General features: G+C 73.0%; 101 protein-coding genes, 5 tRNA genes, 4 pseudogenes and 1 riboswitch (2 of these 111 running past the window's edge). Of the genes and pseudogenes, 52 read left to right on the forward strand and 58 right to left on the reverse strand.

Annotated elements, in window-relative coordinates; translation table 11 throughout:
• A protein-coding gene (locus tag BUS84_RS31865; RefSeq protein WP_074318112.1) for an ATP-dependent DNA ligase crosses the window boundary here: on the reverse strand, window positions 1–251 show its start. Its footprint begins 865 nt before the window's first position; only the first 251 of its 1,116 coding nucleotides appear in the window; the start codon lies at window positions 249–251; the stop codon falls past the left edge of the window.
• A gap of 135 nt (window positions 252–386) precedes the next feature.
• Here BUS84_RS31865 and BUS84_RS31870 point away from each other — a divergent pair, with 135 nt between their 5' ends.
• The 3 genes from BUS84_RS31870 (at window position 387) to BUS84_RS31880 (ending at window position 1,727) form a co-directional block, all read left to right on the forward strand.
• Window positions 387–599: a hypothetical protein gene (locus BUS84_RS31870; RefSeq protein WP_074318113.1), complete on the forward strand. Its 213-nt coding sequence runs from the start codon at window positions 387–389 to the stop codon at window positions 597–599.
• A gap of 130 nt (window positions 600–729) precedes the next feature.
• Entirely contained in the window at window positions 730–1,152 is a 423-nt protein-coding gene (locus tag BUS84_RS31875; RefSeq protein WP_074318114.1) for an SRPBCC family protein, read from the forward strand.
• A 71-nt stretch (window positions 1,153–1,223) separates the two neighbouring features.
• Window positions 1,224–1,727: a DUF1990 domain-containing protein gene (locus BUS84_RS31880; protein ID WP_074319254.1), complete on the forward strand. Its 504-nt coding sequence runs from the start codon at window positions 1,224–1,226 to the stop codon at window positions 1,725–1,727.
• A 13-nt stretch (window positions 1,728–1,740) separates the two neighbouring features.
• On the opposite strand, the gene BUS84_RS31885 is transcribed toward BUS84_RS31880, so the two are convergent.
• On the reverse strand, window positions 1,741–2,661 hold the full coding sequence (locus tag BUS84_RS31885) for a DNA-3-methyladenine glycosylase family protein (protein WP_074319255.1): 921 nt from the start codon (window positions 2,659–2,661) through the stop codon (window positions 1,741–1,743).
• A gap of 429 nt (window positions 2,662–3,090) precedes the next feature.
• On the opposite strand from BUS84_RS31885, the gene BUS84_RS31890 reads away from it, so the two are divergent.
• Window positions 3,091–5,004: a stealth family protein gene (locus tag BUS84_RS31890; RefSeq protein WP_074318115.1), complete on the forward strand. Its 1,914-nt coding sequence runs from the start codon at window positions 3,091–3,093 to the stop codon at window positions 5,002–5,004.
• A gap of 49 nt (window positions 5,005–5,053) precedes the next feature.
• On the opposite strand, the gene BUS84_RS31895 is transcribed toward BUS84_RS31890, so the two are convergent.
• From BUS84_RS31895 to BUS84_RS31955, 13 genes are all read right to left on the reverse strand, one after another.
• Window positions 5,054–7,891: a Stealth CR1 domain-containing protein gene (locus BUS84_RS31895; protein WP_074318116.1), complete on the reverse strand. Its 2,838-nt coding sequence runs from the start codon at window positions 7,889–7,891 to the stop codon at window positions 5,054–5,056.
• The gene (locus BUS84_RS31900) at window positions 7,888–8,874 is read right to left on the reverse strand and encodes a hypothetical protein (protein ID WP_143728582.1); all 987 of its coding nucleotides are present in this window, start codon (window positions 8,872–8,874) and stop codon (window positions 7,888–7,890) included. The genes BUS84_RS31895 and BUS84_RS31900 overlap by 4 nt, the downstream gene beginning before the upstream one ends.
• Window positions 8,871–10,682, reverse strand: coding sequence for a stealth family protein (locus tag BUS84_RS31905; protein ID WP_244298787.1), 1,812 nt, complete (start codon window positions 10,680–10,682; stop codon window positions 8,871–8,873). The genes BUS84_RS31900 and BUS84_RS31905 overlap by 4 nt, the downstream gene beginning before the upstream one ends.
• Window positions 10,683–11,029: 347 nt before the next feature.
• Window positions 11,030–13,090: a DUF6541 family protein gene (locus tag BUS84_RS31910; RefSeq protein ID WP_143728583.1), complete on the reverse strand. Its 2,061-nt coding sequence runs from the start codon at window positions 13,088–13,090 to the stop codon at window positions 11,030–11,032.
• A gap of 211 nt (window positions 13,091–13,301) precedes the next feature.
• Window positions 13,302–13,952, reverse strand: a complete 651-nt coding sequence (locus tag BUS84_RS31915; RefSeq protein ID WP_074318119.1) for a hypothetical protein — start codon at window positions 13,950–13,952, stop codon at window positions 13,302–13,304.
• Between the two features lie 204 nt (window positions 13,953–14,156).
• Window positions 14,157–14,939: an anti-sigma factor family protein gene (locus tag BUS84_RS31920; protein WP_074318120.1), complete on the reverse strand. Its 783-nt coding sequence runs from the start codon at window positions 14,937–14,939 to the stop codon at window positions 14,157–14,159.
• The gene (locus tag BUS84_RS31925; RefSeq protein ID WP_074318121.1) at window positions 14,936–15,628 is read right to left on the reverse strand and encodes a sigma-70 family RNA polymerase sigma factor; all 693 of its coding nucleotides are present in this window, start codon (window positions 15,626–15,628) and stop codon (window positions 14,936–14,938) included. The genes BUS84_RS31920 and BUS84_RS31925 overlap by 4 nt, the downstream gene beginning before the upstream one ends.
• A 126-nt stretch (window positions 15,629–15,754) precedes the next feature.
• Window positions 15,755–16,612: a spermidine synthase gene (locus BUS84_RS31930; RefSeq protein ID WP_074318122.1), complete on the reverse strand. Its 858-nt coding sequence runs from the start codon at window positions 16,610–16,612 to the stop codon at window positions 15,755–15,757.
• 18 nt (window positions 16,613–16,630) lie between these two features.
• A complete protein-coding gene (locus tag BUS84_RS31935; protein ID WP_244298789.1) occupies window positions 16,631–17,683 on the reverse strand; it encodes a hypothetical protein in 1,053 nt (350 codons plus the stop codon).
• Window positions 17,646–20,120, reverse strand: coding sequence for an AAA family ATPase (locus BUS84_RS31940; protein WP_074318123.1), 2,475 nt, complete (start codon window positions 20,118–20,120; stop codon window positions 17,646–17,648). Before BUS84_RS31940 ends, BUS84_RS31935 begins: the two co-directional genes overlap by 38 nt.
• Window positions 20,120–21,268, reverse strand: a complete 1,149-nt coding sequence (locus tag BUS84_RS31945) for an exonuclease SbcCD subunit D (RefSeq protein ID WP_074318124.1) — start codon at window positions 21,266–21,268, stop codon at window positions 20,120–20,122. The genes BUS84_RS31940 and BUS84_RS31945 overlap by 1 nt, the downstream gene beginning before the upstream one ends.
• Window positions 21,269–21,283: 15 nt before the next feature.
• A complete protein-coding gene (locus BUS84_RS31950) occupies window positions 21,284–23,035 on the reverse strand; it encodes an ATP-binding protein (RefSeq protein ID WP_074318125.1) in 1,752 nt (583 codons plus the stop codon).
• A 162-nt stretch (window positions 23,036–23,197) separates the two neighbouring features.
• Complete coding sequence (locus BUS84_RS31955) at window positions 23,198–23,944, reverse strand: pyrimidine reductase family protein (protein ID WP_074318126.1); 747 nt, start codon at window positions 23,942–23,944, stop codon at window positions 23,198–23,200.
• A 150-nt stretch (window positions 23,945–24,094) separates the two neighbouring features.
• Here BUS84_RS31955 and BUS84_RS31960 point away from each other — a divergent pair, with 150 nt between their 5' ends.
• From BUS84_RS31960 to BUS84_RS31985, 6 genes are all read left to right on the forward strand, one after another.
• Complete coding sequence (locus BUS84_RS31960) at window positions 24,095–24,655, forward strand: plasmid pRiA4b ORF-3 family protein (protein WP_074318127.1); 561 nt, start codon at window positions 24,095–24,097, stop codon at window positions 24,653–24,655.
• Between the two features lie 298 nt (window positions 24,656–24,953).
• A complete protein-coding gene (locus BUS84_RS31965; RefSeq protein ID WP_074318128.1) occupies window positions 24,954–26,243 on the forward strand; it encodes an ABC transporter substrate-binding protein in 1,290 nt (429 codons plus the stop codon).
• A gap of 109 nt (window positions 26,244–26,352) precedes the next feature.
• On the forward strand, window positions 26,353–27,324 hold the full coding sequence (locus tag BUS84_RS31970) for a carbohydrate ABC transporter permease (RefSeq protein WP_074318129.1): 972 nt from the start codon (window positions 26,353–26,355) through the stop codon (window positions 27,322–27,324).
• A gap of 10 nt (window positions 27,325–27,334) precedes the next feature.
• Window positions 27,335–28,177, forward strand: a complete 843-nt coding sequence (locus BUS84_RS31975; protein ID WP_074318130.1) for a carbohydrate ABC transporter permease — start codon at window positions 27,335–27,337, stop codon at window positions 28,175–28,177.
• Complete coding sequence (locus BUS84_RS31980; protein ID WP_074318131.1) at window positions 28,174–29,607, forward strand: GH1 family beta-glucosidase; 1,434 nt, start codon at window positions 28,174–28,176, stop codon at window positions 29,605–29,607. Before BUS84_RS31975 ends, BUS84_RS31980 begins: the two co-directional genes overlap by 4 nt.
• Window positions 29,608–29,689: 82 nt before the next feature.
• Entirely contained in the window at window positions 29,690–30,736 is a 1,047-nt protein-coding gene (locus tag BUS84_RS31985) for a LacI family DNA-binding transcriptional regulator (protein WP_074319258.1), read from the forward strand.
• Window positions 30,737–30,969: 233 nt separating this feature from the next.
• Here the strand turns inward: BUS84_RS31985 and BUS84_RS31995 are convergent, their stop codons facing one another.
• Complete coding sequence (locus tag BUS84_RS31995) at window positions 30,970–32,190, reverse strand: acyl-CoA dehydrogenase family protein (RefSeq protein ID WP_074318132.1); 1,221 nt, start codon at window positions 32,188–32,190, stop codon at window positions 30,970–30,972.
• Window positions 32,190–33,269 carry a phosphotransferase family protein gene (locus BUS84_RS32000; RefSeq protein WP_074318133.1) on the reverse strand — a complete coding sequence of 360 codons (1,080 nt, stop codon included), beginning with the start codon at window positions 33,267–33,269 and terminating at the stop codon, window positions 32,190–32,192. Before BUS84_RS32000 ends, BUS84_RS31995 begins: the two co-directional genes overlap by 1 nt.
• A 145-nt stretch (window positions 33,270–33,414) precedes the next feature.
• Here BUS84_RS32000 and BUS84_RS32005 point away from each other — a divergent pair, with 145 nt between their 5' ends.
• Window positions 33,415–34,119, forward strand: coding sequence for an ACT domain-containing protein (locus BUS84_RS32005; RefSeq protein WP_074319260.1), 705 nt, complete (start codon window positions 33,415–33,417; stop codon window positions 34,117–34,119).
• Between the two features lie 92 nt (window positions 34,120–34,211).
• The gene (locus BUS84_RS32010) at window positions 34,212–35,276 is read left to right on the forward strand and encodes a GNAT family N-acetyltransferase (RefSeq protein WP_074318134.1); all 1,065 of its coding nucleotides are present in this window, start codon (window positions 34,212–34,214) and stop codon (window positions 35,274–35,276) included.
• Window positions 35,277–35,290: 14 nt separating this feature from the next.
• Here BUS84_RS32010 and BUS84_RS32015 read toward each other — a convergent pair whose 3' ends face one another.
• The 3 genes from BUS84_RS32015 to BUS84_RS32025 form a co-directional block, all read right to left on the reverse strand.
• Complete coding sequence (locus BUS84_RS32015; protein WP_074318135.1) at window positions 35,291–35,689, reverse strand: VOC family protein; 399 nt, start codon at window positions 35,687–35,689, stop codon at window positions 35,291–35,293.
• Between the two features lie 88 nt (window positions 35,690–35,777).
• Window positions 35,778–37,343, reverse strand: a complete 1,566-nt coding sequence (locus tag BUS84_RS32020; RefSeq protein ID WP_074318136.1) for an aldehyde dehydrogenase family protein — start codon at window positions 37,341–37,343, stop codon at window positions 35,778–35,780.
• Between the two features lie 384 nt (window positions 37,344–37,727).
• Entirely contained in the window at window positions 37,728–38,522 is a 795-nt protein-coding gene (locus BUS84_RS32025; RefSeq protein ID WP_074318137.1) for an LPXTG cell wall anchor domain-containing protein, read from the reverse strand.
• Between the two features lie 290 nt (window positions 38,523–38,812).
• Between BUS84_RS32025 and BUS84_RS41375 the strand changes: the two are divergent.
• Window positions 38,813–39,949, forward strand: a pseudogene (locus tag BUS84_RS41375) (glycoside hydrolase family 9 protein); the annotation flags it as partial.
• Window positions 39,950–39,951: 2 nt separating this feature from the next.
• Here BUS84_RS41375 and BUS84_RS32040 read toward each other — a convergent pair.
• Window positions 39,952–40,902 carry an endonuclease domain-containing protein gene (locus BUS84_RS32040; RefSeq protein ID WP_074319261.1) on the reverse strand — a complete coding sequence of 317 codons (951 nt, stop codon included), beginning with the start codon at window positions 40,900–40,902 and terminating at the stop codon, window positions 39,952–39,954.
• A gap of 135 nt (window positions 40,903–41,037) precedes the next feature.
• On the opposite strand from BUS84_RS32040, the gene BUS84_RS32045 reads away from it, so the two are divergent.
• Window positions 41,038–41,565, forward strand: coding sequence for a DUF488 domain-containing protein (locus BUS84_RS32045; RefSeq protein ID WP_074318138.1), 528 nt, complete (start codon window positions 41,038–41,040; stop codon window positions 41,563–41,565).
• A 25-nt stretch (window positions 41,566–41,590) separates the two neighbouring features.
• Here BUS84_RS32045 and BUS84_RS32050 read toward each other — a convergent pair whose 3' ends face one another.
• From BUS84_RS32050 to bioB, 3 genes are read right to left on the reverse strand one after another with little or no spacing between them, the layout of a single operon-like run.
• Entirely contained in the window at window positions 41,591–42,097 is a 507-nt protein-coding gene (locus BUS84_RS32050; protein WP_074318139.1) for a GNAT family N-acetyltransferase, read from the reverse strand.
• A 4-nt stretch (window positions 42,098–42,101) separates the two neighbouring features.
• Window positions 42,102–42,296 (reverse strand): biotin synthase auxiliary protein BsaP, encoded by a 195-nt coding sequence (gene bsaP / locus BUS84_RS32055; protein ID WP_074319262.1) that lies wholly within the window; start codon window positions 42,294–42,296, stop codon window positions 42,102–42,104.
• A gap of 5 nt (window positions 42,297–42,301) precedes the next feature.
• Window positions 42,302–43,297 (reverse strand): biotin synthase BioB, encoded by a 996-nt coding sequence (gene bioB, locus BUS84_RS32060; protein WP_074318140.1) that lies wholly within the window; start codon window positions 43,295–43,297, stop codon window positions 42,302–42,304.
• Window positions 43,298–43,540: 243 nt separating this feature from the next.
• Here bioB and BUS84_RS32065 point away from each other — a divergent pair, with 243 nt between their 5' ends.
• The 4 genes from BUS84_RS32065 (at window position 43,541) to BUS84_RS32080 (ending at window position 47,788) form a co-directional block, all read left to right on the forward strand.
• Entirely contained in the window at window positions 43,541–44,677 is a 1,137-nt protein-coding gene (locus BUS84_RS32065; protein ID WP_074319263.1) for an 8-amino-7-oxononanoate synthase, read from the forward strand.
• 76 nt (window positions 44,678–44,753) lie between these two features.
• Window positions 44,754–45,458 (forward strand): dethiobiotin synthase, encoded by a 705-nt coding sequence (gene bioD / locus BUS84_RS32070; protein WP_074319264.1) that lies wholly within the window; start codon window positions 44,754–44,756, stop codon window positions 45,456–45,458.
• Between the two features lie 54 nt (window positions 45,459–45,512).
• Window positions 45,513–47,114, forward strand: coding sequence for a sensor histidine kinase (locus tag BUS84_RS32075; RefSeq protein ID WP_084757881.1), 1,602 nt, complete (start codon window positions 45,513–45,515; stop codon window positions 47,112–47,114).
• Window positions 47,111–47,788 (forward strand): response regulator, encoded by a 678-nt coding sequence (locus BUS84_RS32080; RefSeq protein WP_074318141.1) that lies wholly within the window; start codon window positions 47,111–47,113, stop codon window positions 47,786–47,788. The genes BUS84_RS32075 and BUS84_RS32080 overlap by 4 nt, the downstream gene beginning before the upstream one ends.
• Before the next feature lie 29 nt (window positions 47,789–47,817).
• On the opposite strand, the gene BUS84_RS32085 is transcribed toward BUS84_RS32080, so the two are convergent.
• The 4 genes from BUS84_RS32085 to BUS84_RS32100 all read right to left on the reverse strand — a co-directional run bounded on the left by BUS84_RS32085 (window position 47,818) and on the right by BUS84_RS32100 (window position 51,699).
• Complete coding sequence (locus BUS84_RS32085; protein WP_074318142.1) at window positions 47,818–48,618, reverse strand: ABC transporter permease subunit; 801 nt, start codon at window positions 48,616–48,618, stop codon at window positions 47,818–47,820.
• A complete protein-coding gene (locus BUS84_RS32090; RefSeq protein WP_074318143.1) occupies window positions 48,615–49,547 on the reverse strand; it encodes an ABC transporter ATP-binding protein in 933 nt (310 codons plus the stop codon). The genes BUS84_RS32085 and BUS84_RS32090 overlap by 4 nt, the downstream gene beginning before the upstream one ends.
• Window positions 49,548–49,857: 310 nt before the next feature.
• The gene (locus tag BUS84_RS32095) at window positions 49,858–51,021 is read right to left on the reverse strand and encodes a cytochrome P450 (protein ID WP_074318144.1); all 1,164 of its coding nucleotides are present in this window, start codon (window positions 51,019–51,021) and stop codon (window positions 49,858–49,860) included.
• 9 nt (window positions 51,022–51,030) lie between these two features.
• A complete protein-coding gene (locus BUS84_RS32100; RefSeq protein WP_074319266.1) occupies window positions 51,031–51,699 on the reverse strand; it encodes a class I SAM-dependent methyltransferase in 669 nt (222 codons plus the stop codon).
• A gap of 149 nt (window positions 51,700–51,848) precedes the next feature.
• Here BUS84_RS32100 and BUS84_RS32105 point away from each other — a divergent pair, with 149 nt between their 5' ends.
• Window positions 51,849–52,733, forward strand: a complete 885-nt coding sequence (locus BUS84_RS32105) for a hypothetical protein (protein ID WP_244298791.1) — start codon at window positions 51,849–51,851, stop codon at window positions 52,731–52,733.
• A gap of 66 nt (window positions 52,734–52,799) precedes the next feature.
• Here the strand turns inward: BUS84_RS32105 and BUS84_RS32110 are convergent, their stop codons facing one another.
• From BUS84_RS32110 to BUS84_RS32120, 3 genes are all read right to left on the reverse strand, one after another.
• Complete coding sequence (locus BUS84_RS32110) at window positions 52,800–55,730, reverse strand: M36 family metallopeptidase (RefSeq protein ID WP_208869774.1); 2,931 nt, start codon at window positions 55,728–55,730, stop codon at window positions 52,800–52,802.
• 258 nt (window positions 55,731–55,988) lie between these two features.
• Entirely contained in the window at window positions 55,989–56,567 is a 579-nt protein-coding gene (locus BUS84_RS32115) for a TIGR03086 family metal-binding protein (RefSeq protein ID WP_074318147.1), read from the reverse strand.
• Window positions 56,568–56,668: 101 nt separating this feature from the next.
• A complete protein-coding gene (locus tag BUS84_RS32120; RefSeq protein ID WP_074318148.1) occupies window positions 56,669–57,271 on the reverse strand; it encodes a TetR/AcrR family transcriptional regulator in 603 nt (200 codons plus the stop codon).
• A gap of 413 nt (window positions 57,272–57,684) precedes the next feature.
• Between BUS84_RS32120 and BUS84_RS32125 the strand changes: the two genes are divergently transcribed.
• The 6 genes from BUS84_RS32125 to BUS84_RS32150 all read left to right on the forward strand — a co-directional run bounded on the left by BUS84_RS32125 (window position 57,685) and on the right by BUS84_RS32150 (window position 60,939).
• A tRNA-Gly gene (locus BUS84_RS32125) sits at window positions 57,685–57,757 on the forward strand.
• 34 nt (window positions 57,758–57,791) lie between these two features.
• Window positions 57,792–57,862 (forward strand) — tRNA-Cys (locus BUS84_RS32130).
• Between the two features lie 14 nt (window positions 57,863–57,876).
• Window positions 57,877–57,951: transfer RNA gene (locus BUS84_RS32135), tRNA-Val, on the forward strand.
• A gap of 234 nt (window positions 57,952–58,185) precedes the next feature.
• Complete coding sequence (locus tag BUS84_RS32140; protein ID WP_074318149.1) at window positions 58,186–58,767, forward strand: TetR/AcrR family transcriptional regulator; 582 nt, start codon at window positions 58,186–58,188, stop codon at window positions 58,765–58,767.
• 60 nt (window positions 58,768–58,827) lie between these two features.
• Window positions 58,828–59,928 carry a Gfo/Idh/MocA family protein gene (locus BUS84_RS32145; protein WP_074318150.1) on the forward strand — a complete coding sequence of 367 codons (1,101 nt, stop codon included), beginning with the start codon at window positions 58,828–58,830 and terminating at the stop codon, window positions 59,926–59,928.
• A gap of 54 nt (window positions 59,929–59,982) precedes the next feature.
• The gene (locus tag BUS84_RS32150; RefSeq protein WP_074318151.1) at window positions 59,983–60,939 is read left to right on the forward strand and encodes an NADP-dependent oxidoreductase; all 957 of its coding nucleotides are present in this window, start codon (window positions 59,983–59,985) and stop codon (window positions 60,937–60,939) included.
• Between the two features lie 55 nt (window positions 60,940–60,994).
• On the opposite strand, the gene BUS84_RS32155 is transcribed toward BUS84_RS32150, so the two are convergent.
• On the reverse strand, window positions 60,995–61,975 hold the full coding sequence (locus BUS84_RS32155) for an ArsR/SmtB family transcription factor (RefSeq protein ID WP_074318152.1): 981 nt from the start codon (window positions 61,973–61,975) through the stop codon (window positions 60,995–60,997).
• 70 nt (window positions 61,976–62,045) lie between these two features.
• Here BUS84_RS32155 and BUS84_RS32160 point away from each other — a divergent pair, with 70 nt between their 5' ends.
• Window positions 62,046–62,861, forward strand: coding sequence for an isocitrate lyase/PEP mutase family protein (locus BUS84_RS32160; RefSeq protein WP_074318153.1), 816 nt, complete (start codon window positions 62,046–62,048; stop codon window positions 62,859–62,861).
• 127 nt (window positions 62,862–62,988) lie between these two features.
• Here BUS84_RS32160 and BUS84_RS32165 read toward each other — a convergent pair whose 3' ends face one another.
• Window positions 62,989–63,234, reverse strand: coding sequence for a DUF6458 family protein (locus tag BUS84_RS32165; protein WP_074318154.1), 246 nt, complete (start codon window positions 63,232–63,234; stop codon window positions 62,989–62,991).
• A gap of 147 nt (window positions 63,235–63,381) precedes the next feature.
• Between BUS84_RS32165 and BUS84_RS32170 the strand changes: the two genes are divergently transcribed.
• Window positions 63,382–63,454, forward strand: a tRNA-Gly gene (locus BUS84_RS32170).
• Window positions 63,455–63,501: 47 nt separating this feature from the next.
• Window positions 63,502–63,576: transfer RNA gene (locus BUS84_RS32175), tRNA-Val, on the forward strand.
• Window positions 63,577–63,676: 100 nt separating this feature from the next.
• Here BUS84_RS32175 and BUS84_RS32180 read toward each other — a convergent pair.
• Window positions 63,677–64,399: a VOC family protein gene (locus tag BUS84_RS32180; RefSeq protein WP_074318155.1), complete on the reverse strand. Its 723-nt coding sequence runs from the start codon at window positions 64,397–64,399 to the stop codon at window positions 63,677–63,679.
• 204 nt (window positions 64,400–64,603) lie between these two features.
• On the opposite strand from BUS84_RS32180, the gene BUS84_RS32185 reads away from it, so the two are divergent.
• Entirely contained in the window at window positions 64,604–65,593 is a 990-nt protein-coding gene (locus BUS84_RS32185; RefSeq protein WP_074318156.1) for an NAD-dependent epimerase/dehydratase family protein, read from the forward strand.
• Between the two features lie 32 nt (window positions 65,594–65,625).
• Here BUS84_RS32185 and BUS84_RS32190 read toward each other — a convergent pair whose 3' ends face one another.
• Complete coding sequence (locus tag BUS84_RS32190; RefSeq protein WP_074318157.1) at window positions 65,626–66,600, reverse strand: Acg family FMN-binding oxidoreductase; 975 nt, start codon at window positions 66,598–66,600, stop codon at window positions 65,626–65,628.
• 213 nt (window positions 66,601–66,813) lie between these two features.
• Between BUS84_RS32190 and BUS84_RS32195 the strand changes: the two genes are divergently transcribed.
• Window positions 66,814–67,452 carry a response regulator gene (locus BUS84_RS32195; RefSeq protein WP_074318158.1) on the forward strand — a complete coding sequence of 213 codons (639 nt, stop codon included), beginning with the start codon at window positions 66,814–66,816 and terminating at the stop codon, window positions 67,450–67,452.
• A 15-nt stretch (window positions 67,453–67,467) separates the two neighbouring features.
• On the opposite strand, the gene BUS84_RS32200 is transcribed toward BUS84_RS32195, so the two are convergent.
• From BUS84_RS32200 to BUS84_RS32220, 5 genes are all read right to left on the reverse strand, one after another.
• Window positions 67,468–69,144, reverse strand: a complete 1,677-nt coding sequence (locus BUS84_RS32200; protein ID WP_143728675.1) for a sensor histidine kinase — start codon at window positions 69,142–69,144, stop codon at window positions 67,468–67,470.
• A gap of 94 nt (window positions 69,145–69,238) precedes the next feature.
• Window positions 69,239–70,228, reverse strand: a complete 990-nt coding sequence (locus tag BUS84_RS32205) for an Acg family FMN-binding oxidoreductase (protein WP_074318160.1) — start codon at window positions 70,226–70,228, stop codon at window positions 69,239–69,241.
• A 140-nt stretch (window positions 70,229–70,368) separates the two neighbouring features.
• The gene (locus BUS84_RS32210) at window positions 70,369–71,226 is read right to left on the reverse strand and encodes a universal stress protein (protein ID WP_074318161.1); all 858 of its coding nucleotides are present in this window, start codon (window positions 71,224–71,226) and stop codon (window positions 70,369–70,371) included.
• Window positions 71,227–71,236: 10 nt separating this feature from the next.
• A complete protein-coding gene (locus BUS84_RS32215) occupies window positions 71,237–73,630 on the reverse strand; it encodes a phosphoketolase family protein (protein WP_074318162.1) in 2,394 nt (797 codons plus the stop codon).
• A 72-nt stretch (window positions 73,631–73,702) separates the two neighbouring features.
• Entirely contained in the window at window positions 73,703–74,563 is an 861-nt protein-coding gene (locus BUS84_RS32220; protein WP_074318163.1) for a universal stress protein, read from the reverse strand.
• A gap of 168 nt (window positions 74,564–74,731) precedes the next feature.
• Between BUS84_RS32220 and BUS84_RS32225 the strand changes: the two genes are divergently transcribed.
• From BUS84_RS32225 to BUS84_RS32250, 7 genes and pseudogenes are all read left to right on the forward strand, one after another.
• On the forward strand, window positions 74,732–74,968 hold the full coding sequence (locus tag BUS84_RS32225) for an HTH domain-containing protein (protein ID WP_074318164.1): 237 nt from the start codon (window positions 74,732–74,734) through the stop codon (window positions 74,966–74,968).
• Window positions 74,968–75,162, forward strand: a pseudogene (locus BUS84_RS41440) (Clp protease N-terminal domain-containing protein); the annotation flags it as partial. The gene BUS84_RS32225 and the pseudogene BUS84_RS41440, both read left to right, overlap by 1 nt.
• Window positions 75,163–75,339: 177 nt before the next feature.
• Window positions 75,340–75,546, forward strand: a pseudogene (locus BUS84_RS41445) (Clp protease N-terminal domain-containing protein); the annotation flags it as partial.
• A 123-nt stretch (window positions 75,547–75,669) separates the two neighbouring features.
• Complete coding sequence (locus BUS84_RS32235) at window positions 75,670–76,674, forward strand: diacylglycerol/lipid kinase family protein (RefSeq protein ID WP_074319267.1); 1,005 nt, start codon at window positions 75,670–75,672, stop codon at window positions 76,672–76,674.
• The gene (locus BUS84_RS32240) at window positions 76,667–77,668 is read left to right on the forward strand and encodes a YihY/virulence factor BrkB family protein (protein WP_074318166.1); all 1,002 of its coding nucleotides are present in this window, start codon (window positions 76,667–76,669) and stop codon (window positions 77,666–77,668) included. Before BUS84_RS32235 ends, BUS84_RS32240 begins: the two co-directional genes overlap by 8 nt.
• A gap of 81 nt (window positions 77,669–77,749) precedes the next feature.
• On the forward strand, window positions 77,750–79,240 hold the full coding sequence (locus BUS84_RS32245) for a phosphatase PAP2 family protein (RefSeq protein ID WP_074318167.1): 1,491 nt from the start codon (window positions 77,750–77,752) through the stop codon (window positions 79,238–79,240).
• 8 nt (window positions 79,241–79,248) lie between these two features.
• Window positions 79,249–80,058, forward strand: a complete 810-nt coding sequence (locus BUS84_RS32250) for an endonuclease/exonuclease/phosphatase family protein (RefSeq protein WP_074318168.1) — start codon at window positions 79,249–79,251, stop codon at window positions 80,056–80,058.
• A gap of 171 nt (window positions 80,059–80,229) precedes the next feature.
• Here the strand turns inward: BUS84_RS32250 and BUS84_RS32255 are convergent, their stop codons facing one another.
• Window positions 80,230–81,075, reverse strand: coding sequence for an alpha/beta fold hydrolase (locus tag BUS84_RS32255; protein WP_074318169.1), 846 nt, complete (start codon window positions 81,073–81,075; stop codon window positions 80,230–80,232).
• Window positions 81,072–82,034 carry a TIGR03557 family F420-dependent LLM class oxidoreductase gene (locus tag BUS84_RS32260; protein ID WP_074318170.1) on the reverse strand — a complete coding sequence of 321 codons (963 nt, stop codon included), beginning with the start codon at window positions 82,032–82,034 and terminating at the stop codon, window positions 81,072–81,074. Before BUS84_RS32260 ends, BUS84_RS32255 begins: the two co-directional genes overlap by 4 nt.
• A gap of 379 nt (window positions 82,035–82,413) precedes the next feature.
• Between BUS84_RS32260 and BUS84_RS32265 the strand changes: the two are divergent.
• Window positions 82,414–83,755: pseudogene (locus tag BUS84_RS32265) on the forward strand (cellulase family glycosylhydrolase).
• Window positions 83,756–83,804: 49 nt separating this feature from the next.
• Here BUS84_RS32265 and BUS84_RS32270 read toward each other — a convergent pair.
• The 4 genes from BUS84_RS32270 to BUS84_RS32285 form a co-directional block, all read right to left on the reverse strand.
• Window positions 83,805–84,125, reverse strand: a complete 321-nt coding sequence (locus tag BUS84_RS32270; RefSeq protein ID WP_074318171.1) for a DMT family transporter — start codon at window positions 84,123–84,125, stop codon at window positions 83,805–83,807.
• 251 nt (window positions 84,126–84,376) lie between these two features.
• Window positions 84,377–85,597, reverse strand: coding sequence for an RNA polymerase sigma factor (locus BUS84_RS32275; protein WP_244298792.1), 1,221 nt, complete (start codon window positions 85,595–85,597; stop codon window positions 84,377–84,379).
• Window positions 85,598–85,663: 66 nt separating this feature from the next.
• Window positions 85,664–86,065: a YciI family protein gene (locus tag BUS84_RS32280; RefSeq protein WP_074318173.1), complete on the reverse strand. Its 402-nt coding sequence runs from the start codon at window positions 86,063–86,065 to the stop codon at window positions 85,664–85,666.
• Between the two features lie 104 nt (window positions 86,066–86,169).
• A complete protein-coding gene (locus BUS84_RS32285) occupies window positions 86,170–86,802 on the reverse strand; it encodes a GH36 C-terminal domain-containing protein (protein ID WP_244298919.1) in 633 nt (210 codons plus the stop codon).
• 20 nt (window positions 86,803–86,822) lie between these two features.
• Here BUS84_RS32285 and BUS84_RS32290 point away from each other — a divergent pair, with 20 nt between their 5' ends.
• Together BUS84_RS32290 and BUS84_RS32295 are read left to right on the forward strand one after the other, a co-directional pair.
• The gene (locus BUS84_RS32290; RefSeq protein WP_244298793.1) at window positions 86,823–87,236 is read left to right on the forward strand and encodes a beta-galactosidase trimerization domain-containing protein; all 414 of its coding nucleotides are present in this window, start codon (window positions 86,823–86,825) and stop codon (window positions 87,234–87,236) included.
• Window positions 87,237–87,273: 37 nt separating this feature from the next.
• Window positions 87,274–88,050, forward strand: a complete 777-nt coding sequence (locus tag BUS84_RS32295) for a DeoR/GlpR family DNA-binding transcription regulator (RefSeq protein ID WP_074318174.1) — start codon at window positions 87,274–87,276, stop codon at window positions 88,048–88,050.
• 12 nt (window positions 88,051–88,062) lie between these two features.
• Here BUS84_RS32295 and BUS84_RS32300 read toward each other — a convergent pair whose 3' ends face one another.
• Window positions 88,063–88,683: a TetR/AcrR family transcriptional regulator gene (locus BUS84_RS32300; RefSeq protein ID WP_074318175.1), complete on the reverse strand. Its 621-nt coding sequence runs from the start codon at window positions 88,681–88,683 to the stop codon at window positions 88,063–88,065.
• Between the two features lie 40 nt (window positions 88,684–88,723).
• Between BUS84_RS32300 and BUS84_RS32305 the strand changes: the two genes are divergently transcribed.
• A complete protein-coding gene (locus BUS84_RS32305; protein WP_208869775.1) occupies window positions 88,724–89,881 on the forward strand; it encodes a glycosyltransferase in 1,158 nt (385 codons plus the stop codon).
• 104 nt (window positions 89,882–89,985) lie between these two features.
• Window positions 89,986–90,068, forward strand: a riboswitch (ZMP/ZTP riboswitch).
• A 12-nt stretch (window positions 90,069–90,080) separates the two neighbouring features.
• Window positions 90,081–90,968, forward strand: a complete 888-nt coding sequence (locus BUS84_RS32310; protein WP_074318177.1) for a bifunctional 5,10-methylenetetrahydrofolate dehydrogenase/5,10-methenyltetrahydrofolate cyclohydrolase — start codon at window positions 90,081–90,083, stop codon at window positions 90,966–90,968.
• A 245-nt stretch (window positions 90,969–91,213) separates the two neighbouring features.
• On the opposite strand, the gene BUS84_RS32315 is transcribed toward BUS84_RS32310, so the two are convergent.
• Entirely contained in the window at window positions 91,214–91,948 is a 735-nt protein-coding gene (locus BUS84_RS32315; protein WP_074318178.1) for a TetR/AcrR family transcriptional regulator, read from the reverse strand.
• Between the two features lie 42 nt (window positions 91,949–91,990).
• On the opposite strand from BUS84_RS32315, the gene BUS84_RS32320 reads away from it, so the two are divergent.
• From BUS84_RS32320 to BUS84_RS32330, 3 genes are all read left to right on the forward strand, one after another.
• Complete coding sequence (locus tag BUS84_RS32320; RefSeq protein WP_074318179.1) at window positions 91,991–92,974, forward strand: ATP-binding cassette domain-containing protein; 984 nt, start codon at window positions 91,991–91,993, stop codon at window positions 92,972–92,974.
• Window positions 92,971–93,753: an ABC transporter permease gene (locus BUS84_RS32325; RefSeq protein ID WP_074318180.1), complete on the forward strand. Its 783-nt coding sequence runs from the start codon at window positions 92,971–92,973 to the stop codon at window positions 93,751–93,753. Before BUS84_RS32320 ends, BUS84_RS32325 begins: the two co-directional genes overlap by 4 nt.
• A 142-nt stretch (window positions 93,754–93,895) precedes the next feature.
• A complete protein-coding gene (locus BUS84_RS32330) occupies window positions 93,896–94,846 on the forward strand; it encodes a sporulation protein (RefSeq protein WP_074318181.1) in 951 nt (316 codons plus the stop codon).
• Window positions 94,847–94,920: 74 nt separating this feature from the next.
• Here the strand turns inward: BUS84_RS32330 and BUS84_RS32335 are convergent, their stop codons facing one another.
• Both BUS84_RS32335 and BUS84_RS40330 read right to left on the reverse strand, forming a co-directional pair.
• Window positions 94,921–95,298, reverse strand: a complete 378-nt coding sequence (locus BUS84_RS32335) for a hypothetical protein (protein WP_074318182.1) — start codon at window positions 95,296–95,298, stop codon at window positions 94,921–94,923.
• Window positions 95,299–95,471: 173 nt separating this feature from the next.
• Complete coding sequence (locus tag BUS84_RS40330; protein ID WP_084757663.1) at window positions 95,472–97,514, reverse strand: glycerophosphodiester phosphodiesterase family protein; 2,043 nt, start codon at window positions 97,512–97,514, stop codon at window positions 95,472–95,474.
• Window positions 97,515–97,705: 191 nt separating this feature from the next.
• Here BUS84_RS40330 and BUS84_RS32355 point away from each other — a divergent pair, with 191 nt between their 5' ends.
• On the forward strand, window positions 97,706–98,125 hold the full coding sequence (locus BUS84_RS32355) for a hypothetical protein (protein WP_074319268.1): 420 nt from the start codon (window positions 97,706–97,708) through the stop codon (window positions 98,123–98,125).
• Between the two features lie 80 nt (window positions 98,126–98,205).
• Here the strand turns inward: BUS84_RS32355 and BUS84_RS32360 are convergent, their stop codons facing one another.
• Window positions 98,206–100,500 carry a HelD family protein gene (locus tag BUS84_RS32360; RefSeq protein WP_074318183.1) on the reverse strand — a complete coding sequence of 765 codons (2,295 nt, stop codon included), beginning with the start codon at window positions 100,498–100,500 and terminating at the stop codon, window positions 98,206–98,208.
• A 148-nt stretch (window positions 100,501–100,648) separates the two neighbouring features.
• Between BUS84_RS32360 and BUS84_RS32365 the strand changes: the two genes are divergently transcribed.
• Together BUS84_RS32365 and BUS84_RS32370 are read left to right on the forward strand one after the other, a co-directional pair.
• A complete protein-coding gene (locus BUS84_RS32365; RefSeq protein WP_074318184.1) occupies window positions 100,649–101,284 on the forward strand; it encodes an SGNH/GDSL hydrolase family protein in 636 nt (211 codons plus the stop codon).
• A 236-nt stretch (window positions 101,285–101,520) separates the two neighbouring features.
• Window positions 101,521–102,747 carry an IS110 family RNA-guided transposase gene (locus BUS84_RS32370; protein ID WP_074318185.1) on the forward strand — a complete coding sequence of 409 codons (1,227 nt, stop codon included), beginning with the start codon at window positions 101,521–101,523 and terminating at the stop codon, window positions 102,745–102,747.
• 126 nt (window positions 102,748–102,873) lie between these two features.
• On the opposite strand, the gene BUS84_RS32375 is transcribed toward BUS84_RS32370, so the two are convergent.
• The gene (locus BUS84_RS32375) at window positions 102,874–104,001 is read right to left on the reverse strand and encodes a LolA family protein (protein WP_074318186.1); all 1,128 of its coding nucleotides are present in this window, start codon (window positions 103,999–104,001) and stop codon (window positions 102,874–102,876) included.
• A 96-nt stretch (window positions 104,002–104,097) separates the two neighbouring features.
• Between BUS84_RS32375 and BUS84_RS32380 the strand changes: the two genes are divergently transcribed.
• Both BUS84_RS32380 and BUS84_RS32385 read left to right on the forward strand, forming a co-directional pair.
• Complete coding sequence (locus tag BUS84_RS32380) at window positions 104,098–104,754, forward strand: response regulator transcription factor (protein ID WP_074318187.1); 657 nt, start codon at window positions 104,098–104,100, stop codon at window positions 104,752–104,754.
• A 173-nt stretch (window positions 104,755–104,927) separates the two neighbouring features.
• Entirely contained in the window at window positions 104,928–106,292 is a 1,365-nt protein-coding gene (locus tag BUS84_RS32385; protein WP_074319269.1) for a sensor histidine kinase, read from the forward strand.
• Window positions 106,293–106,310: 18 nt separating this feature from the next.
• Here BUS84_RS32385 and BUS84_RS32390 read toward each other — a convergent pair whose 3' ends face one another.
• Window positions 106,311–107,975, reverse strand: coding sequence for a tetratricopeptide repeat protein (locus BUS84_RS32390; RefSeq protein ID WP_074318188.1), 1,665 nt, complete (start codon window positions 107,973–107,975; stop codon window positions 106,311–106,313).
• Window positions 107,976–108,032: 57 nt separating this feature from the next.
• On the reverse strand, window positions 108,033–108,494 hold the full coding sequence (locus tag BUS84_RS32395) for a MarR family winged helix-turn-helix transcriptional regulator (protein WP_074319270.1): 462 nt from the start codon (window positions 108,492–108,494) through the stop codon (window positions 108,033–108,035).
• A gap of 49 nt (window positions 108,495–108,543) precedes the next feature.
• Here BUS84_RS32395 and BUS84_RS32400 point away from each other — a divergent pair, with 49 nt between their 5' ends.
• Window positions 108,544–109,065 carry a VOC family protein gene (locus tag BUS84_RS32400; protein ID WP_074318189.1) on the forward strand — a complete coding sequence of 174 codons (522 nt, stop codon included), beginning with the start codon at window positions 108,544–108,546 and terminating at the stop codon, window positions 109,063–109,065.
• A gap of 24 nt (window positions 109,066–109,089) precedes the next feature.
• Entirely contained in the window at window positions 109,090–109,980 is an 891-nt protein-coding gene (locus BUS84_RS32405) for a hypothetical protein (RefSeq protein ID WP_074318190.1), read from the forward strand.
• Window positions 109,981–110,073: 93 nt separating this feature from the next.
• Here BUS84_RS32405 and BUS84_RS32410 read toward each other — a convergent pair whose 3' ends face one another.
• The 4 genes from BUS84_RS32410 to BUS84_RS32425 form a co-directional block, all read right to left on the reverse strand.
• Window positions 110,074–110,253, reverse strand: coding sequence for a DUF4236 domain-containing protein (locus BUS84_RS32410; RefSeq protein WP_030333600.1), 180 nt, complete (start codon window positions 110,251–110,253; stop codon window positions 110,074–110,076).
• 153 nt (window positions 110,254–110,406) lie between these two features.
• A complete protein-coding gene (locus tag BUS84_RS32415; RefSeq protein WP_074318191.1) occupies window positions 110,407–110,925 on the reverse strand; it encodes a GNAT family N-acetyltransferase in 519 nt (172 codons plus the stop codon).
• Window positions 110,925–111,380: an RrF2 family transcriptional regulator gene (locus BUS84_RS32420; protein ID WP_074318192.1), complete on the reverse strand. Its 456-nt coding sequence runs from the start codon at window positions 111,378–111,380 to the stop codon at window positions 110,925–110,927. The genes BUS84_RS32415 and BUS84_RS32420 overlap by 1 nt, the downstream gene beginning before the upstream one ends.
• 43 nt (window positions 111,381–111,423) lie before the next feature.
• Window positions 111,424–112,201, reverse strand: the 3' portion of a protein-coding gene (locus BUS84_RS32425; RefSeq protein ID WP_074318193.1) for a helix-turn-helix transcriptional regulator. 179 nt of this gene lie beyond the right edge of the window; only the last 778 of its 957 coding nucleotides appear in the window; its start codon lies off the right edge, out of view; it ends in the stop codon at window positions 111,424–111,426.

Genomic DNA, 112,201 nt, shown 5'->3' on the forward strand with positions numbered 1-112,201 from the left:
ATCACGATCAGCTCGCCGTCGACCGCGCACCGCTCGGGCAGCTGCCGGAGGGCCTGCTCGACCACCTCCGGGAAGTAGCGGGTCATCGACTTGCCGCCCCGGCTGGCCAGCTCCACCTCGTCGCCGTCGCGGAAGACGATGCACCGGAACCCGTCCCACTTGGGCTCATACGTCATCCCGGGCGCGGTGGGCAGCTTGGGGACGCTCTTGGCCAGCATCGGCTCGACCGGGGGGTTGATCGGCAGGTCCACGGCGACCAGTCAATCAGACGGTGCCGACAGTCGTGAGGCAGATCACCGTGGGTGCCGGGGTGGCGTGTCCGCGCACGCGTCGCTCGTCCTGTCCGGGCGGATCAGATAACCGCACGTCAGAGCTAGTTTCGCGAGGTGTCCGAGTGGGTCTGTGACTGCTGCGGGCGGTGGCGGGTGAGCGTCGAGCTGATCCGGGGCCGCTACCGGTACCGACTGATTCATCGCTACCCAGAGCGGTTCGGCGGTGGCAAGAACGTGCTCGGCGAGGCCGGGTCGGTGTCCGAGCTGGCGGAGCTGCTGCGCCGGTGTACCCCGCTCAGCCTGGCCGACCTGCACGAGGCCGCCTGACTCCCGGCGGCGGCGCCCCCCACGGGCCGGCTGTGCCGGCCGGCCGGCGGATGCCGGCGTCACGATCCACCGGGCAGCCTCGTCTCCATGGCGCGGCGACGCCGGGCGGCGCCGCCGGGGAGGAGACGCGATGCGGTTCGAAGCCGGCACGGAGATCGCCGCCGAGCCCCCGCGGGTCTGGGCGGTGCTGGTCGACGTGCAGCGGTGGCCCGAGTGGACGGCCTCGGTACGTCGGGTGCAGCGGGGGGAGCCCGGTCCGCTCACCGTCGGCGCGACCGCCCGGTTGGACCAGCCGAAACTGCGGCCGGCGGTCTGGCGGGTCACCGAGCTGACCGAGGAACAGGCGTTCACCTGGGTCTCCGACACCCCCGGGGTGCGGACCCGCGCGGAGCACCGGGTGCTGCCGCTGCCCGGCGGGCGCACCCGGGTCGAGCTGGCGATCGCGCAGTCCGGGCCGCTCGCCGGGCCGGTCGGCTGGCTGTACGGCAATCTGCTGCACCGCTATCTGCGGCTGGAGGCCGACGGGCTCAGGCGTCGGTGCGAACGGGGCTGACCGCTCCTCGACCGGCGGCCCGGACGCGGCGGCCGTACCCTGGCCGTGTCCGGACGAGGCGAGGGGGAGTGGTGGCCGAGCTGACGTACCCGGAGGTGGGGCGGACGCGGCATGGGCCGCTGCCCGGCGGCTACCACCACCTGCGCCACCGGTACCCGCTGCCGGCCGGCTGTTTCGACACGGCAGCCGAGGCCGTGCTGAGCTGGCGGCTGCACCGCGCCGCCGGGGTACGGATGCGCACCGACGCCCCACGGGCCACCGAGGGCGTCCTGGTGAGCGCCGGTCTGGGCTTCGGTCCGGCCCGCATCTGGGGGCCCTGTCGGGTGATCTGGAGCGAGGACTCGCCTGCGCTCGCCGGTTTCGGCTACGGCACCCTGCCCGGGCATCCGGAGCGGGGCGAGGAGGCGTTCGTGGTCGGCCGGGACGACACCGGCGCGGTCTGGTTCGAGGTACGCGCGTTCAGCCGCCCGGACCGCTGGTTCACCCGCGCCGCCGGCCCGGCCGCCCGGGCCGTGCAGCACGGGTACGCCTGGTGGCTCGGCCGCACGCTGCGCCGGCTCTGCGCCGGCCGCTGAGCGCACCCGTCGGTCAGAACCGGGCGAACGAGCGGATCGGCGCGCGAGGACCGTACTTCGGCGCCCGGATGCCGGCGGCCTCCAGCAGCAGGCAGACCCGGCCCCGGTGACCCCGGAACGGCTCCAGCAGGGCCAGCATCCGGGCGTCGTCACCCCGTGGCTCGCCGGCGAGCGCCCAGGCCACCGTGTTCGGTATGTGGTAGTCGCCGACGCTGACCGCGTCCGCGTCGCCGTAGGTGGTCCGGACCACCTCGGCGGCGGTCCACGGACCGATACCGGCCACGGCGGTCAGCCGACGGGTGGCCTCGGTGGCGTCGGCGCAGCGCTCCAACCGGTCAGCGATCGCGGCGACCCGACGCAGCGTGTCGGCCCGGCGCTGCTCCACCCCGAACGGGTGGAACACCCAGTACGGGGTGGCGGCCACCGCGGCGGCCTCGGGCGCCAGCAGCAGCGGTTGCAGCGGACCGGGCGCCGGCTCGCGGAAGTGCCGCACCGTCGCCGCGTACGCCCGGTACGCCTCCTTGCCGGTGACCTTCTGTTCGAAGACCGCGCGCAGCAGCCGGGGGAAGACCTGCCCGGTGGCCGGCATCCGCAGCCCGCGGTGCTCCCGGGCCAGTCGGGCGACCAGCGGGTGCGCCGCGGCCAGCTCGGCGAAGCCGGTCAGGTCGTCGCGGAGCCCCGCGATCGAGTCGGCCCGGGCCAGCACGTGCTCGGCGCCCGGCCCGTACCCCTCGGCGACCAGTTCGCCGGCGGCCGGCCGCAGGGCCAGCGTGGCCGGTCCGTCCGGTGTGCGGGTGGCCCACCAGAAGGTGCCGGCGGCGATGCGCGCGCACGGGTCGTACGGGCTGAAGGTAAGCGAGCGGACCGACGCGGCGAGCCGGTAGCCGGCCGGCGGGTGCAGCACCCTGGTCGCGGCGGGCTCTGTTGCGGTCACCCCGCCACTGTGCCAGGCATCGAGGCGGCACCGGTAGCCGGTATACCGGTGCACGGCCGGATCCGGCAGCAGCGTGAAGACACCATCGGTCCACCGTTGTGCCGTATTCGTACCCACCGAACGGCCAGAATTAAACGGGCTAAATAGTGCAAGACTATTATATGTGACGATTGTCGGTGGGCGGGACATCGATCGTGTGGTTGTTTGGTGACCAGTAGGTGAAGGTGCTGCTTCGGGCTCACCTGCGGCGGCCATACCCGTCCGGAACGGGCAGGCCCGGGCCCGGGGTTGGGTGGTGGTCGGTGATCCGCGGCAGTCGCAGCGTGCGCCTCAACCCTGCCCGGCTCGTCGCGCAGCGTCACGGGGAGCTGTGGAGAGGCATGCGGTGATGGCTGCGCGAGTGAACGTCCGGTCAGAACGGCCTCCCGCATGATCGCCCTGCGGATCTACCGCGCGCTGCCCCCACCTGTGCGGCGTCGACTGGTCAACCTGCTCCCCGCGCACCGGCGGATGGGGGTCGTACGTACCCTCTCCGGACCGCGCGGGGGCGGCACCGTCCATCCGCTGGGTGCCCGGGTGACGGTCCCCGATGGTGGCGTCCGTACCCGGGCCGAGGTGGTCGCCACGGCCACGCCGTTGGAGCTGTGGCACCGCAACCTGACGGCGGTCACGAGGGCCCTGGAGTCAGCCGGGATCGACTACCACTGCCTGCGTAACGACGACTTCCTCCGCAGCTCGGTCGCGGTTCTCGACGACCACCGTGCCGCCGTCAGTCGGCTGGTGCGCTCGGCACCCGCGCTGGAGGGCGCGCACGTCCGGGTCGTCGAGGTGCTGCCCAGCCGGGATCAGCCGGAGGCGGCGCCGGCAGAGGTGTTCCAGATCTGGTTTCCGGTGACCGACGCCCGGGCGGGTGTGGTCCTCGGCGCGCAGTTCGCCTGCGAGGTCGAGTTCTGGACGCGACACGACGACGTGGTCCGCGCCCCCCGGCACAACGCGGTGATCGACGAGGCGCCCGCCGGGGCGGAGCCGGTCCGGGTCGCCGCCGCGCTGCTCAGCCACTTCGTGCCCGAGGCCGACGACCACACGTACCGCACCCGGCGTGATCTCACCGTTCGTGCCCCGGACCGGGTGGGCTTTCCGATCGACGCCGTCTACACCTGGGTGGACGGTTCGGACCCGGAGTGGTTGAAGCGGAAGATGGCCGCACTCGGCACTCCCGACGGTCCGCTGCACGCGATCGCGGCGAACACGTCGCGCTACCACAACAGGGACGAGCTGCGGTATTCGATGCGCTCGCTGCACAGCTTCGCACCGTGGCTACGCCGGATCTTCCTGATCACCGACAGTCAGTTGCCCAGCTGGCTCGACCCGAGCCACCCGATGGTCACCGTCGTGTCGCACGCCGAGCTCTTCGCCGACCTCGGCGGTCAGTCGTCGTTCAACTCCCACGCCATCGAGTCCCGGCTGCACCGCATCGACGGTCTGGCCGAGCACTTCCTCTACCTCAACGACGACGTCTTCCTGGGCCGTCCACTGCTGCCGACGCACTTCTTCCACGCCAACGGGATCGCGAAGTTCTTCCTGTCACCGGCGCAGTTCGGGCTGGGTGAGGCGAAGCCGACCGACGCGCCGGTGAAGGCTGCCGGCAAGAACAACCGCCGGCACATCCAGCGGCAGTTCGGCGTCACGATCACCCAGAAGATGAAGCACACGCCGTTCGCACTCCGGCGCAGCATCATGCGCCAGATCGAGGTCACCCTGCAGGCGGACGTGACGGCGACCGCCCAGCACCGCTTCCGCCATTACGGCGACCTCTCGATCCCGTCGTCGCTGCACCAGTACTGGGCGTACCTGACCGCACAGGCGGTCCCCGGCGACATCGAGTACGAGTACGCCGACCTCGGTCATCCCTCGACGCCCGCCCGCCTCACCGAGTTGCTCGCTCGTCGGCACCGTGACGTCTTCTGCCTCAACGACACCGACTCGGACCCGAATGCGTTCCAGGAGCAGGAGAGCATGCTGGCCGACTTCCTGCCGCGCTACCTGCCCTTCCCGGCCCCGTTCGAGCTGCCCGACGACGTGATCGCCGAACGCCGGAAGCTCGGGGCCACCGACCTGTGGCGACAAGCTCGCGGCGCCGACCGGCGCGGCAGGCAGTTGGACGCGCCGACGACCCCCGCACTCCGGGTCGGCCGGCATGCGGACTCGGCCGTGGTGCACAAACCCCGGGTCGGCCCCCGGCTGGACGCGCCGACGCTACCCTCGGGCCGCATCGCCACCGGCCGGCATGCCGACCACCAGGCGGAGGATCGCCGCCCGGGACCGGACCTTCCGCCGCGGTAGAGCCGAAGTCGAGGTCCCCGCTGAGCGGGGACCTCGACAGGGGCCCCGCTCAGCGGGCCCGGTTGCGGATGCTGCCCCGCTCGAACTGACTGGCCACGGGGAAGTAGCTCTCGAGGAAGGTCATGACGATCCGGCCCTGCTCCGCCGCGTCGAGGTGACCGTGGTGGGTGTCGTTCAGGCAGAACGAGTCGTAGCTCCGGGTCGTCATGATCTGGGTCAGCTGCGGGTGCTCCAACGGCTCGCCAGTGTTGACGTAGCTCATCCGGATGCTGCCCGGCACGGACCGCCCGGTGAGGTAGCCGACGTAGTGGTGCAGCGAGGACGCGACCGAGACGTCCGAGTGGGACCGCAGCTGGGACGCGGCGGTGAGCTTCACGTCGTCGGCGAACTGCCGATCCAGGTCGTTGGCGACGCTGCGGGTCATCGCGTAGGGCGCGTGCAGCAGGCCATGGGTCAGCGTACGACCGAACGCGTTCCGGATCAGCTGGCGGTTGTTCTTGGCCGCGCTGAAGTTGAAGTCGTCCTCCGCCGCCACGTCGAGCATCGGGATCGGCGTCGGCGACAGGAAGAACTTCGCCAGGCCGGTCGGATCGAAGAACAGCGTCGGCCGGATCGGGCGGCCCAGGAAGAAGTCGTCGTTGAAGTAGATGAATTGCTCGGCGAGGCCGTCGATGTGGTGCAGTTGCGACTCGATGGCGTGTGAGTTGAACGTCGGCAGGGTGCCGCGTCCACCGAACAGCTCGCGGTGGTCGACGACGGAGACCCGGGGGTGGTCGGTGTCGAGCCAGGTCGGGGTCTGCCCCGCCGTCACCACGTAGATGTTGCGGACCCACGGCGCGTACATGTCGATGGAGCGCAGCGAGTAGCGCAGCTCGTCGCGGTCCCGGAAACGGGCCGACCCGTCCGCCGCCGCGAGCGGCTCCCGCCCCAGCTCCGCGAGGACCCGGTCCTTGGCCGCGCGCCACTGCGGGTCGTCGCCGTCCACCCAGGTGTAGACGACGTCGACCGGGAAGTCCACATCGGATACGAGTCGATGGGTGAAGGGCTCGATGGTGGGATGCTCCCGCCCCCGCACGGTCAGGGTGGCCGGTGTCATGGCCGCCACCGGGACGCTGGGGCCGAGCAGTGTGGGGCGGGTGGCGACCAGCGCCGAGCCGTCCTGCGACGGGGTCCAGAACTCGACGTCACAGCCGAGCGCGGGCCCGTACCGGAGGGTCCGCGACGACGACACCACCGGCTGGAACAGCCGCAGGCCGATGGCCTCGGCGGCCCGACTCTCGCTGGTGAGGCACGCGGCGAGGGTCACGGCCGTGACCTTGGCGCCCGTGGTGAGGGTCTCGGCGTAGAAGGGCGCGGCGGAGAACTCCTCCGCGAGGGCGGCGAACACCGCGTCGCGATGCTCCGGGGCGACCACCACCCGGTGTCGGACGCCGTGGTCGCGCGCCACCCAGTAGGAGATGCCATGTCTCCAGAGGAGATCGGTCACCGCGGTGAAGTTTTCGTGGGCGGCGTCGGCGGGCGTCAGGTCGTCCCGGACGACGCTGAGGCGGCCACCGGAGCGGACCAGCCCCGCGACGGTCTCCTGGATGCGCTCCTCGACGGCCGCCACGTCCAACCCGCTCGTGACCTGAGCGGGACGGGGAGCGGCGGGAGCGAAGCCGGCTCCGCCGGTGCGCCCGATCCACGCCGCGAGCCGGTCGGCACGCGCCTGTTCGCCCTCGGCACGCCCCGCGATCAGGTCCGCGTAGAGCTGCTCCCAGCGGTGCATGATCGGATCGATGCGGTAGTCCTCGGCGGCGCGCAGGGCGCTGGCGCCGAAGTCCTGCCGCAGGCGATCATCCGCGATGAGCCTCATCATCGCGTCGGCCAGACCGTCGATGTCGCCCGAGCTGACCAGGAAACCATTCGCGCCGTGGGTGATGATCTCGGCCGGACCGGTCTGGATGTCGTACGCCACCGCCGGCACGCCGGCCGCGAACGCCTCCAGCAGCACCAGCGGCAGTGCCTCACCGTCGCGCGAGGAGAGCAGCGCGATGCTGGTCTTCGACCACTCCTCGACCATCCGGCTGGTCGGCCCGAGAACCTGCACGTTGTCACTCAGACCGAGGTCGGCGGCGAGGCCGCGCATCTCCCCGAGCAGCGGGCCGTCGCCGAAGATCCGCAGCGTCCACTCCGGGTACGTGTCGGCGACCGTGCGGAAGGCGCGGATGGCGTGGTCGATGCGCTTCTCCGGCACCATCCGGCCCGCCACGCTCACCACCGGGTTGCGGAGGGTGGACCGAGGACGGAACCCGTCGGGGATGCTGTTCTGGATGACCTCGATCCGCGGGCAGGACGAGGCGAAGGTGTCGACGAACCAGTCCCGGGTGCGGTCGGTCAGTACCACCAGCGCGTCCAGTCGCGGGGCGAACTGGAACAGCGGCTCGCCGGTTCCGCCCCGCAACTGCGACGGCCGGTGCTCCTGATGCACCGTGACCACGGACGGCGGCGCCAGTGTGGTGGCCATGGCCATCAGCGCCGGCGAGGAGGAGACGAGCACGTCGGTGTCGAGCGACCGCAGCGCCCGGTCGATCTCCAGGTCGGCCAGGCGGCTGCCCTGCTTCTCCCACCGGGCCGGCATCAACCGGCTCGGGCTGCGGTACAGCGCCGCGTACGCCTCGTCGTCGACGCTCGTCGGGCGGGTCGGCCGCGGGGCCGGGCCGGTCAGGTCGACGAGGTACCGCATCCGTACCCGCTCGTCGGCCTGGAAGAAGCCCTCGTCGCTGGTGCGGTAGACGCTGATCACCTCGACCGTGTGACGTCGCGCGAGGTGGTCGGCCTGCGTGAGGATGGCGCGCTCCGTGCCGCCCATGGCATCGGCGGTCAGCAGGAGGAATGTGATCTTCAACTCGGGGTCCCCGTGAAACGTGTGAAGCGGAGGCAGGCCACCGCCAAATTGCCGGCTGCGGTGTAGTACGGGCGGTAACCAACGAACTGGTCGCCGTTGAGCGGCAGAACGGCCCGGCTGACGCGGAGGACCGTACGCGGGTCGGTGAGGTCGTGCAGGAACCGGCCGAGCCGGACCATGCGGGTGGCCGAGGTGCGCACCCACGCTTCCCAGATGACCTCCTCGCCCAGCTGGTCCGGCGCCAGGTCGGCGAGGGGTACGACGAACTCGAAGTCGTCGCCGACCGGCGCGATGGGCACGACCACGTCGGCGCCACCGCCCCGCGGCGTGAAGACGATCGCCGGAGCGTCCTGCGGCCGTACGCCGACGAACCGGGCCCGGATCCGGGCCTCGGCGTGGCCGGTCGCGAGCTGGACCACCTCGGCCCGGGCGCGCGCGGAGGTGACGGTGAGCTGTGCGAGCCCGTCGCCGCTGCGCCCCGGCCGGTACAGCCAGCCGGACACCGGGTGCGGCGGGTTGCCCACGGTCGGTCCGTCCCGATCCGGGGTCTCCTCGACCGTCAGGGAGAAGCGACGTTCACCCGCCGGGCCGGCGTCCACCGCGAGCCCCACCGACCAGGTGCCTTTGCTCAGCGCAATCTCGTCGGTGGAGTCACCGAGACGGGCCACCGCCTCCACGGCGAGTCGACCGGCCTCCCGCCGGACCCTCGCCGGGCAGCGGAGCGTGTCGCCGTCGCGGACGAAGAAGATCTCGGCCCGGTCGGTCGGTTCGGTGCCGGCCGGCAGCACCGCGTGCACGTGCAGCGTGCGCCCGTCGAGTACGGCGAAGAAGTCGCAGTCGGCCGGCGGCAGCCCGGCCACCGGGTCGTGCCGCAGGCGGGTGACCCGCTCGACGAGCCGGTCGGTGACCAGACCGGCGCGGCGGCGGGCACCGTACATCGCCTGCAGCAGGCGGGGCTGCGCCATCCGGTTGGCCGGGTTCATCGGACCCACTCGGGTTCGTCGGTCGTCCCGTCGACGCCGCCCGGCGTGGGGGCCTGCTCACCGGTGACCGCGGCGGCCTGCGGAAGGTACGTCGCGGCCCGCGCCGTCGCCGTCATCCGCGCCCGCTCCGCCTCGACCTCGGCCGGGAGCTCGAACGGCGCCCGGAACGGGAAGTACGCCGAAAGGAAGTCGGTCAGCATGGCGAGCTGCTCGGAGAGGAGGACCTCGCCCGAGTCGGTGTCGTTGAGGCAGAACACGTCACAGTGCCGCCGGGCCAGCAGGGTGGCCAGCTTCACCGGGGTGGACGGGTCGGCCAGGTCGGCGTACGTGTAGCGGATCGACCCGGGCACCGCCTGACCGGAGAAGAACGACCAGTAGTGCTGCAACGAGGACGGGATCGAGAGATCCTTCGGGTGCCGGAACTGATGCCCGGCGGTGCCCACCACCTCGGCCGGCAGGTGCCGCTCGATGTCCTCCAGCACGCTTCTGCGCAACGGGTACGGGACGTGCCGCATCTTCTGCGTGATGGTGCGCCCGAACCGTTCCTCGATGTGCCGGCGGTTGTTCTTGCCGGCCGCGGTCACCGGTGCGTCGTAGACGGTCGCCGGGCCGACGTCCAACTGGGCCGGCGACGGAAAGAACTTCGCGATGCCGTTGGCGTGGAAGAACGTGGTCGGGAGCAGCGGGCGCCCGAAGAACATGTCGTCGTTGACGTAGATGAAGTGCTCGCTGAGGCCCGGGATGAGGTGCAGCCGGGACTCGATGGCGTGCGAGTTGAAGGTCGGCAGCTGGCCGGTGTCACCGAAGATCTCGCGGTGGCGCACCACCCGCACCATCGGGTGCTCCACGTCCAGCCACGGCGGGACCTGGTCGTCGGTCACCAGGTAGATCTGTCGGACCCACGGCGCGAACGACACCACCGAGCGCAGTGAATACCGCAGCTCGTCGCGGCTGGCGTAGCGGGAGGCGTGTGCGCCGACCAGATTGATCTCGGCCTGCCCGTGCTCGCGCAGGGCCGCGTTCTTCCGGGTCTGCCAGTCGCTGTCGTCACCGTCGACCCAGGTGTAGACGAGGTCGATCGGGAAGGTGATGTGCTCGTGGCCGAGGCCGGCGAACTCGGCCCGGGTGCGGTAGGTGGCCGGTCCACCGGCCGGCACGAAGCGGCTGAGCTGGGACGCCGGGACGCGGATCGTCTCGCCCGTCTCCGGCACGGCAGTGGCGACCTGGTTGCCGCGCGGCGCTACGAGGTCCGCCTCGGGCTTCTCCGGCGGCGCGACCGTACGCCAGAACTCGACCTCGCAGGCGAAGGCGCTGCCGAGGACGGTGTGACCGAAGGGGTCGGTGACCGCGTGGAAGACCTGTGCGATGGCGTCGCGGTGGCTGGCGCTGACCTCGCGGCGGCCGGCGTCGACGAAACGCAGGGTGACCCCGTCGGTCGACATGGCCCGGGCGAGCACCTTGAGCACCTTCGCCCTGTGCTTGCGCGGCACGGCGATCGCGCTGCGCAGGTCGTCGGCGTGCCGTACGTGGAAACCGTCGATCCCGGCCTCGTCGAGCGCCCGGGTGACCAGGTCCAGGTTGCGCTGCCGCAGGGCCAGCGGCGTCGCCTCCTCGACGACCCGGGCATGCACCCGGTGGCCGTCGACATCCCGGACCTGACGCACCTCACCGGGCGCGGTCCGGGATCGGCGGGCGGCGGTGACCTGGGTCAACCGACGGACGAGCCAGAGCTGCCGCTGAGGCGGCACGAGCTGGATGAGTTTGTCCCGGTACGCCTTCGGCACCACCCGGTGAGGGCGCAGCATCATGCTCGACCGCCGTTCCGACGCGTCCGCGCGTCACTCGCGATCCGGCGGCGCGGGCGGGCCGGGCCACTCCGTTCCGACCGCGGAAGGGCAAAGATCACCCTGCGTCCCACGCCTTGCCCCCGTTTCCTGTCGTCGACCGGTGAGCGGTCGGCGTCGTCCCATGGCACTGTGCGGGCATGCCGCACGGGCGGCCGGCTCACCACGCCGGTCGCGCAGCGGAAAGGTACCAGTGCGATCTCCGCCGGAACACCCTCTCCTCACCTCGGGGCAACTGTCCGTTCGGATTACATCGGGCAAATGGTGCCATTTACCATTCACGACGTACCGTCGGTGCCGACGGCGAAACGTCACTGGGCGGACGAACAGGCCCGCCCCGCATCGGTGACCTGGTAGATCCGCACGTGGCCCTCCCGGTGGACCAGGGTCACCCGGTTGCTGTCGTCGAGCCGCTTCTGCTCGTAGTTCGCCCGCCAGCCCTTGTAGTCGCGGCCGCCCACCACCACGTACTCAATACCGAACCGGCGTACCGTGCAGCCCTGGTTCTTCGGCGCCTTCTTCTGGTTGACCAGCCAGCTGAACGCCCGCCACCGGTCCGTGTAGTTCTCCCGGCCCACCTTCTCGAGCGGCGGGATCCCGAACAGCGTCGGGACGCCGTAGTCGGCGTGGGCCCAGGACATGAACTGCCGGTGCCGGTCGTAAGCGACCACCTTGTCCGGCGGCGTGTGCTCGGCCAGCCACTCGAAGGTCCGGACGTACTCCTGCCCGACCGGCGCCCGCTGCACCATCGTCTTCCGCAGCGGACGCCACGTGTCGGGCACCAAGGCGAGCGACGCCAGACTCGCCACCACGACCGAGGCCGCGACCGCGGCGGGGACAGCGGATCCGCGCAGCGTCCCGGCACGGGCGACGAGCCGCACGAGCAGCCACTGGACTCCCAACCCGATGACGGTCGCGCCCGCCACGGTGAGCACCCCGTACACCGGGAAGATCATCGAACGGGGTCGTTCGGCGTCGCCGTACCAGAGGCCGGCCAGGGCCTGTGCGGCCGACGAGCCCGACGCGACGGTCCAGATCCCAAGGAGCGTGAACAGCACGCCGGCCAGCAGCCACGGGCGGGCCCAGCGCACCTGCGGCAGCACCAGCGACAGGGGAGACGCGAGCAGGCAGGCGATGACGATCCAGACGCCGACCTGAACGGCCAGCCCGTCGAGCTGGGCATTGTTGCCCGGCCCCGGGAAGCCCCACAGCACGTAGCGTTGCGGATCGGTGACCCAGTACTCGATCGCCTTGCCCCACTGGCCGAGCAGGTCGGGCGGCTCGGTGATCCGCTCACCGCCGGCGCCCAGGATGACGCCGATCAGGGGCAGGATCGGGACGAGGCCCGCGACGGCGGCCGCGCCGATGCCCACCGCGCTGCGGCGCCAGGTCAGGGCCCCCGGCACCACCAGGAGGAAACCGCTCGCGAGCACGCCGACGAAGAGGACGTCGTACGAGTGCATCATCACGATGCCGGCGCCCCCGAGGCCGGCCAGCAGACCCAGCCGTACCGGGTGTGGGCCGCGCAGGGAGAGTGCGAGCAGCAGGGCGACCCCACCGGCCAGACAGGGAGCGGTCTGCTCGTTGACCCGACCGGTGATCAGTGAGGTCCACATCGGGCCCAAAAAGGCCGGAGCGGTGGCGGCGGCGGCCGCGATCACCGGTCCCCCGCGGAGGATCCGGACGGCGGCGTAGATGCCGGCGACCAGGGCGAGCGGCCCGATGACGATCGCCCACGCGGTCATCGTCGTGCTCAGCAACCCGCCGGACAGGTGGGTCGCCTGCGCCCAGGCGACGTTCTCCGCCAGCGGATAGAACTCGCACGAGGTGACCGTGTCGGTCGAACCCGAACTGCACACCGAGGGAATGTCGACGCTGTTGGTGTCCAGAATGCGTCTCGCCATGTACCCGTGGTTCATCGCGTCCCAGCCGGGAGTGGCGACGAGTCGCCCCACCATCGCCCAGCCGTACGCAACGCTCACCACCGACGGCACGGCGACGGCGATCAGGTCGGCGCGGCGCGGCAGGACGGGCCGGATCCGGAAGCGCGACACCAGTGAGCGGCGTTGGTCGCCGTTCGTGTCGTCGGCGCAACGCTCGGCGGTCGGCTGCTGGTTGCCGGCCTTGCGCCGGCTCAGCAGCCGGGAGAGCGCGACCGCGGCGCCGGCCACGAGCAGCTCCGCGACGAGCGCCGCCGAGGCGCTGTCGGGCAGCCCGAGCGCGGGCAGCCAGGCCATCGCCAGCGCGATCAGGCCGAGGGTCAGGGCGGGGGCGGCCGCCCAGGCAACCCAGCGGTACCGCCCCGGCGGAAGCGCGAAGCCGAGCAGCGCCCCAGGCACGACGGCCACGAGAAGGGCGATGAGTGTGGTCAAGATTGGTTCCCTCCCGTGGGTCGCCGCACAGCCGCAGCGGCCGGAAGAGTACCGGAACAGAGGACGGTGGGCGGTACCCGCCTGTTGCCGAGTGTTGGCGCCGCCGTCGGGACGGTCGATGCCGCTGAGCCCGAAGGTCCCTCAGCACGACGGTGGCCGGCCGCGCCCTCCCCGGCTGCGACCGACCACCGCATTCTGGTGGCGCCTGGACTCAGTACGAGTAGCCGGAGCTGCCCGCGTCGTTCGACCCGCTGTCCGCCGGCGGGGCGACCGCCTTCGGCGTCGACGTGGGCAGGCAGCTGAGGTTCTTCTTGCCGTCCGGCTGGACCACGAACCACGTGCCGCCGACGGCCTGGCCCTTCCACTGGCCGGGCTTCTTGTCCCCGATGTAGCGGTACACCGGCCAGCCGCCGACGGTGAGCTGGCGGGTGCCGTCCTGGCGGGTCACGCTGCCGACCTTGTCGTCGGAGACGCCGGTGAGCTGCGGGTTGCCGTCGGTCAGCGCCGGCGGCCACACCTGCGCGCACTTGTCCACACAGTTCGACGCGGGCGGGTCGGCGGTGTCCTTGTCGAAGCGGTACAGGATCCAGCCGTCCTGGTCGGTGACCACGCTGCCCATCCGGGCAACCTTCTTGCCGATCAACTGCTCGGTCAGGTCGACGTCCGCGGGCGGCGGCGCGTCGGCGGCGGGAGCCTCTGCGGACGCCGAGGCCTCGGGTTCAGCCGCCGCGGTGGGCTCGGCCGCGGCGACGGCGACCGGCTCGGCCGCGCTCGAGTTCGCCCCGTCGTAACCCGCGGGAGCGCAGGCCGTTAGTGCGACCATCGCGCTCGCGACGATGACGGTCCGCTTCATCTGTGCCACGTGCCCTCCTCATTCTTGGCAGTTCACTCATAGGTACGGGAGGAGAGCTGTCAAGGTTGAAGGAGTAACAGTGGTCAATTTCACGTGAATTGATTGAACCGATCCGGGCACCCGTACGTGTGCCCGTACGCGGAACGGATCCCCGAAAACGACCATCAGCGCCGACCATTGTCATAATGGCCGGCGCCGATGCGGAACGCGAACCTACATGGGCACCGTGACCAGCGGGCTGGCCACCCCGTTGCCGTCCACCGACTGCACCTGGAGCTCCTTGATGTCGGCCACCGGAGCCGACGTCGAGGCGCTCAGTTCGAGACCCTGCGGACGGGTGTTGGTGCCATAGCCGCCATCCGGCACCAACCAGCTCGAAATGACCTCGGTGCTCGCGTTCTTGCGAACCACCACCAGACGGCAGGTCCGCGGGCCGGGCAGTCGCTGAAGGCTGAAATTGATCCGGGTGCCGTAATCCTTGGTGGCCAGGAACATCGTCGTCTGCACGCCCGTGGTCGGGTCGGTGGCGTCGAACTGGTCACCCTCCACCTCGTTGCCGCCGACCCCCGGGCCGGACGGCGCCCCGGTCGGCGCGCTCGTCGGCGGCTCGTTCCCCGGCGCGCTCAACGTCGGCTCGGCGAGCACCCCCTGCGGTTCATCGTCGGTCACGCTCACGAAGCCGAGCCCGGTCAGGCCACCGAAGACCACCACCGCCGCGGCGGTGGCGAGCAACTGGCGGAACCGGGTGCGTCGTCGGTCGGCGCGGACCGCGACCAACGTCCGGTCCAGCAGCGCCGGATCGGTCGCGGTCTGCTCCAACGCCATCATCGTCTCGCCGTCGATGCCGGAGAGGAGCCCGACGACCGGCACCATCGTCTCCAGCTCGGCGGCGCAGGCCCAGCAGGTGGCGAGATGCTCCTCGAACCGCTCGGTGTCCTGCTCGTCGAGGACGCCCAGCGCGTACGCGGCGACGTCCATGTGGTCTGGCCGGCTCATTCTGTCACCCCCCGCTCCTGCAGAGCCGTGCGAAGCGCACGCAGCGCGTAGTAGACCCGCGACTTGGCGGTGCCCAGTGGAAGCCCCAACTCCTCGGCGGCCTCCGGCACCGTCCGCCCCCGGAAGTACGTCGAGATCAGGATCTCGCGGTGCGACTGACTCAGCGTACGCAGGGCGTCCGCCACGGTCATGGTGCGCAGCACCCGGTCGGTGCTGTCCGCCTCGGCGAACGCGGTCAGGTCCCGGTCGTACGTCTCCGGCGGCCGGGCCTGCTCGCTGCGGTGCTCGTCGATCGCGATGCGGCGGGCCACCGTGACCAGCCACGGCCGCAACGAGCCCTGCCCCTGCGCACCGAGGCGGTGCGCGTTGCGCCAGGCCCGCAGCAGCGTCTCCTGGACGATGTCCTCCGCGCGCTGCCGGTCCCCCCCGGTGAGCCGCATGACGAACATCAGCAACGGGCCGGCGTGCTCGGCGTAGAGCAGCCGGATCAACTGGTCGGAGTGGCTCGCCTCGGTTGACGTCGCCTGATGGCGCCCGGGCGCCGGTCGCGGCGTCACCGGACCATTCTGGCGAGAGGTCGATCGTGCGTCGACCCTCCGGGCAGACGACGTCGGCCGCGACGAGGACCGTGCGGACATCCAGTCCGCGCGAATCGCATCGCCATGCCAACCGGCCGCCACCGCATGCATGCAGACCTCCGGGATGTCCGTTGACCAACGCCGCCCACCAGGCGGGCCGCCCGGTGGTACGCAGCGCCGCCCCGAGCGGATCAACAAACCGCGAAAAAAGTTCTGCGATACCGCTCGGTGAGCCGGTCAGCGGCGGACGGAGAACAGGCCCGGCGGTGGCGGGTCGGAGCCGGTGGCGTCGGCGTCCCGCACCACGGGCGCGCCGCCGGCGAAGCGGTCCAGCTCGTCGCCGGCCACCACCCGGCCGGGGAACCAGTCGCCGGCAGCCCGCCGGGTCAGCTCGGCCACCGGCGGCGTCGTCCGCCCGGCGACCAGCACGAGGTTGCCGTACCGACGCCCGCGCAGCACGGCCGCGTCCCCGACCAGGCAGGCCCGGGGCAGCACCGAACGGACCGTGGCGACCTGCCCACGGGCGTGCCGCAGCGGCGGGCCGTCGGCGAGGTTCGCCAGGTACCAGCCCGCCGGGCGGAGCACCCGGGCCACCTCGGCCGCGTACTCCACTGAGGTGAGGTGGGCCGGGGTGCGAGCGCCGGCGAACACGTCGGCGACCACCACGTCGTAGCTGGCGTCCCGGGTGGCGGCCAGCACGGCCCGGGCGTCCTCGACCCGGACCCGCAGCCGGGCATCGGCCGGCCACGGCAGCGCCCGGCGGACCAGCTCCACCAGCGCCCCGTCCACCTCCGACACCCGCTGCGTGGAGCCGGGCCGGGTGGCGGAGACGTACCGGGGCAGCGTCAACGCCCCACCGCCGAGGTGCAGCACCCGCAGCGGCTCGCCGGCCGGCGCGATCAGGTCGATCGCCGCGGCCAGCCGCCGGACGTACTCGAACTCCAGATGGGTGGGATCGTTCAGGTCGACGTGCGACTGCGGCGCGCCGTCCAGCAGCAGCGTCCACGAGCCGGGACGGTCCGGATCCGGGATCAGCTCGGCCTGCCCGGTGTCCACCTGCTCGACCACCCGGTCACCCGCCCGCTTGCGTCCCATCTCGACCAGTATCCGCGGTCAGCGGGCCGCTCGGGCCGCGGCCGTCAGCGCGCGGTGCAGCAACCGGGAGTCGCCGAGCAGGGCCCGCAGCCGGCGTTCCAGGCCGGCGATCGGGATCAGGTTCTGCGGAGCCCGCGGGTCCTTGTACGGGGTGGAGGCGAACCGGGGCAGGGTGACCAGCGACAGGTCGGCCAGCTCGATCGCCGCCTCGACGGGCAGGTCCGCGGAGCACTCGACCCGGACGATGCCGGCCCACGGTGCGCCGACGGCCACCGGCAGCCGCAAGTACCACGACCAGCCGCCCCACGCCGTGCCCAGCCGGAACACGGGCGAGCGCTCACCGGGCGTCAGACCGGTCACCACCGCGGTCAGCCGGGCGTCCAGGTACTGGCTGTGCTGGGTCTTGATGTAACCCAGCGTGCGGGGCAACTGCCGCCGGCTGCGCAACGGGCCGTCCACCACCAGCAGGTCGCCGTCGACCCGGGCGGCGTCGGAGACCGCCACCTCCAACGCGGTCAGCGGGCCCTGCACGGCCGCCGGCAGCTTGGCCAGCTCACCGGTGCCGCCCACCCGGTGCACCGGGTAGCGGATCGCCCCCGCCACCACGTCCTGCGCCGACGGGCTCGCGGTGAACAGGCCCCGGCCGACCCGGGTGCCGGCCAGCTGCGCCGCACCCTGGCCCAGGTCGCAGCGGACCACCCCCGCCGCGTACGAGGCGGCCAGCCCGGGGAACGACCCGCCGTCGGCCTCGGCCGTCCAGATGCTCGCGTCGATGCGGCGTACCCCGTCGACCAGCAGCACCACGTCCGGCGCCCGCACGCCCGGCCGTACCCCGATCGCCCGCCAGTCCACGGCCGGCAGCTCCACGTCCGCGTCGACCTGCGCGCTGCTCGGTGCGGCCGGCCCGGCGGCGGAGGCCTCGAACGACGCCCCGTACGCCGGGTCCCACGAGTCGACGAAGAACGCGGCGTCGCTCACCGAGTGGCCCTTGCGTTCGCGGCTGCGGGGCTCCGCCGCGCTGCGCTCCTCGCGCTCACCGGCCGGTCCGTTCCACGCGCGCCGAGCGGGCATCCTTGCGCACCTCGAAACGGACCGGAATCCGTTCGGCCAGCGCCGGCACGTGGGTGACCACGCCGACCATCCGGTCGCCCCGGGCGGCCAGGTTTTCCAGGGTGGCCGCCACCGTGTCCAGGGTGGCCGCGTCCAGCGTGCCGAAGCCCTCGTCCAGGACGATCGACTCCAGGCTCGCCGCCGTGGTCGACATCCCGGCCAGCTGCTCGGAGAGCGCCAGCGCCAGCGCCAGCGACGCCTGGAACGTCTCGCCGCCGGAGAGCGTGCGCACGCCCCGGCGCAACCCGGCATCGTGGTGGTCGACCACGAAGAACTCACCCTTGTCGTGCACCAGCTCGTACTGCCCGCCGGAGAGCTCCCGCAGGATCCCCGACGCGCCGTCGACCAGCAGGTCCAACGCCTCGGCCAGCAGCCACCGTTCGAAGTTGTTGGCCCGCAGGTGCCCGGCCAGCGCGCGGGCCACCTGCGCCTCCCGCTCGTGACCGGCGCGCTGCTCGCGCAGCGTCCCAGCCTGCTCGCGGCGCTCCCGTAGCCGACGCCGCTCGGCCTCGGCCCGCTCCACCGCCACGGTCGCGGCGTGCACCGGGTCGTCCGCGACGGGCACGTCGGCGGCGGCGAAGATGCCGGCGATGCTCCGCTGCACCGCGTCGGCCGCCGCCTCGGCCTCGGCGACCACGGCGGCCCGGCCGGCCCGGTCGGCGCGGCGGCGGTCCGCCTCGGTGGCCGCCCAGCCGGTCAGCGCCGCCCACGCGGCGGCGACATCGTCCCGGTCGGTCGCGGGCGGGCCGAACCGGGCCAGCCCGTCACGGGTGGTGTCGAAGCCCCGCCAGGCCGCCCGCAGCCGCTCCTCGGCGGCGTCCACCCCGGCGCGGGCCTGGCGGGCGGCGTCCCGGCCGGCCCGAACGGCGGTCGCCGCCTCCTCCAGCGCGCGCCGCAGCCGGGCATGCTCGGCCAGCTCCCGGCGCAACACCGCCGGCTCGGCCGCCCCGGAGAGCTGCCCGGCCAGCTCGGCCAGCCGGGCGTCCAGATGCTCCTGCCGGGCCCGGGCCTGCACCAGCAGCCGTTCCAGGTCGCGTGCCGCCGCGTCCCGCTGCTGCACGACCACCTGGGCGGCCTTGGTGGCGGCCCGCGCCGCCTTGCCGGCCGCCGTGGCGGCGGCCACCGCCGAGTCGGCCGGCACCGCCGGCACCTCGGCCACCGGCTGCGTGCAGACCGGGCAGGCGGCGCCCGGATGCAGGTGCACCCGCAGGCTGACCGCCAGGTCGGTGGCCTTCGCCTCCTCGTGCGCCCGGAAGGCCGCCTCCAGCTCCGCCTCGGCCCGCTCGGCGTCGGCGCGGGCGGCCGCCAGCGCCGCCACCGCCGCGGCGTGTTCGTCGTTCGCCGCGGTCACCGTCGCGCGGACCGTCTCGGCCTCGCCGGTCAGCCGGTCGCGGTCGTCGTACGCCCGCAGCAGCAGCCGCAGCGCGCTCTCGTCCCCGGCGCCGGCCAGCTCGCCGCGCAGCTTCTCCTCCCGCTCCTCGGCCAGCGACACGCCGGTGGCCGCCGCCTCGGCCTCGGCCCGCGCCGCGGTCACGGCAAGGGCCACCTCGGCCACGCCGCCCGGCGCGCGCACGCCGGTCAGCACGGTGAGCTCGTCGTCGAGGGCGGTCAGCGCCGCCGCCGCCTCGCGCGCGGTGGCCCGGGCCGCCGCCAGCTCCGGCACGGCCGCGGTCACCGCGGCGGCCAGCTCGGTCATCCGGCCGACCCGGGCGTCGGCCTCGGCCAGCGCCTCGTCGTCCACGCCGGTCAGCCCGGCGAGCAGCTGGTCGACGGCGTCCAGTCGGGCCTCCGCCTGCGCGGCGCGCGCCGTCGCCCGCTTCTGCACGTCCTCGTAGACGCCGAGGCCGAGCAGGTTGACCAGGATCTGCTGCCGGGTCGCCGGCTTGGCGTGCAGGAAGTCGGCGAACTGCCCCTGCGGCAGCACCACACAGCTGGTGAACTGCTCGTACGGCAGCCCGACCGCCTCCAGCACCGCCTGCTCCATCTCGGCGGGGGTGCCGGCCACCACCTCGCCGAGGTCCTCCGGGCTCAGGCCGGTGTCCAGTTTGGTCACGTCGAAGCCGGCCGGCATCAGCTGCAACCCGGCGTTCGCGGTCTTGACGTTGCCCCGGCCGTCCCGGCGCACCACCCGGGTGGCCACGTACCGGGCGCCGCCGGACTCGAAGACCAGCCGAACCCGGGCCTCGGTCGCCGACGGCGCGAGCGCGTTGGCCAACCCTCGGGTGCCGCCCCAGCGGGGCACCGTGCCGTAGAGGGCGAAACAGATGGCGTCCAGCACGGTGGACTTGCCCGAACCGGTCGGGCCGATCAGGGCGAAGAAGTCGGCGTCGGTGAAGTCGACGGTGGTCTCGTCCCGGAAGACCGTGAACCCGGCCATGTCCAACCGCATCGGACGCATCAGTGCTCGACCTCCTCGAAGAGCTCGTCGAAGAGTTCCCGGACACCCTCGTCGGCGTGCCCCCGGCTGTCCAGGTAGTCGGCGAACAACTCCCGGGGCGAACGCCCCGAGCGTTGCGCGATGCGCGCGCCGCTGCCCGGCGCGGCGAGCAGCTCCGGGTCGATCCGGATCTCCAGGGCACGGGGGAGCAGCTCCTGGATCTCCTCGCGCAGGCCGGCGCGGGGCTGCTCCCGCACGTACACCCGCAGCCAGGCGTCCGGCGCCTCGAGCTCGGCGAGCTGGGCCAGGGTGCCCCGCACGGTGCGCAGCGCGCTCGCCGCGGTCACCGGCACCTCGCGGACCCGGGCGGCGGTGCTGGCGGTCACCTCGACCATCGTCACGGAGGGCACGTTCTCCTGCTCGCCGAAGTCCACCGCGAGCGGGCTGCCGCTGTAGCGCACCGGGCAGGGGCCGATGACCCGTTGCGCCCGGTGCAGGTGGCCCAGTGCCACGTAGTGCGCGGTGGCCGGGAAGACGGTGGCCGGCACGGCGTAGCCGAGCACGGTGTGCGCGTCCCGCTCGCCGCCACCGGTGGTCGCGCCGGTCACGGTGACGTGCGCGGTGACCAGGTGCACCCGGTCCGGCTCGGTGAAGCCCTCGGTGAGTCGACCCAGCACCCGGCCCAGGTGGTCGGCGTACGTCTGGTTGGCCTCGGCGGCGGTCAGCTCGTACATCTCCAGCGCGCGCACCGCGTACCGCTGAGACAGGAACGGCAGCGCGGCCAGCTGCCACCGCTCGCCACCGGCGGTGGTGCCGTCGATCACGTGCTCGTCCGGGTTTTCGCGTACCCCGCCGCGCAGCGTGATGCCGGCGGCCTCCGCCCACGGCCGCAGCGCGTCCAGCGCCGGGCCGTTGTCGTGGTTGCCGCCGATCGCGACCACGTCCGCGCCGGTGCGGCGCAGCGCGGTCAGCGCCCGGGTGACCAGCCGGGTCGCCTCGGAGGTGGGCGCGGCGGTGTCGTAGAGGTCACCGGCGACAATGACCAGGTCCGGTTGCTCGGCCCGGGCGATGTCGATCACCCCGGCCAGCACCGCCTTGTGCTCCTCGGCCCGGGACTGCCCCTTGAGCACCTTGCCGACGTGCCAGTCCGAGGTGTGCAGGATCTTCATGGCTGTGCCGGCCCCCTAGAACGGGATGTCGTCGTCGGTGCCGCCGCCAGAGCCCACGACGGCGAACGGGTCGGCGGACTGGGTGATCGAACGCAGCGTCTCCGACGGCGCGCGGCCCGCCTCGGAGACCCGGGTGGCCCAGGCCGGGAACGGGAACTCCAGGCAGAGCGGCACCGGGATGTCCGGCTGGTTGACGAACATGGTGCCCGGCTTGGCCAGCAGCGCCCGTTGCCGCTGCGCCGGCGGCAGGAAACCGTACTCGGGGCGGGAGGCTTCGGCCGGGTCGAGCCGGCCGACCACCCGGATCGCCGAGTTGGTGACGATCCGCCGCTCCACCTCGCTCGCCGTCTGCTGGGCGCCGATCAGGATCACGCCGAGCGAGCGGCCTCGCTCGGCGATGTCCAGCAGCACCTCCTTGATCGGCGAGGAGCCCTCGCGGGGGGCGTACTTGTTGAGCTCGTCGAGGACGACGAAGAGCAGCGGCTTGGCGGTGCCGGACTTCTCCTTGCGCTCGAACTCGCTCTTGAGCGTCACACCGACCACGAACCGCTGGGCGCGGTCCGGCAGGTTGTGCAGGTCGACCACCGTGACCTGTGCCGACTCGCTGGTGTTGATCGAGTGCGGGCGACGGGTGGCCAGGTCGCCACGGATCAGCCGGGCGAGGTCCTTCTTGCTGCCGATCAGCCGCCGGGCGAAGGCGTTGACGGTGCCCAGACCGACCGCGCTGCCCGCCCAGTCGGAGCGGGTCTCGTCGTCGTTGAGCTGGTCGACGATGTGGTCGACCAGGTCGCCGTAGGAGCCGAGCCGGACCCCGTCGATGCTCACCCCACCGTCGGCGGGTTGGGCGTAGCGGGCCAGGTGCGCGGTGACCGAGTGGACGACCATCGTGTACTGCTGGCGCTCGTCGTCGGCGTCGGCGAAGACGTACGGCAGCAGTCGGTCGGCGCAGAACTCGCTCAGCGTCCAGTAGAAGGCGTCGACGCCGGTGAGCCGGCTGCTCACGTCCGGCGTGCCGGCCGAGTCGCCGACCCGCGGCGGGGCGTAGACCCGCACGTCGGGGAAGGCGCCGGCGGTCAGGCCGAGCTTCGCGTACGCCGCGCGGGTGGGCTCGTCGAGCCGGGTGTTGGGGTGGTCGAGGAAGAGCAGGTCCTCGCCCTTGACGTTGAAGATCAGCGCCTTGGCGTTGACCGCGTCGCCGCCCAGAACCCCGGAGCGGAAGACCGAGTAGAGCAGGAAGGTCGCGAAGCTGGTCTTGGTGGCCACCCCGGAGATGCCGGAGATGGAGACGTGCGCGCCCCGGCTGCCGTCGAGGAAGTCGGCGTTGAGGTAGACCGGCACCCCGTCGCGACCCATCCCCATCGGGATTCGCCGCTCCATCCGGTCGAAGTGCAGCGCGCGGGCCCGCGCGTCGCCCTCGGCGCGGTGCACCACCGCCCCCGGGGTCGGCGGCACGTAGAACTCCGGGTCGACCCGGGTGGTGGTCACCTCGGCCGCCTCCTGCACCTGCGCCGGGAGCGTGCCGTCGGCGATGGCGAAGACGTCGGAGTCGAACTGGGCGCCCTCGTGCCGGGCCCGGACCTGGGTGACCACCCCGGCGATCGTCACCGGCTCCCGGTCCGGCAGCTCACGCCGCGTCACCACCACGTCGTCGAGCTGGAGGTAGCTGCCGGGGGCCACGGCCGTCCAGAACTGCAACGGGGTGGCGTCGGCGGTGCCCAGCACCCGGCCGACCGGCTCGCCCGGGCTGTCGAGGCCGGCGTCGGTCATCGGGCGACTCCGGTCGGTCGGGCTTCACGGTCGAGGCGCATGACGTGCATCCTGCCCGAGGAGTACGACAGGTCGCCATGCGACGCGGCGGACGACACCATCGCTCGTCACATCCACGACGCTGGGTGTCTGGTCGGCGACTGGCCGTTGCCGACCCGGGTGTCACTCGCGGGCGTGGCGGAGCATGAGGACGCCGTCGTCGGCTGCGAGCACGTGCCGCAGCGGGAGCTGCCGGGGCGGCGTGGCGTCGCCGGCGATGATCCGGGCCGGTCCGGGGCCGGCGAGCAGCGGCGAGACGGTGAGGCACAGCTCGTCCACCAGGTTGGCGGCGGTGAGCGCGCCGAACAGGTGCGGGCCGCCCTCGCAGAGCAGCTGGGACAACCCGCGCCGGCGCAGCTCGTCGAGCCCGGCGGCCAGGTCGACCCGGTCGGTGCCGCAGCGCAGCACGTCGGCGACGTCGGTCAGCCCCGGTGGTGGGTCGACGCCGGCGTGGGTGAGCACCACCGGCCGGACGGGCGCGTCGGCGAAGGCGGCCTGCGCCGGGTCCAGGTCGAGCGCGCCGGAGACGACCACCAGCGTCGGGTACTCGGCCAGTCCGTTATCGCGGCGCCAGGCGCGGCGGCGTTCGTCGAGCCGGACCGCCCGGTAGTCCTCGTGGCGGAGCGTGCCGGCGGCCACCACCAGCGCGTCGCAGAGCATCCGCAGCAGACCGAAGACCCGCTTGTCCGGCTCGCCGGAGAGCCCGGCGGAGTAGCCGTCGACGGTGACCGCGCCGTCCAGGCTCGCGACGAAGTTGACCCGAAGTCGGGGCTGGTCGGCGCGGCCGTAGAGCACGGTCAGCGCGGCGTCGTCGAGCGGTAGCGCCGACGGCTCGGGCCAGAGCCGCCGGATCGGGATTCCGACGGTCATTCGCTGGCCGGACCGGTGACCGGAGGGGTCGGTGGGGCGGTACGGTGCTGGCAGTCGCACCAGTTCCGGCCCGGGCATTCGTCGTGTCGCCGGGCCCGGCACGCTCGGCAGATCATGCTGGCAGCCTAAGCCGCGGGAGGACAGGACAGCATGCCGCGTCAGATCTTCCAGCTGAAGATGTCCCTCGCCGGCGTCCGTCCGCCGGTCTGGCGCCGGGTGCTCGTTCCGGCCGGCTACACACTGGATCGGCTGCACCGGGTGGTGCAGCACGCGATGGGCTGGCGGGACTGCCACCTGCACTCGTTCGACATCGACGCGGTGCAGTACGGCGAGCCCGACCCGGACGGCGAGCTGGCGCTGCACGACGAGCTGGACGTTCGGCTCGACGCGGTGCTCGGCAAGGGCAGCCGGTTCACCTACACGTACGACTTCGGCGACTGGTGGGAGCACGACCTGGTGGTCGAGGACGCGCTGACCGCCGACCCGGAGGAGCGGTACCCGGTCTGCCTGGACGGCGAGCGGGCCTGCCCGCCGGAGGGCATCGGCGGCCCGTCGGGTTACCGGGCACTGCTGGTGGCGCTGGCCGATCAGGGTGATCCGGCTGACGTCGACCCGGCGCATGCCCTGCTGCGCGACTGGGCGGGCTCCACGTTCGACCCGTCCCGCTTCGACGTCGACCGCGCCGGCACTCTGCTGCGCCGCTTCTGCTGACCCGGCGGCGCCCGCCGCGACGGGCACCGCTGTGAGCCGCCGGCCGAGGTGCCGGGAATCTCGCGTTTTCGGGTGACCCGCCCCAGCGGTCGATGGCGGTAACGATCTGGGAACGCTCCCATCGCCCTATTGACACCCCCGTTACCCGCCGGCAATCTCATGGGAGCGCTCCCGGATGCAGCGCGGGTCACCCACGTTCCTCCGTCCGGCCGCCGGCAACCGCCGGCGGCCGACCCGGCGCGGCAAGCACCCCCCACCACAACCACCCAGCCTCACCACCGGAAAGAGGGGTCAGCGAATGAGTGTCACCACGCGGCGTACCCGCCTGGCGGCCGCTGCCCTGGCCGCGATCACCGCAATCGGCGGTCTCGCAGCCTGCGGCAACGACGATGACAAGCCGGCGGCCGGCGAGAAGCCCGCCAAGCTGGTCGTCGACACCTTCGGCGAGTTCGGCTACGACGAGATCGTCAAGCAGTACGAGAAGGACACCGGCATCAAGGTCGAGCTGCGCAAGACCGCACAGCTCGGTGAATACCGGCCGAAGCTGGTCCGCTACCTGGCCACCGGCAAGGGCGCGGCGGACGTCACCGCCCTGGAAGAGGGCATCCTCAACGAGTTCAAGGCCAACCCGCGCAACTGGGCCGACCTCGCGCCGCTGGTCGCCGACCACTCCAAGGAGTACCTGCCCTGGAAGTGGGAGCTGGGCAAGGCGCCAGACGGCCGGCTGATCGGCCTGCCGACCGACGTCGGCAGCCTCGCCGTCTGCTACCGCAAGGACCTGTTCCAGGCGGCCGGCCTGCCCACCGAGCGCGACCAGGTGTCGGCGCTCTGGCAGGACTGGAAGGGCTTCCACGACGCCGGTCTGAAGTACAAGCAGGGCAGCGGCGGCAAGGCGTTCATCGACTCGATCACCGCCGTCTCCAACGGTGTGCTCTTCCAGCAGAGCGGCGATCTGTTCTACGACAAGGAGAACAACATCATCGCGGACACCAGCCCCGCGGTGAAGAACGCCTGGGAGACCGCCACCTCGATGGCGGACATCTCCGCCAAGGCGCAGACCTGGTCGCCGGAGTGGTCGGGTGGCTTCAAGCAGGGCACCTTCGCGGCCACCTTCTGCCCGTCCTGGATGCTCGGCATCGTCTCGGACAACTCCGGTGCGGCCAACAAGGGCAAGTGGGATGTCGCGGCCGTGCCGGGTGGCGGCGGTAACTGGGGCGGCTCGTGGCTCGCGGTTCCGGAGCAGAGCAAGTACCCCAAGGAGGCGGCGAAGCTCGCCGAGTACCTGACCAACGCCAAGAACCAGGTGGAGGCCTTCAAGGCCAAGGGCCCGCTGCCCACCAACCTGGAGGCGCTGAAGAACGACGCGTTCCTCAGCTACACCAACGAGTACTTCAGCAACGCGCCGACCGGAAAGATCTTCGGGGAGAGCGTCGCCAAGATCCAGCCGATCCACCTGGGTCCGAAGCACCAGGCGGTGAAGGAGAACGCGCTCGAGCCGGCCCTGCGGGCGTTCGAGAACGGGCAGGCCGGCAAGGCGAAGGCCTGGGAGCAGTTCACGAAGGATGCAAAGACTCAGGGTGCCTTCTGAGTGATTCCCTGCCGGTGGCGTTCGGGGCTTCCCGGACGCCACCGGCCGGTCCCCTCCGCGTAGCGCCCTGCGCGAGGGCCCCCGGGCCTCGCCGGAAAAGGAATTTCGCATGAGCCTGTCGGCCACGACGGCACCGCCGTCGCCAGCAGCACCGCCTTCTCCCGACGTCTCTTCCCGACGTAGCCGGGGAAGGTTACTCAACCGCCTCGATGTCAAGTACTCGCCGTACCTCTACATCGCCCCGTTCTTCCTGATCTTCGGCGCGTTCGGGCTGTACCCGATGGTGCGTACCGCCTGGATGTCGCTGCACGACTGGGACATGATCGGCGACCACTCGTTCATCGGCTTCGACAACTACACCCGGCTGGTGTCCGACGAGTACTTCTGGAACGCGCTGGTCAACACGTTCGGCATCTTCGCCCTGTCGACCATCCCGCAGCTGTTGCTCGCCCTCTTCCTGGCGAACCTGCTTAACCGGACCTTCCTGCGCGCCAAGACCTTCTTCCGGATGGCCATCTTCATGCCGAACGTGGTGTCGGTGGCCGCGGTCGCGATCGTCTTCGGGATGCTGTTCCAGCGGGAGTTCGGCCTGTTCAACTGGCTGCTCGGTTTCGTCGGTGTCGACCCGGTCGACTGGGACGGGCACCGGTGGAGTTCCTGGGTCGCCATCTCCTCCATGGTCAACTGGCGGTGGACCGGGTACAACACCCTGATCCTGCTCGCCGGCATGCAGGCGATCCCGAAGGACCTCTACGAGGCCGCGGCGATCGACGGCGCCAGCCCGTGGCGGCAGTTCTGGCAGATCACCCTGCCCATGCTCAAGCCCACCTTCATCTTCGTGGTCATCCTGTCCACGATCGGCGGCATGCAGCTCTTCACCGAGCCCCTGCTCTTCGGCAACGGCAACATCATCGGCGGCAACCAGCGGGAGTTCCAGACGCTGGCCATGTACATGTACGAGATGGGCATCGTGAACCTGAACACCGCAGGCTACGGAGCCGCAGTCGCCTGGGCGATCTTCATGATCATCGTCGTGGTGTCGCTGTTCAACTTCCTACTCGTCCGCCGCTCGGCCAAGTGAGGAGAGATCGATGATCTCGGCTTCCCAGCGCCTGTGGCGCACCAGCCCGCTGACCTACGTGGCGCTCGTCCTGGCGGCGCTGCTGTCGATCTACCCGTTCTACTACATGATGGTGATCGGCAGCCGCAGCCTGGACTCCATCAACGACGTGCCGCCGCCGCTGACCCCCGGCGGAGCGTTCGGTGACAACTTCGCACGGGTGCTCGACAACGACGCCGCCAACTTCCTCACCGGCCTGATGAACTCGATCATCGTCTCCTCGGTGGTCACCCTGTCGGTGGTGCTCACCGGTTCGCTGGCCGGGTTCGCCTTCGCCAAACTGCGGTTCAAGGGCAGCAACGCTCTCCTGCTGGCGATCATCGTCACCCTGATGATCCCGACCCAGATGGGCCTCATCCCGCTCTGGGGCATGATGCAGGACCTGGGGTGGTACGACACCCTCTACGCGGTCACCGTGCCGTTCCTGGTCAGCGCCTTCGGCGTGTTCATGATGCGGCAGTACGCCAGCCAGGCGATCTCCGACGAGCTGATCGAGGCCGGCCGGGTCGACGGGGCGAGCACGTTCCGCATCTACTGGAGCATCGTGCTGCCCGCGCTGCGCCCCGCCGCCGGCGTCCTCGGTCTGCTGACCTTCATGGAGACCTGGAACTCGTTCCTCTGGCCGTACGCCATCCTCACCCCGGAGAACCCGACCCTGCAGGTCTCGCTCTCCTTCCTCTCGTACGCCTACTACACCGACTACTCCCAGGTGTTCGCCGCCACGGCGATCGGCACCATCCCCCTGGTGCTCGTCTTTCTCCTGTTTGGCCGCCAGATCATCGGCGGGATCATGGAAGGTGCCGTCAAGTCGTGAGCAACCCCGCCCGCCCGCCCGCCGTCGGCGTCCTCGACGAGCGCCCCGGGCTGACCTTTCCGCCCGGCTTCCTGTGGGGCGCCGCGACCGCGGCGTACCAGATCGAGGGGGCGGCGGCCGGGGACGGTCGTACCCCGTCGATCTGGGACACCTTCAGCCACACCGACGGCCGGGTGGTCGCCGGGCACACCGGCGACGTGGCCTGCGACCACTACCACCGGCTCGGCGACGACGTCGCGCTGATGGCCGAGCTGGGCCTGAAGTCGTACCGTTTCTCGGTCTCCTGGCCCCGGGTGCAGCCCGGCGGCACCGGCGCGGCCAACCCGCAGGGCCTGGACTTCTACCGTCGGCTCGTCGACGAGCTGCTGGCGCACGGCATCGAGCCGTGGCTCACCCTCTACCACTGGGACCTGCCGCAGACGCTGGAGGACGCCGGCGGCTGGCCCGCCCGGGACACCGCCGCCCGCTTCGCCGACTACACCACGCTGGTCGCCGACGCGCTCGGCGACCGGGTGCGCTACTGGACCACGCTGAACGAGCCGTGGTGCTCGGCGTTCCTCGGCTACGGCTCTGCAGTGCACGCCCCCGGCCGGTCCAACGGGGCGGACGCGGTCCGCGCCGGGCACCACCTGATGCTCGGGCACGGCCTGGCCGTGCAGGCGCTGCGGGCCGCCCGGCCCAGCGCCGAGGTGGGGGTGACCGTCAACCTCTACCCGGTCGACCCGGCCAGTGACGCCCCCGCCGACGTGGACGCCGCGCGGCGGATCGACGCGCTGGCCAACCGGTTCTTCCTCGACCCGCTGCTGCGCGGGTCGTACCCGGAGGACCTGATGGCCGACCTGAGCACGGTGACCGACTTCGACCACGTACGCGACGGCGACCTGGCCACCATCGCCACGCCGCTCGACCTGGTCGGGGTCAACTACTACAGCCGGCACGTGGTCGCCGCCCCGGTCGAGGGCGTCGAGCCGGAGCCGTACTGGCGGGCGCCCTCCTGCTGGCCGGGCAGCGAGGACGTCCGGTTCGTCACCCGGGGCGTCCCGGTCACCGACATGAACTGGGAGATCGACGCTCCGGGCCTGGTCGAGACGCTGCGGCGGGTGCACGACGAGTACACCGACCTGCCGCTCTACGTCACCGAGAACGGCTCCGCGTTCGTCGACACGGTCATCGACGGAAAGGTCGACGACGTCGACCGGCTGGCCTACTTCGACGCCCACCTGCGCGCCGCGCACGAGGCGATCAACGCCGGGGTGCCCCTGCGGGGATACTTCGCCTGGTCGCTGATGGATAATTTCGAATGGGCCTGGGGTTACACCAAGCGGTTCGGCATGATCCACGTCGACTACGACACCCAGGTCCGCATCCCCAAGTCCAGTGCCAGGTGGTACGCCTCGGTGATCCGACGCAACGGTCTGGCCGCACAATAGGCTCGGGCCAGCCATCAGGGCGGTCCTGGTGTCCACCTCCCGCGGGTGGCACCGGGTCCGCCCGCCGTCGGAGGAGCAGACGATGACAACGCAGCGCACCCGGTCGCTCGGGCGCCCGACCCTCGATGCGGTCGCGGCGCGCGCCGGCGTCGGGCGGGGCACGGTCTCCCGCGTGGTCAACGGCTCGCCCCAGGTCAGCCCGGAGGCCCGGGCCGCGGTCCAGCAGGCCATCGCCGAGCTGGGGTACGTGCCGAACCGGGCCGCCCGCGCCCTCGTCACCCAGCGGACGGACTCCGTCGCGCTGGTGGTGTCCGAATCCGGCGAACGGGTCTTCACCGAGCCGTTCTTCGCCGGCATCGTGCGGGGGATCAGCTCCGGCCTGCTGGAGACGCCGATGCAGCTCTGGCTGGCCATGGCCCAGTCGGCGGTGGAGCGGGAACGGGTCGAGCACCACCTGACCAACCAGCACGTCGACGGCGTCCTGCTGCTGTCGTTGCACGACTCCGACCCGTTGCCGACCCTGCTGGAGGAGCGCGGCCTGCCCGCCGTGCTCGGCGGCCGCCCGGCCCGGATGCTGCAACCCGGCGCCCAGCCGGCTTGGTTCGTCGACGTGGACAACGTGGGCGGCGCCCGGCAGGCGGTGGAGTACCTGGCCGGCCGGGGGCGGCGACGCATCGCCACCATCGCCGGTCCGCAGGACATGGGCGCCGGCCTGGCCCGGCTGGCCGGCTACACCGAGGCGGTCAAGGCCACCGGGGCCGGCGTCAACCCCGACCTCATCGCGTACGGCGACTTCAGCGAGGGCAGCGGCGCGGCCTGCATGCGCCGGCTGCTGGACGCCTGCCCGGACCTGGACGCGGTCTTCGTCGCGTCCGACCTGATGGCGTTCGGCGCGCTACGGGCGCTGCGCGAGGCCGGCCGGCGGGTGCCCGAGGACGTCGCGGTGATCGGGTTCGACGACGCGCCGATCGCCCGGCAGGCGGACCCGCCGCTGACCACCGTCTTCCAGCCGGTGGAGGAGATGGGCCGGCAGATGGCCCGGCTGCTGGTCGCCCGGATCCGCGGCGACGACCTCCCCGCCCCGCACATCCTCCTGGACACCCAACTGATCCACCGCGCCTCCGCCTGACCCCGCCCGGACCGGCCGCCGGACCCGCCGTTGATCATGAAGTTATTGCCCTGACACGCCGACATGGATGGCATTAACTTCATGATCAACGGGCGAGGGCGAGGGCGAGGGCGAGGGCGAGGGCGAGGGCGAGGGCGAGGGCGAGGGCGAGGGCGAGGGCGAGGGCGAGGGCGAGGGCGAGGGCGAGGGCGAGGGCGGGGTGCGCGGGGCCGGGCCCGGGCGGGGGGTGGGGGTTAGGCGGGGGTGGGGGTCCAGCGGCGGAGTTCGCGCTTGGCCAGGGAGGAGCGGTGGACCTCGTCGGGGCCGTCGGCGAGGCGCAGGGTTCGGGTCTGCGCCCACAGGGCGGCCAGCGGGGTGTCCTGGCTGACGCCGGCGCCGCCGTACCCCTGGATGGCCTTGTCGATCACCCACTCCGCCATCGCCGGCGTGCCGATCTTGATGGCCTGGATCTCGGTGTGCGCGCCCTTGTTGCCGACGGTGTCCATCAGCCAGGCAGTCTTGAGCACCAGCAGCCGGGACTGCTCGATGCGCACCCGCGACTCAGCGATCCACTCCCGCACCACGCCCTGCTCGGCCAGCGGCCGGCCGAACGCGATCCGCTTGTTCGCCCGCCGGCACAGCAGCTCCAACGCCCGCTCGGCCATCCCGATCAGCCGCATGCAGTGGTGGATCCGGCCCGGGCCCAGCCGGGCCTGGGCGATGGCGAAGCCGGTGCCCTCGGCGCCGATCAGATTCTCCGCCGGCACCCGGACGTCGGTGAAGTCGATCTCGGCGTGTCCGCCGTGCGAACCGTCGGTGTAGCCGAAGACGGTCATGCCCCGGCGCACGGTCACGCCCGGGGTGTCCCGCGGGACCAGCACCATGCTCTGCTGGCGGTGCCGGTCGGCGCGGGGGTCGGTCTTGCCCATCACGATGAAGATCTCGCAGCGCGGGTCCATCGCGCCGGACGACCACCACTTGCGACCGTTGATCACGTACTCGTCGCCGTCCCTGGTGATTTGGGTGGCGATGTTGGTGGCGTCGGAGGACGCGACGTCCGGCTCGGTCATGCAGAACGCGGAGCGGATCTCGCCCTCCAGCAGGGGCATGAGCCAGCGTTCCCGCTGCGCCTCCGAGCCGAACTCGGCCAGCAGTTCCATGTTGCCGGTGTCCGGCGCCGCACAGTTGACCGCCTCCGGCGCCAGGTGCGGGCTGCGCCCGGTCAGCTCGGCGAGCGGGGCGTACTGGAGGTTGGTCAGGCCGGCGCCGTAGCGCGGGTCGGGCAGGAAGAGGTTCCACAGGCCGCGCTTGCGGGCCTCCGCCTTCAGCTCGGCGAGCACCGGGGTACGCGACCACGGGTCGCCCGCGGCGGCCTGCTCGGCGTGCACCGCCTCGGCGGGGTAGACGTGCTCGGTCAGGAACCGGGTCAGCTCGTCGCGCAGCTCCTCGGTCCGGGCGTCGTACGAGAAGTCCATCACCGCTCCCTGGCGGCGGTCAGCCCGTGCGCGACCAGCGGTGCCACCATCTCGCCGATCCGGTCGAAGCCCTCGCCGAGCGTCTGCCCGAGCGTGTGGCGGTAGTGGATGCCCTCGCAGATGACCGCGAGCTTGAAACAGCCGAGTGCCACGTGCCAGTGCAGCGGCCCGACGTTCACGTCGCTGCGCCCGGCGTACCGGTCGATCAGCTCGGCGCCGGTGGGGAAGCCGGCGCGCGGGCCGAGCCCGTCGGCCACCGGGTTGCCGGCGGCCGTCTCGCTGTCGCCCAGCACGTCCCAGTACGTCAGCAGCAGCCCCAGGTCGGCCAGCGGATCACCGAGGGTGGCCATCTCCCAGTCCAGCACCGCGTGCACGGCGACCGGGTCGGCCGAGGCGAGGAGATTGTCCAGGCGGTAGTCGCCGTGCACGATGCGGCCGGCGTTCGCGCCCTCCGGGGCGGTCGCCGCAAGCAGGTCCCGCAGCTCGTCGATGCCCGGCAGCGGGCGGCTGCGCGAGCGGTCGAGCTGCCCGGCCCACCGGCGGACCTGCCGGGCCAGATAGCCCTCCGGGCGGCCGAAGTCGCTCAGCCCGACCGCCGCCGGCTCGACGGTGTGCAGTGCCGCGAGAGTGTCCATCATCGCCATTGCGAGGGCGCGGCGTCGCTCGTCGCCCAGCGGGTCGGTCTGTGCGCGGGTGCGGAACACCTCGCCGGGCATCCGCTCCATCAGGTAGAACGGCGCGCCGATCACCTCCGGCTCGGTGCAGAGCAGCAGGGCACCCGGCACCGGCACCTCGGTCGGCGCCAGCGCCGAGATGACCCGGAACTCGCGGGCCATGTCGTGCGCGGTCGCCAGCACGTGCCCCAGCGGCGGCCGGCGCAGCACGACCTCGCGGTCGCCGAGGCGCAGCAGGTAGGTGAGGTTGGACTTGCCGCCCGCGATCAGCTGGGCCCGCAGCGGCCCGACGGCCAACTCGGGGCGGTGTTCCGCCAGATAGCCGGCGAGTCGGGCCAGGTCCAGGCCGGCGGGGGACGCCGGAAGGGCCCCCGGCCGGAGCGCATCGACGGCCGGATCGGTCATCCGACTAGTTGATGGCAGCCCGCTCACGTTGTCAAGGTCGGAATTTCCCCTCGGGACATGCCTCTGCAACAGGGACGAAATGGTCAACGCCCAGGCTGTGACCAGCCTGCCGGCCGCCGCCGGCCCGCCGAGCGGAGGGACAGACATGTTGCTGCGAGTTCGAGTCACCCTGCCGGACCGTCCGGGCACCCTCGGCCAGGTCGCCCGCACGTTGGGCGTGTCCGGCGCGGACATCGTCCAGGTGGTCGTCCTGGAGCGGCTCGGCGGACGCGCGGTGGACGACTTCACGGTGGTCTGGACGGGCGCGGCCCGGGTGGAGCGGCTGCTGGCCGGCCTCGCGGCGATCCCCGGCGTACGGGTCGACGGGGTATGGCGGGCGATCGGCGCGCCTACCACCACCGGTCAGGACGCGGAGCTGCTGGCCCAGGTCGCGGCGAACCCGGCCGACGGGCTGGCCACGCTGGTCGACGCGGTACCCGGGCTGCTGGCGGCCGACTGGGCCGTGGCCGCCGTGGTGCCGGTGGACTGGGCATCGCGGAGCGGGGGCGTCGGTGGGGCGGCTATCGGGCACGCCAGCTGGCGGGCTCCCGTACCGCCGCAGCTGCCGGAGGTGACCCCGCTGCGCGGCCGGTCGATGACCACCCCCGACGGCACCCACCACGCGATCGCGCCGTTCGGCCGGGCCGGCCTGGTCCTGGTGGTGGCCCGCGAGCACAGCGAGACCCTCTCCGCCGCCGCGTTCCACAGCACCGAGGTGGACCGGCTCACCCAGCTCGTCCGGGCCAGCGCGGTGATCCTCGGCGACCGGCTGGACCTGGTCGGCGCGCCCCCGGTGGTCGCCGGCCCCTGAGCGGCAGCCCGAGGAGTTCCCGGGCCGTCACCGGCGAGCAACCGGGCGGCAACAGCCGGGGACGAGGCTCGTACCGGGGAAGGGAGCCAACCATGACGTTGTGGCGGATCCGAGCGACGGTGGACGACCGGCCGGGTTACCTGTCGGTCCTCACGGCGAGCCTCGCGCTGCGCGGGGTCAACATCCTCACCGTGCAGGTGCAACCCACCGAACGGGGCGCGGTGGACGACTTCCTGGTCGACGCGCCGGACGCGCTGGACGAGGCCGGGCTGATCGCCGCCGTCGAGCGGGGTCGCGGCCGGGACTGCTGGGTGGCGCGCAGCGAGGCGCGCGGCCTGGCCGACCAGCCCACCCGGGTGCTCGGGCTGGCCAACCGGCTGGTGCGCGACCCGGACGCGACGGGCGAGGCGCTGTCCACCCTGCTCGGCGCCGAGTCGGTCAGCTGGCGGCCCGCGTCGACCGGCGTCGACCGGGGGATCATCGGCACCAGCATGCTGCTGGCGGACCCGGCGGGCGGTTCGTTCGCGCTGCGCCGGGCCGCGCCCGCCTTCACTCCGGCGGAGTACGCCCGGGCGCAGGCCCTGGTCGAGCTGGCCGCCACCGTGGCGCGCCGGGCCGCCGAGCAGGTCACCCTCGTGCTGCCCGACGGCGCCGAGCTGGCCGTCCGGCCGGCCCGCGCGGACGACCTGTCCGGGGTGCTGGAGCTGCACGAGGGGTGCTCGCCGCGCAGCCGGCAGCGGCGCTACCTGAGCGGGGCGGCGCTGCCGCAGCGGGCCCGGTTGCGCCGGCTTCTGGAGCCGAACCGGGGGCTGACCCTGATCGCCACGGCCACCGATGACGACGGCGGCGCGGAGTCGGTGGTCGCGATGGCGAACCTGCTCGGTGAGGGCGACGAGGCCGAGGTGGCGCTGCTGGTGCGCGACGACTGGCAGCGGCGTGGGCTCGGCTTGGCGTTGCTGCGCCGGCTGGCCCGGCACGCCGACCGGGCCGGGTACGTGGCGCTGGTGCTGCACGTACAGGCCGAGAACCGCCCGATGCTGCGTACCCTGCGCCGGCTGAACCGGCCCGCCTCAGCAGAGCGCGACGGCACCCTGCTCAGCCTCACCGTCCCGCTCACCCCGGAAAGGAAGGGCACCTTCTCAACGCCTGGTGCATAGGAAGGGCCCCGTTGTTAACAACGAGGCGGCTCGCGGCGGCCGGAGACGCAGAGCCGGTTGCCCTCGGGATCGGCGAGCACCACGTACGGCGGCTCGGTCGGGTGCGGGTCGGTGGGGTAGTGCCGCCAGTCCACCCGCTGCGCCCCGAGGGCGAGCAACCGGTCGAGTTCCTCGTCGAGGCTGCGCTTGCCGGCGTCCAGGTCCATGTGGAGCCGGGGGAACTCCTGCACCGGGCTCTCGCTGAGGTCCATCGCGATGGCCACGCCCGGCGTTCCGGGAGGCGGCTCCAGCACGACCCAGTCGTCGCCATCGAATCGGGTCGCCCGGCGACGGTAGCCGAGGGCGGCGGCCCAGAAGGTCGCCGCCCGCTCGGCGTCGGACACGCCCAGGGAGAGCTGCGCGATGATCGCCATCTCTTGACGGTACGCCGCGGGTCCGGTGTTGAGAGGGGCCCCTTGCTGTGCACGAGGCGTTAACAAGGGGCCCTTCCTTGCACCGTGGTCAGGTGGTGGGGTAGCTGTTGTAGTCGGGGAAGTTGCCGTAGAGCCGGCTGTCGCCGCCGACCGTGACCGCCTGCACCAGCAGGTCACCGCCGACGAACGCGCCCTTCCAGGAGGCGCCCCGGCCGCCGAACGGCTCGTCGCGGTCGCCTCGTGAGCGCGGCTTGTTGATGCCCACCTTGAACGCCTGGAGGTCCACCGCGAGCTTGCCGGCCTCGTCGGTGTCGTCGCAGGCCAGCGACGCGACCAGCGCGCCGTTGGAGGCGTTCATCGCGGCCAGCAACTCGTCGGTGGTGTCCACCACGACGATCGTGTCGACCGGCCCGAACGGCTCGGCGTGCATCAGCCCGGACCGGCCGGGCGGGGCGAGCAGCACCGACGGCGCCACGTACGCCGAGGTGTCCTGCCCGGGCATGAACGGCGCGCCGGTCAGCTTGCCCCGGTGCAGCGGCACCGCGCCGCCGCGGACCGCCTCGTCGACCTTGCGGTGCAGCTCCTCGGCCTTGGCGGCGCTGATCAGCGGCCCGAAGTCCAGCTCGGGCAGCGGGTCGCCCGCGGTCCAGGTCTCGTCCACCGCGAGCGGGTGCCCGAAGCGAACCGAGCGGACCACCGGCAGGTACATGTCGAGGAACTCGTCGACCAGGTCACGCTGCACGACGAACCGGGGGTACGCGGTGCAGCGCTGCTTGCCGTACTCGAAGCCCTTCTTGAGGTGCGCGGCGAGCAGGTCCCACTGGGAGAAGTTCCAGATGCCCCAGGCGTTGAGGCCCTCCTGCTCGATGAAGTGCCGCTTGTCGCTGTCGAGCAGCGCGGCGGCCACCTTGCCTCCGTTGGAGCGCCCGCCGACGAACGCAACCGCGCCGATCTCCGGTGCCCGGACCAGCACTTCGGACAGTTCCTCGCCGCCGCCGGAGACCAGCGTGGCGGGCAGCCCGGCCCGGCGCATCAGCGCGTGCGCGACGGTCAGGCAGACCGCGCCGCCCTGGGAGGGGGTCTTGGCGATGACCGCGTTGCCGGCCAGCAGTTGGACCAGTTCGGCGTGCACGAGGACGCTCATCGGGTAGTTCCACGACGCGATGTTGCTGACTGGGCCGGGCAGCGGTTCGCGGCCGTCGGCGAGCATCCGGTCGATCTCTCCCGCGTACCAGCGCACGCCGTCGAGCGCCCGGTCCACATCGGCGCAGGCCAGCCGCCACGGCTTGCCGATCTCCCAGACCAGCAGCAGCGCGAGCAGATCGCGGTGGGCGGCGAGCGCGTCCAGCGCGTCGATGACCCGCGCCTTGCGGTCGGCGAGCGGGGTCTGGGCCCAGGCCCGGTGCGCGGCGGCCGCGTGCGCGACGGCGGCGCGGGCGGTGTCGGCGTCGAGCCGGGGAAGGTTGATCACGACGGTGTTGTCCACCGGGGTGCGGACCGGCGCGGGGGCGCCGACCGCCCGCCAGTCGCCTTCTACCAGGTTGTGCAGTGTGGTGACGCCGTCGACCTCGGCGCCGAACGCCTCGGGGGTGGCGGCCACCGCGCGGGCGAGGACGTCGGACCATGCGGTGCCCTCGGCGAGTCGTAGTGCCATCGCTTCTCCTCAGGGTTGACCGGGGAGCGGCGGCGTCGATGGCACCGCTGGTGATCGGTACTGTCCCGCGCCGGGTAGCGGGTCAGCAACAGTACGTTTGTCTGGCTGGACGCCCACGCGCCCGCTCGCTGGGCGCCGCGCGCGCCCCGGATCAACTTGAACTGCGCGTACGCCGACCATCGATCGGTTGACTTCGATGATGTGAGCTTTCTCCGGGCGCCGTCGACCGGGTTACCCGTCGGTACGGATCGGCGCCCGCAACGGATCAATCGTCCAGAGTGGTGTTCACCTCGGCGGTGGTGCGGACGTGCCGGCCGGCGGAGGAAACGGGTCGCGGCCGGCCACCGGACAGGGTCCGGCGGCCGGCCGCGGCGTCGTGCGGGGTCAGCTGGTGAAGGTGATCCGGTCGCGACGGCGCCGCATCATCAGCAGGGCGCCACCGCCGATCAGGGCGACGCCACCCAGCGCGATGCTGGTCGTGGCCACACCGGTCAGGGGCAGGCCGCCCTCGGTGTCACTGCCACCGTTGCCGCCCGTGCTCGCCGAGGGCGAGACCGAGTCCGACGGGGAAACCGACTCCGACGGGGAAACCGACTCCGACGGCGAGACCGACTCCGACGGCGAGACCGAGGTCGACGGCGAGACCGAGGTCGACGGCGAGACTGACGTAGACGGCGAGACCGACGTCGACGGCGTGGGGCTCGGGGACTGTGTCGCGATGGTGCCGGCACAGGTGTGGCTCAGGTTGAACTTGTCGACCGCGTTGGTGACCTCGGCGCTGCCGCCGGTCAGCTTCCACCCGGCCGGGGTGAAGAGGTAGGCGTGCATCTGCTTGCCGCCGGCCGAGTAGAAGTAGTCCGGGTAGGCGTCGGTGCTGTCCGGCACCTGCACCGTGACCGCGGTGGACCCGTTGCTGAAGGTCAGGGTGAGCGACTCGAAGCTGCTGGACGTCTTGCCCTGCGGAAGGACGAAGTGCCAGCCGTCGTAGCCGGCGGGCAGGCTGTCGAACCGGTCGTCCTTGCAGTCCTTGTCAGGGAAGGTCGCCGCGGTGGAGTCCACGTGAGCCGGGTTGAGCGGAACCGACGTGGCGACCGCCCACGCCGGGGTGGCGAGAGCGAGACCGGCCGTGGCGGCGGCCGTGCAGACGGCCGCGCGCGCCAGGCGCCGACGCTGTGGCATGAGTATTCCTCCGAGATTGGCCGAGGGGACGGCACATGATCTCATGTAGGGGATCTTTTGGCGACATCGGTCGATCGGCCTGAGCTGGGACGACGTGCCGGACAGGAACAGGATTCCGGCCAACTTGTGCGGCTTTCCTGCGCGTGTCGCCGTAACACGTACCGCCGTCGCGACGCTCCGCGCGCTCCGGCGGGCTTCCCAACCCGCAGTGCTCACATTACATTGTCGACTATCCATGGAAGCGCTTCCGTGGATCCCCGTGGTGACTCCGCCACCGACAGGAGATCGCCATGCGCCACCCCACCCGGCCGGTCCCCGGCCGCCCCGACCGGTGCCGGCCGCCGGTCGCCGACCAGCCCTGGCCACGTCGGCTGCTGGCCGCCGGCGTCGCCCTGCTCACCGGGCTCGCCCTGGCGGTCGCCGCACCGCCGTCCGGGCCGGCGTCCGCCGCGCCGGCCTTCAACTACGCGGAGGCGTTGCAGAAGTCCCTGCTCTTCTACGAGGCGCAGCAGTCCGGCCGGCTGCCGGACTGGAACCGCGTCTCCTGGCGCGGCGACAGCGCGCTCACCGACGGCGCCGACGCGGGCTGGACCTCACCGGCGGTTGATACGACGCCGGCGACCACGTGAAGTTCGGCTTCCCGATGGCGTTCAGCGCCACGATGCTCGCCTGGGGCGCGGTCGAGTACCGCAGCGGCTACACCGCCTCCGGGCAGTTGCCGCACCTGCTGAACAACCTGCGCTTCGTCAACGACTACTTCATCAAGACCCACCCCGCACCGAACGTCCTCTACGGACAGGTCGGCAAGGGCGACGACGACCACAAGTGGTGGGGACCGGCCGAGGTGCTGCCGATGGCGCGGCCCGCCTACCGGATCGATGCGAGCTGCGGCGGCGCGGACCTGGCGGGGGAGACGGCGGCCGCGATGGCCGCGTCCTCGATGGTGTTCCGGCCCACCGACGCGGGCCTACGCCGACCGGTTGCTCGGGCACGCCTGCGTCACGGGGTACCGGGTGCACCGGGAGGCCGGCGCGACCGACCCGGTCGTCGGCGCGCCGACCACCACCACGCTGGCGGTGGCCGGGCTGACCGCCTCGACGGCGTACCAGTTCTACGTGGTGGCCGTGGACGCGGCCGGCAACACCTCCGCGGCGTCCGCGCCGGTCGCCGTGACCACCGCGCCACCGCCGGTCGCCGGCGCCTGCTCGGTGGGGTACGTCACCAGCGACTGGAGCACCGGTTTCACCGCCACCGTGACGATCACGAACACCGGTACCACCGCGGTCAACGGCTGGACGCTGCGGTTCAGCCTGCCCGGCGGGCAGACCGTCAACCAGGGCTGGTCGGCGACGGTCAGCCAGGCCGGCGCGGCGGTGACCGCGACGAACCTCTCCTACAACGGCACCGTGGCCCCCGGAACGTCCAAGATTCACTTGTCGTTCCGCCAGCCGGCGGCGACGAGGGCGCGGCGGACGGTGTCGGCGACCTCCTCGGGGCGGGCGCGGACCAGCCAGGCGGGAAACCGCAGGATCCGGTCGCCGCTGGTCCACAGGTCGTTCTGCCGGCGCATGTCCGCCGCCCACTGCCGGACGTCCATGTGGTGCGCGCCATCGATCTCCACCTGCACCCGCCACTCCTGCCAGTACGCGTCCAGCCAGCGGCTGCGACCCGCCGCGTCGACCCGGTGTTTCTGCAGGTCCGGCGGGGGCAGCCGGTACCGCCGACACAGCCGTACGAAGTCGATCTCGGACAGCGCCTGCGCGCTGCCGGCGATGTCCCCGACGGTCTGCCGGATCAGCCGTCGACGCGGTGCTCGGGGAAGGACATCGAGCACCGCGTCCAACTCCTCGGGCAGCACCCGGCGCTGCTGGCATCCGGCGGCCAGCAGCGCCTGTGCCTCGTCCACGCCAGCAGCCCAGCCGGCCGCGTCCGCCAGCGCCCGCGCCGTCGTGGTGCGCGGCGGTCGGGCGAGCTGGAGATGGGTCTCCGGCAGCACCGATGTGCGGTGCACCAGGACCGCCGGCATGTCGATCGGCAACCGACGCAGGCTGGTCCGCGCCGCGCGACGGGACGCCGGCACCAGCACGTGCAGCGGTTCGCGCCGCAGTCCGCGTACCCCGGCCTCGGTGGCCGCGGTGACCCCGCCCAGCACGGCGCCCGGGCCGGTGGCCAGCACCGCCACCCAGAGTTGCTGGTCCCGAGTGAGCCGGCCGTTGCCGGCGAGCAGGATCCCCCGGCAGATCGACCGCCAGCGACCGGAGCGGATCCGGCCGCGCACCATACCCTCGCTCAACAACCGGGAGGCCTGCGCGGTGGTCAGCACGCTCGCCTGCTCGAAGGCGAGCCAGTCGAGCGCGTCGGCGTCGTCGGCGGGCAGCATTCCGGGCAGTCTGGCCGGCCGGTCGGCGCCACGCCGCCGGATCTTGGACAGTTCCCGTTCACGGGGAACGGCAACTGTCCAAGATCTCGCCGAGGTCCGGGGATAAGCCAGCGGGATTCGGGGCAAGGCAGCGGTGTGGGGGAATTGCTGACCGTCGGGCACGGGACGGCCGACCGGGTGCGGCTGGGAGAGCTGTTGACCGGCGCCGGGGTGGCCCTGGTCGTGGACGTGCGGCGGTACCCGGCCAGCCGCACCAACCCGGACGTCCGGCGGGAGGAACTTGAGCAGTGGCTACCCGAGTGCGGGGTCGACTACCGCTGGGAGCCGCGGCTCGGCGGACGCCGACACGTCCCGGCCGGGACCCCGGAGCCGGACACCTGGTGGACCGTCGCGGCGTTCCGGGCCTACGCCGCGTACACCCGCACACCGGAGTTCGACGGGGCGCTGGCCGAGGTGCTGGCCGACGCGGCCCGGCGGACCACCGTGGTGATGTGCAGCGAGAGCCTCTGGTGGCGCTGCCACCGCCGGCTCATCGCCGACGTCACGGCTCTCGGTCGCGAGATGCCGGTGGCGCACCTCATGCCGGACGGGCGGCTCAGCCCACACCAGCCCGCCGAGGGCGCCCGCCGGCTCCCCGACGGGCACCTGTGCTGGGACCGTTGAGGCGCCCGGCGCGTCGCGGGACGCCTCACTCCACGAGGTCGTCGGCGAGCAGGTCCATCAGCAGGCCGTCGTGCCAGCGACCGTCCTCGCCGCGCTCGTAGCGGCGCAGCACCCCCACCGGCCGGAAACCAACCTTGGCGTACGCGCGGATCGCGGCGCTGTTCGCCGCCGCCGGGTCGATGGTGAACCGGTGGTGGCCGTATTCCTCGATGAGGTGCCGGGCCAGGGTGCGGATGGCGTCCACGCCGAGCCCGGCACCGCGCACCGCCGGGTCGAGGAAGATGTCCAGGCTGGCGTGCCGGTAGTCCGGGTCCGGCTCGGCGTACCACTGGATCGCGCCGATCACCCGGCCGTCGTGCTCGATGGCGTACAGGGTCAGCTCGTCGTCGGCCAGGTCGGCGCGAACGGACTCGGCCAGGTCGTCGCCGCCCCGCCACCACCGGCGAACCTCGGGATCGGCCCGGATCGCCGCGAGGGCCAGCACGTCCGCGACCGTCGCCGGTCGCAGCGTCACCGCCCGCCCTCGCAGCATCGGCTCAGCCCCGGATCTCGCCGTGCTCGACGCAGACCGCCGACCAGCCGACCGGCAGCACCTGCACCTTCATCCGACGGCGGCAGCGGTGGCAGTACCGGGGCGGCTCCAGTTGGCGGGCCGACGCGCAGCCCGGGTGGGCGGCGCCGGCCGTCACCGGGTCACCGCACCGGTCGCACCACAGCTCCGTCGTCGTCATGACCGTCACAGCGTGGCGGAGAGGGCCTTGACCGGCATCTTCAGCTCGTCCAGCAGGTCCAGGTCGGCGGTCGCCGGCCGGCCCAGCGTGGTCAGGTAGTTGCCGACGATCACCGCGTTGATGCCGCCGAGCAGACCGTCGCGGGTGCCGAGGTCACCGAGGGTGATCTCCCGGCCGCCCGCGTACCGGAGGATGGTGCGCGGCATGGCCAGCCGGAACGCGGCGATGGCCCGCAGCGCGTCCTTGCCCTCCACCACCGGGCGGTCACCGAGCGGCGTGCCGGGCCGGGGGTTGAGGAAGTTCAGCGGAACCTCGTGCGGGTTCAGCTCGGCGAGCTGCGCGGCGAACTCCGCCCGCTGTTCGACGGTCTCGCCGAGGCCGAGGATGCCACCGCAGCACACCTCCATGCCGGAGTCGCGGACCATCCGCAGCGTCTCCCAGCGCTCCTCCCAGGAGTGCGTGGTGACCACGTTGGGGAAGTACGACCGGCAGGTCTCCAGGTTGTGGTTGTAGCGGTGCACGCCCATGTCGACCAAGTCGTCGACCTGCTCCTGGGAGAGCATGCCCAGCGACGCGGCGACCTGGATGTCGACCTCGGCCTTGATGGCGGCGACGCCCTCGCGCATCTGCTTCATCAGCCGGGCGTCCGGGCCGCGGACGGCGGCCACGATGCAGAACTCGGTCGCCCCGGTCTTCGCGGTCTGCTTGGCCGCCTCGACCAGGGACGGGATGTCCAGCCAGACCGAGCGCACCGGGGAGGTGAACAGGCCGGACTGGGAGCAGAAGTGGCAGTCCTCCGGGCAACCACCCGTCTTCAGCGAGACGATCCCCTCGACCTCGACCTCCGGACCACACCACCGCATCCGCACGTCGTGCGCGAGCTGGAGGGCGGCGGGCAGGTGCTCGTCGGGCAGGTTCAGCACGGCGAGGACGCCGGCCTCGTCGAGGCCGACGCCGTCACCCAGGACCTGGGTACGGGCCTGGTCGAGGATCTCTGGCATGGCTCGTACCCTACAAGGCCCCCCGGTCAGCCGGAACGGCCCGCCGGCCCGTCGAGCGGGGCGGCCGGCCTGGTCGGGTTCTGGCGGTAGGCAGCAGTCGTCGCATCGGACCGGCGCGAAGCTGAAGTTCGGTGCAGGTCGACCTCGCGTACCGAGTGGATCCGTCGGGCCGGTGGTGGCGGGTGGTAATTTCGCCCGGCGGGTGTCGGCGTGACCGGCGCGGACGGTGGCGAAGGGGTGAAGGTGGCGGACTGGCTGGCGGCGCTCGACCGCCGTGCGGAGTTGCGGGGGAAGGCCGGGCTGACCCGGCGGCTGCACCCGCGTCCCGCCGCCGACGGCATGACCGACCTGGCCGGCAACGACTACCTCGGCCTGGCCACCCACCCGGAGGTCATCGGTGCCGCCTCGGCGGCGCTGTCGGCGTACGGGCTGGGGGCGACCGGGTCGCGGCTCGTACGCGGCTCCACCGACGCGCACCAGGCGCTGGAGGACGAGCTGGCGCAGTGGCTGGGCACCGACCGGTCCCTCGTCTTCTCCTCCGGCTACCTGGCCAACCTGGGTGCGTTGCGTGCCCTCGTCCAACCCCGCACGCTGCTCGTCTCCGACGCGCACAACCACGCGTCCCTGATCGACGGCTGCCGGATCTCCGGCGCGGAGACCGTGGTCACCGCCCACGCCGACGTGACGGCGGTGGCCGCGGCGCTCGCGGTGGCCCCCGGCCGCCCGGCGGTGGTGGTCACCGAGTCGGTCTTCTCGGTCGACGGCGATCTCGCTCCGCTGGCCCAGCTGCACGCGGTGGCCCGCCGCCACGGCGCGCTGCTGCTGGTCGACGACGCGCACGCGCTGGGCGTGACCGGTCCGGCCGGCGCCGGGGCGGTCGCCGCCGCCGGGCTCGCCGGCGAACCGGACGTGGTGGTCACCGCCACCCTGTCCAAGGCGCTCGGCGGCGCGGGCGGGGTGGTCGCCGGCCCCGCCGAGTTCGTCCGGCACCTGGTGGAGACCGGCCGCACGTTCATCTTCGACACCGCGCTGCCGCCGGCGGTCGCCGCCGGCGTGCACGCCGCGCTGCGGCTGGCCCGGGCCGGCGACGACCTGCGTACCGAGCTGGCCGAGCGGGTGGCGCTGGCGGTCGACCGGCTGCGTGCGGCCGGGTTGACCGTCTCCGCGCCGGACGCGGCCGTGATCTCGGTGACCGCCCCGGGCCCGGAGGCGGCGACGACCTGGGCCGCCGACTGCCGGGACCGGGGCGTCGCGGTGGGCTGCTTCCGGCCGCCGTCCACCCCGGACAGCCGCTCCCGGCTGCGGCTCACGGTCAGCGCCGGGGTGTCCCGGCCGGCCTTCGAGCGTGCCCTGGACGTCATCGTCGAGTGCGCGCCATGAGCGCGAGGAGTGAGCCGGTGTTGCGAGCCCCGCAGTCGCGAACTGAGCTGGTCCCGTGAGCGCGTGGCAGGGTGTGGTGCTGGTCACCGGCACCGACACCGAGGTCGGCAAGACCGTGGTGACCGCGGCGATCGCCGCCGCCGCGCAGGCCGCCGGCCTGCGGGTGGCCGTGGTCAAACCGGGGCAGACCGGTACGGCCAGCGGTGAGCCCGGAGACGTGGACGCGGTGAACCGGCTGGCCGCCCCGCTCACCGGCCGCACCCTGGCCAGCTATCCGGACCCGCTCGCCCCGCTGGCCGCCGCCCGGGTCGCCGAGCTGCCGCCGCTGGAGCTGTACACCGCCGTGGACGCGGTCCGTGAGGAGACCGACAAGCACGACCTGGTGCTGGTCGAGGGGGCCGGCGGGCTGCTGGTCCCGATGGGGCTGCGCCCGTCCGGTGAGCCGTGGACGATGGCTGACCTGGCGGTGTCGCTGGGCGCGCCCGCCGTGGTGGTCGCCCGTGCCGGGCTGGGCACCCTCAACCACACCGCGCTGACCCTGGAGGCGCTGGACCGCCGGGCGGTGCCGGCTGGCGTGGTCATTGGGGCCTGGCCGACCACGCCGGAGCTGGTGCACTGGACCAACCTCACCGATCTGGTGCCGAACCTGCTCGGCGCCGTGCCCGCCGGCGCCGGCGCGATGGACCCGGGCGTGTTCCGGCGCTCCGCGCCGGGCTGGCTCACCCCGTCCCTGCACGGCGTGCTCGACGACTGGCGGGCCTGGGCCGAGGAGAGCGGCTGAACACCTGACTTTCGTCAGTGTCCGTCCAGGTCGGGCGTGGGTAGCCTGACCGCCGTGAGGATCGCGAGGTGGCCGGCGGGCGGGGCGTCGGGGGTGGCGCGGCGGCAGGGTCTGCCGGATGCGCTGCTCTGGGCGGTGCTCGCCGCCCCGATCGGGTACGCGAGGCTGACCCCGCCGCACCCGCGGCACAACCTGGCGTTGCTGGTCGGTGGGCTGACGGTGCTGGCCGTGGCGGTGGCACTGGGACGGCGTCGGCCGCTGGTCGGCCTGCTGCTGGTGGTGCTCGGGTCACTGGTCGACGGCAACTTCGTGTTCGCCATCCCGGTGTTCAGTTACCTGAGCGGGCGGCGCAGCGCCGGGGCGGCCCCGGCGGCGGTGCTGTTCGGCGTGATCGCGGTCGCTGGCACGGTGTTGAACCTGGGGTTGCTCGGCACCGGGGCGGGCACCTGGTTCCTGCTCGCCTCGGTGCTGCTGTTCGCGGGCGTGTTCCCGTGGCTGGTCGGCCGGTACCGCCGGCAGCAGCAGGAGCTGGCCGACGCGGGCGGCCGGCACGCCGAGGCGTTGGCGCGTGAGCGGCGCGGTGCCGCCGAGCGGATCCGGTTGCGCGAGCGTGCCCGGATCGCCGAGGAGATGCACGACTCGCTCGGCCACGACCTCAGCCTCATCGCGCTGCGCGCCGCCGCGCTGGAGCTCACCGACGACCTCGATCCCACGCACCGGGCGGCGGTGGGGGAGTTGCGGACAAGAGTCGCCGCCGCCACGGAACGGCTGCACGGCATCATCGGGGTGCTCCGGGAGGAGGGCGGCCCGGCGGGACTCCGACCTGCGGGCGAGACGGTCGCCGACCTGGTGAACGGGGCTCGGGAGGCCGGGATGGCGGTGCGGCTGGACGCTCCGCCCGGCGCCGTGGAACTGCCCGGGATGACCGGGCCGGCCGCGCACGGGGTGGTCCGGGAGGCGCTCACCAACGCGGCCCGGTACGCCCCGGGCGCCCCGGTCACCGTCACCCTCGCCCCGTCCGGGGACGAGATCGAGGTGCGGGTGCGGAACGGGCCGCCACCGGCCGGGCCGCTGCCCAGCCCGCCGTCCTCGGGCAGCGGTCTGCTCGCCCTCGCCGAGCGCGTCCGGCTGGCCGGCGGGGTCCTGGACACCGGCCCGCGCCCGGACGGTGGCTTCGCGGTACGGGCCCGGCTGCCGCTGTCCGCCGACCCGGTCGGCGTCGTTCCCGCTGAGCGGTGGTCGGCCGTGGCCACCGGGCCCGGTGCGGTGACCGACGGTGGTTCGGTCGAGGGTGGTGGCGTGGAGCAGCCGGTCGACGCCGAGCGGCGGCTGCTCGAGGCCCGCCGCCGGGTACGACGCAGCCTGTTCACCGCGCTCGCCGCCCCGGCCGGCCTGGCGCTGGCTCTGTCGCTGGTCTACTACTCGTTCGCCACGGCCGGCACGGTGCTCGACGAGTCGTCGTTCGACCGGATGCGGCCCGGCACGGCGCGCAGCGACCTGGCCGGGTTGCCCCGCCGGCAGCTCACCCCGCCGATCGGCACGGAGGAGGCGGGCTGCGAGTTGTACACCGACGGCAACTTTCCCCTCGCCGAGCCGACCTGGCGGCTCTGTTTCACCGATGGCCGACTGGTCAGCAAGGAGCGGATCGCGGGATGACCATTGACACCTTCGCAGCCACGCAGGTTCGGGTGGTCCTCGCCGACGACGAGGCGATGATCCGGGCCGGCGTTCGCGCCATCCTCGCCGCCGACCCGGGCATCGAGGTCGTCGCTGAGGCCGGTGACGGGCGGGCGGCGGTGGAGCTGGTCCGCGCGCACCGGCCCCGGGTGGCGCTGCTGGACATCCGGATGCCGCGCCTGGACGGGTTGGCCGCCGCCGCTGAGATCCGCCGGGTGGCGCCGGACACCGCCACGCTCATGCTGACCACCTTCGGCGAGGACGACCACGTGGCCCGGGCGCTCGGGCACGGTGCCAGTGGGTTCCTGCTCAAGGCCGGCGACCCCCGCGAGCTGATCGCCGGGGTGCACGCGGTCGCCGAGGGCGGGGCGTACCTGTCGCCGCGGGTGGCGCGCCGGGTGATCGAGCTGGACGCCGGGCGGTTGGCCCGCCGGCCGGCCGCGCGGGACCGGACGGCTGGGCTGACCGAGCGGGAACGGGAGGTGCTGGCGCTGGTCGGGGCGGGCCTGTCCAACGCGGAGATCGCCCGCCGGCTGCACCTGGTGGAGGGCACCGTGAAGAGCTACCTGACCAGCATCTTCACCCGGCTGGACGTCCGCAACCGGGTGCAGGCGGCGATCATCGCGTACGAGGCGGGGCTGGTCGACGGCTGAGCGGGGGCCCGGGAGCCCCCGCTCAGCACTCAGGCGTCGCGGCGGCGCAGCGCGGCCCGGCCCAGCAGCAGCGCCGCGCCGGCCCACCCGGCGAGCAGCAGCAGCCCGACCGCGCCCGGGTACGGCTCGGTGTCGCCGGCCAGGAAGTGCGCACCGGCCACGCCGGGGAACGCGTCGGCGATCCGGTTCAGCACGGCGATGTCCGGCTCCTGGAGCGACAGCGGCACGATCATCAGGGTGGCGAAGAGCACGGTGAGGGTGAGCACCGCGCTGCGCAGGGCCGCACCGAGGCCCAGCGCGAGCACGCTGACCAGCGCCAGGTAGGTCGCCACCGCCACGATGTCGCCGATCGTGCCGGCGGCGGGCGCGCGACCCCACTCGCCGAGCACCGGCCGGGCGACCAGCGCGCCGACGCCGCCGAGCAGCAGCCCGAAGGCGAAGGTGACCGTGCCGGCGACCGCGGCCTTGGCCAGCAGCATCCGACCGCGGAACGGGGTGCACTGCAGGGTGGTCCGGATGGTGCCGCTGGTGAACTCGGCGGTGATCGCCAGCAGGCCGAGCGCCAGCACCGCGTACTGGGTGAGCTCGACCGAGGCGATCATCACGCTGCCGGCGGTGACGATCCCGCGGTCGTCGGCCGGGTCGTCGTTGGTGTTGGCGTTGGCGGCGTAGATGGCGAGCTGCCCGGCGCTCGCGGCCATCAGCAGCAGCCCGGCCAGCGCCGTCCACCAGGTGGTACGCACCGAGAACAGTTTGGTCCACTCGGCGGTCACCGCGCCGCGGAAGGCGGCCGGGGCGGGACGGGTGTCCGGGATGGTCTGCGTGCTCATCGTGCCCCGCTTCCGGCCGTGCCGCCGGCGTACTCGACGCTGTCGGCGGTCAACTCCATGAACGCCTGCTCCAGCGACGCGCCGTGCGGGCTCAGCTCGTGCAACCGCACCCCCAGCTCGTACGCCAGGTCACCGACCCGGTCGACGGTGGTCCCGGTGACGGTCAGCTCGTCGGGGCCGGCCGGTTCGACGGTGGCGCCGGTGGCGGCGAGGCGCGTGGCGAGGGTGGCCAGCCCGTCCGGGTGCGGACTGCGGACCCGGACGGCGACGGCGCTGCCCGCGATCACGTCGTCGATCGGCGCGTCGGCGAGCAGCCGTCCCCGACCGATCACCACGAGCTGGTCGGCGGTGAGCTGCATCTCGCTCATCAGGTGACTGGAGACGAAGACGGTCCGCCCCTGGTCGGCCAGCGAACGCATCAGCTGACGCACCCAGCGCACCCCGTCCGGGTCGAGGCCGTTGACCGGCTCGTCGAACATCAGCACCGGCGGGTCGCCGAGCAGGGCGCCGGCGATGCCGAGCCGCTGGCCCATGCCGAGGGAGAGGGTCCGGCCCGGCTTGGCGGCGGCGCGCCCGTCCAGCCCGACGGTGTCGAGCACCTCGTCCACCCGGCGAGCCGGTATGCCGTTGCTGCGGGCCATGGCCAGCAGGTGTGCCCGACCGGCCCGGGCGGGGTGGACGGCCCGGGCGTCGAGGAGTGCGCCCACCTCGTGCAGCGGTCGCCGCAGCTCCCGGTACGCCCGGGCGCCGATCAGCGCCTGCCCGGCGGTGGGGCGGTCCAGGCCGAGGATCATCCGCATGGTCGTGGACTTGCCGGCGCCGTTCGGGCCGAGGAAGCCGGTGACCCGGCCGGGCGCGACGTCGACGGTCAGCGCGTCGACCGCGACGGTCGCCCCGAACCGTTTCGTCAACCCACGTAATGTGATCATGCGCTGACGCTAGGCGTGCGGACCGCTGCCGCGCCGCGCCCGAACGGCAACAACCGGACCTGACTTTCGTCAGTCCCCGTCTGTTCCCGGCTGTCGGCAGCCTGTCGGTGCCTGTCGAGCTGCTCCACATCCGGGGCAGGGTGTCGACGGGCGGGTGCCGTGCTTGGTGACCGCCGGTGAGCAGGTAGGCGTGCCGAGACGGACGTCGGCCTGCGTGCCCCACTTCTGGGGCAGCTCTACAGGCGGGCGACCGGGGCGGGTGGGTGGCGGCCGGCCGGGGCGAGGGCAGCTGTGGGCGCGGGGCTCCCGGTCAACCCCGGCGGACGATGAAGGCGTCGGGCATCCGGAAGGTGAGATTGTCCGGACACCACGGCGGGCGGACCACGGTCGTCCCGTCGAGCAGCGGGGCGGCCTCGGCCACCACCACGGCCGCCTCCATCCGGGCCAGCACGTCGCCGACGCAGCGGTGCGCCCCCGCCCCGAACGCCAGGTGCCGGCGCGACCCCCGCTGGCCCGGGCGGAACTCGTCCGGCGATTCGACGACTGCCGGGTCCCGGCCGGCGCGGGCCAGCCAGAGTACGAGGCTCGTGCCCGCCGGCACCGCGGTCCCGCCCAGCGTGCTGTCCGCCGCCGCCACCCGGCGCCAGGTGACGATCGGCGGTTCCAGCCGCAGCCCCTCCTCCACCACGTCGGCCACCGCGACCTCGCCGGTGCGGAGCCCGGCCCGCACCTCGGCTTCGCCGGCCAGCCGGTGCAGCAGCAGGGTGAGGAACTGTGAGGTCGTCTCCTGCCCGGCCACGAGCAGGAAGAAGAGCGCGCCGACCACGACGTCCGGCGCGTGCCCGGCCGCGCGAAGCTCGGCGGCCAACCCGCCGCCGCTGGCCGCGAAGTCGCGCAGCACACCGTGGAACCGGCCCACCTCGGTGGCGAGCGCCACCTGCCGGTCGGCGTCCAGCGGCGCCCAGAACAACTCCAGCGCGGCCCGGGCGAACTCCTTGACCGCGCTGACCGGCGCGTCCGGCAGCTCGACCAGTCGGGCCAGCACCAGCAGTGGCAGGTCGGCGGCGAGTTCCGCGTAGAGGTCGACCGGTTCACCGGCGTCGAGCGTCGCGGTCAGCCGGGCGACCCGGTCCCGGACCAGCGTGGTGAGCCAGGGGCGCTGCGCGGCGACCCGAGCGGGGTGCAGCGCGCCGGCGACGATCGAGCGGATGGCCGGATGACTGGCGCCGGAGTTGTTGGCGAGGGTGGGCGGCAGCCGGAACCGATGCCCGGCGAGTACCCGCAGCGCCGTCACCGGCATCGGGGTCACCGCGTCCAGCGCGTTGTCCGGCCGATACGTGAGCGGGTCGGCGAGGACCTGGCGGACCAGCGCGTGGCGGGTGACCACCAGATGGCGTACGCCGACGTGGTCGGCCACCGCGGCCACGTCCGGCCAGGGTGCCTCGACCGCGGACCCCCAGCTCCGGAACAGCACGCCGACACGCTAGCCGGCGCCTCCCGGCAGGCCGGCCCGCAACTGCCAGACGGTGGTGCGCTTCACCCGGACGCTCTCCAGGGCCTCCGGCACCGGCACGTCGTAGTGGGCCAGTTCGTCGAAGCGGTCCCGGGGCAGGAACGCCCGGCCGGGGTCCCCGACCAGCACCAGAGCACCGGCCCGGGTGGCACGGAGCAGGAACCGCAGCATCCGGCGGGCCATCGCCTCGCTGTAGAAGGCGTCCCCGGCGAGCACCACCTCGGCGTCCCCGGCGTCGCCGTCGAGGATGTCGCCGAACTCGGCGTCGACGCGTACTCCGTTGGCCTCGGCGTTGAGCGCGACGGCCGCGACCGCTAGTTCGTCCACCTCGACGGCCCGCACCGACGCCGCGCCGGCGCGGGCGGCGGCGATGGCCACCAGTCCGGAGCCGGAGGCGAGGTCGAGCACCCGGCGGCCGGCGACCAGCTCCGGATGGTCGGTCACGTATCGGGCGAGCGCCTGACCGCCGGCCCAGGCGAAGGCCCAGAACGGCGGCGGGCGGTCGCTGCTGAACTCACCCTCGGTCAGCTCCCAGAGCCCGATCGGCTCGTCCGCCTGGTGCAGCCGCACCTCCGGAACGAAGGCGACCGGGGCGAGCCGGGCGTTGAGCCGGACGAAGGTGGTGGAGAGTTCGGACACCCGCGAATTGTCCCAGCGACCGGCGCCCGGCGTGTCGCGGGGGAGCGGTGACCGGTTCACCACCGTCCGTGAAAACCCGCCCCGGGCTTGCCGCCGGATGCGAACACACCCGTCTGGTCCGGTCGACGCGGCGCTCCTAGCGTTGCGGGGTGGGGACGACCGAACGGAGGACGGCGGTGGTGACGGTGTGGCGGTACGCGCTGAGGCTCGGGGTGGTGCTGGCCTGTCTGAGCGGCGTGGAGCTGATGCTCGTCGCTCCGGCGCAGGCGGCGTTCACCACCGAGCTGAACGGGCTGCCGGCCCGGTTCACCGCCGGCGACCAGGTGCGCACGGTCTCCGCGGTGGTCTCCCGGACGGACCGGCGCGGGGGATGCGTGAAGGTGCGCTGGTCGATGGTGCTCAGCGTGCAGGGCATTCGACTCGACCAGGTGAAGATGGACCGGGTGGAGGAGACCGGCGCGTTCCCGCTGGAGATCCGGACCGAGGGCGACGTGGCCCGGCTGACCGACCGGCAGCTCGACCCCGGAGCGCTCTGCCCGGGCCGCACGGTCACCGCCCGCTACCGGGTGGCCTTCGCCGAGGACGTCACCGACGGACGGGTCACTCTCGCCGCGGAGGCGTACGACGCGAACCTGCGCCTGCTGGCCCGGCAGACGGCCACCCGCTCGGTGGTGGGGGCGGGCGGCACCCCGAGCGCGGCGGCGGAGCCGACCGCGACACCGGTGGAGCCGAGCGACCCGGCGAGCGAGCCGGCCGGGGCGGGAAGCGGTCCGGCGGACGAGCCGGTCGGCGGCCAACCGATCGACGCTGCTCCGCCGGCTGCCGGCGCCGGTCGTCAGGTCGCGCAGTCCAGCGGTTTCGGCCTGGTGCAGGCCGCGTTCCTGCTCGGCGGGTTGCTGCTCTCGCTCGGGATGGGGTTGCTGCTGCGGCTGCGCCACCTGACGCGGGCGGCGACCACCGAGGCGGACGACCCACCGGTGGACCGGCGCTGGGAGCGACCTCCGGCCGATCGCTGGCGGCCGGCCCGCCGCTGATCGCCGCCAGGTATCTGATCGGAGGTGGCCGTCGGGGCCGGCGGAGGTCCGCCGGCCCCGACGGTGTCACTTCGAGAACGCCTGGAACTCGGCGATCCTGACCTGGTCCCGGGCCGGGCTGGCGGTCGCGCAGTCCGTCGTCGTGGCCGGGTCGTCGTCCTGCTCACCGGCGTAGTGCGGGCCGCCGGTGCACTGGCTGGCCAGCACCTCCAGTCGCAGGTGGGTGGCGAGCGTGGTGGGCACCGCGAACGTCCGGAGGTTGATGTCCCGGGTGTACGCCCGGTACGCCCCACCGGGGAACGCGTCGCCCGCGCTGGTGTAGATCCGCTGCCAGCGCGCCGGATCCGCGCAGTCGGTGGTCTTCGCGTTGCAGGCGGACACCGCGAACGACCGCAGCGCGCTGAGCGCGTTCTGACTGCCGGTGTCGGCGTCACCGGCGATCGCCGGGCGCAGCATCGCGCTGACGTTCACCCGCTTGACCACCTGCGGGGCGTCCCCGGGCAGCGCCACGGTGAGCTGCCTGCCGGCCACCCCGTCCAGCGAGGCCCAGTTCGTGGCCTCGGTGTCGTCGGCGATCCGGTCCAGGTTGACCCCGTCGCCGGTGATCGTGGCGCCGGACGCCGTGGACGCGAGGTTGCGGCTCATCCGCAGGTCCACGTACCCGTCCTGACCGGCCTTCGCGACCACGCTGAGCCGCTGGTGCCCGAAGCCGGGCGCCACGGCGAGCAGGTTGTACGTGCCGGCCACCAGCTCCACGGTGTCCGGCAGCGGCGTCGCCGGGTCGGTGTCCGCAATCGGCATCGCCCGCGCCTCGTACTCCCCGACGTACACCCGGATCGGCGCGTCGGCGCTGTCGCCGCGCGGCCGCAGGGTGAGCGTCGCGTTGCCGCCGCTCGGCGAGGCGAAGCTCGGCGTGGGATCGGTGTCGGCGGCGCCGTTGGTGACGGCGTCCCGGCCCATCCCGGAGCGGGCGAACTCGGCCCAGATCAGGTCCTGGTTGGCGCCGCCGAAGCGGAGCAGGTCGGCGGTGAGCATGTTGTCCCGCATGTCGAGCATGCTCACCTCGCTGGCGGCCTGGAGCAGGAACGAGTCGAAGACGAGCTGCGACCAGCGCCGGTTGCCCGGGCACTTGTCGGCGGCGACCTTGCCCTGCGCGCACTCCAGTTGCCGCTGCGGCGTGCCGAGGCCGTACCGCTTCACCATCGCGGACCGGACCCGGAAGTTGGTGGCGCCCCAGATCTCCCCGTCGGCGTGCACGGCGGGGCCACCGGTGTTGTAACCGATGTCGGAGTAGTTCAGCGGGCTGCGGCTGAGGTCGTAGTTGCGGATGCCGCTGACCAGGTTGCCGGTGACGTATCCACCGGTGACGAAGGGCGTCTCGCCGGGGGCCCGCAGCCCGTTCTGGAAGAGGTACTCGGCGGCGAGCAGGTCGCTCCACGACTCACCCATCGACCCGCCCTGGTGGCCGCCGATCCCGCTGTCCGGGCCGGCGATCATCCGGTTGCTGATCGCATGGGTGTACTCGTGGCCGATCACCGTCATGTCGTAGTCGCCGTCGACGCACGGCGGGTACGGCCCGCCGGCCTGCGGCTGCCACAGGTACATGTTGGTGGTCGGCGGCAGCCCGTCGCGCGGGGTGCCCTGGTTGGCGTTGTTCCGGTTGCCGGTCAGCGCGCCCTGCTGGGCGCGGCCCTGCTCGGCGTCACCGCCCAGGCCGCCCGGCTTCAGGTTGACCGCCTGGAGGTTCCACGCCGACTCCGTGAAGCCCAGCTGGTACGCCCAGTCGTGCATCCGGTTGTGCATGGCGAACAGGTTGGAGATCGCCGCGTCCGCGTCGTTGCGCTGCGCCGAGGTGAACACCTCCGGGTTGCACTTCGACTGGTGCCACTGGTCGGTGAACGGGTACTCGTAGCGGCGCTCCGGGCTGGGGGTGGCCGGGACGACCGGGGTGCCGGTGCCCCAGGAGAGCACCGTGTTGGCCGAGTTTCCGCGCGAGGTGAAGGTGGGTGTGCCGGTGGCCGCGTCGACATCCCACGGCTGGCCGGTCGCCGGGTCGCGGAAGGCGGCCTGGCAGCCCGGCGCGGGGTCGCCGCACCAGCGCACCCGGGGGTCCTGCCCGGGGCCGAGGTCGCGTGGCGGGGTGGCCGGGAAGACCGCCCAGCTCGGGTTGTCGGAGTCGAAGTCCACAAGGTCCTCGCGAACCAGCACCTGCCCGGTGATGCCGTCCACGTAGGTGGTGAACGCGGCCGGGTGGTCGGTGTCCGCGCCGATCAGGGTCACCTCGTACGCGGCCCGGGGGCCGTCCAACGGGGTGGGCACGGCGACCGAGCGAACGGTGTGGCTGGCCACCGCGGTGGCGTCCAGCTTGGCGTCGGCGAGCGCGTCGGCGTACGCCTGCTCGGCGGTGCGGGTGGCCGGTGCGGGTGCGCCGGTGTCGCGGGCCAGCGAGGAGCTGACCGAGAGCACCTTGCCGCCGGTGACCGCGACGGTGACCAGGCCGTCCGGCCCGGCCGGCAGGTCGCCGAAGTGCTGCCGCAGGGTGACCACGGCGCCGCTGCCGATCGGCCGGACCAGCACCCGCTCCAGGTCGGCCACCGAGGCGGCGTCCATCCCGAACAGGTCCCGGTTGGCGGCCAGGTAGGCGCGGGCAGTGGCCTCCGGGTCGGTGGGCAGCCCGGTGGCGAGCGGGGCGCGGCCAGGGCCGAGCGCCTGCGGGGTGCCGAGCTTGTTCCATCGCACGTCGGGGTCGGCGGCGCGGGCCAGCCCGCGTTGGCGGGCGTCCGGTGCCGCCGTACCTCGGCGGTTGTCGACGTCGGCGTGCTGGTGCCCTTCGGCGAACGGCCCGGACCGGCGCTCGGCGGACGGCGCGCCGCCCGCGGGGGCCGCGGTGCTCACGCCGGTGGGGAGCAGCGCGGCGACCGTCGCCGTTGACGCCAGGACGGCGATGAGCCGGCGTCGACGCCGGCTCATCGGGGGTGACCACTCCGGTTGTGGCACGGGACCTCCTCGTGCGAGCGGATGGCCGGCGGCCGCCGGCCGACGCTGCGCGGTAACGCATGCGCATCTGTGGATATCAGTCGGTCGGGGTGGCGGCAAGGTCCGGGCACGCCGACGCGCCGACGGATCGAGATAATTCGGCTTTACAAAGCCCGCAGCCTTGTAACTGAGCGTGACGACTACCGCGGTCGACACAGGACCGTGGGAGCGGGGCACTGGCCCCGGCGCTGGTTGCGCCGCTGTGACGACGCGGCGCGCTCAGCCGCCCGGCACCCAGTCGGGGTCGCGGCCGAAGGCGGCAAGGAGGAGGTCCTGCTCGTCGTCGTCGGACACCCGCACCCCGGCCCGGACCAGGTCGTTGTCCCGGTAGTCGTCGACCCGGTCGGCGAACCACCGGGCGCACACCCGCACCACGTCCGGGTCCAGACGGGGCTCGGCCCCGATCGCCACCGCCAAGTCCCAGCCGTGCACCAGGTGCTCGGCGAGGAGCTGCTGGAGGTACTCGTCGGCCGGGGTGTCGCCGGCGGAGAGGTGCACGGTGCGGTCGAGCGCGCCGGGGTGGGTGGCGGCGATCTCGGCCTGCGCGGCCGCCTCCCGCGCCATCGTGGCCGGGTCGGCACCGAGCTGGTCGCCGTCGAACCGGCCGCCCACCTCGTCGATGGTCCGGCCGGCGAGCAGCGGCACGCTCCACCGGTCTTCGCCGACCACGTGGTTGACCAGCGCGCGCACGTCCCAATCCGGGCAGGGTGTCGGGTCGGACCACTGGCCGGGTCCGACCTGGTCCACCCGGTCGATGAACTCGGCCAGACTCCGGCGGTACGCCTCCAGCAGATCCATGCTGCCGATTGTTCCGGGCGGCGCGGCAGGCGAAGCCGTTTTGGCCGGCCACGGCAGGGTGATCCGTCCGATCCGCCGCGCCGGCGGGTGGCCGCAGTGGATCATTCCAGGTCGGTCAGGTCCAGGCCCAGCTCCCTGGCGGTGACCAGGCGGACCCACTCGCCGAACTGCCGGCGGGAGATCACCCGGTCGTGCACGGCGAGCTGCACGGCCAGGCCGTCCATCACCGCGCTGATCCGCCAGGCGGCCCCGTCCGGGTCGGCGCACTGGAAGGTGCCTTCGGCGACCCCGGCGGAGATCACCGCGGCCAGGTCCTCCCGCCAGCGCAGGTCGAGCCGGCGGGAGACCTTCTCCAGCTCCGGGGTACGCAGCGACTCCGACCAGCCGTCGATCCACATGGACCAGGAGGTGGCGCGCCCGGCCGGTGTGTAGAGCTTGAGGATCCGGCGGAGCTTGGTCAGCGGCGGGGCCGAGGATCGGGTCACCACGTCCAGCCGGGCCAGATCCTGCTCGACCGCGTACGCGAACGCCTGCGCGAGCAACCGTTCCTTGGTGGCGAAGTGGTAGAAAACCAGGGCCTGACTGACCCCGGCGGCCTGCGCCACGTCCGCCGTCCGGGTGTTGGCCAGACCGCGCTCAACGATCACGTCACAGGCGGTGCGCAGCAGGGCATCCAGGCGGATCGCGGCCGCACGTCTCGTCACGACCGTTACCGTAGCCCATCCGACCGAACACGAACAGTTACCGCTACCGTCCGATCCTCGATGCGACAGTCGGAAGCCGGACCCTTCCCGAAGGGTGCCTTGTGTCGTTCTGCCAGGGGTGTTCGTCGAGGTCCGCCGGTGACAGCCGAGGCGCCGGAACGCCCCGCCCGCCCGCCGACCGGCGTGCCGCGCCGGCGATGTCGGAGTGTGACGGCCGCCAGCCATCAGGTCAGCTCCCTAGGAAGCCTCGCGACGGTCGGGCCGGTCCCACCCGTGGCAGCCGGGTCCCCTTCGGGCGGCGGCACGATGGCCCCCGCGGTGCCGGGCGGACGCGCCGACACGGACCCCGAGTTGGCAGTCGTTCACCGGCTCGGCTAAAGTTCTCATCCGTCACCCGGGAACGCCGGGGGCGTGCGGACGTAGCGCAGCTGGTAGCGCATCACCTTGCCAAGGTGAGGGTCGCGGGTTCGAATCCCGTCGTCCGCTCGGAGCTGCCGCCACGTACGACGGGGGCAACCTCGGTGGGGTGGCCGAGAGGCGAGGCAACGGCCTGCAAAGCCGTGTACGCGGGTTCAAATCCCGTCCCCACCTCAGCAACAAGGCACGGGCGATTGGCGCAGTGGGAGCGCGCTTCCTTGACACGGAAGAGGTCACTGGTTCAAACCCAGTATCGCCCACCAGTTCGATGAGCAGGTCAGACAGCTCGCTACCGAGTCCTGGTAGCGAGCTTTTCTGTATCCGGGGCGCCCGGTGATGTGGAACGGCCGTTAAAGTAACCGTGGTCACTCCAAGCGGTTGAAGCGGTTCGCACGAGTAATCAAACCATCGCTAAGCGGGCACTCTGCGATGGTTGTCGGCCGTATTGGCACCGCAATACTTTGTCGATCGTTCCAGATAGCTGTTAGCGTGAGGGCATGGCACGTACTCGTGAGTTCGACCTCGACGCCGCAGTGGACGCCGCCATGGACGTGTTCCGGCGCAAGGGCTACGAAGGCGCCTCCATCCGGGACCTCGCCGAGGCGACCGGCCTCGGCAGCGGCTCGATCTACGCGGCGTTCGGCAGCAAGGACGGCCTCTACCTGGCCGCGCTCGACCTCTACCGGCAGCGCTACGCCGCACCACTGGTCGAGATGCTGCGCTCGGGCAACGACGCCCGCGAGGTCATCCGTGAGGTGTTCGTCGGCGTGGTGGACGACATCGCCGGCGATGGCCAGCGTCTCGCCTGCCTGATCGTCGGCGCGTCGATGGAGCGGGCGCACCACGACCTGCGGGTCGCCGAGCGCCTCCGCTCGACCACCCAGTCCCTGGAGCTGGCGCTCTACGACCTGCTCGCCGAGGGACAGCTGCGGGGTCAGATTTCGACCGACCGCAGCGCGAGCGATCTGGCCAGCTTCCTGGTGACCAGCCTCCAGGGCCTGCGGGTGATGGGTGCCATCAACCCGGACCGAGCCACGTTGATGCGCTCCGCCGAGGTCGCGCTCAGCTGCCTGAGCTGACTGCCGCACAGGGCAGCCGGTTCACCACCAATCCCGATCATGTTCCGAGGAGATACAGCCATGCCCCCGACCGGAGTCGGCATCATCGGCGCGAGCACCAGCGGGTGGGCCTCCGTCGCGCACGTGCCCGCCATCGCCGCGACACCCGAGTTCGCGCTACGCGCGGTCAGCACGTCCCGCCCCAGCAGCGCCGAGGTCGCGGCGGCGACGTACGGGGTGCCCGCGTACCACGACCACCGTGACCTGATCGCCCACCCCGGCGTCGACCTCGTCGTCGTGTCGGTGAAGGTCACCGAGCACTTCAAGCTCATCTCCGCCGCTCTGAACGCGGGCAAGATGGTCTACAGCGAGTGGCCGCTGGGCAACGGCCTGGCCGAGGCCCAGCAGTTGGCCGACCAGGCGGCGAAGGCCGAAGTCCGCACCGTGGTCGGCCTCCAGGGCCGCTACGCCCCCGAGGTCCGGTACGCCCGGGACCTGATCCGGGACGGGTACCTGGGCAGGGTGCTCGGCACCACCATGGTCGGCTCCGGGATGGTCTGGGGTGGCGAGGTTGCCGACCCCGGCCAGGCGTACTGGTTCGACAACGCCAACGGCGCGACCCCGCTCACCTCAGCCACCCTGCACGCTCTCGACCCGCTGCACACCGTGCTCGGCGAGTTCGACTCGGTGGCCGCGAACCTCGTCGTCGGGCGGAAGCAGGCGACGATCACCACGGACGGCACCAGCGTGCCGGTCACCGTGCCCGACCAGGTCGCGGTGATCGGCACCCTCTCCGGCGGTGCGGCCGCGTCCATCTTCTACCGGGGTGGCGTGTCCCGCGGGGACAACTTCCGGTGGGAGATCAACGGCACCGACGGTGACCTGGTGCTGACCGCAGGCTGGGGCAACATGCAGGTCGCGGAGCTGGCCCTGGCCGGCGGCCGAGGCACGGATGGCGCGGTCAAGCCGTTGGAGGTGCCGGCGTCCTACCTGGACGGCGTTCCGGCCGAGGTCAGCCGTTCCGCCGCGGGCAGTGTCGCGCGGCTCTACCGGCAGCTCGCCTGGGACCTGGCCGACGGCACTCGGACCGTTCCCGACTTCGCGCACGCGCTCGGCCGGCACCGGCTGATCGACGCGATCGAGCGGGCGTCCGGCACCGGCACGACCCAGATCCTGGCCTGATCCTTCCCGAGCGGGGCGCGTGGCGCCGCCGCCCCCGCGCGACGAGGAGTCGAGATGAGAGCTGTGGGACTGCTGCGCTACGGCGGGCCGGACGTGCTGCGGGTGGTCGATCTCCCGACACCGCACGCCGGGCCCGGCGAGGTCCGCATCAGGGTACGCGCGGCCGCGGTCAACCCGGCGGACACGCTGATCCGGGCGGGCGCGACGATGGTCCGGCTCCCCGACACCGGCCCGCTCCTTCCCGGCCTGGACATCGCCGGCATCGTCGACGAGGTCGGTCCGGACACCAGCGGCGCGCTCGCCCCGGGTGACCTGGTGATGGCCATGATCAATCCGACCCGTCCGGCCGGCGGCGGCTACGCCGAGTGGGTGGTGCTCCCGGAGTACTGGGTGGTGCCCGCGCCGGCCGGCTCGTCGGCGGCCGAGGCGGCCACCCTGCCGATGAACGGGCTCACCGCCCTGCGCGCCCTGGACTTGCTGCGGCTCCCGCCCGGCAGCACCCTGGCGGTCACCGGTGCGGCCGGCGCCGTCGGCGGGTACGCCGTACAGCTCGGCAGGGCCGCCGGTCACCGGGTGCTGGCCGACGCGGCGCCCGGTGACGCCGACCTGGTCTCCGCGCTCGGCGCTGACGTGCCGGTGGCCCGCGGTCCCGGGGTCGCCGACCGCTTCCGCGAGCACGCTCCGGACGGCGTGGACGCCGCTGTCGACGCCGCGGTGATCGGCCCCGAGCTGCTGCCGGCGGTGCGCGACGGCGGCGCCGTGGCGCTGCTGCGCGGCGCGCCGGACCCGGCGGAGCTGGCCCGGGCCGCCCGCCCGGACGTCACCCTGGTGCCGGCGTTCGTGCACGACTACGACGGGCGCCGGGACAAACTCGACCTGCTTCGGCGGCTCGCCGAGGAGGGTGCCCTGACCCTCCGTGTCGCCGGCCGGTTTCCGCCGGAGGAGGCGTCCCGGGCGCACCGGCTCCTCGAGGCGGGCGGGGTGCGCGGCCGGCTGGTCATCGAGTTCTGACGCCGCCAGCGGCACCCGGAGCACGACGTCCGGCCCCACCCGCAAACGGCGTGGCCTACCCGGTCGCGGAGAGCAGCGCCTCGGCGAGGTCGGTGCGGGCGCTGAGCACCGTCCGGCCTCGCCGGTGGGTCGCCACCAGGCCGGCCGCGCGTAACGCGGTGAGATGTTGGGAGACGCCGCCGGGCGACATCCCACTACGCCGGGCCAGTTCGGTGGTGCTCACCGGCCCGGTCAGCTCGGTGAGCAGCCGGGCACGCCCGTGACCGAGTACGGCGGCCAGCGCGTCCGGGACGCCGCTCGGGCGCTCCCAGAGCGTGCCGAGCCCGCGGGCGGGATAGGCGAGCTGCGGCGCGTCCCCGGCGGACACGCTCGCCACCGACGGCCAGACGAAGACCGACGGCACCAGCACCAGGCCCGGGCCGTCCGCGACGTCCGGGGCGAGGCAGTGCCGCTGCGCGACGAGCAGGGTGTCGTCCTCCCATCGGACCTGCCGGTGCAGGTCGTTGAGGAGCACCGCCGCGCCGTCCTCGGCGAGCAGGCGGGCGCGGGCGGTGATGTCGGCGTCGAGCAGCAGCCGTAGACGCGGCCAGTGCGGGGCCAGGGCGATCCGCCAGTACGCCTCGATCTCCTCGGTCAGCCGGCGCAGCCCGGCCGGCGGGTCGGCGTACAGGGCGGCGAGCGCCGGCGTGCGGTCGCCCGGGTACAGGTCCAGGTGCGCGCGGACGGTGTCGGCCGGGGTGTCGCGCAGGGCGGCCAGTTCGGCGGCCAGGTCCGGGATGAGGCCGGCGGGCGGCGGGGTGACGAAGTCGGCCATGTAGCCGGGCCGCGCCGGCACCAACTGCCAGAGGAGTCCGCCGTCCGGGTCGACCAACCCGGCCTCGACCAGCGGCGGGCGGACCCGGCGTACCCAGGGCAGGTGGACGGCGTGGTCCCCGGGGTCGCGCAGCACCCGGACGCTCGCGACGACCTCCCACAGGCAGGAGACGGCGAACCGGATGCGGGCGACCGCACCCGCCGACAGGCTGATGGCGACCACGGCACCCCCGGTGGATTCAGCTGGGACTGAAACATTACCGCCGGGGTGGGGGCCGGCCGAGACTTGCCGGGTGAGCGAACACCACACCCGAGCTGAACTGTTCCGATCCCTGCACACACCCGGGTCGCCGCTGGTCCTGGTCAACGCCTGGGACGCCGCGAGCGCCCGCATCGTGGCGGCCGCCGGCGCCCGCGCGGTGGCCACCACCAGTGCCGGCGTCGCCTGGAGCCTGGGGGCATCCGACGGCGACGTCCTCGGCCGCGACGCGGCCGTCGACCTGGTCCGCCGGGTCACCGCCTTGGTGTCACTGCCGGTCACCGCGGACATCGAGTCCGGGTACGGGGCGACGCCGGCGGAGGTAGGCGTGACCACCCGCGCCGTGCTCGATGCGGGTGCCGTCGGCGTGAACGTCGAGGACGCCCGGCGTGCGGCCGGCCCGCCGTTGCGCGACGTGCCCGACCAGTGCGCCCGGATCGGCGCGGTGCGGGGCGTGGCCGACGCGGCGGGGCTGCCGCTCTACGTCAACGCCCGGATCGACACGTTCCTCAGCGGCGCTGGGGACGTCGAAGAGACCGTGGCCCGGGCCACCGCCTATCTCGCCGCCGGCGCGGACGGCATCTTCGTGCCCGGGGTGGTGGACCCGGTGACCATCCGCGCGCTGGTGCAGGCGGTGCCGGCGCCGCTGAACGTGCTCGCCGGCCCGGGTGCGCCGGCGGTGGGGGAGCTGGCCCGGCTGGGGGTGGCCCGGGTGAGCCTCGGCTCGTCGGTCGCGGAGGCCGCGTACGCGGTCGCCCGCCGGGCGGCGGACGAGGCTCTCGGCGCGGGCACGTACGGCGCGCTGGCGGACGCGCTCGACTACGGAACGCTCAACGCGCTGATGCGGTGACCGGCGAGGCCGCGCGGCGCTGGGAGGCCGGCGCGCCTCCTGCGGCGGGGCGGCGACGGGCCGGCCACCTCGCTCGAGGAGGCCGGCCCATGGTCGCCTGATCCGGCGACTACGAACAGTGGTCGTGTCACAGCGGCGGGGCGATGTCCCGCCGCTCTTCGACCCGGCGGTACTCGACCGGCTGCTCGCTGGTGGTGACCACCTCGCCGCGACGACGACCCCAGATCAGCGTGGTCATGATCAGGCCGAGCACACCGGCCGCCATCAGGATCCAGCCGACCACGTCGAGGTTGATGCCGCCGACGCTCGCGTCCAGCGCGAAGGTGAGGATCGCGCCGAGCGCGATCAGGAAGATGCTGGTGCCGATACCCACGACAGCCTCCTTAAGGGGATGTGGTGCGCTGTCGAGCCCTTCAGTACCCCGGCGCCGACCAGCGCAACCACCGCCGCCCAGGGTGGCGCTTCGGGCGATCTTGCGGTCAGGTAGAGTTCACCTGTCGCCGGCGCACACCGGGGACGTGCGGACGTAGCGCAGCTGGTAGCGCATCACCTTGCCAAGGTGAGGGTCGCGGGTTCGAATCCCGTCGTCCGCTCGCGATCCGCCCCTCGGGGCCCGGCTGCCGGTTCGGGCAGCCACCACGGGCGATTGGCGCAGTGGGAGCGCGCTTCCTTGACACGGAAGAGGTCACTGGTTCAAACCCAGTATCGCCCACCAACGAAAACGGCTCGTTACCGGAATCCCGGTGACGAGCCGTTCCGCACTTGGGCCACGTGGGCTCGCTGCCGTGGATCCACCCCGACGGACCCTGGCCGCGCTACCGGGGCGTCAACACACAGAACTCGTTGCCATCGGGGTCGGCCAGCACCACCCAGCTGACGTCGCCCTGGCCGATGTCGACGCGGGTAGCCCCGAGGGTCAGCAGACGCTCGACCTCGGCCTGCTGATCACCGTGGACAGGCGGGGCGAGGTCGAAGTGCAGTCGCTGCTTGCCCGTCCTCGGCATCAGCGGCGGACCACCCCACGTGATCTTCGGACCGCCGAGTGGTGAGCGGATCGCGGTCTCCTGATCCTGATCCCAGACCAGCGGCCACCCCAGCGCCTCGCTCCAGAAGTACCCGACGTCCGGCGAACCGTCACAGGCCAGCGCTCCGATGAACCCGCAGTCGGCCAGGAAGTTGTTGCCCGGCTCGATGACGCAGAACTCGTTGCCCTCGGGGTCGGCGAGCACCACATGATCCTCGTCCGGGCGCTGGCCGACGTCGATGTGCCGTGCGCCGAGCCCCAGCGCCCTGGCCACCGTCCGCTGCTGGTCCTGCGGGGACGTGCTCGTCAGGTCGAAGTGCGACCGGTTCTGGCCGACCTTCCGCTCCCGGGTCGGAAGGAAGCGGATCCGGAACCCGGCGTCATCACCGGGCAGGAGCGCGACACCGTCCTGCGGATCATCGACGATGTCCCGACCGAGGACCCCGGACCAGAACCGTGCGAGACCCAGAGGTTGGCTCGCGTCGAAGCTGATCGCGAACAGTTGGCAGGTCATCCCTTGCTCATCTCCGATCCGCTGACGACAGGCCTTGCCAGCCCGTGGAACGGGAGCCTAAGGGTGAGCCGACGTCACCCGCACCCAGGTTTGGACAGCACGCACCTTGACCGGGCGCCGTCGGAGCGCGGTTCTGCTGTGGGGAGATCCGCTACCGGTGAACACGGGCGCCGCCCGCCGCCACGACCCGGCAGGGTGGACCGCATGAGACTGCTGGTGCTGGGCGGGACGGGGTTCGTGGGCGGGGCGACGGTCGCCGAGGCGGTACGCAGGGGCTGGTCGGTGACGGTGTTCAACCGGGGCATGCACGGGTCGACGCCGCCGGGCGTACACCGGTTGCGGGGTGACCGCACCGCGCCGGACGGCCTGGCGGCGCTGGCGGGCGGCGAGTGGGACCTGGTGGTCGACACCTGGGACAGCGCCCCGCGGGCGGTGCGGGACGCGGCCCGCGCGTTGGTCGCCACGGTCCCGCACTACGCCTACATCTCCAGCGGATCGGTCTACGCCCCGCCGGTGCCGGCGCACGTCGGCGAGGAGGCGCCCACTGTGGAGGCGAGCGCCGACGCCGTGGACGGGGACTACGCGGAGTGCAAGGCGGGCGGAGAGTTGGCCGCGATCGAGGTCTACGGCGAGCGGGCGCTGCTGGTGCGCGCCGGGTTGATCCTCGGGCCGGGTGAGGACGTCGGCCGGCTGCCCTGGTGGCTGCAGCGGGTGGCCCGGGGCGGTGACGTGCTCGCGCCCGGCCCGGTGGATCTGCCCGTGCAGTACGTCGACGTGCGCGACCTGGTCGGGTGGACGCTGGACCGCGCCGCCGAGGGGGTCGGCGGCGCGTTCAACGTGATCAGCCGCCCGGGGCACACCACCATGGGTGAGCTGCTGGACTCGGTCGTCTCGGTGACCGGCTCCGGCGCCACGCTGCGCTGGACCGATCCGGCGCCGATCCTGGCCGCCGGCGTCGTCCCCTGGAACGACCTGCCGATCTGGATTCCGCCCCGTCACGAGTTCCGGTGGTTGCAGGAGCGCGGCGTGGAGAAGGCGTACGCGGCGGGGCTGACATGCCGCCCGGTGACGGAGACCGTCGCGGACACCTGGCGCTGGCTGCGGGCGGTGGGATCGGTGCCGCCCCGCGCCGGCAAGCCGCGCCGGTTCACGGGGCTGGACCCGGCGCGGGAGGCGGCGCTGCTCACCGCGTGAACGGGCTCGTCGATCGGCGCGGTGGTGCCAGCTCAGGCCGGCACCACCGGCAGGTCCAGCACCTCGTCGACGGCGCGGCGCGGAGTTGGCCGGCCCGGCTGGCCGTACCCGATCCGCAGCACCATCTGCGGCGTGCCGAACCGGCCCAGCGACAGCCGCAGCTGCTCGCGCGCGGTGGGTACCTCGATCGGTTGGGAGAGCATCGACACGCTGAGCCCGGCGTCGGTGGCGGTGAGCAGCACCCGTTGCAGGGCCTGCCCGGCGACGACCTGGTCCACGGCGGTGTTGCCCACCGAGCCGAGCACCCCGACCAGCGGCTCCGGCTCGAAGTCGCGCCCCGGGGCCCGTTCGCGCCCGCCGAAGCCGCGCGCCGGCAGCACGTCCTGCGGCTCGCTCAGCGGGCCGCCGGCCGAGGCGGGCACGCCGTCCGGCGCGGGCTCCTGGCGCAGCCACCGCTCGCGTTCCGACCGGTAGGCGGGGTCGCGCTCCAGCACCCGGTGCGCGCCACGGGCGATCTCGCCGAACGCGGCGACCGCGCTCACCCCGATCAACAGCTCCAGCCAGCACTGCTCGGCGCGGGCCGCCTCGCCGAGCCGCCACCGTGCGTCGGCCGGCACCGGGTTCGGCCAGAACGGCATCCGGTTGCTGAACCGGCGGGGGATAGCGGCGTGCAGGCTCTGTTCGCCGGGCGTGGGCCGGCGCGGGACGTCCGGGACCAGGCGGGCCAGCAGGTCCGGCTCGGCCGGGTCGGGGCGGAGCCGCACCCGGGCCGGGATGCCGGCCACGGCCAGCGCGATCCGCAGGTTGAACAGCGCCGCGCCGCAGGCGATGCGGACACCCCACCCGCTCGGGTCGGTCGCCGGCAGTCGCCGGGCCGGGTCGGCCAGCACCTCGATCCCGCCGCCGCGCAGCCGCAACCGCCATGGCTGGGTGTTGTGCAGGGAGGGTGCCCGAACCGCGTCCACGGCGGCGGTCCGCAGGTGGGCCGATGTGTAGCCGATGTCCATGGCCGTGCTCCTCTCCCGGTGGGCGGCCGGTGATGCCCGACGTCCGAGTTACCCCTACGGTCCGTCCGTCGGGTGGGTGCCGGGCAGGGCCGGACGTCCCGACCCGTCGGGCCCGACCGCCCCCGGGTGGCGGGCCGACCACCGGACCTCGGACCGCCCTGGTCGGGACCTTCGGCCCGTGCGCAGGACGCCGGGCCCGGGTAGAAACGAGGAATGATCCGGGTGTTCCTCCTCGACGACCATGAGGTCGTCCGCCGTGGCCTGGCCGACCTGTTGCAGAGCAGCGGCGACATCGAGGTGGTCGGCGAGTCCGGCTCGGCGCTGGAGGCGGCCCGCCGCATTCCGGCGTTACGGCCCGACGTGGCGATCCTCGACGCGCGGCTGCCCGACGGCAACGGCATCGACGTGTGCCGGGACGTACGCGCCGTCGACTCGTCCATCAAGGGCCTGATCCTCACCTCGTACGAGGACGACGAGGCGCTGTTCGCGGCGATCATGGCCGGTGCCTCCGGGTACGTGCTCAAGCAGATCCGTGGCACCGACCTGGTCGACGCGGTGCGCCGGGTGGCCGCCGGGCAGTCGCTGCTCGATCCGGCGATCACCGCCCGGGTGCTGGAGCGCATCCGCAACGGCGTCGAGCAGCCGCGCGAGCTGAAGTCGCTCACCGAGCAGGAGCGGCGGATCCTGGAGTACGTGGCGGAGGGGCTGACCAACCGGGAGATCGCCGGAAAGATGTTCCTGGCCGAGAAGACGGTGAAGAACTACGTCTCCAGTGTGCTGGCCAAGCTCGGCCTGGAGCGCCGCACCCAGGCGGCCGTCCTGGCCACCCGCCTGCTCGGCAAGACCCCCTGAGCCGGTCCGCCCCGGTCAGTCGCGCAGCGGCACGGACCAGCTCACCTCGGTGCCGTGCGGCTCGACCGGGCGGATCGTGAAGGTGCCGCCGTGACGTTCGGCGCGCTCGCGCAGGTTGACCAGGCCACCCCGGGCGGCGGCCGGGTCGCAGCCCACCCCGTCGTCGGTGACCGTGACGGTGACGTGGCCGGCGTCGACGCGTACGGCAACGGTGACCTGGGTGGCCTGCGCGTGGCGGACCGCGTTGGACAGCCCCTCGCGTAGCACGGCGGTGAGGTCGGGGCGGACCGCGTCCGGGACGGCGCTGTCCACCGGCCCGGTCAGCTCCAGGCGGGGTTTGTGGCCCAACGACTCGGCGGCCACCTCGATCGCCTCGCGGATCTCGGTACGCAGAGCCGCGGTCATCGGCGTACGCAGCTCGAAGATGGTCCGGCGGATGTCCCGGATGGTCGCGTCCAGATCGTCGACGGCGGCGTTGATCCGCTTGGCCACCTCCGGGCGGGTCATCATCGGCGCGGCGCTCTGTAGTTGCAGGCCGGTGGCGAAGAGCCGCTGGATCACCACGTCGTGCAGGTCGCGGGCGATCCGCTCGCGGTCCTCCAGGACCACCAGCAGCTCCCGCTCCTCCTGGCCGCGGGCCCGTTCCATGGCCAACGCGGCCTGCCCGGCGAAGCTGCCCAGCAGAGCCACGTCGTCATCGCTGGCGCCGCCACCACGTTCCGGCACGTGTGCCACCACCAGCACGCCGTGCAGGGTCTCCGCGGTGGCCAGCGGTGAGATCACCGCCGGCCCGGTGTGCAGCAGCGCCGGCCACGGGGCCGCGTGCGCGAGGTTGTCCACCTGGTCGTGCCGGCCCTCGGCGATCGCCGCTCCGAAGCTTGTGTCGGCGGCCGGTAGGACCGTGCCGACCAGCGCGCGGGCCTGCTCGTCGGCGCCGTCGACCACCTCGACGGTGAACTGCTCGGTGTCGGTGTCGTAGAGCAGCACCAGCGCCAGTTCGGCTTCGGCGACCTCCCGGGCGCGGCGGGCGACCAGCGCCAACGCGTCGGTGCGGCGGACCTCGCCGAGCAGCACCGTGGTGATCTCGGCGGTCGCGGCCAGCCAGCGTTCCCGCCGGTGCGCCAGGGCGTACAGGCGGGCGTTCTCGATGGCCACGCCGGCCGCGGCGGCGAGCGCGACCACGATCTCCTCGTCGTCCTCGGTGAACTGCGCACCGCCCTGCTTCTCAGCGAGGTAGAGGTTGCCGAACACCTGCTCCCGGATGCGCACCGGCACGCCCAGGAAGCTGTGCATGGGCGGGTGGTTGGCCGGGAAGCCGTAGGAGCGGGGGTGCTGGGTGATGTCCGGCATCCGCAGCGGCCGGGGGTCGTCGATGAGCAGGCCGAGCACGCCCCGCCCGTGCGGCAGGTCGCCGATCTGCGCGTGCTGCTCGGGAGTGATGCCGTGCACGATGAAGTCGTACAGCAGCCGGTCCGGGCCGACCACGCCCAGCGCCCCGTACCGGGCGCCGACCAGCTCGCAGGCGGCCTGCACGATGCGTTGCAGGGTGGTGCGCAGATCCAGGTTGGTGCCGATGCCGACGACCGCGTCGAGCAGGGCGCGCAGCCGCTCCCGGCTGGCGACCACCTCGCCGACCCGGTCCAGCATCTCCTGGAGCAGCTCGTCGAGGTGGACCCGGGACAGCGGGCTCAGCCCGAGCGACGGGGCCGCCTGGGGTTCCTTGCGGGGCTGCGGGGTGCTGGTCACCGCGCGATGGTATCGCCGGTGACCGTGGTGCCCAGACCCGTCAGCCCCCGCGGACCGCGGAGGTGTCGACCACCTGCTCGGTGGTCAGCCGCGGGGTGGGCGGCGGGCCCGCGTGTGCCGGGTCCGCGATCCCCAACCGCAGCACGAGGTACGGGAAGCCGAGGCCGGCGAGCAGCTGACGCAGGGTCTGCCGGGTGCCCGGCACCTCCACCACCGCGCTGAGCGGCACCACCGACACGCCGAGCCGCGTGGCGGTCAGCCAGCCGGCGGAGAGCGCCTCGCCGGCGCGCAGCCAGCTGTCCGGTTCGTCCTCGTCGCCGTGCAGCAGCGCGTACACCGCCGCGTGGTCGTGGCCGCCGCCGACCGGCAGGCTGCCGGGGCGGCCGAAGTCGCGGGCCGGCACGGTGGTCTGCGGTCGCTGCTCGGGCAGCACCTCCGGCGGCAGCCCGGTGCCGGTGCCGGCTCGGCTGGTCCAGTACGCCAGCTCGGCGCGCAGCGCCGGATCCTCGGCCTCGACCGTGTCGGCGTGCGCGGCCGTGGCGGCCAGCTCCAGCACCTGGTCGCGGTCGAGGATCTGCAGCCGGCCGCCCTCAGCGGTGACCGCTCGGGTGATCTCCCCGATCGCGGCGGTGGGCACCGGTTCGTCGCTGACGGGCCGTCGGACGGTGTGCCGGATCTGCATGCACTGCACCATCCGCATGGCGTCCGGGTCGGCCTCCGCCCGGTCCAGGGTGGTCAGCCGGGCCAGCAGCTCGGTGTCGCGCGGATCGGGCAGCCGCTCCACCACCGCGCGCCATCCCTCGGCGGCCAGCGCCAGCCGGGCGTGGTGCAGCGCCGCGCCGCAGCTGACGGCGAGCAGCCGGCCCTCCGGGTCGGTGGCCGCGAGCTGGCGGTCGCGGACCATGCGCAGCTCCAACGCGTCGGGCAGCACGTGCCAGCGCCACGGCTGGGTGTTGTGCACCGAGGGGGCGTGGCCGGCGGTTGCGGCGGCCTCCGCCAGCGCGGTGGTCAGCTGGGCTTCCTGACTCATCGTCACGACCTCTCCGTCTCTGCCCGTCCGTGCCGCGGGGCGGCGGCGCTCGGGGTGGCTCACCGCTCCATCCTGCGGCATCCGACGGCGGTGCGCAGGGGCCGTAGGTCCCGGGCAGGTCGGGTCGTTGGCCCCCGAGGTCAGCGTTCCCGGACGACCGCGACCGGGCAGTGGGAGTGCTGGATCAGCTGCTGGCTGACCGAGCCCAGCAGCATGCCGGCAAGCCCGCCCCGGCCCCGGCTCCCGACCACCACGAGCCGCGCGTCGCGGCTCGCCTCGATCAGCATGGCCGCCGGGCTGCCCGGGACCAGGTCGACGGTCACGGCCAGTTCGGGGTACGTCCGCCGCCACGGCTCCAGCGTCTCCTCCACCGCCGCACGCTCCTCCGGGACTCCGGCCGCCGCGCCCGGGCCGGGCGTCCAGGCCCGCAGGACGCGCAGGGGCACCTGCCGCCGGGCCGCCCGTTCGGCGGCGAAGCCGAGCGCCACCAGCGACGGCTCGGAGCCGTCCACGCCGACCGCCACCGGTCCGCCCGACGCGTCGGCCGGTGCGCCGGCAGCCCCGTCCCGGACCACCACGACCGGGCAGTGCCCGTGCGCGGCGACCGCCACCGCCGTCGATCCGGCGAGCAGCCCACCGAACCCGCCGTGGCCGCGGCTGCCGAGCACCAGCAGGCCGGCCTCGGCCGAGCGTTCCTGCAACACCAGGGCGGGCGGGCCGTCGTACACCTCGCCGGTGACGGCGAGCCCGGGATGCGCGGCGGCGGCCTGCGCCGCCGCCTCCCGGACCAGTTCCTGCACCTGCCGCCGGGCGGTGTCGTCCGGCCAGACGCCGGGTGCCACGCCCGGGCCGACCCAGCCGGCCACGGTCAGCCATTCGAAGACGTACGCCAGCCGCACCGGCTGGCCGCTCTGCTCGGCCTCGTCCAGCGCCCAGTCCAGGGCCACCGAGGCGTCGGTCGAGCCGTCGTAGCCGACCAGGATCTCCGCGTCACGCACGTCGCCCTCCTCAGCGGTTGGTCGGGTCGGTTTCGCGGACCCAGCGCCACTCGGCGACCTGCGGGTCGTCCTGGCCGTACCGGCGGGTGTAGTCGCGGGCCGACTGCCGGGCGTCGACCATCTGTTGGCGCAGGTGCGCGGCGCGGGCGGCCAGCCCGGGCACGCGGTCGATGACGTCGATGACCAGGTGGAAGCGGTCCAGGTCGTTGAGCATCACCATGTCGAACGGGGTGGTGGTGGTGCCCTCCTCCTTGTAGCCGCGCACGTGCAGGTTCTCGTGGTTCGTACGGCGGTAGGTGAGCCGGTGGATCAGCCACGGATAGCCGTGGTACGCGAAGATGATCTGGCGGTCCTCGGTGAAGATGGTGTCGAACTCTCTGTCGGTCAGGCCGTGCGGGTGCTCGGTGTCCGGCTGGAGCCGCATCAGGTCCACCACGTTGACGAGTCGCACCTTCAGCTCCGGGAGATGCTGGCGCAGCAGCTCAGCGGCGGCCAGCGTCTCCAGGGTGGGCACGTCTCCGCAGCAGGCGAGCACCACGTCCGGCTCGGTGCCGCCGTCGTTGCTGGCCCACTCCCAGATGCCCAGGCCACGCCGGGTGTGCTGGATCGCCTCGGTCATCGTCAGCCAGTTCGGTGCCGGCTGCTTGCCGGCCACCACCACGTTGATGTAGTGCCGGCTGCGCAGGCAGTGGTCCATCGTGGCGAGCAGGGTGTTGGCGTCCGGCGGCAGGTAGATTCGGACCACCTCGGCCTTCTTGTTGACCACGTGGTCGATGAAGCCCGGGTCCTGGTGGGAGAAGCCGTTGTGGTCCTGCCGCCAGACGTGGCTGGAGAGCAGATAGTTCAGCGAGGCGAGCGGCTGCCGCCAGGGGATGGCCCGGGTCACCTTCAACCACTTGGCGTGCTGGTTGAGCATCGAGTCGACGATGTGGATGAATGCCTCGTAGCTGGTGAACAAGCCGTGCCGGCCGGTCAGCAGGTAGCCCTCCAGCCAGCCCTGGCACAGGTGCTCGGAGAGCACCTCCATCACCCGGCCGTCGGGGGAGAGGTGCTCATCGCCCGGCACCGTGGCCGCCACCCAGGCCCGGTCGGTCACCTCGAAGGCGGCGTCCAGCCGGTTGGAGGCGACCTCGTCCGGGCCGAACAGCCGGAACGTCTGCGGGTTGGCGGCGATGACGTCCCGGATCCACGGGCCGAGCGCCCCGGTCGCGCCGGCCATCGGCTCGCCCGGGTGCGGGACCTCCACGCCGTACTCGCGGAAGTCGGGCAGGGCCAGGTCGCGAAGCACCACGCCGCCGTTGGTGACCGGGTTGGCGCTCATCCGCCGGTCGCCGCGCGGCGGCAGTGTCCGCAGCTCGTCCACCGGCGCGCCGGTCGCGTCGAACAGCTCCTCCGGCCGGTAGCTGCGCAGCCAGTGCTCCAGCTCGGCCAGGTGCGCCGGGTTGTCGCGTACCTGTGACAGCGGCACCTGGTGGGCGCGATAGGTGCCCTCCACCTGCTTGCCGTCGACGTCGCGGGGGCCGGTCCAGCCCTTCGGCGTCTGCAGGATGATCATCGGCCAGCGGGGACGCTCGACGACGCCGCCGGAGCGGGCCCTCCGCTGGATCGCGGCGAGCTCGTCCAGTGCCCGGTCCAGCGTCGCGGCGAGGGTGCGGTGCACCTGGGCCGGGTCGTCACCGGCCACCACGTACGGCTGGTAGCCGGAGCCGCGCAGGAGGCCGAGCAGGTCCGCCTCGGGGATCCGGGCGAGCACGGTCGGACTGGCGATCTTGTAGCCGTTGAGGTGCAGGATGGGCAGCACCGCGCCGTCGCGGGCCGGGTTGAGGAAGACGTTGGAGAGCCAGCTGCCGGCCAGCGGCCCGGTCTCGGCCTCGCCGTCGCCGATCACGCAGGCCACCACCAGGTCCGGGTGGTCGAAGGCGGCGCCGTAGGCGTGGCTCAGCGCGTACCCCAGCTCGCCGCCCTCGTGGATCGAACCCGGCACCTCCGCCGCCACATGGCTGGGGATGCCGCCGGGGAAGGAGAACTGGCGGAACAGTCGGGCCATCCCTGCCTCGTCGCGCGACACGTCGTGGTAGCGCTCCGACCAGGTGCCCTCCAGCCAGGTGTTGGCCACGATGGCCGGCCCGCCGTGCCCGGGGCCCGTGACGAACATGGCGTTCAGGTCGCGTGCCACGATCACCCGGTTGAGGTGGGCGTAGATCAGGTTGAGCCCGGGGCTGGTGCCCCAGTGGCCGAGCAGCCGCGGCTTGATGTCGTCGGGGGTCAGTGGCTCCCGCAGCAGCGGGTTGTCGAGCAGGTAGATCTGCCCGACGGTGAGGTAGTTCGCGGCGCGCCAGTAGGCGTGCAGGCGGCGCAGCTCGTCGTCGGTGATCGACCGGTTCGGATCGAGTGCGGTGTCCATGATGCTGTGCCTCTCGCGGATCGGGGAGTGGGGCATCCGACGTCCAGCCTCGCCGTCGCCTGCGCCCCGAGGTCAGGGCCGTTGGTCCCGGTTCGGGTGGGCGTCGGGCCCGGTGAGCGGGGCCTCGGCCAGCCCTCGGACGACGATCACGGGGGCCGGGGAGTGGTAGAGCATGGACTGGGCGACCGCCCCCAGCATCGCGCGGCCCGGTTCGTCGCCCCGGGCGGCGACCAGCGCGACTTGCGCCGAGCGGGACACGTCCACCAGCACCTGGCCGGGATCGCCACGGATGACGCGGCACTCGGTCTCCACGTCCGTCCGACGGGTGGAGAACCGGGTCACGACCTCGGTGAGTTGGTCGGTGACCATGTCGGTGTCCTCGTCGGGCTCCACCACCCGCAGCGCCAGCAGCCGGGTGCAGCGCCGGGCCGCGCACTCGAAGGCCCACTCCAGAGCGAGGGTCGAGCTGGGCGATCCGTCCACCCCGACCAGCACCGGGCCCGGCGGCGGCTGCTCCTGGCGGACCACCAGCAGCGGGCAGCCGGCCCGCGCGGCCAGCTGCACGGCGGACGTGTCGGACGGGATGCACTTGCCGCTGCCGGCCATCCCGCTGTCGCCGACCGCGAGCAGGAAGGCCGCTTCCGATCGACGGATCAGGATGGGCAACATGCCGCCCTCGACGATCTCCCCGCGGACGGTCAGCCCCGGCTCGATCCCGTGGGCCAGTTGCGCGCCCCGCGTGATCAGATCCTCGGCGTGGTCCCGGGGTGCGGCGACGGTGTCCGCGGAGAAGGCCGCGTGCCAGTCGAAGGTGTGCAGCAGGTGCAGTGGCCGGCCGTGCGCGGAGGCCTCCTGCGCGGCCTGGGTGACGACCGGGAGGTCGTGGTCCGAGCCGAGGCCAACCAGCACCGCTGCATCGGCGGATGTAGCCATCCGACATCACCTCCCGGGCGTCGCGCCCGGCACGACCACGCTGTCCCTGACCGAGGGTAGTCGGGTGGTAACGATGGCGGGCCGGATCGGGCAGCGCCGCCGGACGTGATGGCGGCGGCTCGTCAACGATGGTTGACACGAGCGGCACTGTCAACGTATGTTGACGGCATGAGTCAGGCGACGGAACTCGCGGCGGCAGCCGGCAGCACCGACCCCCGGGTCGGGCTACGCGCCGTCCGCGCGCTGCGCCGGCTGCTCGAGCGGCTCGAGGTGGTCCAGGTGGACAACGCCCGTCGACAGGGCTGGTCCTGGCAGGAGATCGCCGACGCGCTCGAAGTCAGCCGGCAGGCGGTCCACAAGAAGCACGCCGGGCGGCCGGCGGTCAATCAATCCTGGGAGGCGTGATGTTCGAACGGTTCACCGACCGGGCGCGCACGGTCGTGCGGCGGGCGCTGGAGGAGGCGCGGGCCGAGGGCCAGCGCCCGGTCGGCACCGAGCACCTGCTGCTCGCCCTGACGGCCGACGAGGCGGGTCTGGCCAGCCGGGTGCTGGCCGACGCCGGCGTACGCGCCGACGACCTGCGTGAGCGAATCCGCCGGCACACCGCCAGCGGTGGCGCCGGCCTCGGTGACGCCGACGCGGCGGCACTGCGGGAAATCGGCATCGACCTGGCCGCGATCGTGGCCCGCATCGAGGAGTCCTTCGGCCCGGACGCCCTGCGCGAGGCCGTGCCGGAACCGCGCCGCCGCTGGGGCCGACGGCGGTTCCTGGGCGGGCCCTTCTCACCCCGCTCGAAGAAGGCGCTCGAGTTGTCGCTACGGGAGGCGGTGCGCCTGCGCCACCACCACATCGGCACCGAACACATCCTGCTCGGGGTGCTCCGCGAGGGGCAGGGGCTGGGCGCCCTGGTGCTCACAGAGGCCGGGGCCGACCTCGACGACCTGCGCCGACGGGTGGAGAGCGCGCTGCGGACGGCGGCCTGACGACGCGTTGACAGGTGCGCCGCGGTGAATCGGTGACGGTCGGCTTGAAACCTGTCTGTGGCACTTCCGACGCCGGCCGCTCGCGGGCTCGCTGAAGCCCCCCGGGTGCTGCACACTGGCCCCGTGGATGCTGGACAGGACAGGCGACCCTCGGGCGGCGACGGTGGGCTGCGCTCCGCCGTCGTGGTCAACCCGGTGAAGGTCGCCGATCTCGACGACCTGCGCCGCACCGTGAACGACGCCCTGGCCGCCGCCGGCTGGCCCGAGCCCCAGTGGTTCGAAACCACCGTCGACGACCCGGGCCGCGGCCAGACCGAGCAGGCCGTCAAGGCCGGCGTCGATCTGGTCTTCGCCTGCGGCGGCGACGGCACGGTGATGTCCTGCGTCAGCGGCCTGGTCGGCACCGACGTGGCGTTGGCCGTGCTGCCCCAGGGCACCGGCAACCTGCTCGCCGCCAACCTGGGTCTCTCCACCGACATGGCCGCCGGGCTCCAGGTCGCCATCGAACGCGGCCGGCGGCTCCTCGACGTTGGCGCCGTCGAGGACCGGTACTTCACGGTGATGGCCGGAATGGGCTTCGACGCCCAGATGCTCGCCGCCACCTCCGAGACCACCAAGGCCCGCATCGGCTGGCCGGCGTACGTGATGGGCGCCGCCCGGCACCTGCGGGACCGGCCGATGCGGGTGCAGATCCGCATCGACGACCGGCCACCGGTGCGCCGCCGGGCCCGCTCGGTGCTGATCGCCAACGTCGGCCGGCTCCAGGGCGGCGTACGGCTGCTCACCGAGGCCGAGCCGGACGACGGCTGGCTCGACATCGCGGTGCTCACCCCGCGCAACCTGCGGCACTGGCTCGCGCTCGGCTGGGCGGTGATCCGCCGCAACGGCCGGGTGCCGCAGATGGAGGTGTTCCGCGCCCGGCGCGTGGTGGTCACCAGCAACCGGGCCCAGCCCCGGGAGCTGGACGGCGACCTCATCTCGCCGGGCCGGCAGCTGCGGGCGGTGGTGCGTCCGCAGGCGCTCTGGCTCTGCGTGCCACAGCCCGAGGAAGCCCCCGACCTGGCCGTGGACGCGCAGAAGGCCGGAGAGCGGGGCGAGCAGCTGATCGAGGAAGCGCGCCGTGAGTAGCACCCGGATCGTGCCGGAGACCCGGCTGATGGCCGACGAGGAGCTCTCCGCCGACGACGCCTGGCGCACTCTGCGTCGCCAGGGCGGCTGGCACCTGCTGCGGGACGCCTTCATCCGGTTCCGCTACGGCGACGGGTTCAGCCACTCGCGGGCCTTCGCGCTGCAACTCTGCCTGGCGGTGGTGCCGTTCCTGATCGCCCTCACCGGCCTGATCAGCGAGCTGGGCGTCGAGGAGGGCGGCCGGGTGGTCGCCGACACCGTGCTGGCGCTGACCCCCGGCCAGAGCGAGCAGGTGGTGGCCGAGCTGCTCGGCGAGGGTGAACGCGTCGAGGACGCCGGCGAGTTGGCGCTCACCCTCGGTCTGCTCACCGGGCTGGTCGCGCTGACCACCACCATGGCCCAGATCGAACGGGGTGCCAACCGGATCTACGGCGTGGAGCGGGACCGCCCGGCGCTGTGGAAGTACCTCCGCGCCGCCGTGCTGGCCGTCACCGCCGGCCTGCCCGCGCTCGCCGGCTTCCTGATCCTTGTGGGCGGCGGCGCGATGGGCGACTCGGTGCGGGAGCACTACGAGTGGGGTGAGATCGCCGACGGCATCTGGACCGTGGTCCGCTTCCCGCTGAGCCTCGCGCTGACCGTGCTCGCCGTGGCGGTGCTGTTCCGGCGCGCGCCGCGCCGCCGGCAACCCGGCCTGTCCTGGCTGTTCTTCGGCGCCGGCATCGCCACCGCGCTGTGGTGGCTCGCCAGCCTGCTGCTCGCCGCGTACGTGCGGTTCAGCGACGGCTTCGGGCAGACCTACGGCGCGCTGACCGGGATGATGGCGCTGCTGCTCTGGGCCAACCTCACCGGCATGGCGCTCTTCGGCGGGCTGGCCTTCGCCGCCCAGCTGGAGGCGCTGCGCATCGGTGTGCAGGAGCCGGCCCAACCGGACCTGTGGGAGCCCGAGGCCGACCGAGCCGAGCTGTTCGACACCGGGGACATGACCGCCCTGTAAACCGCCCCCCGCGCGGCCCTCGCGTGTACGCACGGCGCCGATCGGGTAAAGCGCCTCGCCAGTGGACAAGGGAGGTGCGGGGTGACCGCGGTCAAAGAGGTGGCGCGGCGTCCGATCGGGCATTTCGCCGAGCGGAGCATCGCCGGTCTGGTGGCCGTCACCGGCGCCGGGGTGGCCTTCGGGCTGCTGTTGTTGCTCGTCCGGGTGCGGTGGAGCCCGTTGCAGGACGCCGACCACGCGGTCGCCGAGTGGTTCAACGGTCTCGTCGCCCCGCACCACGCGCTGGTCACCGTGCTCCAGGCGGTGACCGACCTGGGCGGCCGGCCGATCCTCATCTGGCTGGTCACCATCGCCGTGGTCGGGTTGCTGATCCGGCGGCAGCCACGGCTGGCCGTCTATCTGATCATCACCGGGGTCGGTGGCCTGATCCTCGACCCGTCCCTGAAGTCGCTGGTCGGTCGGCTCCGCCCGGTGGTGGACGTGCCGATCGCCAGCGCGCCGGGCAACAGCTTCCCGAGCGGGCACGCGCTCGGCTCGTTCGTCGCGTACGGGGCGCTGCTGCTGGTGTTCCTGCCGGCGATGGCCCCACGCTGGCGTAAGCCGGCGATCGCCGGTGTGGCCGTGCTGGTGGCGCTGGTCGGGCTGACCCGGATCGCGCTGGGCGTGCACTTCATCTCCGACGTGCTGGCCGGCTGGCTGCTCGGCGCCGCCTGGCTGGGCGTCACCGCGTACGCGTTCCGGCTGTGGCGGCGCGAGCGGGGCCGGCCGGTGCCCACGCTGACCGAGGGCCTGGAGCCGGAGGCCGGGCACGACATCGCCCCCGCCCCCGCGGAGGAGCACGTGCTGGCCCACCCCCGCTCGGCGGTGGCCGAGCTGCTGGTCGGATGGGTGCTGGTCTTCGGGGCGCTGTACGGCTTCGGCATGTACGTCAGCTACCACGCCAAAGGCACCTTCTTCGACACCCTCGACACCGAGGTGCCGCGCTGGTTCGCCGACCGGCACAACGAGGTGCTGACCGAGGTGAGCTGGTGGTGGAGCAAGTTCGGGGACACGCACGCGATCCTGCTGATCTCGCTGGTGTTCTGTCCGCTGGTGCTGGCGGTGTGGCGGCGGTGGCGGCCGGTGCTCTTCGTGGCGCTGGCGATGGTCGGCGAGCTGACCCTCTTCCTCGCCTCCGCCCGGGCGGTCGACCGGCCACGCCCGGCGGTGGAGAACCTGGACGGCCAGATGCCAACCTCCTCCTTCCCGTCCGGGCACATCGCGGCGACCATCTGCGTCTGGCTGGCCATCGCCGTCATCGTGCTGCCGCGCACCGACCGCTGGTGGCGCTGGGTCTTCGTGGCGCTGGCAGTGATCATGCCGATCGGGGTGGCCACCTCCCGGATGTACCGGGGGATGCACCACCCGACCGACTTCATGGGCGCGATCCTGCTCTCCGCGCTCTGGATCGGGCTGCTCTACCTGGTCATTCGGCCGAACGCCGACGTGCGGGAAGGGAACCGGCCGAGCATCGAGTCGGAGGACGTGGGCACCCTCGACGACGAACTGGCCCGGGCCGGCCGGGCCGACTGAGCGCCGCCGTGCTGCGAGTGATGACCTGGAACATCCGTACCGGCGGCCGGGACCGGGGCGGTCCCGACCGGCTGGATCCGGTGGTCCGGGTCGTCACCGCGCAGGCGCCGGACGTGCTGGCCCTGCAGGAGCTGCGCGGCTTCGACCGCGACGGACTCATGGCCGAGGTCGCGGGTCGGGTGGGGATGACACCGCACCTGGCCCGGTCCTGCTTCGGGCAGCCGGTGGCGGTGCTGGTCCGGGCGCCGCTGCGGGTCGTCTCCGCGGGGGCGCTGCGCCGGCCGTTCCACCACGGCGCCGCCCGCGTCGTGGTGGCGACCTCGGCCGGCCCGCTGACCGTGCTCGGCACCCACCTTCATCCGTACTCCGGGGGACGGCGTCGGATGGAGGTCGACTGGCTGGTGGCCGCGGTGCGACGCGCGCGGGGACCGCTGACGCTGGTCACCGGTGACCTGAACTCGCTCGACCCGACCGTCGACCACACCGCGCGCCTGGCCGGGATGCCCGCCCTCTACCGGCGGCGCCACCTGCGGCGCGCCGGCGGCGGCGTGGACACCCGCGCCGTCGGCCGGCTGCTGGCCGCCGGTCTGGTCGACCTCTGGCTCTCGTGCGCCGCCGGAGCCTTGGAGGCGGACGGCCTCACCGTGCCCACCCGGTTCGGCGGGGCGGAGTTCGCCGGGATGCGGCTGGACTACCTGTTCGGCTCTACCGCGCTGGCCGAGCGGACCCGGTCCGTCCGGGTAATCCGCGACGGGGACGCCGAGACCGCCTCCGACCACTACCCCGTCGTCGCCGAACTGGACCTCGACCCGGCCTGAGCCGGGCCCGTGCGTCCCGGCCCGCGACGCACGGCTACGGGCGGGGTCAGAGGACCAGGTTGAGCAGGACGGTCAGCACGACCGAGGCCACGATCGAGAAGAGGATCATCAGGAGACAGCCGAGGCCGCCGCCGAGCGGGCGGATCTCCGTGTTGCCGAAGCGCATGGGGTTCACCTGTCCGTGAGTGCGAGAGCGGGGGCAGGAGCGAGGAGGTGGCGGATGGCGTCGGCGACCGCCGTCGGGGCGGTGGTGGCCACGTTGTGGGCGGCGCCGGGTACGGCCACCGGGCGGGCGTCGGGAACCAGCCGGGCCACCTCGTCCCGCCAGGCTGCCGGCGCCACCGGGTCCCGTCCGCCGGTGACCACGAGGGTCGGCGCGGCGACCCGGACCAGGTCGGCCTCGACGGCGTCGCGGACCGAGTGCGACAGGGTCGCGACCACCCGCCAGGGCCGGGCGTCCCAGACGTCACGGGCCAGGATCGGCGCTTGCAACGGCGCTTCGCGCAGGGTGTCCACCAGCCACCGGACGACCTGACCCCGCCGGGACCGGGCGGCCGGGTCGCTGGTCGGCCCGGCCAGCACCACCGCGCGGACCAGGTCCGCGTGTGCCGCGGCGAGCGCGGCGACGACCTCGGCGCCGAACGAGTGCCCGAGCAGACAGACCGGCGGCAGCCGGTGCGCGGCCAGCCAGGCGGCCAGATGGTCGGCATGCCTGCGCACGCCGTACGCGCAGCGGGGGCGCTCGGTCAGCCCGAAGCCGGGCAGGTCCGGCACGTACACCGGGTGGGTGGCGGCGAGCGCGACGGCCAGCGGGGTGAGGTAGCGGTGCGAGACCGCCAGGCCGTGCACCAGCACGACCGGCGGCGCCCCGGTCCCGGGGTCCGTGCTGCGCCGGGTGTGTGTCCGCAGCCCGCCGATGAGCCGCCACTCGCTGGTCAGGCCGGCGGCCGGCCGGGGCGCGGCCAGCGCCAGCCGCAGTTCGGCAAGGCTGAACCGCCCGGCGGGGGTGATCCTCACAGCGCCCGCAGTCGGGGGAGCAACTCCTCCTGCGCCCAGTCCAGGAACATCGGCTGGGTCTCGCCGCCGACCTGGACGATCGCCACGTGGGTGAAGCCGGCCTCGACGAACTTCCGGAACGCCTCGACGTGCGCGTCCACGTCCGGGCCGCAGGGGATGCCCTCGGCGACGTCCTCCTCGCGAACGAACTGGGTGGCGGAGGCGAAGGAGTCCGGGCCGGGCAGCTCCGCGTTGACCTTCCAGCCCAGCCCGAACCAGCGGAACTGGTCGTGCACGATCTTGCGGCACTCCGCCTCGTCGGGGCCGTAGCAGATGGGCACCTGCCCGTAGCGGGGCTGGCCCGCGCCGCCGGCGTCGTCGTACATCTCGATGATGTGAGAATCGGGTTCGGTGGCGATGATGCCGTTGCCGTACTCGGCGGCCAGGGTGGCGGACTGTCGGCCGGAGGCGGCGATGGCCATCGGGACCGGCTGCTCCGGGCGGTCCCACACGTAGGCGTCGGGCACGTCGAAGTGGTTGCCGGAGAAGGTCAGCGACTCGCCGTTGAGCAGCGGCCGGATGATCTGCAGGGCCTCCTCGAACATCTCGTGCCGCTGCTGCACGTGCGGCCAGCCGCCGACCACGTGCTCGTTGAGGTTCTCCCCGGCGCCGAGGCCGAGAGTGAACCGGCCGTCCGAGAGCGCTCCGATCGTGCTGGCCTTCTGCGCGACCACGGCCGGGTGGTAGCGGCGGATCGGGCAGGTCACGAAGGACATCAGCTCCGCCCGGGAGGTGGCGTGGGCGACCGCGCCGAGCACCGACCAGGCGTACGGGGAGTGGCCCTGGGCATCCAGCCAGGGGTAGTAGTGATCGGAGATCACCAGCTGGTCGAAGCCCGCCGCCTCGGCCCGTACCGCGTGGTCGACCAGTTGCTTCGGACCGGCCTGCTCGCACATCAGGGTGTAGCCGACGCTGACCATTCTGGTTTCTCCTTTCCGCCGACGGATCGTCCCGGGATACCCAGGTCGGCAGCGGTCAACCCTGCCGTCCGGTTCGGACTGACGGCGCTTGACGGATGACGATGACCTGCCTACCGTCGCTCTTAACCGGTTAAGAGTCCCGGTGTGGCGCACATCCGGTGGTGGGGATGACCGCCCCGTGACGGCCCGCGTTCGCGTGGGCCGTCACGGCTGTCCGCCGACTGCGGGCCGACCACTGAACCGGTTGCGCCGACCGATCCATCGCCCTACGCTGATGCGTGCGCCGCCGGGATCCGGGCGGCGGCTGTCGGGCTGCAGCCGCCTTCCCCTGTCACGTCCCACCCCTGTCGGGCACCGGGGGTCCTCCCTGAGGAAGGCCATGAAGACTCGACTCTCCGCCGCCGGCGCGGCCCTGCTCGCGCTGCTCGTCGCCGTGCTGGCGTTCGGCCAGCCGGCGCACGCCGCGGCCGGTTTCAGCGTCGCGAGCGGCAAGCTGTACGACGCCAACGGCATTCATCATGCGCGGGGTCAACCACGCGCACACCTGGTACCCGCAGCAGACCAGCTCGTTCGCCGACGTGAAGGCGCTCGGCGCGAACACCGTCCGGGTGGTGCTCTCCAGCGGCGACCGGTGGACCCGCAACACCAACGCCGACGTCACCAACGTCATCTCGCTGTGCAGGGCCAACCGGCTGATCTGCGTGCTGGAGGTGCATGACACCACCGGTTACGGCGAGCAGAGCGGCGCGATCACCCTCGCCCGGGCCGTCGACTACTGGCTCAGTCTCGCCGACGTCCTCGCCGGCCAGGAGAAGTACGTCATCGTCAACATCGGCAACGAGCCGTACGGCAACCAGAACTACGCCTCCTGGGCCACCGACAACGCCAACGCGATCACCCGGCTACGCGCTGGCGGGCTGACCCACACGATCATGCTGGACGCGCCGAACTGGGGGCAGGACTGGTCGTTCACCATGCGCGACAACGCCGCCTCGGTCTTCGCCGCCGACCCGGCGCGCAACACCGTCTTCTCCATCCACATGTACGGGGTCTTCGACACCGCCGCGGAGATCACCGACTACCTGGGCCGCTTCCGGGCGGCCGGCCTGCCCATCGTCGTCGGCGAGTTCGGCTTCAACCACTCCGACGGCGACCCGGACGAGGACACCATCCTCGCCTACAGCCAGGCCAACGGGATCGGCTGGCTGGGCTGGTCGTGGAGTGGCAACGGCGGTGGCGTGGAGTATCTCGACATGGCCACCGCCTTCAACCCGGCCAGCCTGACCAGTTGGGGCCAGCGGATCTTCAACGGCGCCAACGGCATCCCGCGGACCGCCCGTGAGGCCAGCGTCTTCGGCGGCACGCCACCGCCCACCACGCCACCGCCGACGACGCCACCGCCCACCACGCCACCGCCGGCCGGTGGGTGCTCGGCGACGTACACGGTCACCAACCAATGGCAGGGCGGCTTCCAGGGTGAGGTGCGGGTGACCGCCGGCGCGACCGCGATCACCGGCTGGAGCGCCCGGTGGACCTTCGCCAACGGCCAGAGCGTCAGCCAGTCCTGGAACACGGCGCTGACCAGCAGCGGAGCCGTGGTGACCGCGCGCAACGTGGACTACAACGGCCGGCTGGCCGCCGGTGTCAGCACCAGTTTCGGCTTCATCGCCAGTTGGACCGGCAGCAACGCCAGGCCGGAGGTGAGCTGCGCCGCGAGCTGAACGACGCACAGGTGGCCGGGTCGGCGCCGGGCCCGGCCACCGGTCGTGGTCAGTGCTCCCCGGCCAGGTTCACGATGACCACCCCCGCGATGATCAGCGCGATCCCGGCGAGCTTGGCCAGACCGACCGGCTCGTCCAGGAACACCGCCCCGATCGCCACGATGGTGGCGGTGCCCAGGCCGGACCAGAGGGCGTACGCGACGCCCACCGGGATCTCCTTGACGGCCTGGGCCAGCAGGATGAACGCCAGCAGATAACCGCCGAGGCACGCCACCGTCGGCCCGAGCCGGGTGAACCCGGCGGTGGTCTTCAGCAGGCTGGTCGCCAGCACCTCGGCGGCGATGGCGATCCCCAGCAGCACGTACGCCATGCGGTCCTCAGTCCTGAAATGCTCGGCGGGTCGTCGCTGGTCAGGCTAGCGCCGCCGCCGGCCGGGAACTGGCGGCCCGCGACGGGTGCGAGCCCTGGAGCTGATGTCACAGACGATTCAGATCTGGCCGCCTGCCGGCGGGGCGAATCGCTTACGACATCAGCTCCAAAGGCGGTCCAGGTGCCTGCTCCGGCCCCCAGGTCGAGCTTCCCATCCAACCGTTCAGACCCCGGTCCGGACCGGGTGCGACGTCAGCCAGCGCCCGGCTCGGCGGCGGTCGATCCGGGTTCAGCGGCGAGCCGGGCCGCCCGCATCATGAGGTAGCGCTGCTCGGGCAGGCTGCTCGTCCGCCCGGCGGCGGCCCGGTAGTCGGCGATCGCCCGGGCTCGGTCGCCGGCCATCTCGTGCAGGTGCGCGCGGGCGGCGGAGAGCCGATGGTGCCCCGCCAACTGCGGGTCGTCGGCCAGCGCGTCGAGAGCGGCCAGGCCGGCTGCCGGCCCGTGCACCATGGCGGTCGCCACGGCCCGGTTGAGCGCCACCACCGGGCTGCCGGAGAGCCGTTCCAGCACCCCGTAGAGCGCCAGGATCTGCGGCCAGTCGGTCGCCGCGGCGCTCGGCGCCTCGTCGTGCAGCGCGGCGATGGCGGCCTGCACCTGGTACGGGCCGACCGGCCCGCGCGGCAGCGCCCGAGTCACCAGTGCGACGCCCTCGGCGATCGCCGCCGCGTCCCAGCGGGTGCGGTCCTGGTCGGCCAGCGGGATCAGCTCGCCGGATGGCCCCGTCCGCGCCGGGCTGCGTGCCTCGGTGAGCAGCATCAACGCCAGCAGACCGGCCGACTCGCTGTCGCCGGGCAGCAGGGCGTGCAGCGCACGGGTCAGCCGGATCGCCTCCACCGCCAGGTCGACCCGGCGCAGGTCCGGGCCGGCGGTGCTCGTGTGCCCCTCCGTGAAGATCAGGTAGAGCACCTGCCGGACGGCGGCCAGCCGGTCGGCCCGCTCCGCCGGCTCCGGCATCCGGAACGGCAGTCCGGAGGAGCGGATGCGCTGCTTGGCCCGGCTGATCCGTTGCGCCATGGTCGCCTCGGGGACCAGGAACGCGCGCGCGATCTCGGCGGTGCTCAGCCCACCGACCGCGCGCAGGGTCAGCGCGACGGCCGACGCGGGCGTGAGCGCCGGGTGGCAGCAGAGAAAGAGCAGGACCAGGGTGTCGTCCCGTTCGGCGGTCAGCTCCTCGTCCGCCGCGGGCGCGTGCTGTCGGTCGTCCGGGTCCCGGCGGACGACCAGGTCCTCGCGGCGGCGCCGCGCCTGCTCGCCGCGGACCAGCTCGATCATCCGGCGGTAGCCGACCTGGATCAGCCAGCCGCGCGGGTTCGCCGGCAGCCCGTCCGTCGGCCACTGGGTCGCGGCGGCCAGCAGCGCCTCCTGCACCGCGTCCTCGGCGGTGGGGAAGTCACCGAATCGGCGGGCGAGCACGCCGAGGACCTGCGGCGCCAGCTCGCGCAGCAGGTCCTCGATGCGGGGATCGGTGGTGGTCAGCCCTCACAGCTCCTGGGGTGGGGCGGACATGACCGGGTGCACCTCGATCGGCATGTTCAACGGCCGGCCGCCGGGGCCGGGCGCGGTGGAGATGTACGCGGCCAGCTCCACCGCCCGCTGCGGGCTGTCGCAGTCGACGATCCAGAAACCGGCGAGGAACTCCTTCGTCTCGGCGAACGGCCCCTCGGTGACCACCGGGGCCCCGCCCTCACCGGCGCGGACGATCCGCGCCTGCTGCGGGCCGCCGAGACCCTGCCCGTCGACCCACTCCCCGGCGGCGGTGAGCTTGTCGTTGACCTCGCCCATGAACGCGAGGTGCGCCTCGACCTCCTCCGGGGTCCAGGTCTCGATGCCCGGGAAGTCGGTCCCGGCGGCGCTGAACTGCATCAGCAGCATGTACTTCATGGTTCGCTCCTCACGCCTGCGCACCATCGTCGGTGCTCTCACCCTGAGGTAGAAGCAGACGACACGGTTCTCGACAACCCGGCCAAAGAATCCCCGGAATCTTTTCAGTGGACGGCGTCAACCTCCAGCACCAGGCTCTGCTCCGGGTGCAACGCGGGCAACTGCACGCCCACCCGGGTCAGTGCCGCCCCAGTGAGCGTGACGCCGCCAGCCAGCCAGGCCGGCGCGGACCGGTCGGCGGTCGCCGGGGCCGGCGCGTCCGACACCGGTCGCACCAGGTAACGCCGGCCCGGGTCCAGGCCGGGCAGGCGGACCGCGCCCGGGGACTGCGCCACCGAGGTGGCCAGCCGGGCCACCGCGTACACCGCTCTGGTGCCGTCGTGGTCGACCACGCCGTGCGCCCAGACGGCCGGTTCCGGATGGTCGACCCGGACCACGCGGCCGGCGTGCAGCAGCGGACGCAGCCGCCTGTGCAGCGCGACCCCGGCGGCCAGCTCGGTCTGCTCGGTGGTGCTGATCCTCGCGATGTCCCACTCGATGCCGTCGTGGCCGAAGAGCGCGGTGGCTGCCCGGAAGCCGAGGTCGTGCACCCGGTTGGTGGTGTGCGAGCGTTCCGGCCCGACGTGCGTGCCGACCAGTTCCGGTGGCAGCAGCAGCTCGGTCCAGCGCTGGATGCTGAGCCGTTCCAGCGCGTCGTTGCAGTCGCTGGCCCAGACCCGGTCGGTGCGCGCCAGGATGCCGGCTGGACGACGGCAGCATGGCCGACGTGTGGACCGAGTGGCTGCACCCGGAGGGCGCCGAGGTCCTCGCCTCGTACACCGACGGGCCGCTGCCGGGCGTGCCGGCGCTGACCCGGCACCCCGTCGGCGCTGGCGCCGCCTGGTACGTCGGCACCCGGCTGGACGAGCCGGAAACCGACCGGCTGGCCGTCCGGCTGGTCGACGAGGCCGGCGTCCGCCCGGCGGCGCAGGCACCGACCGGGGTGGAGGTGATCCGGCGCCGCGACGGCGAGCGGAGCTGGCTGTTCGCGATCAACCACACCGGGAGCGAGGTACGGCTCGCGGTGACCGGCACCGAGCTGCTGACCGGAGCAGAATGCGCCGGTGAGCTGACAGTGCCGGCCGGCGAGGTGGCCGTGGTCCGGGAGGACCGGGCCGACGGGCCGGCCTGACCCGGTGACAGCCACGGCGCGAAGGAGGTTTCCCCAGGTGCTCGCCCAGCAGCGGCAGACCGCCATCCTCGATCTGATCCGCCAGCGTGGCGGCGTACGCGTGAGCCAGCTCGTCAGCCGGTTCGGCGTGTCCGACATGACGATCCGGCGTGACCTGGAGGTGCTGGCCGAACGCGGTCTGGTGGACAAGGTGCACGGCGGCGCGACGCTGGCCGGGCCGGGCTCCGCCGAGGAGCCCGGCTTCGCCGCGAAGTCGATCCGCCAGCAGGCGGAGAAGCGGGCCATCGCCGAGCGGGCCGCGACCATGGTGGAGCCGGGGATGGCCATCGCACTCTCGGCCGGCACCACCACCGCCGCGCTGGCCACACTGCTCTCCGACGTACGGGGGCTGACCGTGGTGACCAACTCGATCCCGGTGGCCGACGCCCTCTACCAGAATCCGCGCGCCGACCAGACAGTGGTGCTCACCGGCGGCATCCGTACCCCGTCGGACGCGCTGACCGGGCCGGTGGCCGAGGCGGCGATCAGCGCGCTCAACGTCGACCTGCTCTTCCTCGGTGTGCACGGCCTCAGCCCACGGACCGGCTTCACCACGCCGAACCTGCTGGAGGCCGGGGTCAACCGGTGCCTGATCGGCGCCGCCCGGCGGCTGGTGGTCCTCGCCGACCACACCAAGTGGGAGACCATCGGCATCGCCACCATCGCCCCGTTGGAGGCGGCCGACGTGCTGATCACCGACGTCGGGCTGCCGGCGGAGGCGCGTACCGCCATCGGCGAGCAGGTCGGCGAGCTGGTCGTCGTCCAGGCCGGTTGACGGCCCCGGCGGTCAGCTCGGGGGGAGCAGTGCCTCGGTGGCCCGGTCAACCAGCCACCGTTCCGCCTCGTCGTACGACCAGCCGCCCTCGTCGACGAGCTGCGGCCAGGAGTGCAGCCCGAAGTAGAACCACAGCACCTGGGTGGCCCGCTCGACGGTGAGGCCGGGGCGCAGGGCGGAGAGCTCGTCGAGTCGTACCGCGCCCACTCGCAGCGCCCGCCGGTAGGCCGTCGCCGCGTGCCGTGCCACGGCCGCCGCGCTCGGTGTCATGCCGGCCGCTGCCTTCATCAGGTGGACCTGCTGGTGGTGGTGCTGGTGGCCGTACCGCGTTCCGACGCCGATCAGACGCAGGACCTCGCGAGGGTCGGCGGCGACCGCAATGGCCGCCACGTTCCGGGCGGTCTCCGGGTCGTTCACGCCCGCCTCGATCAGCGCTCGCAGCAGGGTCGGCTTGCCGCCGACGCTGGTGTACACGGTCGCCACGGCCACCCGGGCCCGCGCGGCGATGTCGTTGATCGTGGTCGTCGCGTATCCCTGGGCGATGAAAAGGTCCTGGGCCGCTTCCAAGATCAACCTGCGGGTCTGCTCGGCGCTCTCCTGGCGCCGGCTGGCGCGTGGTTGAGCGGCTGCCATCAGGGCACTATACGGCTCGCTTCATCAGAAGGCTATTCTGATGACTATGCGCGTCCTCTTCTCAACCACGCCCGCTTTCGGGCACTTTCTCCCCCTGCTGCCTCTGGCCCGAGCGTTCCGCCGGCAGGGCCATGACGTCGCCGTCGTCACCGCCGTGGGCATGACCCCGCTCATCGCACCCGAGGGCATTGAGCTGCTGCCGGCCGGGCCCATGCCGGACGTGCTCTTCGCCGAGGTGGGTCGCAAGCTGGGCCTCAACCCCGCGACAGAGCCCACTCCGGAGGCGGTCGCCGAGTTCTTCGCCGGGGTCCGGGTCGACCTGACCGCCGATGAGGCGTTGGCGCAGGCGAAGCGCTGGCAGCCGGATCTGATCATCAACGAGATGGTCGACTTCGTGGGACCGCTGGTCGCCGCCGGGCTCGGCGTACCGCTGGCCACCCTCGCCTTCGGGCCGTCGGTGCCGGCCGAGTTCACCGACGTGCTGACTGCCGTGGTCCGCACGCGCTACGAGGAGCGGGGACTGCCAGCGCCGGAGCACACCCCCTCCGGCCGCTGGCTGCTGGACACCTGCCCGCCCGGCCTTCAGTTCCCGGACTTCGCCGTACCCCCGGGCGTGCAGCGGATCGCGCTGCGACCGGAACCCCACCAGGCGCTCGACGCCCCGACCGGCGCCGACGCCCCGGCGGCCGGCGGTCGCCGCCGCGTGCTGGTGAGCTTCGGTACCGTCTTCGCCGACCCGGCCGTGGTCGGCCCGCTGCTGGGCGCCCTCACCGCCCTCGACGTCGACGTGCTGGCCACGCTCGGCCTGGACGGCAAGCCGGAGGACTACCAGCTCGACTCGGACCGGGTGGAGTTCAGCCCGTTCGTGCCGCTGGCCCAGTTGCTGGGGAACGTCGACGCGGTCATCTCGCACGGTGGCGCCGGCACCACCCTCGGCACGCTGGCCCGTGGCATCCCGATGGTGGTCGTGCCGCAGGGCGCCGACCAGTTCATCCAGGCGGATCGGGTCTCGGCGTCCGGCGCGGGCCTCGCACTGGCGCCCGGGCAGGCCGAGCCGGCGGCCATTGCGGCGGCCCTGCGCCGGCTGCTCGATGAGCCGACGTTCACCGTTGAGGCGCGCCGGATCAGCGCCGAGGTCAGCGTGATGCCGTCCCCCGACGAGGTCGCCGAGCGCCTGTGCGCCGAGGTGACCGGGTAGCTCGCCGGATCCTGGTGGGAACGGCACTCGGCGGGCTTTTCCCACCAGAATCGCTGGCCACAGGTCGAGCCTGCTGGTCCGATGCCCGGGCCGTGGGGCAGACTGGGAGGCGACGCGACTGGCGGCACCTGGGATGGCAGAACCATCGGGGAGCTCATCGCGGGGGTCGACCGCCTGGGCTTCCGCGCTGGGGAGAGCCATGCCGTCAACCGCAGAGACGACCACCACCCACGCCGCTACGCTGCTGCCCGGTCAGCCGGTGGCCGACGCGGTCCTCGCCGACGTTGCCGTGCGGGTGGCCAGACTCCGCGACGCGGGCGTCGTCCCGGCCCTGGCCACCGTTCTGGTCGGCGACGACGACGCCAGTGCCGGCTACATCGGCATCAAGCAGCGCCAGGCCGCCGGGCTGGGCTTCGCCTCGCCGCACCGCCACCTGCCCGCCGATGCCACGCAGGAACAACTCCACGAGGTGATCGCCGCTTTCAACGCCGACCCCGCAGTACACGGAATCCTCGTGCAGTATCCGGTCCCCGGCCACCTGGACTACGACGCGGCGTTGCAGAGGATCGACCCGGACAAGGACGTCGACGGCATGCATCCGCTGAACCTCGGTCGGCTCGCACTCGGGCTGCCGGGCCCGGTGCCCTGCACGCCAGCCGGCATCGAGGCGTTGCTGGCCCACCATGGCATTCCGGTCTCCGGGCGCGAGGTGGTCATCCTCGGCCGCGGTGCCACGCTCGGGCGGCCACTCGCGACCCTTCTCGCCCAGAAGCGCCCCACCGCCAACGCGGCCGTCACGGTCGTGCACACCGGCGTCGCCGACTGGCCCCGATACACCCGCCGAGCCGACATCCTGATCGCTGCTGCTGGCGTGCCCGGCATCATCCAGCCCGAGCACGTCAAGCCGGGGGCCGTCGTCATCGGCGGCGGCGTGCGGTACGCGGGTCGGCGGCTGCTGCCGGACGTCGACGAGACGTGCGCCGCGGTCGCCGGGGCGATCACCCCGCGCGTGGGCGGCGTGGGCCCGACCACGGTGGCCATGCTCTTCCGCAACGCCGTCGCCGCCGCCGAGCGTCAGGTCGGATAGGGATCGTCGACGGGCAGGCAAGGTCCGCGGGTTCCGCGGATATCGGGGTTTCCTGCGACCGGGATACCGCGATATCGCTGATGTCGAGTTGACCATGCCGGGGTGCTGTCGCCAGCGCTTCACGGCCCCTGGCCCCCGGGCCAGCGCCGCCGTTTCGATCAAGAGGTTTGCGTCAACGGGAACGCGGTTCTTGACGCAAACCTCTTGGTCAACAGGCTGGACGGGGGAGGGGAGAGGGCGGGTCGTCAGGCTTCGCGGGCGAGGCGTTGCTCGACGAGGACCTGGACGCCGTCGAGGATCCTTTGCAGGCCGAACTGGTACAGCCAGTCGCGGTCGGCCTCGGGGTCGTCGGTCGAGGCGAAGCCGCCGCCGGTGAACGCGGCCATCAGCGCGGGGAACCGCGTTGGATCGATGACGCGGGTGAAGAGCGTCTCGTACGGGTCGGTGTCGTCGGCCGCGGTGGCAGCACCGGCCGCGTGGAACGTCAGGTCGGCCAAGCTGTGGGCCTGGACGAGCAGGATGGCCGCCACCTTCTCGCCTTCGTCGAGTGGAGTCGAGCCGAGTGCGCGGAGTCCGTACTCGAGCCAGCCGAGTTGGTGCGGCGTGGCGGGCGGGCCGAACATCGTCAGCGTCTGCAGGAGCCACGGGTGGCGGCGGAACTTGCGCACGACGGTCCACGCCCAGCGTTCCAGGTCCGCCCGCCAGCCCTGGCCCGTGACCAGGTCCGTGGGTGGGGGGCCGACGGCGGCCTCCTGCATGTGCAGGATCAGCTCTTCCTTGCTCCCAACGTGCCGGTAGAGCGACATCGTGGTGAACCCGAGGCTCTTGGCGACCCGGCTCATCGACACGGCGCCGAGGCCGTCGGTGTTGGCGATCTCGATCGCGGTGCTGACGATGCGTGCAAGTGACAGCCCCTCCCGTGGTTCGGGAGTGGGCTTGGCCGACCAAACCGCCTCGAGCGGCGACATCGCACGTTCCATCGGGGTTGATCCTATACCTGGTGTATGGCATACACTGAGTTTATGACGTACACAGTCGAGCTTGAATCACTCACGAAGCGGTTCGGCGATGTCGCCGTACTCGATGGTGTTGACCTGCGGGTCGAACGCGGCAGCGTCGCGGCGCTGCTGGGGCCGAACGGCGCCGGCAAGACGACGGCGGTCAAAGTGCTCTCCACGCTGCTGCGTCCGGACGGCGGCCGGGCCGTGGTGGCCGGACATGACGTCGTCTCCGCGCCGGCGGCGGTCCGCCGGTCGATCAGCCTCACCGGTCAGTACGCGGCGGTCGACGAGATGCTCACCGGCCGGGAGAACCTGATTTTGATGGGTCGGCTACGGCACCTCACCGGCGCGGCGGCGCGAGCTCGAGCCGACGAGCTGCTCGACCGCTTCGAGCTGACGGCGGCCGGCGGGCGGCGGGTCTCGACCTACTCCGGCGGCATGGCCCGCCGCCTGGACATCGCACTGAGTCTCGTCGTCGAGCCTCGGGTCCTGTTCCTCGACGAGCCGACCACCGGGCTGGACCCGCGCAGCCGCCGCGACGTCTGGGGCTCGATCGGGGAGTTGGCCGCTGCCGGCGTCACCGTCCTGCTGACCACCCAGTACCTGGAGGAGGCGGACCGGTTGGCGGACCAGATCACCGTGCTGAACGGTGGCCGGGTCGCGGCCGAGGGGACCGCCGAGCAGCTCAAGGCCCGGATCGGCGGCGAGACGGCGCAGCTCTTCCTGCCCGACGCCGGTACGCTCGCCCGCGCCGTGCCGCTACTCACCGCGACCGCGGTACCCATCAGGGAGGACGCGGAGACGCTGTCCGTGCACGTTCCCACCGACGGCAGCGCGGCGGCGGTGCGGGACCTGCTCGGCCTGCTCCACGCCCGGGGCGTCGATGTGGAGCGGCTCGCGTTGCACCGGCCCACTCTCGATGAGGTGTTCCTCGCACTGACCGAGCAGCCGCCGACGGAGCAGCCGCAGACCGGCCAGCCGCAGGCCGTGGCGGTGACCCGATGACCGCCCCCGAGCTGACCCGGGTGCCCGGCGTGATCGTGGACGTGAGCGCCCTGGTCGGTCGTGGTCTGCGACGCTCGATTCGCAGCGTCGACGCGTTGATCACCGCAATTGTGCTGCCGGTGTTGATCCTGCTGTCGTTCGTCTACGTCTTCGGCGGCGCGATCGAGACGGGCACCCGGTACCTGACGTATGTCGTACCGGGGATCGTGCTGATTTGCGCGGCCTTCGGCTCGGCCGGCACCGGAGTGGGGGTGAACCAGGACATGACGACGGGGATGATCGCCCGCCTCCGCTCGCTGCCGGTCCTCGGGTCGGCGGTGCTGGTCGGGCACATCGTGGCCAGCGTGGCGCGCAACCTGCTCTCGACGACCATCGTCGTCGCGGTGGCGGTGCTGCTCGGCTTTCGGCCGACGGCCTCGGTGCTCGACTGGGTGGCGCTGCTCGGGCTGCTGGTGCTGTTCATGTCCGGGATCTCGGCGCTGTCGGCCGCCTTCGGTCTGCTGGTGTCGAACGCCGAGGCGGCCGGTGCATTCTCCTTCGTGGTGCTGTTCCTGCCGTATGTGAGCAGCGCGTTCGTGCCGCCGGAGACGATGCCGGCCTTTCTCCAGGGGTTCGCCCGCAACCAGCCCATGACCCCGCTGGTCGAGACGGCCCGCGGGCTGCTGGTGGGCGGTCCGGTCGCCGAGTCGGCCCCGACCGCACTCGCCTGGGCCGTCGGGTTCCTGGTGGTCGGCGTGGCCGCGTCCGGCGTGCTGTTCCGGCGACGGGCGAGCCACTGACACGACCCAGCGCGCCGGAGTGGCGACACAGAGTGCCGAGCGTCGGCACTTCACAGCCATCTCACAGGGCCCCTGGTTAGGGTGCCCACGAGTCAACGTCCGACTCCATCCTGGAGCGGTCGGCTGTCGCACAGGAGTTCCGATGGTCTTCAAGAAGATGTTGAGCGCGTTCGGTGTCGGCGGTCCCAGCGTGGACACCGTGCTGACCAACCCCAACACCCGGCCTGGTCTGACCCTCGACGGTCAGGTCAACCTCGTCGGCGGTGACAGCCCGGCGGCCATCGAGCAGGTGGTGCTCGGCCTGGTCACCCGGGTCGAGGTCGAGGGACACGACACCGAGTACGCGGGCACCATGGAGTTTCACCGGATGGCCGTCAGCGGCCCGCTCCAGCTCGCGCCGAAGCAGCAGCTTTCGATCCCGTTCCAGCTGCCGGTTCCGTGGGAGACCCCGATCACCGACGTGTACGGCCAGCGCCTGCACGGCATGACGATGGGCCTGCGTACCGAGTTGGCGGTGGCCCGCGCCGTGGACAAGAGCGACCTGGATCAGGTGGCGGTGCACCCGCTGCCGGTGCACGAGCGGATCCTGGAGGCGTTCCAGCGGCTGGGCTTCCGGTTCAAGCACGCCGACCTGGAGCGCGGCCACATCCGGGGCGTCCAGCAGACGCTGCCGTTCTACCAGGAGATCGAGTTCTTCGCCTCGCCGCAGTACGCCAGCACGATCCGGGAGGTCGAGCTGACCTTCGTGACCAGTCAGCGCGGCGTGGACGTGATCCTGGAGTGCGACAAGCGCGGTGGCTTCCTCAGCGCCGGCCACGATGCTTTCGGCCGGTACCAGGTGTCGCACGCCGACGTCGACCGCGTCGACTGGGCGCAGGTGGTGGACGGCTGGCTGCGCGAGACCACCTCCCGTTACGGCAGCCTGCGCTCGCAGGGCTTCGGGCCGGGTCACGGCCACGGGCACGGCCGGGGGCACGGGATGGGCGGCATGGTGGCCGGCGCGGCGCTCGGGGTGGCCGGCGGCATGATCGCCGGCGAGATGATCGAGGACGCCTTCGAGGGTGATTTCGGCGGCGATTTCGGCGGCGAGTAGTCGTCCAGACGCGACGGTGGCCTCCGGGAGGTTCTCCCGGAGGCCACCGTCGCGTCGTGCTACCGCGTACCCGGTCAGTGCCGGGCCTTGCGCTCCTCGGCGCTGCGCCAGTTGCTGCCGGCCTTGGCCAGGCCTCGGCTACCGAGGTAGCCCAGCGTCAGCAGGGTGATCAGGAACCAGGCGTTGTCAGCGCGGAAGATGTCCACCCCCGCCGAGTTCTTCCCGACCACCTGCGAAGCGCCCAGTACGGCGACCACCGCGGCGATATAGATCCAGAACTCGGTGGTCTTGAACGCCTGCTTGGTCTCCGTACCGGGTGCCTGGATGTCGTTCCGACGCCCGTCCTGCATGACCGGCATCTGCCGGGTCTGCGTGTTCTGCATTGATGCCGGGTTCTGGACGTCCGAGGTCGGCCGGTTCATCGGCCGGGTGGAAGCAGCCTGCGTGCTCATCTGGTCCTCCTCAGGATGCGATGAGTCGTACCTGCATTCCCTCGCCCCGCTACCGCGTTTCGGCCACGGCACGGTTCGTGTTCACGGCGGGGACACCCCCGACTACCCGAGGCCCCTGAGCAGGTAACACCTGACCGCCGGCCAAAAAGATCCCAGCCGGCGGTCAGGTGCGGTCAGCGCAGGCCGTTGCGGACCGCGACGCTCACCAGCAGGTCGGGGTCGTCGGTGATGATGCCGTCGACACCGAGGTCGATGACCCGCTGCATCACCCGCGCGTCGTCGACGGTGTACGGGATCACCTTCAGGTCGTACCGAGTCTGAAGCGTCCGCACGTCCGGTCCGTGGAAGTATGCCGGGTTCTCCCGCAGGTACCAGTCGGGCGAGGCGACCGTGCCCTGGTACGGGTCGTGCACCTGCCAGTTCGCCGACACCGTTCCGGCGCCCGCGGCGCGGGTCAGCTTGCCCAGGTCCTGGTACTTCCACCAGTCCAGCCCACCGGTCCACGGACTCTGCACCGACGGGTCGCCGTACACCGCCTCGAGCGAGCACTCGTCGGCGAGGGTGGCGCACTCGGCCGGGCCGTACTGCCAGACCAGGCCGACCGTGCCGATCCGACGGTCGAGCTGCCGGGCGTAGGTGATGGTGCGCCAGTCGAACGACTGGATGGTGGCCCGGTAGGTGAAGCCGGCCCGCTGAATCTCGCCGACCAGCTTGCGGGTGAAGCTGCGGTACGGCTCGGTGTCGTTCACCACCGGGCTGATCTTCGTCTCGATGTTCATCCCGATGTCGCTCCGGCCACTCGCCTTCACCAGGGCGAATACCTCGTCCAGCGTGGGGATCCGGGCACCCGGCGCGGGCACCTGCGCGGGCAGCTCGGGCAGCGTCCTCGTGCCGCAGTCCACGGTCTTGAGCTGCGCCAGGGTCAGCTGGTGCACCGGCTTGCCCACGTACGGGAACTGCCGGTCGCCGGGGCGCACCGGGGCGGTGTCGACGCAGTGCGAGCCGTTGACCGTGCGGTCGTGCAGCACCACGAGCTTGCCGTCTGCGGTCACGCCGGTGTCCAGCTCCAGGGTGGAGATGGCCCGGTTGGCCAGCGCGTTGGCGAAGGCCGGCAGGGTGTTCTCCGGCCGGGTGGCCCGACCGCCGCGGTGCGCCTGGATGTCGAACGGCGCCGCGTATGCCTTCGGCAGCCGGTAGCCGCGCTGCGCCAGCAGGCCGCGCAGCCGGTCCGGGTAGTCGGTGATGATGCCGTCCACGCCGTCGTCGATCAGCTTCGCCATGGTCGGCAGGTCGTCGACCGTCCACGGGATCACCTTGATCCCGTAGCGGTGCGCCCGGGCGACCATCTCCCGGGTCACGTACGGCTGGTAGCCGGGGTCGATGACCGTGCCGTTCTGCGGCAAGCCGTGCACCGGGGAGAAGGCGCTGGCACCGAAGCTGCGGATCGCCCGGATCGGGTCGCCGCCGAAGTCGTCGATGTCCAGTCCGCCGAGCCACGGCGAGGCGCCCGGCTGGCCGGTCTGCAAAAAGTCGTAGTTGGTCAGGGCGACCAGCGGCAGCTTCGGTTCGACCTGGCGCATGCGCATCAGCGCGCCCCAGTCGAAGCTCTGAATGGTGACCTGCTTGAGCAGCCCGGCGGCGCGGATCTCGGCCGCGGTGACCCGGACGAACTGCTCGCGGGGCGCGGTCTCGGTCGGCGCGCCGGCCTCCACCTTGGTCTCGACGTTCAGCGTGACGTCCTTCGCCTGGTACCGGTTGACCAGCGCGAACACCTCACGGAGCAGCGGCATCCGGGCGCCCGGCACGGCGAGCTGACCGGGCTTGTCGGCCAGTGTCTTCGACCCGCAGTCGAGGGTGCGCACCTGAGCCAGGGTGAGCGTGTTGACGTACTTTCCGACGTACGGGAACTCCGGGTCGCCGGGCGCCGCCGGGGTGGTGTCGACGCACTTGGTGCCGGTGACCTTCCGGTCGTGGGTGACCACGGCCTGGCCGTCCTCGGTGATCTGCACGTCCAGTTCGAGGGTGCTCACCCCGAGCTGGAGGGCGTTGCCGAAGGAGGCGAGGGTGTTCTCCACCCGCAGCCCGAGGCCGCCGCGGTGGGCCTGCACGTCGAATGTCCGGTCCGGTCGCGGCTTCGCCTGTGCGGGCACCGCGAGCCCGGTCGTCACCGTCGCGGCCACCAGGGCCGCGATGGCGGTACGGCGTACTCTGCGCACGCTGTCATCCCCTCCTGCCGGCGGGCGTCTCCCACCGGTCGCCGGACAGCATGGACATCGGGGACGGCCGGCAGGCGGCCGGCGGACGGCGCGACGGTGAACCGGGGTGGACGACCTCCCGGTCACGGCGGGTTTGGCTGGCCGGCGGTCGGGCACGCAGTCAGTTCCACAGCTTCTGCGAGGTGATGGACGTGCGTGAGGACGACATGCGGCAGGAGGCCGCCCGCCAGGCGGAGAACCGGATCGCCGGCGGCGTGTACGGCGAGGGCGCTCTCGACGAGGTGACGGTGCCGCCCACCGACGTGCTGCGGGTGATCCAGGACGAGGACCCCGACGATCCGGCGAACGAGCCGGTCGACCCGCAAATGCTGCGCGACGGCGGCCCGGTCGGCGGGCAGGGCGCGGTGACCACGACCGGCGGCACCGCCGGCCCGGCGAGCGTGCGTCGGCTTGCCCGGCAGCCGGAGCGGCACCCCGGCAAGGTGGCGCCGACCACCACCGGTGACGCCACCACCGGTGGCCTGGGCACCCCGATGGGCGGCAGCACCAGCGACCAGTCGACGTCCGCGACCGGGCCAGCCAAGTCCATCCAGGACACAGCCCGGGACTGACCGGCGGCGCACGGTCCGCCCGTCACCGCCCCCGCCGACCCGCAGGTCGGCGGGGGCGGCGCGGATCCGGGTCGCCCGGGTCAGCCGGCGGGGCGCAGGATGCCGAGGCGTTGGGTCGCGCGGGTGAGAGCCACGTACAGGTCGCTGCGCCCGCGCGGCGACTCGGCCACCATCCGGTCCGGGTCGACCACCAGCACCGAGTCGAACTCCAGCCCCTTGGCCTGGGCGACGGTCAGCACCACCACCCGGCTCTCCAGCTCCGGATGCTCGCCCACCGCGGCCTCCGGCAGCGCCGCGGTGACCGTCGCGCCCAGCGCGTCCACCCGGCCGGCCGGCACGATCACGCCGAGTCGACCCTCGGCCAGCCCGGCCGCCTCCCGGGTGGCCGCCGCCACCAGCTCCGCCGCCAACTGCTCGTCGGGCACCGTCCGGTCCCACGGCGGTACGCCGCTCTCCCGCACCGAGCGCGGCGGCCGCAGCGCCGGGTCGATGTCGGCCAGCACGTCGGCGGCGACCGCCATGATCTCGGCCGGGGTGCGGTAGCTGACCGTCAGCTCGGTCAACCGCCACCGCCGCGCCACGTACGGCGCGAGGGCATCCGCCCAGGAGGGTGTGCCGGTGAGCGCGCCGGTCTGTGCCACGTCCCCGACGATCGTCATCGACCGGCTCGGGCAGCGGCGCATCAGCAGGCGCCAGGCCATCGGCGACAACTCCTGCGCCTCGTCCACGATGACGTGACCGAACGCCCAGGTCCGGTCGGCGGCGGCGCGCTGCGCGGTGGTCAGGCGGTCGGCCTCCTCCTGCCGCTCCAGCAGCCGGTCCGCGTCGATCAGGTCGGTCACGCCGAGGATCTCACCGCCTTCGGCCTCGTCCTCGACGTCGATCGAGCGGGAACCCCGGGCGATCTCCAGCACGCCCTCGGCGTACTCCCGTTCCATCCGGCGAATGCGATCGAGCCGCGCGGCGGCGGCCCGCTCGTCCTCGCCGAGCAGCTCGGCGGCCTCGTCCAGCAGCGGCACGTCGGCCGGCGTCCAGCCACCCGGCTCGCGGTGCAGCAGGGCCCGCTCTTCGTCGGTGAGCATCGGCGCGGCGGCGGCGATCCGGTCCGGGTCGGCGTACAGGTCGGCGAGCAGGCGCTGCGGGGTGAGCACCGGCCAGAGCCGGTCGAGGGTGGCCTGGATCTCCGGTTCCTCACGCAACTCCCGCCGGATCTCGGCCCGGTCGGCCTCGTCGAGCAGGTTCTCCCCGCCCAGCGGGTCGGCGCCGATCCGCTCGGCCACCTGGTCGGCGAGCGCGTGCACGATCTCCACGTCGAACAGCGCCCGGGCCAGATTGTGCGGCCGGTCGGTGCGGCGCACCCGGTCCCGGGCGGTACGCACGGTCTCCGGGTCGAGGGTCAGAGCCTCCCGCTCCACCTCGATCTCCAGCGGCTCGTCCGGCACCCACTGCCGGTCCCGTACGGCCAGCGCCAGCATCTCGGCCAGCACCGCTCGGCCCTTGAGCGCGGCGGTCTCGGCGAGCTCGGTCCGCTGGGCGCTCACCCCGGGGAAGAGGTCGCCCTGGGTACGCAACAGCACGCCGGTCTCGGCCAGCGTGGGCAACACCTGGGAGATGTAGCGCAGGAAGGTCGCGTTCGGGCCGACCAGCAGCACGCCCCGGCTGGACAGTTCCCGCCGGTGTGTGTAGAGCAGATACGCCGCCCGGTGCAGCGCGACCGCCGTCTTACCGGTGCCGGGCCCGCCCTGGACCACCATCACCCCGGGCAGATCGGCGCGGATGATGCGGTCCTGTTCGGCCTGGATCGTCTCCACGATGTCGCGCATCCGGCCGGTGCGACCGGCGTTGAGCGCGGCGAGCAGCGACGCCTCGCCGGTCAGCTCCTCGTGGGCGTCCGGAGCGGCGGTGTCGATGTCGAGCACCTCGTCGTTGAGCCCGGTCACCTTCCGCTGGCGGGTACGCAGGTGCCGGCGGCGGCGGACGCCCTGCGGGTTGGCGGCGGTGGCGAGGTAGAACGGGCGGGCGGCGGGGGCCCGCCAGTCCATCAGCAGCGGGTCGTAGTCACCGGTGGTGTCGAAGATGCCGATCCGGCCGATGTAGCGGCGGGAGTCGTCGTCGCCGTCGAGACGCCCGAAACAGAGCCCGTCCTCCACGGCGGAGAACTGCTCGACCTGGTCGGCGTACATCGCTACCGAGCTGTCCCGCTGGGAGCGGTCCTGGCGGGTGCCGCCGGTGTTGCGCAGTTCGTCGGTGAGCCGGGAGGCGGCCTGCTCACGCAGCCCGTCCAGCCGGTCGTAGAGCATCGAGACGTACTCCTGCTCGCGACCGATCTCGTCATCGAGCGGCAATTCGCCGGAACCGCCGGAGTGCCTTGACAAGCCGTCTCCCTAAAGATTAGAATCCTTTGCAGGAACGGCTTTCAAGCCGTTCTTTTTTGTGCCCTCGAACTGTTGAAGATAGCGCGTCCCGCCAGCCTCGACCAAGCTGACCGGGTCGGCGCGCCCGGTGATCGCGAGGTGGCGGCGGATGATCCTGCGGACCGGGCAACGGGTGGTCTTCATCGGCGACAGCATCACCGACTGCGGCCGGCGAGACACCGCCACGCCCTACGGCGCCGGCTACGTCAGCCTCGTTCGTGCCCTGGTCGGCGCCCGCCACCCAGAGCTGGACGTGGAGTGGATCAACCGGGGTGTGAGCGGTGACACCGTCCGGGACCTGGCCGCCCGCTGGGACGACGACGCCATCGCCGTGCGCCCCGACTGGCTCTCGGTCATGATCGGCATCAACGACATCTGGCGGCGCTACGGCGATCGGCCGGACGACGCCGTCCCCATCGACGAGTACGAGCGCACCCTGCGCGACCTGCTCCGCCGTGCGGTGGATGCCACCGGCTGCCGGCTGATCCTCGGCGACCCGTTCCTGATCGAGACGGACCGCAGCGACCCGCAACGCGCCGACACCGACCGGTACTGCGCCGTGGTCGCCGCGCTGGCCGCCGAGTTCGACGCGGTGCACGTGCCAACCCAGGCGGCGTTCGACCGGGTGCTCGCGGTCAGCCCGGCGAAGCGCTGGGCGGACGACCGGGTGCATCCGCACCTGCCCGGCCACGCGGTGCTCGCCGACGCGTTCCTCGCCGCCCTCGGCGCGACCGCCACCCCCTAATGGGAGGCGTCGGGTCAGCCGGGAGGCAGACTCGATGTCCGGTAGCCGCGGACGAGTGAGCACTCCCACCCCCTGGACCGGTGAGTCCTAGGGTCAGACCGTGCCCTTGTCCGTGGTCGGGAGATGGACGGCTGATGGGATGTCGTGCCCGCCGGGGTCGGCGTGAGCACTGGTCCATTAGGGCGCTGAGTTCTCCCGCGGGCTGCTGACGGAGTTGCGGTGGAACGGAGGCGGGTGTGCTGTTCGTCGGTGACGACTGGGCGGAAGATCATCACGATGTGGAGGTGCAGGACCAGCACGGGCGGGTGATGCGCACGGCGCGGCTGCCCGAGGGTGTGGACGGGATGGCCCGCTTTCATGAGCTGGTCGCCGGGTTCCTGGCTGATGACGCCGAGCCTGCTCAGGTGGTGGTGTGCATCGAGACTGATCGTGGGCCGTGGGTGCGGGCGCTGGTCGCGGCCGGCTACCAGGTGTTCGGGGTGAACCCGAAGCAGGCCGCGCGGCATCGGGAGTTGGTGTCGCTGTCGGGGGCCAAGAGCGACAAAGGCGATGCGCACGCCTTGGCTGACATGGTCCGGACCCGCCGTCATCAGCTGCGTCCAGTGGCCGCCGATTCCGACCTCGCCGAGGCGGTCAAGGTGGTGTCCCGGGCGCACCAGACGCTGATCTGGGAACGCACCCGTCACATGCTGCGGCTACGCGCGGCGCTGCGGGAGTACTTCCCCGCCGCGCTGGATGCCTACCAGCCGCTGACACTGACCGGGGTCGACACCCTCGAACTGCTGGCCAAGGCACCCACCCCGGACCAGGCGGCCACGCTCACCCTCACCCAGATCAGCACGGTTCTCAAGCGGGCCCGCCGCCGCCCGATCGCAGACAAGGCCGCCACGATCCAGCGGGCACTGCGCACCGCGCACCTGCGCCAACCCGAGGTCGTCACCGCCGCCTACGCGGGCACCATCGGCGCCACCGTCGCGATCCTACAGACCCTCAACGCTCAGATCCGGGCCATGCAAGGCCAGGTCGAGGCGCATTTTGGCCAGCACCCGGACGCTGAGGTCTACCGCAGCCAACCCGGCATCGGCGTGATCCTCGGCGCCCGGGTGCTCGCAGAGTTCGGCGACGCACCAGGGCGCTACGCCGACGCCAAAGCCCGCAAGAACTACGCCGGCACCGCACCCATCACCCGTCAGTCCGGCAAGTCCAAGACCGTCCACGCCCGCATCGTGCACAACGACCGGCTCGTCGACGCCCTGCACACACAAGCCGGCGCCGCGATCCTGCACGACCCCGCGGTCCGCGCCTACTACGACGAGCTGCGCGCCCGCGACATCGGCCACAACGCCGCGCTACGGCAGATCGGTAACCGCCTCGTCGGCATCCTCCACGGCTGCCTCAAAACCGCCACCCTCTACGACCAGACAACCGCCTGGTCGCACCGGGCCCAACCCGTCGCTGCTTGACATCCAAGCGCCTGGGATGTCTGACCCGCCCGACTGACGGTCCGCTTCGCTCGACCGTGGAGCCCACCGGACACGACGACGCGCCGGGCCGACCGATGGTCGACCCGGCGCGACAACACCGGAAGATCAGCCGCGAGCGACCTGGTAGAGCCGTTCCGGGGTGACGGCGCCGGCGAGCACCCGGCCGTCGTCGGTGAGCAGCACGCTGAACAGCTTGCTGGTGAGCAGTCGGCCGCTGCCCCAGTCACCGTTGACCGCCTCGAGTCCGCCGAGCAGCTTCGACACGTCGACGTCCGGCGCACCGGCCGGCTTGGCGCCGGCGGGCTTCCCGCTGGCCGGCTTGCCGCCGATAGCCTCGTCGAGGCGGGCGACCAGCACCGTGGTCCAGCCGGTGCCCACGGCGCGTACCTGCGGCTCATCAGCCGGCTCGGAGTGGCCGGGCCGGGCCGCGGGCGGCCGCTCGGCCGACTCCTCGGTGACGGTCACGCCGGGCGGCGGGTTGAAGGTGAACTGGTCGGCGTCGGGCCGCCGGTAGTCGACCTCGGTGAAGGCCACCTCGAACGCCGGCTGGTCGCTGCCCGTGGCGAGGACCTCGAAGCGCAGCGGCACATGCTGCTTGGCGTCGATGGCGATCCGCAGCTGGTGCACCAGCGAGTCGCGGTCGCGTGGCTGGAGCACCAGCTCGTACGCGTCCCGACCGGCGACGGTCGCCGACCGGCCCACGCTGACCTCGGTGCTCGGGTCGATCGCGCGCAACGCCAGGTCGGCTGCCTCCTGCGGGGTGGCCGGCAGGCTCGGCGCCGCCTCGGGCACCGGCTTCTCGGCCGTGGCGTCGCGCAGCGTGAGGTGGCTGGCGGTGTTGGTGCGGCTCTCCCAGCTCCACACGTCCCGGCCGTTGCGGATGACGTCCCGCTCGCCGAGGGTGTCCAGCAGCGCCACCCGCTGCTGCTCCGGGCCGGAGTACCAGACCCGCAGGGTGTGCGTGCCGGCCAACAGGGTGGTCAGGTCGTTGCCGGGGATCAGCCCGACCAGCGGCGGCAGGCCGAGGTCGGCGCGCTGCACGACCGTGCCGGACAGCCCCTCCAGCCGGGAGGTCTGCAAATCGACCAGGAGCTGGGCGGCGGTGCGCGGCGGCAGGCTCGGTTCGGCCTCGGCGGCGAATGTGCCGACCGCCGCGCCGCCACCGATGACGGCGACGGCGGCGGTCGCCGGGACCAGCCAGCGCAGGACGGGACGGCTTCTCAAAACGGACATGTGGCAAACCTCCTGCGACCATCCTGCCCGCTCGGCGCTGTGAACACGCTGAGGACGCCGATCCGCCGGGATTGACCCAGGTGGCACCCTTGAGCCGTGCGGTTGCTGGTGGTGGAGGACGAGGCCCGGTTGGCGGCTGCGCTGCAACGCGGGTTGCAGGCGGAGGGGTTCGCGGTGGACGTGGCGGCGACCGGCCCGGCCGGGTTGGAGGCCGCCCGGCACGGCGGGTACGACGCGATGATCCTCGACGTGATGCTGCCCGGCCTCTCCGGTTACGAGCTGGTCCGGCGGCTGCGCGCGGAGGAACACTGGCTGCCGGTGCTGATGCTCTCGGCGAAGGACGGCGAGTACGACCAGGCCGACGGCCTGGACTGCGGCGCCGACGACTATCTCACCAAGCCGTTCTCGTACGTGGTGCTGCTGGCTCGCCTGCGGGCGTTGCTGCGCCGGGGCGCGCCGGAACGCCCGGCGGTGCTGACGGTGGGCGACCTGCGGTTGGACCCGGCCCGGCGGCGGGTGACCCGGGCCGATGCCGAGGTGGCGCTGACCGCACGGGAGTTCGCGTTGCTGGACTACCTGATGCGCCGGCCCGGCCAGGTGGTTTCCAAGATCGAGCTGCTGGACCACGTCTGGGACGCCAGCCTGGAGACCGCGCCGAACGCGGTCGAGGTGTATGTCGGCTACCTGCGCCGCAAGCTCGGCCGGGACCGGTTGGAGACCGTCCGGGGTGCCGGCTACCGGCTGGCGACGTGAGCACGGACGTGCCGGCCGACCTGACGACCGGTGTGCCGCCCGCGCCCGGCGCCACCGCGGCGGCCACCGACCGCCACGTGACCTCCGCCGGTCCGGCGACCTCCGCCGGTCGGCGGCACGCCGGCCGGTCCTGGCGCGGCCGGTTGCCGGTGCTCGGGCTGCGCGGCCGGCTGATGGCGATCGGGGTGTTCGGCCTCGCCGTGGGTCTGGCCCTCGGCGGGGTGGTGCTGCTCGGCGCGCTCGGCTACGTGCTCCAGCGCACCGTGGACACCGAGGCGTTCCGGACCGCCGACGCCGTCGCCCTGCTCACCGCCGAGGACGCGCTGCCCGACCCGCTGCCGGTGGCGGGCGGGCAGGTCCGCGTCCAGGTGATCGACTCGCAGGGGCGGATCCGGGCCGCCTCGATCGACGCGGACCGGCTGGTCCCGATGGTCCGCCCGGAGCGGCTGAACGGTGACCGCCGGCAGCGGCTGGAGGTGCCGGCGGAGCGGGTGGGGCTCGCCGGCCCGGTCCGGGTGGTCGCCGTACCCGCCGGCACCGCGGCCGACCCGCTCACCGTGCTGGTCGCCCGCTCGATGGCCGATGTGCGGCACAGCACGCACGTGGTCCGGACCATCCTGCTGGTGGCATTCCCGCTGCTGGTGGCCGTGCTGGCCGTGGTGGCCTGGCGGGTGGTGGGCGCGACCCTGCGGCCGGTGGAGGCGCTGCGCCGGGGCGCCGAGGAGATCACCGGGAGGGCCGGGGCCGGGCGACTGCCGGTGCCCGCCTCGGCCGACGAGATCCATCGGTTGGCGGTCACCCTCAACGGAATGCTGGACCGGTTGGAGTCCGCCCGGGCCCGACAGCGGGCGTTCGTCTCCGATGCGGCACACGAGTTGCGCAGCCCGTTGACCAACATCCGGACCGAGCTGGAGGTTGCCCAGCGCCTCGCCGGCCGCACGGACTGGACGGCGGTGACCGCCAACCTGCTCGCCGACACGGACCGGCTGAGCCGGCTGGTCGACGACCTGCTGCTGCTGGCCCGCCTCGACGAGACGCCACCGGCCCGGGGGACCGGGCCGGTGGAGCTGGGCGCCCTGCTGACCGAGGTCGCCGCCCGGTACCCCTCGCCGCCGGTGCGGGTGGTGCCGCCGCCGGGCCCGCTGTGGACGGTCGGGAACGCCGACGAGCTGCGTCGGGTGCTGGCCAACCTGGTCGACAACGCGGTCCGGCACGCGTACGGCGCTGTTCTGCTCGCGGTGGAGTCGACGCCGGCCCGGCACCGGGAGGCGGCGTACCACCTGGTGACGGTGACCGACGACGGCCCGGGGATTCCGGTGGCCGACCGGGACCGGGTCTTCGGCCGGTTCACCCGGCTGGACGACGGGCGGGCCCGCGACGAGGGTGGGGCGGGCCTCGGCCTGGCCATCGTGTGGGAGCTGGTCCGCCGGGCCGGCGGCAGCATCAGCCTGACCGGCGGCGACGACCAGCGGGGGCTACGGGTGTGTCTGCTGCTGCCGGCACTGCCAACCGACGAGGAGCCACGGACCGACCGCTGACAGAAGGCGGCTCAGCGGTCAGCGGCGGCGGGTGCAGACCTCATCGGCGCTGGCGACGGTGTCGGTGGACCAGACGACGGCCACTGTGAAGCAGTAGTCGTTGGCGCGGTTGAGCGCGTAGACGACGAAGCTGGTGGTGCCGGCGGGCAGCGTGGCGATGGCGTTCTTGCCCTGGCCGGCCCGGCCGGCGGAGACGATCACCGGTCCCTCGCCTCCGGACGGGTAGGTCCAGCGCAGGGCGATGTTGTCCCGGTTGTCGCGCAGGGTCACCGCGCCCGGTGGGGTGCCCGGCGCGGCCGCGGGCGGTGCCGCGCCGGACGGGGAGGCGCTGGTGGTGGCCGGCGCGCCCGTGCCGGTCGGGCCGGCGCTGGGCGAGCCGGTATCCGGAACGCGGGACTGGTCGTCCCGGTCGCCGACCCGGGCCACCCCGGCGATCACCGCCGCGGTGCCCAGCAGCACCACGACCACACCGACCACGACCGGGAGCAGCCGGCTGCGCCGCGGTGCCGATGCCCGGTTCGCGGGCACCGGCAGCAGCCGGGACGGTGTGTACGGCTCCAGCGGCGCGTACGGATCCGGCCGCGCGTACGGATCTGTCGGCGCGTACGGCTCGGACGGCGGGCTCGGCGCGCCCGGCCGGTGCAGCCGGTACACCCCGGACGCCTCTTCCGCGCTGCCGGCGAGCCCGACCACGGACGGGGGGACCGGTGTGTCGGTGGAGTGGCGCGCGGGCTCGTCCGCCGGACCGGGTGGCCACGCGAAGCCCACCGATCCACCCGGTTCGTCGGCCGGCGATCGAGGGTTCGGCACCGCGCCGCCGCCAGCCGCGGCCCCATGGCCGGCCAGGGCCTCATCGTCGCCGACGGCAGGGTCGGCCGCCGCCGGGTCGGCGTGCTGCGGCGGGTGATAGCCGGACCCGACCGACCCGTCCCGGTGTGACGGGGCCCGGGCGGCCGGCACCACCGGGGTGTCCCGGGGCGTCTCATCGGCGCAGACGTGGTCGGGGTTGGCCGCCGCCCGGCCCAGCGCGCCCACCTGCACCGCCAGCGGGTCGTCGGCGGCCAGGTGCTGCCGGCACAGCTCGCCGGCCAGCGCCAGGTTGTCGTGCGCCTCGGCGAACCGCCCACAGTCGCGCTGCATCGCGCCGAGCCGGGCCAGCATCTTGATGCCGCTGGGATGCCCGTCGCCGTACACCTCGCGGTGCAGCTCCCAGGCGTCCTGGAGCCGGTCGCGGGCGACCGTGCACTGGCCGCGGGCGTACTCGACGGTGGCCAGGTCGGCGTGCGCGGCGAGCACCCGCAGCGACTCAGGGCCGTCCTGCGCGGTCAGCTCGATGATGACTTCCTGGTAGAGCCGGGCGGCCCGGGAGTGGCTGCCGACCCGGTGCAGCACCGCGGCCAGGGTCGCCGCGGCGGCCACCGTGCGCGGGTCGGAGCGGCCGTGCAACCGGGTGGTGGCCGCGTACGCGAAGGCGGCCCAACCCCGGGCGGAGTGCGGCTCGCCGAGCGCGACCAGCACCCGCGCCTGGAGGCTGGCCGCCTCGGCCAACTCGGGGGTGGCGTTGGCCGGGCGAGGGTCGGCGTCGGTGAGCGCGTCGGAGAGCAGCCGCTGTGCGCCGGCCAGGTCGCCGGCGGACACGAGGTGGTGCGCCTGATCAGTCAGTTCGCCGAAGCCGGAGGGCACGCCCCATCGTGCTCATCCGACGACGGTAAGTACAAGACCCGCGCCGGTGTCGATCGGTCAGGATCCGGTCAGGTGCTCGGCCAGCGTCTCGCTGATCCGGCGCAGCTGGTCGACCTGGGCCGGGCTCAACGCGTCGAACAGGTGCCGACGTACCCCCTCGACGTGGCCGGGGGCGGCGGCGGCGAGGGCGGCGAAGCCCGCGTCGGTGAGCAGCGCGACCTGCCCACGCCGGTCGGTGGCGCACTCCTCGCGGCGCACCCATCCCGCCGCCTCCAATCGGGCCACGGCGTGCGAGAGCCGGCTCCGCGACGACCCGGTCGCCTCGGCCAGGTCGCTCATCCGCAGCCGTCGGTCGGGGGTCTCGGAGAGCCGGACCAGGATCTCGTAGTAGGCGTGCGGCATCCCTGCGTCGCGTTGCAGCTCGCGGTCGAGCGTCTCCATCAGCGCGCGGGAGGCGGTGAGGAACGCCCGCCAGGTGCGCTGCTCGTCGGGGTCCAGCCAGCGGGTCATGACGACCATCATACGCGCAATGGTTGAGAGTTCAACTAAATCGCGCTAGCCTTGAGCCATGGGAATCCACCGGCTCAACCACGCTGTCCTCTACGTCAGTGACCTCGCCCGCAGCGTCGCCTTCTACCGCGACGTGCTGGGCTTCCGCCCGGTGGCGATGACCCCGGACGGCTTCCGGGGCGCCACCTTCCTCCAGGCCCCGGATTCGACCAACGACCACGACCTCGGCCTGTTCGAGATCGGCGCCGGCGCCGGGCGGTCGACCGCCGGCCGGGCCACCGTCGGGCTCTATCACCTGGCCTGGGAGGTGGACACCCTCGATGAGCTGGCTGCCACCGCCGAGCGGCTCTCGGCCGCCGGTGCTCTGGTCGGCACCTCCGACCACGGCACCACCAAGAGCCTCTACGGGCAGGACCCGGACGGCCTGGAGTTCGAGGTGGTCTGGCTGGTCCCGGCCGACCGGCTCGACGACGACGCGCTGGCCGCCCGCAAGCGGATCGGCCGGCTCGACCTGGCCGCCGAGCGGCAGCGCTACGGCGGGCAGACCCGGGGCGGGGTGGGGATCTCCGTCCCGGCCTGACCGGTCGTAGGGTAGAACGGACCGATGTCGACCGACCGGACCACCGACTTCCTCCGCGAGCTGCTGGTCCGCCAGTTGACGACCTGGCTGCCCGCGGCCCTGCACCGATCCCGGCGGGCCACCATCGCCCTCGCCTGGTCCGGTGACGACGCTGGTGGCGCGGCGGCCGCCCTACGGGTGGTCGCCGGGCACGCCGACCAGGTGCGCGGCCGGCGGGTGACCGTGCTGGTGCTGGCCGACGGTGCGGCGGACCTGCCGACCCGGCTCGGCCCGGTCGAGGCGGAGTTGCCCGCCGAGGTCACCGTGCACCTGCTGCCGGGCGTCCCGGACCGGCTACCGGTCGCGGTGAAGGCGGCCGGCGCCGCCGGCTCCCCGCTGTTCTGCTTCGTGGACCTGCCCGGCGCCGTGACCCCGAAACTGCTCACCGCCGCCGCCAACGGCCGCACCGGGGAGGTGCTGCTGCACGCCGGCAGCGCTGCCCGCGACGCGCTGGTCGCCGCCGGCTTCCCCCTGGTCGCCGAGGTGGCGCCGGTGCTGCCGAACGGCACGGCGGCCGGCGTGATCGGGTTCGGCAGCCGCTCGGACCGGAGCCTTGAGGCGGTCCGCGACGCGCTCTGGGCGGTCGGCGCGGACCTCGACGTGGGCTTGTCCGACCCGGCTGACCCGGCGGGCGCGCCGGTCGACGTGGCCGGCGATCCCGACCCCGAGCCGCTGGCCCGCGAGCTGCTGGCCGAGCTGCGGCACGGCGGGCCGCGGCCGGTGACCGAGCTGCGCCGGCACACCCTCACAGCGACCGTCTACCGGGCCGCCGACGCGACCCGGGCGCTCACCGGCCTGCTCGACGCGGGCGACGTGCGCCGCGAACGCGAGGCCGGCCGGCTGGCCGGCGACGAGATCATCACGTCGACGCGTTGAGCGCACCCGGCCGCCCGGGCCGATGTCACACCGACCCACGGACGCCGAGCGGGGTGCCGGTGATCACCGGCACCCCGCTCGACTCCCGGGACACTACGACCGGGACTTGTCCTGCTTCCAGGACAGCGGACCCGGCAGGTCGACCCGGTGCGCCCTGGCCTTGGAGTTCCAGGACCAGCGCCCGATCTTGATGCTCCACGAGGAGAAGCCGTTCTCGGTGAAGTTCAGGATGATCGGACCATACTTCTTGCGCTTGCGAAACATGAGGCCCATCGGAGGACTCCCCTCGTCACCGTTCCCTGCCGTGTCGAGATCGAACATGCCCGAACCGGTGAATTCCGAAACCACGTCGGAGTCTGGCGTGGACGGTCGCCCGATGCGGCGTCGCAGTCTCCATTCAGGAGATGCGCTGTGAGCCGGCCGGCCTCAGGCCGGGACGGTGTCCCGGTCCAGCGCGAGGACCCGGGTGACGCTGCCGTCGTCCTCGGTCACGTCCTGCTGGTGGACGAAGCCCAGCTTGGCCAGCAGCCCGAGCGACGCATGGTTGGCGTCGGCGACCGTGGCGTACACCCGGGTCAGGTCGAGACGGTCGAAGCCGTAGCGGACCAGTGCGGTGGCCAGCTCGGTGCCCAGGCCGCCACCCCACGCCGGCTGGGCCAGGGCGTAGACCAGCTCGTGACCCTCGACGTCGTCCGTCCTCTTGATCTCGGCGTGCCCGACGTAGCGACCGTCCCGGCGGACCGCCCACACGTCGAAGAGGTCGTCGGCGTAGACCCGGCTGAACACCCGCTCGAACAGGTCGGTGGCGTCCGCCACGGTCAACGGCCCGTCGCCCATGAACCGGCCCACCTCGGGGTCGGCGAGCAGCGCGACGAAATCCTCGGCGTCGGCCGGTTGGTAGGGCTCCAGCAGCAGGCGGTCGGTACGCAGGGTGGGGGTGGGCATCAGCGGGGCTCCCAGGCGTCGGGCAGAGCGGTGAGCTTGCGGACATGGGCCGGCAGCCGACCGCTGACGATCTCGGCGAGGCTCACCTCGTCGACCACCCGGCGGACCGCGGCGCGTACCGCCACCCAGAGGCCGGGCAGGTTCTCCGCCGCGCCCTCGTACCGGGTCTCCTCCGGGCGCAGGCCACGTACCCCGGCCAGCGGACCCTCCACCGCGCGCAGCACCGCGCCGACGGTCACCTCGCGCGGTGGGCGGGCGAGCGTGTAGCCACCCTCGGCGCCGCGCTGGGCGCGGACGATGCCGGCACGGCGCAGATCGGCCAGGACCGCCTCCAGGAACTTGCGGGGCATGTCCTGCTCCGCGGCGATGGCCTGGGTGGACCGCAGCGAGGGGTAGGCGGTGGCGAGGCTCAGCGCCGCCCGTACCGCGTAGTCGCCGCGCGCGGAGATCTGCACCCTGCCATCATGCCCGGCTGGAGCCGCCACCTGGCGCGGCGGGCTACCCGGGGCGGGCGGCGTGACCGCCGTTGGCCGGCTCGCCAGGGGTGCCGGGGCGGAACCGGCCAGCATTGGCGTTCGTCGTCTCGGCCGGTGCGCGGGGCCGCACCACCCGGGCGGCGGCCGGCTGGTCCCGGGCGGCCCGGAACGCGCCGGGGCTGAGCCCGACCTCGCGGGTGAAGAAGCGGCCGAAGTTGGTGGGTTCGGAGAAGCCCAGCTCCCGGCCGATCCGGGCGATCGGCTCGTCGGTCGCGGCGAGCAGCCGACCGGCCTGCAATGCGACCCGCTCGTCGATGACCTGCTTGGCGCTGCGCCCGGTGACGGCCAGGCAGGCCCGCGTCAGGGTCCGGACCGAGCAGCCGAGGGCGGCGGCGTAGTCCTCCACCCGCCGGGTGTGCTGGTAGCCGTGCTCCACCTCGCGGCAGAACCGGTGGAACGTCTCCACCTCGGGCCGGCCCGCCGCCCGGTCGCCGCCGGGCAGGGCCAGCCGCAGCAGCAGCACGGCGAGCTGGTGGCGGAGCAGGGCGCGGCCGGCGGGGGTGTCGCGATGCCGCTGGCAGTCCACCGCCAGCTGGCTCACCTCGCTGATCACGGCGTCCTCGTCCTCGCCGGCCAGCTGCCGCCAGGTCGGCGCCGCATCCGGGTCGACGTCGAGACCGCGCAACGCCTCGGAATCCCAGCCGACCACGGTGGCGTCGAACTGCGGGCCGGCGCAGCGCAGCACCTGGCCGGCGCGGACGCGCAGCAGCGTGCCGGGCCGGCACGGCAGCCGGTGGAAA

Source organism: Micromonospora cremea (assembly GCF_900143515.1).
GTDB classification, from domain to species: domain Bacteria; phylum Actinomycetota; class Actinomycetes; order Mycobacteriales; family Micromonosporaceae; genus Micromonospora; species Micromonospora cremea.

Bases quoted from the DNA above. Each gene is read 5' to 3' on its own strand.
- BUS84_RS32375 (WP_074318186.1), bottom strand. From the start codon at position 104,001: ATGTCCGTTTTGAGAAGCCGTCCCGTCCTGCGCTGGCTGGTCCCGGCG.
- BUS84_RS32290 (WP_244298793.1), top strand. From the start codon at position 86,823: ATGGCCGACGTGTGGACCGAGTGGCTGCACCCGGAGGGCGCCGAGGTC.
- BUS84_RS32310 (WP_074318177.1), top strand. From the start codon at position 90,081: ATGCCGTCAACCGCAGAGACGACCACCACCCACGCCGCTACGCTGCTG.
- BUS84_RS32315 (WP_074318178.1), bottom strand. From the start codon at position 91,948: ATGGAACGTGCGATGTCGCCGCTCGAGGCGGTTTGGTCGGCCAAGCCC.
- BUS84_RS32225 (WP_074318164.1), top strand. From the start codon at position 74,732: ATGAGTCAGGCGACGGAACTCGCGGCGGCAGCCGGCAGCACCGACCCC.
- BUS84_RS31945 (WP_074318124.1), bottom strand. From the start codon at position 21,268: ATGAAGATCCTGCACACCTCGGACTGGCACGTCGGCAAGGTGCTCAAG.
- BUS84_RS31940 (WP_074318123.1), bottom strand. From the start codon at position 20,120: ATGCGTCCGATGCGGTTGGACATGGCCGGGTTCACGGTCTTCCGGGAC.
- BUS84_RS32185 (WP_074318156.1), top strand. From the start codon at position 64,604: ATGAGACTGCTGGTGCTGGGCGGGACGGGGTTCGTGGGCGGGGCGACG.
- BUS84_RS31975 (WP_074318130.1), top strand. From the start codon at position 27,335: ATGATCTCGGCTTCCCAGCGCCTGTGGCGCACCAGCCCGCTGACCTAC.
- BUS84_RS31890 (WP_074318115.1), top strand. From the start codon at position 3,091: ATGATCGCCCTGCGGATCTACCGCGCGCTGCCCCCACCTGTGCGGCGT.
- BUS84_RS32260 (WP_074318170.1), bottom strand. From the start codon at position 82,034: ATGGTCAGCGTCGGCTACACCCTGATGTGCGAGCAGGCCGGTCCGAAG.
- BUS84_RS31950 (WP_074318125.1), bottom strand. From the start codon at position 23,035: ATGACCGACGCCGGCCTCGACAGCCCGGGCGAGCCGGTCGGCCGGGTG.
- BUS84_RS32410 (WP_030333600.1), bottom strand. From the start codon at position 110,253: ATGGGCCTCATGTTTCGCAAGCGCAAGAAGTATGGTCCGATCATCCTG.
- BUS84_RS32115 (WP_074318147.1), bottom strand. From the start codon at position 56,567: ATGGATCTGCTGGAGGCGTACCGCCGGAGTCTGGCCGAGTTCATCGAC.
- BUS84_RS32190 (WP_074318157.1), bottom strand. From the start codon at position 66,600: ATGGACATCGGCTACACATCGGCCCACCTGCGGACCGCCGCCGTGGAC.
- BUS84_RS31925 (WP_074318121.1), bottom strand. From the start codon at position 15,628: ATGCATGCGGTGGCGGCCGGTTGGCATGGCGATGCGATTCGCGCGGAC.
- BUS84_RS32010 (WP_074318134.1), top strand. From the start codon at position 34,212: ATGACGTTGTGGCGGATCCGAGCGACGGTGGACGACCGGCCGGGTTAC.
- BUS84_RS31965 (WP_074318128.1), top strand. From the start codon at position 24,954: ATGAGTGTCACCACGCGGCGTACCCGCCTGGCGGCCGCTGCCCTGGCC.
- BUS84_RS32140 (WP_074318149.1), top strand. From the start codon at position 58,186: ATGGCACGTACTCGTGAGTTCGACCTCGACGCCGCAGTGGACGCCGCC.
- BUS84_RS32405 (WP_074318190.1), top strand. From the start codon at position 109,090: ATGTCGACCGACCGGACCACCGACTTCCTCCGCGAGCTGCTGGTCCGC.
- BUS84_RS32320 (WP_074318179.1), top strand. From the start codon at position 91,991: ATGACGTACACAGTCGAGCTTGAATCACTCACGAAGCGGTTCGGCGAT.
- BUS84_RS32020 (WP_074318136.1), bottom strand. From the start codon at position 37,343: ATGGCACTACGACTCGCCGAGGGCACCGCATGGTCCGACGTCCTCGCC.
- BUS84_RS32040 (WP_074319261.1), bottom strand. From the start codon at position 40,902: ATGCTGCCCGCCGACGACGCCGACGCGCTCGACTGGCTCGCCTTCGAG.
- BUS84_RS32080 (WP_074318141.1), top strand. From the start codon at position 47,111: ATGACCATTGACACCTTCGCAGCCACGCAGGTTCGGGTGGTCCTCGCC.
- BUS84_RS32335 (WP_074318182.1), bottom strand. From the start codon at position 95,298: ATGAGCACGCAGGCTGCTTCCACCCGGCCGATGAACCGGCCGACCTCG.
- BUS84_RS32180 (WP_074318155.1), bottom strand. From the start codon at position 64,399: ATGACCTGCCAACTGTTCGCGATCAGCTTCGACGCGAGCCAACCTCTG.
- BUS84_RS32415 (WP_074318191.1), bottom strand. From the start codon at position 110,925: ATGCCCACCCCCACCCTGCGTACCGACCGCCTGCTGCTGGAGCCCTAC.
- BUS84_RS32145 (WP_074318150.1), top strand. From the start codon at position 58,828: ATGCCCCCGACCGGAGTCGGCATCATCGGCGCGAGCACCAGCGGGTGG.
- BUS84_RS32220 (WP_074318163.1), bottom strand. From the start codon at position 74,563: ATGGCTACATCCGCCGATGCAGCGGTGCTGGTTGGCCTCGGCTCGGAC.
- BUS84_RS32325 (WP_074318180.1), top strand. From the start codon at position 92,971: ATGACCGCCCCCGAGCTGACCCGGGTGCCCGGCGTGATCGTGGACGTG.
- BUS84_RS32280 (WP_074318173.1), bottom strand. From the start codon at position 86,065: ATGAAGTACATGCTGCTGATGCAGTTCAGCGCCGCCGGGACCGACTTC.
- BUS84_RS32205 (WP_074318160.1), bottom strand. From the start codon at position 70,228: ATGAGTCAGGAAGCCCAGCTGACCACCGCGCTGGCGGAGGCCGCCGCA.
- BUS84_RS32015 (WP_074318135.1), bottom strand. From the start codon at position 35,689: ATGGCGATCATCGCGCAGCTCTCCCTGGGCGTGTCCGACGCCGAGCGG.
- BUS84_RS32330 (WP_074318181.1), top strand. From the start codon at position 93,896: ATGGTCTTCAAGAAGATGTTGAGCGCGTTCGGTGTCGGCGGTCCCAGC.
- bioB (WP_074318140.1), bottom strand. From the start codon at position 43,297: ATGCCAGAGATCCTCGACCAGGCCCGTACCCAGGTCCTGGGTGACGGC.
- BUS84_RS32195 (WP_074318158.1), top strand. From the start codon at position 66,814: ATGATCCGGGTGTTCCTCCTCGACGACCATGAGGTCGTCCGCCGTGGC.
- BUS84_RS31955 (WP_074318126.1), bottom strand. From the start codon at position 23,944: ATGACCGTCGGAATCCCGATCCGGCGGCTCTGGCCCGAGCCGTCGGCG.
- BUS84_RS31995 (WP_074318132.1), bottom strand. From the start codon at position 32,190: ATGGACTTCTCGTACGACGCCCGGACCGAGGAGCTGCGCGACGAGCTG.
- BUS84_RS31875 (WP_074318114.1), top strand. From the start codon at position 730: ATGCGGTTCGAAGCCGGCACGGAGATCGCCGCCGAGCCCCCGCGGGTC.
- BUS84_RS32305 (WP_208869775.1), top strand. From the start codon at position 88,724: ATGACTATGCGCGTCCTCTTCTCAACCACGCCCGCTTTCGGGCACTTT.
- BUS84_RS32385 (WP_074319269.1), top strand. From the start codon at position 104,928: ATGGCGATCGGGGTGTTCGGCCTCGCCGTGGGTCTGGCCCTCGGCGGG.
- BUS84_RS31960 (WP_074318127.1), top strand. From the start codon at position 24,095: ATGCCGCGTCAGATCTTCCAGCTGAAGATGTCCCTCGCCGGCGTCCGT.
- BUS84_RS32215 (WP_074318162.1), bottom strand. From the start codon at position 73,630: ATGGACACCGCACTCGATCCGAACCGGTCGATCACCGACGACGAGCTG.
- BUS84_RS32365 (WP_074318184.1), top strand. From the start codon at position 100,649: ATGATCCTGCGGACCGGGCAACGGGTGGTCTTCATCGGCGACAGCATC.
- BUS84_RS32025 (WP_074318137.1), bottom strand. From the start codon at position 38,522: ATGCCACAGCGTCGGCGCCTGGCGCGCGCGGCCGTCTGCACGGCCGCC.
- BUS84_RS31935 (WP_244298789.1), bottom strand. From the start codon at position 17,683: ATGCCCGCTCGGCGCGCGTGGAACGGACCGGCCGGTGAGCGCGAGGAG.
- BUS84_RS32150 (WP_074318151.1), top strand. From the start codon at position 59,983: ATGAGAGCTGTGGGACTGCTGCGCTACGGCGGGCCGGACGTGCTGCGG.
- BUS84_RS32000 (WP_074318133.1), bottom strand. From the start codon at position 33,269: ATGACCGATCCGGCCGTCGATGCGCTCCGGCCGGGGGCCCTTCCGGCG.
- BUS84_RS32395 (WP_074319270.1), bottom strand. From the start codon at position 108,494: ATGGTCGTCATGACCCGCTGGCTGGACCCCGACGAGCAGCGCACCTGG.
- BUS84_RS31930 (WP_074318122.1), bottom strand. From the start codon at position 16,612: ATGGGACGCAAGCGGGCGGGTGACCGGGTGGTCGAGCAGGTGGACACC.
- BUS84_RS32090 (WP_074318143.1), bottom strand. From the start codon at position 49,547: ATGATCACATTACGTGGGTTGACGAAACGGTTCGGGGCGACCGTCGCG.
- BUS84_RS32300 (WP_074318175.1), bottom strand. From the start codon at position 88,683: ATGGCAGCCGCTCAACCACGCGCCAGCCGGCGCCAGGAGAGCGCCGAG.
- BUS84_RS31920 (WP_074318120.1), bottom strand. From the start codon at position 14,939: ATGAGCCGGCCAGACCACATGGACGTCGCCGCGTACGCGCTGGGCGTC.
- BUS84_RS31970 (WP_074318129.1), top strand. From the start codon at position 26,353: ATGAGCCTGTCGGCCACGACGGCACCGCCGTCGCCAGCAGCACCGCCT.
- BUS84_RS31985 (WP_074319258.1), top strand. From the start codon at position 29,690: ATGACAACGCAGCGCACCCGGTCGCTCGGGCGCCCGACCCTCGATGCG.
- BUS84_RS32085 (WP_074318142.1), bottom strand. From the start codon at position 48,618: ATGAGCACGCAGACCATCCCGGACACCCGTCCCGCCCCGGCCGCCTTC.
- BUS84_RS32005 (WP_074319260.1), top strand. From the start codon at position 33,415: ATGTTGCTGCGAGTTCGAGTCACCCTGCCGGACCGTCCGGGCACCCTC.
- BUS84_RS31905 (WP_244298787.1), bottom strand. From the start codon at position 10,682: ATGATGCTGCGCCCTCACCGGGTGGTGCCGAAGGCGTACCGGGACAAA.
- BUS84_RS31900 (WP_143728582.1), bottom strand. From the start codon at position 8,874: ATGAACCCGGCCAACCGGATGGCGCAGCCCCGCCTGCTGCAGGCGATG.
- BUS84_RS32050 (WP_074318139.1), bottom strand. From the start codon at position 42,097: ATGCTGCGAGGGCGGGCGGTGACGCTGCGACCGGCGACGGTCGCGGAC.
- BUS84_RS32400 (WP_074318189.1), top strand. From the start codon at position 108,544: ATGGGAATCCACCGGCTCAACCACGCTGTCCTCTACGTCAGTGACCTC.
- BUS84_RS32270 (WP_074318171.1), bottom strand. From the start codon at position 84,125: ATGGCGTACGTGCTGCTGGGGATCGCCATCGCCGCCGAGGTGCTGGCG.
- bsaP (WP_074319262.1), bottom strand. From the start codon at position 42,296: ATGACGACGACGGAGCTGTGGTGCGACCGGTGCGGTGACCCGGTGACG.